This is a genomic window from Thalassospira sp. CH_XMU1458 (assembly GCF_037027205.1).
Classification (GTDB): Bacteria; Pseudomonadota; Alphaproteobacteria; order Rhodospirillales; family Thalassospiraceae; genus Thalassospira; species Thalassospira tepidiphila.
In genome coordinates, this window is record NZ_JAYMDW010000001.1 from 1263510 (window position 1) to 1378852 (window position 115343).

At 54.0% G+C, this 115343-nt stretch carries 90 protein-coding genes (1 of these 90 only partly in view); 48 read left to right on the top strand and 42 right to left on the bottom strand.

Annotated features, from left to right (window positions below; all coding sequences use genetic code 11):
* The 3 genes in view from nosZ to WBY09_RS05715 are tightly spaced (at most 4 nt apart) and all read right to left on the bottom strand, a layout consistent with a single transcriptional unit that may run on beyond the window.
* Nucleotides 1-1642, bottom strand: the 5' portion of a protein-coding gene (gene nosZ / locus WBY09_RS05705) for a TAT-dependent nitrous-oxide reductase (RefSeq protein ID WP_062957249.1). 305 nt of this gene lie to the left of the window's left edge; the window shows 1642 of its 1947 coding nt (coding positions 1-1642); it begins with the start codon at nucleotides 1640-1642; its stop codon lies off the left edge, out of view.
* Nucleotides 1642-3909: a NosR/NirI family protein gene (locus WBY09_RS05710; RefSeq protein ID WP_197145719.1), complete on the bottom strand. Its 2268-nt coding sequence runs from the start codon at nucleotides 3907-3909 to the stop codon at nucleotides 1642-1644. The genes nosZ and WBY09_RS05710 overlap by 1 nt, the downstream gene beginning before the upstream one ends.
* 4 nt (nucleotides 3910-3913) lie before the next feature.
* On the bottom strand, nucleotides 3914-4294 hold the full coding sequence (locus tag WBY09_RS05715; RefSeq protein WP_064779662.1) for a hypothetical protein: 381 nt from the start codon (nucleotides 4292-4294) through the stop codon (nucleotides 3914-3916).
* A 922-nt stretch (nucleotides 4295-5216) separates the two neighbouring features.
* Between WBY09_RS05715 and WBY09_RS05720 the strand changes: the two genes are divergently transcribed.
* Complete coding sequence (locus tag WBY09_RS05720) at nucleotides 5217-6035, top strand: DUF418 domain-containing protein (RefSeq protein ID WP_286791949.1); 819 nt, start codon at nucleotides 5217-5219, stop codon at nucleotides 6033-6035.
* Nucleotides 6036-6117: 82 nt separating this feature from the next.
* Here the strand turns inward: WBY09_RS05720 and WBY09_RS05725 are convergent, their stop codons facing one another.
* Genes WBY09_RS05725 through WBY09_RS05735 form a run of 3 tightly spaced genes read right to left on the bottom strand, consistent with a single transcriptional unit; the run spans nucleotide 6118 to nucleotide 9751 of the window.
* Complete coding sequence (locus WBY09_RS05725; protein ID WP_197145715.1) at nucleotides 6118-7314, bottom strand: aminotransferase class I/II-fold pyridoxal phosphate-dependent enzyme; 1197 nt, start codon at nucleotides 7312-7314, stop codon at nucleotides 6118-6120.
* Nucleotides 7311-8669, bottom strand: a complete 1359-nt coding sequence (locus tag WBY09_RS05730) for an MATE family efflux transporter (protein WP_064779653.1) — start codon at nucleotides 8667-8669, stop codon at nucleotides 7311-7313. The genes WBY09_RS05725 and WBY09_RS05730 overlap by 4 nt, the downstream gene beginning before the upstream one ends.
* Entirely contained in the window at nucleotides 8669-9751 is a 1083-nt protein-coding gene (locus WBY09_RS05735; RefSeq protein ID WP_197145713.1) for a GNAT family N-acetyltransferase, read from the bottom strand. Before WBY09_RS05735 ends, WBY09_RS05730 begins: the two co-directional genes overlap by 1 nt.
* Before the next feature lie 318 nt (nucleotides 9752-10069).
* Here WBY09_RS05735 and WBY09_RS05740 point away from each other — a divergent pair, with 318 nt between their 5' ends.
* Both WBY09_RS05740 and WBY09_RS05745 read left to right on the top strand, forming a co-directional pair.
* The gene (locus tag WBY09_RS05740; protein ID WP_197145711.1) at nucleotides 10070-12679 is read left to right on the top strand and encodes an amino acid adenylation domain-containing protein; all 2610 of its coding nucleotides are present in this window, start codon (nucleotides 10070-10072) and stop codon (nucleotides 12677-12679) included.
* Between the two features lie 13 nt (nucleotides 12680-12692).
* A complete protein-coding gene (locus tag WBY09_RS05745) occupies nucleotides 12693-14003 on the top strand; it encodes a lysine N(6)-hydroxylase/L-ornithine N(5)-oxygenase family protein (RefSeq protein WP_064779650.1) in 1311 nt (436 codons plus the stop codon).
* A gap of 62 nt (nucleotides 14004-14065) precedes the next feature.
* Here the strand turns inward: WBY09_RS05745 and WBY09_RS05750 are convergent, their stop codons facing one another.
* The 8 genes from WBY09_RS05750 to WBY09_RS05785 form a co-directional block, all read right to left on the bottom strand.
* Entirely contained in the window at nucleotides 14066-14629 is a 564-nt protein-coding gene (locus WBY09_RS05750; RefSeq protein ID WP_197145709.1) for a sigma-70 family RNA polymerase sigma factor, read from the bottom strand.
* A gap of 228 nt (nucleotides 14630-14857) precedes the next feature.
* Nucleotides 14858-15643 (bottom strand): siderophore-iron reductase FhuF, encoded by a 786-nt coding sequence (gene fhuF, locus WBY09_RS05755; protein ID WP_197145707.1) that lies wholly within the window; start codon nucleotides 15641-15643, stop codon nucleotides 14858-14860.
* A complete protein-coding gene (gene fhuB / locus WBY09_RS05760; RefSeq protein WP_336232223.1) occupies nucleotides 15640-17649 on the bottom strand; it encodes a Fe(3+)-hydroxamate ABC transporter permease FhuB in 2010 nt (669 codons plus the stop codon). The genes fhuF and fhuB overlap by 4 nt, the downstream gene beginning before the upstream one ends.
* Nucleotides 17646-18587 (bottom strand): ABC transporter substrate-binding protein, encoded by a 942-nt coding sequence (locus tag WBY09_RS05765; RefSeq protein WP_197145703.1) that lies wholly within the window; start codon nucleotides 18585-18587, stop codon nucleotides 17646-17648. The genes fhuB and WBY09_RS05765 overlap by 4 nt, the downstream gene beginning before the upstream one ends.
* 14 nt (nucleotides 18588-18601) lie before the next feature.
* Nucleotides 18602-19333 carry an ABC transporter ATP-binding protein gene (locus WBY09_RS05770; protein ID WP_245227669.1) on the bottom strand — a complete coding sequence of 244 codons (732 nt, stop codon included), beginning with the start codon at nucleotides 19331-19333 and terminating at the stop codon, nucleotides 18602-18604.
* Nucleotides 19334-19495: 162 nt separating this feature from the next.
* On the bottom strand, nucleotides 19496-21955 hold the full coding sequence (locus WBY09_RS05775; protein ID WP_197145701.1) for a TonB-dependent siderophore receptor: 2460 nt from the start codon (nucleotides 21953-21955) through the stop codon (nucleotides 19496-19498).
* Nucleotides 21956-22133: 178 nt separating this feature from the next.
* Nucleotides 22134-23165, bottom strand: coding sequence for a FecR family protein (locus WBY09_RS05780; RefSeq protein WP_197145699.1), 1032 nt, complete (start codon nucleotides 23163-23165; stop codon nucleotides 22134-22136).
* A 78-nt stretch (nucleotides 23166-23243) separates the two neighbouring features.
* Nucleotides 23244-23816 (bottom strand): RNA polymerase sigma factor, encoded by a 573-nt coding sequence (locus WBY09_RS05785; protein WP_197145697.1) that lies wholly within the window; start codon nucleotides 23814-23816, stop codon nucleotides 23244-23246.
* Nucleotides 23817-23966: 150 nt separating this feature from the next.
* On the opposite strand from WBY09_RS05785, the gene WBY09_RS05790 reads away from it, so the two are divergent.
* The gene (locus WBY09_RS05790; protein WP_286791953.1) at nucleotides 23967-24734 is read left to right on the top strand and encodes a 4'-phosphopantetheinyl transferase family protein; all 768 of its coding nucleotides are present in this window, start codon (nucleotides 23967-23969) and stop codon (nucleotides 24732-24734) included.
* 188 nt (nucleotides 24735-24922) lie between these two features.
* Here the strand turns inward: WBY09_RS05790 and WBY09_RS05795 are convergent, their stop codons facing one another.
* Nucleotides 24923-25975, bottom strand: coding sequence for a LacI family DNA-binding transcriptional regulator (locus WBY09_RS05795; RefSeq protein WP_197145694.1), 1053 nt, complete (start codon nucleotides 25973-25975; stop codon nucleotides 24923-24925).
* A 302-nt stretch (nucleotides 25976-26277) separates the two neighbouring features.
* On the opposite strand from WBY09_RS05795, the gene WBY09_RS05800 reads away from it, so the two are divergent.
* The 8 genes from WBY09_RS05800 to WBY09_RS05835 all read left to right on the top strand — a co-directional run bounded on the left by WBY09_RS05800 (nucleotide 26278) and on the right by WBY09_RS05835 (nucleotide 34892).
* Complete coding sequence (locus WBY09_RS05800; protein ID WP_336232227.1) at nucleotides 26278-27258, top strand: NAD-dependent epimerase/dehydratase family protein; 981 nt, start codon at nucleotides 26278-26280, stop codon at nucleotides 27256-27258.
* 48 nt (nucleotides 27259-27306) lie between these two features.
* Nucleotides 27307-28290, top strand: a complete 984-nt coding sequence (locus WBY09_RS05805; RefSeq protein ID WP_336232229.1) for a substrate-binding domain-containing protein — start codon at nucleotides 27307-27309, stop codon at nucleotides 28288-28290.
* Between the two features lie 84 nt (nucleotides 28291-28374).
* Nucleotides 28375-29379, top strand: a complete 1005-nt coding sequence (locus WBY09_RS05810) for a Gfo/Idh/MocA family protein (protein ID WP_336232231.1) — start codon at nucleotides 28375-28377, stop codon at nucleotides 29377-29379.
* A 134-nt stretch (nucleotides 29380-29513) separates the two neighbouring features.
* Nucleotides 29514-30461 carry a sugar-binding protein gene (locus WBY09_RS05815; RefSeq protein ID WP_083952669.1) on the top strand — a complete coding sequence of 316 codons (948 nt, stop codon included), beginning with the start codon at nucleotides 29514-29516 and terminating at the stop codon, nucleotides 30459-30461.
* Nucleotides 30462-30560: 99 nt separating this feature from the next.
* Nucleotides 30561-32078 carry a sugar ABC transporter ATP-binding protein gene (locus tag WBY09_RS05820; RefSeq protein ID WP_336232234.1) on the top strand — a complete coding sequence of 506 codons (1518 nt, stop codon included), beginning with the start codon at nucleotides 30561-30563 and terminating at the stop codon, nucleotides 32076-32078.
* Nucleotides 32079-32081: 3 nt separating this feature from the next.
* Nucleotides 32082-33065, top strand: coding sequence for an ABC transporter permease (locus WBY09_RS05825; protein WP_064779640.1), 984 nt, complete (start codon nucleotides 32082-32084; stop codon nucleotides 33063-33065).
* A 64-nt stretch (nucleotides 33066-33129) separates the two neighbouring features.
* Complete coding sequence (locus WBY09_RS05830) at nucleotides 33130-33870, top strand: ATP-binding cassette domain-containing protein (RefSeq protein ID WP_114103823.1); 741 nt, start codon at nucleotides 33130-33132, stop codon at nucleotides 33868-33870.
* A gap of 26 nt (nucleotides 33871-33896) precedes the next feature.
* Nucleotides 33897-34892: an ABC transporter permease gene (locus WBY09_RS05835; RefSeq protein WP_286791957.1), complete on the top strand. Its 996-nt coding sequence runs from the start codon at nucleotides 33897-33899 to the stop codon at nucleotides 34890-34892.
* A gap of 107 nt (nucleotides 34893-34999) precedes the next feature.
* Here the strand turns inward: WBY09_RS05835 and WBY09_RS05840 are convergent, their stop codons facing one another.
* Nucleotides 35000-36127 carry a Gfo/Idh/MocA family protein gene (locus WBY09_RS05840; RefSeq protein ID WP_336232238.1) on the bottom strand — a complete coding sequence of 376 codons (1128 nt, stop codon included), beginning with the start codon at nucleotides 36125-36127 and terminating at the stop codon, nucleotides 35000-35002.
* A gap of 108 nt (nucleotides 36128-36235) precedes the next feature.
* Here WBY09_RS05840 and WBY09_RS05845 point away from each other — a divergent pair, with 108 nt between their 5' ends.
* From WBY09_RS05845 to iolB, 9 genes are all read left to right on the top strand, one after another.
* The gene (locus tag WBY09_RS05845) at nucleotides 36236-37066 is read left to right on the top strand and encodes a MurR/RpiR family transcriptional regulator (RefSeq protein ID WP_336232239.1); all 831 of its coding nucleotides are present in this window, start codon (nucleotides 36236-36238) and stop codon (nucleotides 37064-37066) included.
* A 216-nt stretch (nucleotides 37067-37282) separates the two neighbouring features.
* Complete coding sequence (gene iolG / locus WBY09_RS05850; protein WP_336232240.1) at nucleotides 37283-38287, top strand: inositol 2-dehydrogenase; 1005 nt, start codon at nucleotides 37283-37285, stop codon at nucleotides 38285-38287.
* 429 nt (nucleotides 38288-38716) lie between these two features.
* The gene (locus tag WBY09_RS05855) at nucleotides 38717-39658 is read left to right on the top strand and encodes a sugar ABC transporter substrate-binding protein (protein ID WP_336232242.1); all 942 of its coding nucleotides are present in this window, start codon (nucleotides 38717-38719) and stop codon (nucleotides 39656-39658) included.
* A gap of 70 nt (nucleotides 39659-39728) precedes the next feature.
* A complete protein-coding gene (locus tag WBY09_RS05860) occupies nucleotides 39729-40826 on the top strand; it encodes an ABC transporter permease (protein ID WP_197145661.1) in 1098 nt (365 codons plus the stop codon).
* Nucleotides 40826-41605, top strand: a complete 780-nt coding sequence (locus WBY09_RS05865; protein WP_063088785.1) for an ATP-binding cassette domain-containing protein — start codon at nucleotides 40826-40828, stop codon at nucleotides 41603-41605. Before WBY09_RS05860 ends, WBY09_RS05865 begins: the two co-directional genes overlap by 1 nt.
* Nucleotides 41605-43518, top strand: coding sequence for a bifunctional 5-dehydro-2-deoxygluconokinase/5-dehydro-2-deoxyphosphogluconate aldolase (locus WBY09_RS05870; protein WP_336232244.1), 1914 nt, complete (start codon nucleotides 41605-41607; stop codon nucleotides 43516-43518). Before WBY09_RS05865 ends, WBY09_RS05870 begins: the two co-directional genes overlap by 1 nt.
* Nucleotides 43515-45344, top strand: a complete 1830-nt coding sequence (iolD, locus tag WBY09_RS05875; RefSeq protein WP_197145657.1) for a 3D-(3,5/4)-trihydroxycyclohexane-1,2-dione acylhydrolase (decyclizing) — start codon at nucleotides 43515-43517, stop codon at nucleotides 45342-45344. The genes WBY09_RS05870 and iolD overlap by 4 nt, the downstream gene beginning before the upstream one ends.
* Nucleotides 45345-45348: 4 nt before the next feature.
* Nucleotides 45349-46254 carry a myo-inosose-2 dehydratase gene (gene iolE / locus WBY09_RS05880; protein WP_197145655.1) on the top strand — a complete coding sequence of 302 codons (906 nt, stop codon included), beginning with the start codon at nucleotides 45349-45351 and terminating at the stop codon, nucleotides 46252-46254.
* Nucleotides 46254-47057: a 5-deoxy-glucuronate isomerase gene (gene iolB, locus WBY09_RS05885; protein ID WP_197145653.1), complete on the top strand. Its 804-nt coding sequence runs from the start codon at nucleotides 46254-46256 to the stop codon at nucleotides 47055-47057. Before iolE ends, iolB begins: the two co-directional genes overlap by 1 nt.
* Before the next feature lie 410 nt (nucleotides 47058-47467).
* Here iolB and WBY09_RS05890 read toward each other — a convergent pair whose 3' ends face one another.
* The 5 genes from WBY09_RS05890 to WBY09_RS05910 all read right to left on the bottom strand — a co-directional run bounded on the left by WBY09_RS05890 (nucleotide 47468) and on the right by WBY09_RS05910 (nucleotide 54620).
* Complete coding sequence (locus WBY09_RS05890) at nucleotides 47468-48475, bottom strand: siroheme synthase (RefSeq protein WP_197145651.1); 1008 nt, start codon at nucleotides 48473-48475, stop codon at nucleotides 47468-47470.
* The gene (locus WBY09_RS05895) at nucleotides 48447-51155 is read right to left on the bottom strand and encodes a nitrate reductase (protein ID WP_197145649.1); all 2709 of its coding nucleotides are present in this window, start codon (nucleotides 51153-51155) and stop codon (nucleotides 48447-48449) included. The genes WBY09_RS05890 and WBY09_RS05895 overlap by 29 nt, the downstream gene beginning before the upstream one ends.
* Complete coding sequence (nirD, locus tag WBY09_RS05900) at nucleotides 51145-51495, bottom strand: nitrite reductase small subunit NirD (protein WP_197145647.1); 351 nt, start codon at nucleotides 51493-51495, stop codon at nucleotides 51145-51147. Before nirD ends, WBY09_RS05895 begins: the two co-directional genes overlap by 11 nt.
* A 5-nt stretch (nucleotides 51496-51500) precedes the next feature.
* Nucleotides 51501-53972: a nitrite reductase large subunit NirB gene (nirB, locus tag WBY09_RS05905; RefSeq protein ID WP_286791965.1), complete on the bottom strand. Its 2472-nt coding sequence runs from the start codon at nucleotides 53970-53972 to the stop codon at nucleotides 51501-51503.
* 369 nt (nucleotides 53973-54341) lie between these two features.
* A complete protein-coding gene (locus WBY09_RS05910) occupies nucleotides 54342-54620 on the bottom strand; it encodes a hypothetical protein (protein WP_336232247.1) in 279 nt (92 codons plus the stop codon).
* A 127-nt stretch (nucleotides 54621-54747) separates the two neighbouring features.
* Between WBY09_RS05910 and WBY09_RS05915 the strand changes: the two genes are divergently transcribed.
* The 3 genes from WBY09_RS05915 to WBY09_RS05925 all read left to right on the top strand — a co-directional run bounded on the left by WBY09_RS05915 (nucleotide 54748) and on the right by WBY09_RS05925 (nucleotide 57971).
* Complete coding sequence (locus WBY09_RS05915) at nucleotides 54748-56055, top strand: MFS transporter (RefSeq protein WP_252723971.1); 1308 nt, start codon at nucleotides 54748-54750, stop codon at nucleotides 56053-56055.
* A 149-nt stretch (nucleotides 56056-56204) separates the two neighbouring features.
* Nucleotides 56205-56792, top strand: a complete 588-nt coding sequence (locus WBY09_RS05920; RefSeq protein ID WP_008889538.1) for an ANTAR domain-containing response regulator — start codon at nucleotides 56205-56207, stop codon at nucleotides 56790-56792.
* Nucleotides 56793-56795: 3 nt separating this feature from the next.
* On the top strand, nucleotides 56796-57971 hold the full coding sequence (locus WBY09_RS05925) for a CmpA/NrtA family ABC transporter substrate-binding protein (RefSeq protein ID WP_336232250.1): 1176 nt from the start codon (nucleotides 56796-56798) through the stop codon (nucleotides 57969-57971).
* A gap of 53 nt (nucleotides 57972-58024) precedes the next feature.
* On the opposite strand, the gene WBY09_RS05930 is transcribed toward WBY09_RS05925, so the two are convergent.
* Nucleotides 58025-58681 carry a TetR/AcrR family transcriptional regulator gene (locus tag WBY09_RS05930; RefSeq protein WP_197145641.1) on the bottom strand — a complete coding sequence of 219 codons (657 nt, stop codon included), beginning with the start codon at nucleotides 58679-58681 and terminating at the stop codon, nucleotides 58025-58027.
* Nucleotides 58682-58829: 148 nt separating this feature from the next.
* Here WBY09_RS05930 and WBY09_RS05935 point away from each other — a divergent pair, with 148 nt between their 5' ends.
* Nucleotides 58830-60866 (top strand): NADH:flavin oxidoreductase, encoded by a 2037-nt coding sequence (locus WBY09_RS05935; RefSeq protein WP_197145640.1) that lies wholly within the window; start codon nucleotides 58830-58832, stop codon nucleotides 60864-60866.
* Between the two features lie 49 nt (nucleotides 60867-60915).
* Here WBY09_RS05935 and WBY09_RS05940 read toward each other — a convergent pair whose 3' ends face one another.
* Nucleotides 60916-61794 carry a LysR substrate-binding domain-containing protein gene (locus tag WBY09_RS05940; protein WP_197145639.1) on the bottom strand — a complete coding sequence of 293 codons (879 nt, stop codon included), beginning with the start codon at nucleotides 61792-61794 and terminating at the stop codon, nucleotides 60916-60918.
* Nucleotides 61795-61943: 149 nt separating this feature from the next.
* Here WBY09_RS05940 and WBY09_RS05945 point away from each other — a divergent pair, with 149 nt between their 5' ends.
* Both WBY09_RS05945 and WBY09_RS05950 read left to right on the top strand, forming a co-directional pair.
* Entirely contained in the window at nucleotides 61944-63185 is a 1242-nt protein-coding gene (locus WBY09_RS05945; RefSeq protein WP_197145638.1) for an aromatic ring-hydroxylating oxygenase subunit alpha, read from the top strand.
* A 10-nt stretch (nucleotides 63186-63195) separates the two neighbouring features.
* Nucleotides 63196-64257 (top strand): hybrid-cluster NAD(P)-dependent oxidoreductase, encoded by a 1062-nt coding sequence (locus WBY09_RS05950; protein ID WP_336232251.1) that lies wholly within the window; start codon nucleotides 63196-63198, stop codon nucleotides 64255-64257.
* On the opposite strand, the gene WBY09_RS05955 is transcribed toward WBY09_RS05950, so the two are convergent.
* Nucleotides 64258-65277, bottom strand: a complete 1020-nt coding sequence (locus WBY09_RS05955; protein ID WP_336232252.1) for a GlxA family transcriptional regulator — start codon at nucleotides 65275-65277, stop codon at nucleotides 64258-64260.
* 97 nt (nucleotides 65278-65374) lie between these two features.
* On the opposite strand from WBY09_RS05955, the gene WBY09_RS05960 reads away from it, so the two are divergent.
* The 6 genes from WBY09_RS05960 (at nucleotide 65375) to WBY09_RS05985 (ending at nucleotide 72564) form a co-directional block, all read left to right on the top strand.
* Nucleotides 65375-66628, top strand: coding sequence for a sarcosine oxidase subunit beta family protein (locus tag WBY09_RS05960; RefSeq protein ID WP_008889546.1), 1254 nt, complete (start codon nucleotides 65375-65377; stop codon nucleotides 66626-66628).
* A gap of 11 nt (nucleotides 66629-66639) precedes the next feature.
* The gene (locus tag WBY09_RS05965; RefSeq protein ID WP_008889547.1) at nucleotides 66640-66942 is read left to right on the top strand and encodes a sarcosine oxidase subunit delta; all 303 of its coding nucleotides are present in this window, start codon (nucleotides 66640-66642) and stop codon (nucleotides 66940-66942) included.
* Nucleotides 66939-69932: a sarcosine oxidase subunit alpha gene (locus WBY09_RS05970; RefSeq protein ID WP_336232253.1), complete on the top strand. Its 2994-nt coding sequence runs from the start codon at nucleotides 66939-66941 to the stop codon at nucleotides 69930-69932. The genes WBY09_RS05965 and WBY09_RS05970 overlap by 4 nt, the downstream gene beginning before the upstream one ends.
* Before the next feature lie 15 nt (nucleotides 69933-69947).
* Nucleotides 69948-70499 carry a sarcosine oxidase subunit gamma gene (locus WBY09_RS05975; RefSeq protein WP_197145635.1) on the top strand — a complete coding sequence of 184 codons (552 nt, stop codon included), beginning with the start codon at nucleotides 69948-69950 and terminating at the stop codon, nucleotides 70497-70499.
* 170 nt (nucleotides 70500-70669) lie between these two features.
* Nucleotides 70670-71608, top strand: a complete 939-nt coding sequence (locus tag WBY09_RS05980; protein ID WP_197145634.1) for a 2-hydroxyacid dehydrogenase — start codon at nucleotides 70670-70672, stop codon at nucleotides 71606-71608.
* Nucleotides 71609-71712: 104 nt separating this feature from the next.
* Nucleotides 71713-72564: an urea carboxylase-associated family protein gene (locus WBY09_RS05985; RefSeq protein WP_336232255.1), complete on the top strand. Its 852-nt coding sequence runs from the start codon at nucleotides 71713-71715 to the stop codon at nucleotides 72562-72564.
* Nucleotides 72565-72627: 63 nt separating this feature from the next.
* On the opposite strand, the gene modC is transcribed toward WBY09_RS05985, so the two are convergent.
* The 8 genes from modC to WBY09_RS06025 form a co-directional block, all read right to left on the bottom strand.
* On the bottom strand, nucleotides 72628-73758 hold the full coding sequence (modC, locus tag WBY09_RS05990) for a molybdenum ABC transporter ATP-binding protein (RefSeq protein ID WP_286791968.1): 1131 nt from the start codon (nucleotides 73756-73758) through the stop codon (nucleotides 72628-72630).
* A complete protein-coding gene (gene modB, locus WBY09_RS05995; RefSeq protein ID WP_286791969.1) occupies nucleotides 73755-74447 on the bottom strand; it encodes a molybdate ABC transporter permease subunit in 693 nt (230 codons plus the stop codon). The genes modC and modB overlap by 4 nt, the downstream gene beginning before the upstream one ends.
* The gene (modA, locus tag WBY09_RS06000; protein ID WP_286791970.1) at nucleotides 74444-75244 is read right to left on the bottom strand and encodes a molybdate ABC transporter substrate-binding protein; all 801 of its coding nucleotides are present in this window, start codon (nucleotides 75242-75244) and stop codon (nucleotides 74444-74446) included. Before modA ends, modB begins: the two co-directional genes overlap by 4 nt.
* 150 nt (nucleotides 75245-75394) lie before the next feature.
* Nucleotides 75395-75913 (bottom strand): hypothetical protein, encoded by a 519-nt coding sequence (locus tag WBY09_RS06005; RefSeq protein WP_008889555.1) that lies wholly within the window; start codon nucleotides 75911-75913, stop codon nucleotides 75395-75397.
* A 63-nt stretch (nucleotides 75914-75976) separates the two neighbouring features.
* Nucleotides 75977-76666, bottom strand: a complete 690-nt coding sequence (locus tag WBY09_RS06010; RefSeq protein ID WP_063088810.1) for an exonuclease domain-containing protein — start codon at nucleotides 76664-76666, stop codon at nucleotides 75977-75979.
* Between the two features lie 5 nt (nucleotides 76667-76671).
* Nucleotides 76672-78540, bottom strand: coding sequence for a DUF294 nucleotidyltransferase-like domain-containing protein (locus WBY09_RS06015; RefSeq protein ID WP_286791972.1), 1869 nt, complete (start codon nucleotides 78538-78540; stop codon nucleotides 76672-76674).
* Between the two features lie 122 nt (nucleotides 78541-78662).
* Nucleotides 78663-80429, bottom strand: coding sequence for a sodium:solute symporter family protein (locus WBY09_RS06020; RefSeq protein ID WP_064779619.1), 1767 nt, complete (start codon nucleotides 80427-80429; stop codon nucleotides 78663-78665).
* A 24-nt stretch (nucleotides 80430-80453) separates the two neighbouring features.
* Complete coding sequence (locus tag WBY09_RS06025; protein WP_008889559.1) at nucleotides 80454-80711, bottom strand: DUF4212 domain-containing protein; 258 nt, start codon at nucleotides 80709-80711, stop codon at nucleotides 80454-80456.
* Between the two features lie 594 nt (nucleotides 80712-81305).
* Between WBY09_RS06025 and ettA the strand changes: the two genes are divergently transcribed.
* A complete protein-coding gene (gene ettA, locus WBY09_RS06030; RefSeq protein WP_008889560.1) occupies nucleotides 81306-82985 on the top strand; it encodes an energy-dependent translational throttle protein EttA in 1680 nt (559 codons plus the stop codon).
* Between the two features lie 128 nt (nucleotides 82986-83113).
* On the opposite strand, the gene WBY09_RS06035 is transcribed toward ettA, so the two are convergent.
* Nucleotides 83114-83752 carry an MlaC/ttg2D family ABC transporter substrate-binding protein gene (locus WBY09_RS06035; protein ID WP_336232258.1) on the bottom strand — a complete coding sequence of 213 codons (639 nt, stop codon included), beginning with the start codon at nucleotides 83750-83752 and terminating at the stop codon, nucleotides 83114-83116.
* Between the two features lie 9 nt (nucleotides 83753-83761).
* Nucleotides 83762-84547 carry an MlaA family lipoprotein gene (locus tag WBY09_RS06040; RefSeq protein WP_336232259.1) on the bottom strand — a complete coding sequence of 262 codons (786 nt, stop codon included), beginning with the start codon at nucleotides 84545-84547 and terminating at the stop codon, nucleotides 83762-83764.
* 300 nt (nucleotides 84548-84847) lie between these two features.
* Here WBY09_RS06040 and WBY09_RS06045 point away from each other — a divergent pair, with 300 nt between their 5' ends.
* From WBY09_RS06045 to metH, 4 genes are all read left to right on the top strand, one after another.
* Entirely contained in the window at nucleotides 84848-85825 is a 978-nt protein-coding gene (locus tag WBY09_RS06045; RefSeq protein ID WP_336232260.1) for an ArsR/SmtB family transcription factor, read from the top strand.
* A gap of 89 nt (nucleotides 85826-85914) precedes the next feature.
* Nucleotides 85915-86808: a methylenetetrahydrofolate reductase gene (gene metF, locus WBY09_RS06050; RefSeq protein WP_008889564.1), complete on the top strand. Its 894-nt coding sequence runs from the start codon at nucleotides 85915-85917 to the stop codon at nucleotides 86806-86808.
* 44 nt (nucleotides 86809-86852) lie between these two features.
* A complete protein-coding gene (locus tag WBY09_RS06055; RefSeq protein ID WP_336232261.1) occupies nucleotides 86853-87926 on the top strand; it encodes a homocysteine S-methyltransferase family protein in 1074 nt (357 codons plus the stop codon).
* Between the two features lie 38 nt (nucleotides 87927-87964).
* The gene (metH, locus tag WBY09_RS06060; protein ID WP_197145625.1) at nucleotides 87965-90616 is read left to right on the top strand and encodes a methionine synthase; all 2652 of its coding nucleotides are present in this window, start codon (nucleotides 87965-87967) and stop codon (nucleotides 90614-90616) included.
* 76 nt (nucleotides 90617-90692) lie between these two features.
* On the opposite strand, the gene WBY09_RS06065 is transcribed toward metH, so the two are convergent.
* Nucleotides 90693-91937, bottom strand: coding sequence for a multidrug effflux MFS transporter (locus WBY09_RS06065; protein WP_197145624.1), 1245 nt, complete (start codon nucleotides 91935-91937; stop codon nucleotides 90693-90695).
* 296 nt (nucleotides 91938-92233) lie between these two features.
* Here WBY09_RS06065 and WBY09_RS06070 point away from each other — a divergent pair, with 296 nt between their 5' ends.
* A complete protein-coding gene (locus WBY09_RS06070; protein ID WP_064779615.1) occupies nucleotides 92234-94027 on the top strand; it encodes a chloride channel protein in 1794 nt (597 codons plus the stop codon).
* Between the two features lie 69 nt (nucleotides 94028-94096).
* On the opposite strand, the gene WBY09_RS06075 is transcribed toward WBY09_RS06070, so the two are convergent.
* Nucleotides 94097-94684: a hypothetical protein gene (locus WBY09_RS06075; protein WP_197145623.1), complete on the bottom strand. Its 588-nt coding sequence runs from the start codon at nucleotides 94682-94684 to the stop codon at nucleotides 94097-94099.
* A 314-nt stretch (nucleotides 94685-94998) separates the two neighbouring features.
* On the opposite strand from WBY09_RS06075, the gene wecB reads away from it, so the two are divergent.
* The 3 genes from wecB to WBY09_RS06090 all read left to right on the top strand — a co-directional run bounded on the left by wecB (nucleotide 94999) and on the right by WBY09_RS06090 (nucleotide 99542).
* Entirely contained in the window at nucleotides 94999-96105 is a 1107-nt protein-coding gene (gene wecB / locus WBY09_RS06080; RefSeq protein ID WP_197145622.1) for a non-hydrolyzing UDP-N-acetylglucosamine 2-epimerase, read from the top strand.
* Nucleotides 96106-96227: 122 nt separating this feature from the next.
* Entirely contained in the window at nucleotides 96228-98585 is a 2358-nt protein-coding gene (locus WBY09_RS06085; protein ID WP_336232371.1) for an ATP-dependent helicase, read from the top strand.
* A gap of 75 nt (nucleotides 98586-98660) precedes the next feature.
* Nucleotides 98661-99542, top strand: coding sequence for a 50S ribosomal protein L11 methyltransferase (locus tag WBY09_RS06090; protein ID WP_336232262.1), 882 nt, complete (start codon nucleotides 98661-98663; stop codon nucleotides 99540-99542).
* Here the strand turns inward: WBY09_RS06090 and WBY09_RS06095 are convergent.
* Nucleotides 99539-100294, bottom strand: coding sequence for a sulfite exporter TauE/SafE family protein (locus WBY09_RS06095; RefSeq protein ID WP_063088819.1), 756 nt, complete (start codon nucleotides 100292-100294; stop codon nucleotides 99539-99541). The two genes, WBY09_RS06090 and WBY09_RS06095, sit on opposite strands and share 4 nt — an antisense overlap.
* Nucleotides 100295-100808: 514 nt before the next feature.
* On the opposite strand from WBY09_RS06095, the gene WBY09_RS06100 reads away from it, so the two are divergent.
* Together WBY09_RS06100 and WBY09_RS06105 are read left to right on the top strand one after the other, a co-directional pair.
* The gene (locus WBY09_RS06100) at nucleotides 100809-101894 is read left to right on the top strand and encodes an HD domain-containing phosphohydrolase (protein WP_336232263.1); all 1086 of its coding nucleotides are present in this window, start codon (nucleotides 100809-100811) and stop codon (nucleotides 101892-101894) included.
* Nucleotides 101895-101913: 19 nt separating this feature from the next.
* The gene (locus tag WBY09_RS06105) at nucleotides 101914-105492 is read left to right on the top strand and encodes a PAS domain S-box protein (RefSeq protein WP_336232264.1); all 3579 of its coding nucleotides are present in this window, start codon (nucleotides 101914-101916) and stop codon (nucleotides 105490-105492) included.
* Nucleotides 105493-105541: 49 nt separating this feature from the next.
* On the opposite strand, the gene WBY09_RS06110 is transcribed toward WBY09_RS06105, so the two are convergent.
* Nucleotides 105542-106279, bottom strand: a complete 738-nt coding sequence (locus tag WBY09_RS06110) for an SDR family oxidoreductase (protein WP_336232265.1) — start codon at nucleotides 106277-106279, stop codon at nucleotides 105542-105544.
* Nucleotides 106280-106417: 138 nt separating this feature from the next.
* Between WBY09_RS06110 and WBY09_RS06115 the strand changes: the two genes are divergently transcribed.
* The 3 genes from WBY09_RS06115 (at nucleotide 106418) to mgrA (ending at nucleotide 110112) form a co-directional block, all read left to right on the top strand.
* Nucleotides 106418-106693, top strand: coding sequence for a hypothetical protein (locus tag WBY09_RS06115; RefSeq protein WP_197145616.1), 276 nt, complete (start codon nucleotides 106418-106420; stop codon nucleotides 106691-106693).
* A 232-nt stretch (nucleotides 106694-106925) separates the two neighbouring features.
* Nucleotides 106926-108950 (top strand): aminopeptidase P family protein, encoded by a 2025-nt coding sequence (locus tag WBY09_RS06120; protein ID WP_197145615.1) that lies wholly within the window; start codon nucleotides 106926-106928, stop codon nucleotides 108948-108950.
* A 109-nt stretch (nucleotides 108951-109059) separates the two neighbouring features.
* Entirely contained in the window at nucleotides 109060-110112 is a 1053-nt protein-coding gene (gene mgrA, locus WBY09_RS06125; protein ID WP_197145614.1) for an L-glyceraldehyde 3-phosphate reductase, read from the top strand.
* Nucleotides 110113-110193: 81 nt separating this feature from the next.
* Here mgrA and WBY09_RS06130 read toward each other — a convergent pair whose 3' ends face one another.
* Nucleotides 110194-111102, bottom strand: a complete 909-nt coding sequence (locus tag WBY09_RS06130; protein ID WP_197145613.1) for a LysR family transcriptional regulator — start codon at nucleotides 111100-111102, stop codon at nucleotides 110194-110196.
* 140 nt (nucleotides 111103-111242) lie between these two features.
* On the opposite strand from WBY09_RS06130, the gene WBY09_RS06135 reads away from it, so the two are divergent.
* Nucleotides 111243-112241, top strand: a complete 999-nt coding sequence (locus WBY09_RS06135; RefSeq protein WP_336232266.1) for a DMT family transporter — start codon at nucleotides 111243-111245, stop codon at nucleotides 112239-112241.
* Nucleotides 112242-112253: 12 nt separating this feature from the next.
* Here the strand turns inward: WBY09_RS06135 and WBY09_RS06140 are convergent, their stop codons facing one another.
* Genes WBY09_RS06140 through ligA form a run of 3 tightly spaced genes read right to left on the bottom strand, consistent with a single transcriptional unit; the run spans nucleotide 112254 to nucleotide 115333 of the window.
* The gene (locus WBY09_RS06140) at nucleotides 112254-112841 is read right to left on the bottom strand and encodes a thermonuclease family protein (RefSeq protein WP_197147720.1); all 588 of its coding nucleotides are present in this window, start codon (nucleotides 112839-112841) and stop codon (nucleotides 112254-112256) included.
* Complete coding sequence (locus WBY09_RS06145; RefSeq protein WP_063088828.1) at nucleotides 112813-113205, bottom strand: hypothetical protein; 393 nt, start codon at nucleotides 113203-113205, stop codon at nucleotides 112813-112815. The genes WBY09_RS06140 and WBY09_RS06145 overlap by 29 nt, the downstream gene beginning before the upstream one ends.
* A gap of 28 nt (nucleotides 113206-113233) precedes the next feature.
* Nucleotides 113234-115333 (bottom strand): NAD-dependent DNA ligase LigA, encoded by a 2100-nt coding sequence (gene ligA / locus WBY09_RS06150; RefSeq protein WP_197145611.1) that lies wholly within the window; start codon nucleotides 115331-115333, stop codon nucleotides 113234-113236.
* Nucleotides 115334-115343: the final 10 nt, after the last annotated feature.

Below are 115343 nucleotides of genomic sequence, written 5' to 3' on the forward strand. Positions count from 1 at the left end.
GGACAACGGTTTCGGTCCAGTCGTCAATGTCGACGCCATCTGCCTCGGCTTGTTCGCGGGTTTTGGCCCACATCGGATCCTGACGATTCCAGACACTGGCCGGGGTGACCACCGAACGGTGAACAATGATCGAATCATGGGGTTCGGCGAATGTCGGACCATCATGCATAAGAACCAGATCATCGCCCTGCATCGAGAACAGCTGTTCGTTTTCTGGCTTAAGCGGGCCGACATTCAGGAAGCGGTCCTTGGAGAACTTGTTCATTGAAATGAACCATTTCCCGTCAGCTTCCAGAGTTTCCCCCATCGAGGTGGAGTTGTGGCCCGGCTGGTAATGGACATCGACCTTTTTGATGATCGGATCGACATTTTCACCAGCATAGGCACGCACGGCTTTTTCAATGTTCCATTTGACCACCTGACTGTCGAGGAACAGGGTGGTCAGTGCGTTACCCTTGCCGTCAAATGCGGTATGTAGCGGACCAAGACCCAGTTCCGGTTCGGCAACAACGGCGGAACGCGGTTCTGCGCCGTTATAGAACACGGCATCCAGCTTGGTGACATCAATCACCGATACAGTCGGGGAAAGCTTGCCGGCGATGCAAAGGTGCTTCTTGTCCGGTGCCATGTTACAGCCATGCGGACTGTTGGGGATCGGGATGTATCGGGTGTAGTTCTTGTTCTTGCCTTTGCGGCCATCGATAACTTTTACACCATTGAGTTCGATGTAATCGCCTGCTGCGATGCCTTTTTCGATTTCCTTGATGTTAAAGACAACAACGTGATCAAGCTCGGACGCGGTCATCTCCGCAAGGTTCATCCCCATTTCCGAGTTGTAGCTGGTTGAAAAGGCATATTTGCCGTCATAGTCGGCGTCGGTGTTATCAAGGTTGCCCGATACCATGACCTGCCATGCGACCTGCATCTCGTCTGCGTCGATTGCAGTGTAGAAGTTTACGTATTGCGACGGATCATCAAGCACCTTGCCGTCATTGACCATCGGCGTCTCGTCCTCGCCATTGGCAAAGACATAGTTGGTACGCGGCCATTTTTGCGGACGCAGGCCGTGAATGGCCTTTGCGTTCGGGATTTCCAGGACCTTGTCAGCCTTCATGACATCGCAACGCACACGCGCCACGCGCGTATTCGCCTTGTCATTCATGAACAGGAAACGGCCGTCATACTTGCCTTCGGTGAAGGACATATGGACGTGGTGCAAGTCGCCGTTATCATGGATCTTCTTGCCGTTGGCAGCGAGAAATTCCTTGGTTTTGGGCAACATGTTCTCGGTAAGAACATTCAGGCTTTCATTGGTCTGCCCCCAACCCGTTGCCGAGCAACGGTTGAAAACAGGAACGCGCATAAGTTCACGCATGGACGGGATACCCAGAATGCGCATTTCGCCCGTCTGGCCCGACGACCAGAAACCGTAATACTCATCAAGCTGACCGGGGGCGAGGCTTGCTTCAGCGCCGGTTGAAGCCTGGGCGCTGCCAATCGAAAGGGCTGTTGCAGCACCGGTTGCGCCACCGACTGCTGCCAAGCGTGCAGCACCTGCCGCACCGGCAAAGGCAGCACCGCCAGCGGCTACGCCAAATAGATCACGTCGGCTGATTCCGGGTTTGGATGTTTTGTCAGACATCATGACTTCTCCTTGAGATTTTGCTTGGTCGTCCGGGTCCGGTTCAGCGCTTTTTGTGCGCCTTCCGTGCTTGCCAAGAGGCTTTCCTGCCGCTTGAGTTTCTTGATCACGACCGGACAGATTTTTTCGCTTTGATACAGCACCTGACAGTGAAGGCAGTTGTGACACTCGTTGGGGTTGATTTCTCCAGTGGGGTGGATGGCTTGAACCATGCATTCATGCGCGCAGCTCTGGCAGGGGCTGCCGCATTCCTTGTAGCGTTTGAGCCAGTCAAACATGCGCATACGCGCCGGGATCGCGAGGGCTGCGCCCAATGGGCACAGATACCGGCAATAGAACCGTTCGACGAAAAGCCCGGCGCCAAGAAGGACAAGCGCGTAAAGAACAAACGGCCATGCCCGATCAAATTTGAGGATGATGGCGGTCTTGAAAGGTTCGACCTCGGCCAGCTTCTCCGCCTGATCAATGGAGGCCAGCATGGTGCCAAACAGGCCAAGGAAGATGATGTATTTCACCGCCCAGAGCCGTTCATGCAGCCCCCACGGAAGCGTCCATTGCGGGACATGGAAGAATTTGGCAATCCGGTTGGTCAGTTCCTGAAGCGCGCCAAACGGGCACAACCAGCCGCAATAGGCACCGCGCCCCCAGAAGATCAGCGCCGCAGCAACCGAGAACCACAGAATAAAGGTCAGTGGATCAAGCAGGAACGCTTCCCAGGTAAATCCCGTCACAAGCGAGTTGGTCAGCGCCATAAGATTGACGACGGAAAGCTGTGCGTTGGCATACCAGCCAAGGAACACCAGCGTGACAGTCAGGAAGCAGATGCGGAACCAGAAGGTAAATTTTGCAGAACGTGTCAGGAAGCCCTGGAAGAAGAATGCGGCGGTCAGAACAATCAGCATGATGCTGAGCACGACGATTTCGACCGTCTTGTCACGCCAGATCCGCTGCCAAAGGGCGGTTTTGGCAGTCTGTTCGTCCGTTGCGAAACTGGCCCCGGTTGAGTTGTCAGCCTCTGGCGTCGGCGAAACTATCTTGGTGAGGTAGTTGACTGGCGGCTGCCAGCCGATGTCAAAGGTGGTGTAGAGACGTTCAATTGCGCCGACATCACGATGGACAAGAAGTTCCAGACGCCAGGGTTGTGTCGGGTCAAAGTTGCTGCTTGCCGGGATCTTGAACAGATCCATCTCTTTGAATTGCGGTGCGCCATCGGCCATGATGTCACCAACACGGCGATGGTTGCGGTCGCGGAAACGTACCGACATATCGCCCTGAATAAGCTGGATACGGTCAAACAAGCCGCCGCGGACATATCCCGAACCCTTGAAGGAGTATTGTCCCCGGGCGGTAACAAGAATGGCTTCTTCGCCATCCTTGAGCCAGGTTTTCAGATTGTTGTAGCCGCGCTCGCCAAGTGTGGCCTTGCCAATGGCCGGGATGCTGACAAGCGAGACATACATGTCGATGAAGGTTTCTTCGGCCGGGGCTTCGATTGGCCGCTCAAGCGCCCTTGGATCATCCATCGTGGCAAATGCATCGTTTACCTGACCGACATCAAGTGACATGCGACGAATAGTCCCGTCACCAACCAGTGTGAACCAGTCTTCCGGGGCGGTCGCATCCGATCTGATTTTGAATTGTGCTGCATTGGATTGCTCCGGGGCACTCAATCCACCCAATTCGAGCATGCGCGCAACCTTGATGCCCGAGCGCAGGATCGAGTCATCGATGACCATAATGGTCACCGTTGCACCGGAAATAATATTCAGCTCGTGGTCTGCATCTTTTGTTGCGGCAACCAGGTCAAAGCCGACATATCCCTCGGTGAGTGACGTGATCCGCTCTTCTGGAATGCCAATCAGGACAATCGGTTCGGAATGCTTGACCAGTTTGACACCGATGATCCGGGCCTGTGAGTCAACAGCGACCATCACATGGATCGGTTTGCCGGAATAGCCGGTGGTGCCAACAAAATCAGAGGTAATAAAAGCCCAGCCGATCTGCTCACCGTTCTTGAGAACCGGTGCGACCGGCACGTCTTTTTGAACCGGACCATAATCATCAGCACCCTCGACCAGGGATGCTGCGGGAACTTTTTCAATGAACTGCGCCAGAACAGGTTTGTTTTGCGCGTTTGCCTGGGAAACCCACAGCACTGAAGAAAGAAGACAAACAACAGCAATGACCAGAAGACATTGCAGGAGCATCAATGCGCCGGGTGCCTGGTATTTGGTCTGAAGATGACGTGGGGCAAATGGGATGTTCATGAATTCAAACCTTGTACGGAGGCGCGCGTGCGGTTGCCGGTGCAGTGGGTGTCGCGCCGGCGTGGTCAAATGACATGGGGAAGATCGTCAGAACGACTTTGCGGTCATGTTCGGGCACGCCAATTGGGTCTGAAAGCTGGAATGCAGATCCGCTCAGGCAGTTCATGCAATTTGGGTAATCGCATTCGACAGGTGCGGGTGCTTTGTTGCCGTTCCGGTCGATCAATATTGTCACGGGAGTCTGGTCTGTGCTGCAGATCGTGATTTGAACAAGGTCAGCAGCTGCAGTTTGCTTCGTCACCTGAGCAATAGCCTGAGCAACACCGGTTCCGGTCAGGGAAAGTGCGATCAGAAACAACAGAAATGTGCGAAGCATTTTTTCCATAATGCTTCTCATATTCCATCGCAGATTCCTGATTATTGACAGTGGTCAAGTGACTAGGAGCTTGAGCTTCAATTGATTGCACTGAGACAGTTAACGTTGACGTTGACTAAGTTTATTGGGGGACGATATCCGAAGAACTGTGCAAGGAAGAAATCATGTTCAACCCTCAAACTGTAAACGTGTCCGGTAAACGAAGCGCGTCAGTTTTCCGTTGGCAAAAGTACTTTGAGAAAAATGTCAGCTTTTCTGTCAATTTAGCAGCTTTTTGTCAGCTTTTGTGACAATCGATGACAACTTATTTGGCAAACGAAAATGCTAAGACTTTGATTTCGCGGGAAGTCGAATGTCAGCTTTTGTGGCACCTGACAATTACAGAACGTACTCACTGCTCCATCGCTCTCAATCGTCCCGCAAAAAGCAGTCTGATCTAGCAGTTGCCTGAATTGTCATAATTCGGGGTTATCGGACTTGCGGTCGAGCATGCATAAGCAGCGCAGAAGTCGCACTTGTCCCCTGAATTAAATCAGTTGCCAAACGTCTTTCTACTAAGAGTTCCAATCAAGAGGAAAGACGTAAGATGTTTCTGCAACGTGAGTCATCAATTGACGCCCTTCGCGCGTTCGCCTTGTTCGGGATACTTGTGGTCAATTTGCCCTTCTTTGCGATTACTTTTGGTTTTGCTGGCGGGGCATGGCAGGACGGGGAGCCGCTTTGGCTGAATGTGCTTGCCGCGAGCGTGATCCAGGGATTGTTTGAAAGCAAATTCATTCTGATTTTCTCGGCCCTGTTCGGGTTTGCCGCGTTACAGCAATTCAAACGATATGGGGCCGGTTTTTATGTTCGGCGGCTTTGTGTGCTGGCACTGTTCGGCGTTGTGAATCTGGTATTCCTTTTCGAAGCAGACATTTTGTTGCCCTATGCCGTGATCGGGCTGCTTTTGTTGATCGGTCGGAAAATTTCTGTTCGCGGACTTATGGTTTGTGGTGTTGCTCTTTGGGCGATGGCTGTAGTTGGGAATGCGCTTTTTGGGGTGAGCCTGACAGTGAACCCATCGCCTTATGTCGTGCCAGAGATACCGGTTTCGGTGGTTCTGGCGACCGGCAGTTTTGCAGATGTAATGGCGGTGCGTCTTGAGAGTTGGGCCGGTTTCCAGCTTTATTGTCTTTGGAGTAACTATCTGCTTGTTGCTGCTGCCATGGTTTCGGGGCTTGCCGCCGCGCGGTTTTGTGAGGAATATGGCTTTGATGCTCTTGTTGCCAAATTACGCACCATTGCGGCGTTTGCCGCATTTCCGGGAATTGCAGGAAGCCTTCTTTACGGGGCGCTTGCATCGTTGCCCGCAGCATTTGAGCCAGAGCGCTTCTTTATGATGACATTGGTTTTGCGCCCGCTGTTTGCGGTACCATTGTCCATTGTTCTTGTCGCATATGGTCTTGTCGCCTTTCGCGCAACGGTTTGTAGCAATTTGGTTGCATTCATTGCGCCTGCTGGCCGCATGTCGTTGACGATCTATTTGGGAATGTCATTGGCTATGGGATTGGTGTTCTTTGGTTACGGTGCCGGTATGCACAATCAGGTTCGTTTGGCTGATTGTTTGTGGATTTCAGTTGTGATGTATCTGGGGTGGATCGTTTTTGCCAAGCTTTGGTTCCGCTTCGCATCACGCGGACCGCTTGAATTGATTTTGGCGGTTCTCACAAGGCCGAACTCCCGGCAAGGAGTTGTGTCGGTTAGCAGTTAAGCTACAAAAGTCGGAAATGCAAAAGGGCGCCATTTTGGCGCCCTTTACCTTTTCTGTTCAGAGGATTGGCCTAAGCCGTGGCTTAACTGGTTGTCCCAGCATCGATTGCCTGTTCCAAATCTGCCAGAAGGTCAGACGGGTTTTCCAGCCCGCAGTAGATGCGCACAAGTTGCCGGTCCAACTGGAAATGACGAAACGCACTGATTTCATATTTCTGGTGGAGTACCGCAGCAGCGGGAACGATCAGGCTTTCGGGACCACCCCAACTTACGCCTAACCTGAATGTTCGAAGGGCGTTGCTGAAATTTCGAATGTCGACCGTCTCATCGAGAATGATGGAAAACAGGCTCGAATGGCCATGTAATGTGCGTTTCCCAGCATGGTTGCTGAACCCGGTATAGAGCACCTGGGAGACTTTTGGGTGCTTGAACAGGCTTGTGGCCAAATACTCACCGGTTTGGGCGTGTCGTTGCATGCGCAGCTCAAGTGTGTCGAGGCCGCGTAGCAAAAGCCATGCTTCAAACGGACCAAGTTTCCCACCGAGATAAGGGAAGGTTGAACCATTGATTTTGTTGATCAGGTCCTTTCGCCCGGTGACGACGCCGGCAACAGTGTCGCTGTGACCAGACAGGAATTTCGACGCTGCATGGATGACAAGATCGATACCGTGATCGGCCGGGCGCTGAAAAACCGGTGTTGCCCAAGAGTTGTCGATAACGGTGATAACATTTTGCTCTTTCGCTGTTTGGCCCAGTTTTTCCAGGTCCTGGAGTTCAAATGTCAGAGATGTCGGACTCTCAAGGAACAAAAGTTTTGCACCTGAAATGGCGTCAATTACAGCATCTGTCTTGGTGCCATCGACATAGTCGATGGCCACGCCCATTGGTCTGAGCATGGTTTCAAAAAGCCGATATGCATCGGAATAAACATTGTGAACGGTAACGATCCGGTCGCCCGGTTCGACAAGTGCCATGACGGTTGCACTGATTGCCCCCATCCCGCTTGCAAAGGCACGGGATGCTTCGGTGTTCTCCAATCTTGCAATTTCCCGTTCGAATGCCATTACGGTGGGATTGTCACCACGAGCATAGATGGGACCGCCAGGATTTCCGGCATAGGCATTTGCCATGTCGTCAAAGTCACGGAATGCAAATAGCGACGTTTGATAAATTGGTTGGGAAACCGCCCGGAAGTGGCGCTCGTAGTTGGGATCAAATGCACCGTGATGCCGGGATCCGTGGTCCTGCAGCGAGAGTGGCTTTGAAGGTAGCTCGTTCATGATGAAAGCTCCTTGATCAAGAGTGTTTTGCGATCAGAAAACGTCAAAGCAACGGCAATGAGTGCAGTCAGTCCTGCCGCAAGCGCAGGTGCTATGACAATTCCGTCCAAGCCAAATGCCATGGGTAAAAATAGCGCCAGTGGTAATTGAATGTAGCCCTGTGGCGCCATGCTGACGATGGCAGCGCGCCGCGCATTATGAGCAGCCTGAAAGCGCGATACCATCGGTTGATAGATGCCAACGAACGCGACTTGTATGGCAAGGATATCGAGCAAATGCGCCCCAAAGGTGATCAATTCCGCTTTGCTCACAAAGGCGGCAATCAACCAATCCCCGAACAGGAAGGCAATAACTGCGCAGGTAATCGAGAAGGCCGCGCAATAGAGAAGGATGCCCGTAAACACGGCCTCAAACCGTGCCTGATTACCTGCACCTGCTGCGTAGCTCAGGATGGGTTGTGCACCCAGACAAAAGCCGATGATCGGAAGAATGGCAAGAAGCACGATACGCAACGAGATGGCCAATCCAGCCAGTTCTTCTTCGTTGCCATGTCTGGTGGCTGCCTGCATCAGAGCGGCAAAGCATATTGATGCCAGAATAGTGGTTGTACTGGCTGGAATGCCGAGCTTGCCAAACGGTACTAGAGCTTTGCGCCAAGAAAGTGCGTGAAGAGCCCCGACATCGGGATGTATTCGTCCAAGGCGCTTTTTGAAGTAATAGACATACGCACAAAGGGCCGCGATCTGTGAGATGATCGTTGCCCACGCCGCCCCTGCAACCCCCAATTCGAATCCAAAGATAAGTATCGGGTCAAGTACCATGTTCAGACCAAACGACCCGAGCAAGGTGTACATCGAAAATCGGCTGTTACCTTCACCGATTGCAATGAAATCGCAAACGATCTGCAACAGTACCAGCACAGAGCAGGCCCCAAGAATTCGCATGTATATGGAAGCTTCGGTGAAAACCTCGTTGCGCGCACCGAGCAGATGCAGAATTGGTCCGTGGAATAATGTGATCAGGATGGCAACGCTAACGCCAAAGCCAATGGCCAAAGCCAAGGCAAGGGATGCGCTTCTTGCGGCATCTTGGACATTGTCCCTGCCAAGTGCACGACCGATTTCGGTTGAGGCTGTTAGGCCCAATCCGTGCCCGATTGCACCGACCAGCATGAAGCAGGGAATGGATAAAGTTACCCCCGCCATGGCACTAAGCGCATATTGGGAAACAAAAAAGGCATCGACGACCTGATTGATGGCATTGATCGAAAGCCCTGCCACAGATGGCAGGGCCAGTCGCAGGATCAATCGCATGATCGCCGGATCATTCAGGTCCGGAAGAGCACGCTTTCGCATCAGGAAGCATCCTCATCGTGGACAAAGTCCGGAACAAACAGTCGATCATCAAAAAAGCGTTCGCGCAGCAACATAACAAGAAGTGACGTCTTGTGGGGGAAACGAACCTGTTTAATGCCGGCAAAGCCTGAACGCAGAAGATTGCGGATTTGCTGATTGTGGCCTGCATCAGGTTCACCGACAATGCGTTGCGTTCTTGGGTCATCAAGGAACATGTAATGCATCAGAGACGGAAGCCATGCGGTCAGATATTCCTTTCCGCGAAATGCATCTTCGCCAATGGCAACGTGCCAGCCGCGGTCAAAGTCACCTGCATCATAATGCTCGCCAAGACGATCTTCTTGTGCCCAGTAGAGCTCGAAATACCCGAATGGGGTGTCGTTGAAATACCCGATCAGCGGCTCGGTTCTGGGATCATCCAGTCGGCTTTGGATGAAGGCTTTATGCTTTTCCTCTGAGCCGGACTCTTCCCAGAAGACGTCGACGCGCGGGTCGTTCATCCATTTATGGAAGCACCCGAGATGACGACGAATATCCGCGCGTTCAAACCGGATAGTTTTGTAGATCCAGGGGATGTAACGCGCATAAAGTGTGTGCGAGGCACTTGGGCGACGGACTGGATGACGGCGTCCGTTGGTTGACGTGTAACTCAAAGGGAATGGGTCGCGTTCGGGATGTGCCAACCAGTTCAGCGTTAGTTGATAGAGATTGCGGGAACTGACAACAATGCTATCACCTGAATGAGAAATCAGACCGTTGCGAATCATGTTCGCTGTCCATTCCGGATCCAACTGCGGGGGAAGTTTGATTTCAGACCGAGAAGGATGCGCAATCAGAAGTGCTTCGCCCAGCGCAGCCAAACCTTTGGCATCTAGAACGTTAAGCGTCAGGCTTGCAACATCATCAAGGACGATCTGGTCCGGTGAGAGGGTGAAATAGAAGTCATGATTTTCACTTTCCCCACAAAGCTGAATATGTCCGTCCTCGATGGACGAGTGCCAGTTTCCGGCGTTCTGAAAGTGAGGAACTTCCAGTTTCTGGGATGAGTTTTGAGTTGGTGCTTCTAATGCAATGACATTCATATTCAGATCTCCTGATGTCTAAGTTTCCAACCCGGTTGGGTTCGTTAAGTCTCTGTAGTCCGGACGGATGAGAGGATTGGAAGTTCAGGTGCATTTTTTCGATTCGAGATGCAGAAACTTCTGAACTTGGCAGGTGACGGTTCGTCTTTGGTGCAAATGCTTGAAACTTGCTTTGCCAATGTGGAGACGACCATGAATGGTTCTCAGGCGGTAAATGCCGCGTCCTTAAACCCATCAAACGAACCGAGTTCGCAACCCGGTTTTCATTCAATTTCAGAAGATGTTGTTGGTTTGCCATGGGCGGTGGAACCCTGGCGGATGAGAGGATATCCGCACCAAGTCATTGACCGTTTTTGCGACGATGATCCCGACCGCCCGGCCATCCTGACAACAGATGAGGTTTGGTCGCGAAAGCGCCTGAAACAAACGTCAGATGCGATTGCCTGCGCTCTGATTGCCAATGGGGTCGAGCGTGGTGATGTTGTTGTTGTTGCGCTTCCGAAATCTGCGATGGCGATTGCAGCCATTCTTGGTGTCTGGAAAGCTGGTGGGGCTTTTGTTCCCGTGGACCCGCAGCACCCCGAGACCAGAAATCAGCACGTATTGACTGATTGTTATGCACGTTACGCTGTTACCACCGGCAGGGATTTGACGGTTCTTGGTCAGCAGGAGCTTGAGGTTGTTCTTGTCGATGAGCTCGACACGTCGGAAGCCGACTTCCTCGCCGTCGCCCCGCTTGCCGATCAGCTTGCCTATATTATCTACACGTCCGGTTCGACTGGTCAACCTAAAGGGGTCATGGTGGATCAAGGCCCGTTGATTGACCATTTGAATGCTACCGGGCCAATCTATCTGATGGATGAAGATTCGCGAGAATTACCGTTTCTTCCATTTTCATCTGATGGTGGTCATGAACGCTGGATCGTGCCGTTGATGGCAGGTGGCAGTATTTTATTGCCTGACCAATTACTCTGGACGCCGGAAGACACAGTTAACGCCATTCGCAAACATGGCGTGACCCATGCTTCATTTCCGACCAGCTATGTACATGAGTTGGCAGGGTGGCTTCGCGAGAAGGGCCAGACTCTTGATCTGATACTTTGTTCCTTCGGCGGTGAGGCAATGCCAAAGGAAACTTTCAACCGGATCGCGCGGGCCATCAATTCTCGTTATCTGATCAACGGTTATGGTCCGACGGAAACCGTGATGACACCCATGTTGTGGCGTGTCGCTCAGGACCGGCTTTGTGAGACCGTTACAGCCCCGATCGGAAGACCGGTCGGAGATCGTTGGGCCTATATCCTTGATGCGGATGGCAACGCGGTCGCACCCGGCGAAATCGGTGAGATACATCTTGGCGGCTATTGTGTTGCCCGTGGATATAACAACTTGCCTGAAAAGACCGCCGATCTGTTCATTCACGATAATTTTGCGCTGAATGATCATGCACGAATGTATCGCACCGGTGATTTGGGCCGATTCCTTCCGGATGGCATGATCCAGTTTGCTGGACGGGTCGATGATCAGGTTAAAATTCGTGGGCACCGTATCGAGCCGGCAGAAATTGAAACAGTTTTGCGTGGGTTTGATGATGTTGCCAACTGTGTCGTCGTCGCAGCTGAAGTTGCCTCACGGTTGGAACTGATTGCCTATGTCGTACCGCGTTCCGGAGCATCGGTTGATACCCGTTCAGTTCGTGTGCGGTTGCAGGACCTGCTGCCAAGCGCAATGGTGCCTGGCTACATCATTGAAATGACGATGTTGCCACTTAATGCCAATCACAAGGTCGATAAATCACAGTTGCCGCTACCGCGTCGCGAGGGGGTCATAATCAAGCCAGCTAATGACGACGAGGCCGCTCTGTTGACCATTTGGAAATCCGCACTGGGTCTCGATGAAGTCGGAGTGACCGATAATTTCTTCGAGATCGGCGGGAATTCGATAACAGCCCTGCGTGTACTGGCAAAAGTTCGCGATCAGTTTCCTGAACGCAATGCGGAAATTACGGATCTTTTCAACTTTCCGACCATCCGAAGCTTGTTGTTGGCGCTGTCTGAACCCGAATGCAAGCCGGGGGCGGATATCGTGCATTTGCAGCAAGGCAAGCCCGATCAGCCTGTCCTTTATTGCTTTCCGGGGCTGCTTGTCAGCACGCGCGAATATATGAAGCTGGTGAAAAGTCTGGGCGAGGATCAATCCGCCGTGGGCTTCATGTGCCACTCGCTTACAGAAAATCAGGAACTTGATGTTTCGGTCACCGATATCAGTTCGCGATATGCAGAGCTGGTTTATCGGGAAGCGAAGGGACGTACCTGCGCCTTTCTGGGCTGGTCCTGGGGTGGTTTGCTTGCATACGAAGCTGCGCGAATGCTGGGGAATGACATCGATTTGCGAGTTGTCGGAATGGTTGATGTCTGTGACATGGACGAGGATTTTGATCTGAACGCACGGCCAAAATTCCAGCAGGGGCAGTGGGCCGAGATTGAAGCACGCATTCGGGTCTGGCTGCAGAAAACCAAGATGCGTGAAGAATGGGAACGCCTTTTGGCGCTGATGGATGACCTTGCTTATGCGCAGTTTGTCCATTTTGTGGGAAAAAGCGAATTCGGGCTGCCCACAGACGGGCCGGGGATCGGTACGCGCGAACATACGTTCTGGGTGCTAATCGACAATGCCCTTGTTTTCCGCCGTCATGAACTTCTGCCCTATGACGTGCCGATTGCTTCATGGCTTGCAGGCGATACGGTCAGTCGAAAACTTGATCTGATTGATTGGCAGTCACTTTCACGCCTTGCCGAGGCCCCTGAGCATATTCCAGGAACGGATCATTTGACGATCATCGGTGATCCGGCATTCCACACGCGGTTTGGCAAACGTTTGACGAACGCTTTCGAACAACCAGCCGATATGAAATTTTCAAGCAAATAGAAGGACTTGAACGATGGATAAATTGGATCTTGTCGGGATTGGAATTGGTCCTTTCAATCTTAGTCTTGCTGCGCAGCTGGACGGGGTTGCTGATGTGTTTTCAATCTTTCTTGAGCAACGTTCTGAATTTGCCTGGCATCCGGACATGATGCTGCCCGGTGTTGAGCTTCAGACTTCGTTTCTGAAAGATTTGGTGACCCTAACCAATCCGACGAGCAAATGGTCTTTCCTGTCTTACATGGTCGGCCAGAAACGCATGCTTGATTTCATGAACGCGGATTTTGCCGCGGTGCCAAGACGGGAATTCGCCGCTTATCTGAAATGGGTTGCAGACCATTTGGAAGGCTTGGCATTTGACAATGTGGTGCGCGAAGTCGCATTCGATGGTCAAGACTTTAAGGTTCGTACGGATCATACAAGTTATGTCACGAGCAATCTTGCCATTGGTGTCGGCAAGCCTGCATTTATTCCCGCCTGGGCGCGCCAGTTGCCCAAGCATAAATGCTTTCACACAAGCCAAGCGAAGTCGAATTTGCCAAAGCTGCGCGGCAAGAGAATTGCCGTTATTGGCGGGGGACAGAGTGGTGCTGAACTTGTTGAGTATCTGCTTGGTGGAAACGTCAAAGGTGTTGAAGAAGTTCTCTGGTTATCGCGGCGCGACAATTTCGAACCCCTTGATGATACTCCATTTGTGAATGAGTATTTCACGCCCGGATATGCAGATGTCTTCGCAGGTCTGCCGGATGCCTATAAACAGGATTTGATGTCTCGACAAAAGCTTGCCAGTGATGGTGCATCGCTTTCAACGCTCAAGTCGATTTATCAGCTGCTATACCGGCAGCGTTACCTGCAGGAGGGCCATGTTGCCGGTCGGCTCCTGCCGCAACGTGAAGTCTTTCAGGTTCAGCAAGATGGTGAAACAATGAGGATTGCTGCCAGAAACGGGCTTAATCAGGATGTCGAGTTCTTCGATGCGGATGCGCTGATTCTGGCAACCGGTTATGAAACGACATTGCCGGAATTCATGGCGCCACTGCGTTCACTTCTGGAAGTGGGGGCATCAGGTGCCTACCGCTTGGATGCGGAATTCCGTGCCCAATGGGATGGACCATCTGACCGAAACATCTTTGTTCAAAATGCCGGCAGGATCGATTTGGGGATCTTTGAGCCTCAACTAAGCCTGATGGCTTGGCGAAGTGCTAAGATTGTAAATGCTCTGACAGGCAAGAATGTCTTCAATCTTGATCAAAATCCACCGATTGTTGACTGGGTTGCCGGTACTGGGGACCGGGCAGGTGGTGCTGTCGTGCAGGCCTGGGGCTAGGGACGGCAAACTGAAATCTGCAGCCTGTTCGACTTAGTGAACAGGCTGCAGATCCGGAAGCCTTATGCTGGACGAGTCAGTTCTACATTATGGAGTGCCTGACGGCATCGCTGATCGGCCTGATGGATGTATGCGCAAACAGATGCTTTGGAGACACCGATATCCTTTGCAATGACGTTTTGCGCGAACCCGTCCACGCGATGCCGGTAAAAAGCGGTGCGCACGTGTGGTGGCAGCTCTTTTAATGCATTCTCAATGACCCGAAGGGCCTGGCAACCACTGAGACGCGCTTCGGGGCAGTCTGCGTTTCCCGCAGGACAAAGATCAGTTGGATCGCTGTCCGCGAAAAGAGTGCGTTCGAACGTAATTTGGCGGACCTTGTCGATTGCCATGTTTCTAGCAATGCGCGTTATGAAGGCACTTGGTGTGGTGACTTCTGTGTCTATTTGTGCGGTGAGCAGTTTGGCATAGGTATCCTGAACAATGTCATCCGCCAGATGGGGACATTTTACGATAGACTGGGCAACGCGTCGCAATTTCCCCTCTTGGCTTTTGGCGATAGTTAGCAAAGCTTGTCGCTGAAATTGGTCTTTTGGAATTGGGGCAGTTTGGCTTGCTTGGTGCATTTCCGAATGTCTCCGTTAGTTTGCTCATTAGTGAAAATAATAGTCACTTGCAAATTTGGGACGCGGTTTGCACTCTCCACTGGGTCGATCATCTTTTGTCATTCGGACAGATCTGATGGCAAATCAGATCCGTCCGTTGTTCATAAGACGGGATTTTCAATGAGCTTCAGTAAGGAATTCTGCAGAGCGGATTTCATGCCGCAGGAAAGCAGACTACCTGCGTGAAATCTAAAGTTTCGCCAGCGGACAGGTTGGGCAAATGTCGACGGACGTCAGTAAATAGCGAAGGCAACAGACACGTCTTGAGGGGTTGCCATCGTCGGATTGTTTGGTGCTGTACGGGTTTACCATCGGGTTTCGATTGCCGTCGGGACGCTTGACGTCGTTGATCAGTGGTGCAAGCGATACCCTGGTGTTTTTCAGGACGTGTTTCTCAACGTAAGCAACGACAACGCCAATATTGGACCAAAACACCTTTGGCGAAACTTTTGACGATGCAGCCAGTGAAGCAACCATAGGTTCGAGATGTCCGTCAATCAGGCATTCCAGATGAGCCCAAGGATCAGGCGGGATCGATTTTTCTTTCAACTCATGCACCTGCCGGTCATGAATATCGAACCCGGCCGGACATTGATTATCGTCCGTTGTCAGACTGATAAAGTTGGGCTGAAACGTAAGGACTGCTTCGCCTGCTGCGGCCAAAACCAGCACAGGGGATAACAGAATTCCGAAATACCATTGTGACCACATCGAGATGGCGGCACGCCGATCATCTTGCGGATATTTTGCCTGGCAATAGTGATCAAGAAGAGGTGCCAAACAATCAGGATCGTGGAGCGCAAAGCAATCTATTCCGCCACTGTGCGTCGTCAGGATCTGATGCCGGTCACCAAGCCCTTGATAGGGTCCTTGAAAGAGATCGGTTTTGATCTCAGACAGTGATCGGGTGGTAGGGGAATTGCCGATGGCGGGAGAAGCGTTCTTTTCAGAGCCGTTTTGAAGGGCATTCATCATGAGGCACCCCGCCCGACGCGCATAAGCAGCCAGACCATGATAGGCCCGGCAATGATAGCGGCCATCAGTCCGGCCGGAATTTCCCAAGGAAAGAATAACATTCTCCCAAGCCAGTCAGCGGCAACCATTAAAGCAGCTCCGATCAGCGCGGCCCCGACCGTATGCGGTAATGCATGTCGCAATCCGGCCAGTTTTGCCAGATGCGGTGAAATCAGACCGGCGAAGCTTAGTGGGCCAACCAACAAAGTAGCTGCCGCTGTCAGGATAGAAGCAAACATCAGCATAACCCCGCGCGAGATCGACAGATCGACACCGAGCGACTTGGTTGTCACAGGCCCCAGCGGAAACAGATTAAGCCATCGGGCAAATGCTGGAAGAATGGGTAAGGCGCTCACAGCAATGATTGCCAGAACACTCGCGCGGTCGAAGCCAAGGCCGTATGTTGATCCCGAACTCCAGGCCAACAAGCGTGTTGCGCGGGGATCACCACCGGCCATCAGAAATGCGATGAAGCCATCAAACAAAGCACCAATCGCAATACCGGCAATCAAAATACGTTCCGGTGCGTATCCAGATTTTCGGGTAAGCGCAAAGATCGCCCCCAGGGTAATGAATGCACCAATTGCTGCGCCAGAAATCTGCAACCATGCCGTTGGTGCATCGATCAGGAAGACAATCGCAATCATACCGATTGCAGCACCTGCACTGACACCCAGACTTTCGGGACTTGCCATCGGGTTTGCCGTCATGCGTTGCAATATGGTGCCTGCAATTGCCAGCATGGTTCCAGCAGCCATTGCACCGAGAATACGCGGACCGCGCCACGGCCAGACGGTATTCAGTGCATTACCCAATTGAAGTTGCCACTCACCGTGAATATCTCGACCGACCAAAATCGCCCCTATAATCACCAGAAGCACACCAGCCAGAACGCGCAAGTGATTTCTAATGTTGCGCTGATCAGGTTCTGGGGCGGGCGACGTGTTTTGCGATGGTTGAGAATCGCTGCGCAGTTGCCGGATCATAATGATTAAAAGCGGTCCACCGAGAATCCCGGTCAGCGCGCCAGCAGGCACTAATATCCCAATATATCCCGATAAAACCTGAACACCTTGATCCGCAGCACACAATAGTACGGCGCCGAAAACAGCAGACATCAGAAGTTTTGATCGCAACCGTCTGAAGCCCAGCATTCGCGTAATGGCTGGTCCAGCCAGTCCGACAAACCCGATAATACCTACCGCTGCAACAATGGTTGCCGTAAGCCAACAGCCGATCAAAAGGCAAAGTAGTCGCATTCGTGCTGGCGATGCGCCAAGGACGGTCGCCTGATGATCGCTGAGATTAAGCATTTCAAGCGGTCGAGCCAAGGCGACAGCCAGTGCCGCACCCATGCATACTTTCGCTGCCAATGGTTCAAGGATATACCAACCGTCTTGGGTAAGGTCGCCGCTTCCCCAGATAAACAGGCTTTTTAGCCATTCATGGTGAATTATTGCCAAGGCAGTTGTTACTGCCCCACAATAGAGCGCGATTATCATACCTGTCAGGATGACGATCAGTGGCGAGAAGCCACTGCGGCGCGCCAAGGCAAATACCAGAAAACCGACAACAAGTGCACCCAACAGTGCAATCGTTTCCTGACCGATGGCAAGCGCACCCGGCACATAGAGCGTCACCAGTGTCAGCGCCAGTTTAGCGCCGCCTGCAAGGCCAAGTGTGGACGGCGATGCCAACGGGTTTTTTAACGTGTGTTGAAACAAAGCACCGGCAACGGCAAGACCCGCACCAGCGACAAGTGCAATCAAAAACCTTGGTATCCAGCCTTGGGTGAGCAACAACGACCGCGTGTCCGATCCAGCCGCAAGGTCGAATATTGCCGCCGGGGACAGGCTACCGGCCTCAATGTCCAGAGACAGCAGGCTTAGCAAAACGGCAAGGATGCAAAGCGAAACGGGAACCGCATGGAATTGGATCGCATGTCTGCGCATGGCTTGACTTGTCATGACGCGAATTCCCCATGAGCAGCACCTTGCGATGTCAGGGCATTGGCAAGCAGATCAGAAAAGCGACCGGCGGCAAAAAGCCCGCCAAATGTTGCTACTGGTGGCATCGTGATCAGCCCAAAGCGTTTGATGGACGGTAGTTCCGAAAGGATCGGGCTATGTACAATTGCGCGGTCGACATTGTCTGGAACGGGTTTGATCGCGATGAGGGCTGCGTTTGAGTATTGCGCGATCTGATCGATCGTCACGGTCGCAAACCCCCAATGATTGGTGGGGCCTGTCCAGGCGTTTTTGACGGGAAGGCGATCAATCACATCCTGCATCAGACTGTTTTGCCCATAGACCCGCATGTGGCGCGGCGAGAGCATGCTGGTGACAAGTACCGAACTGGCCTGCGATGAAGTAAGTTCGCGAGAGGCTTGATCTATGCGGCTTAGGGTGTCCGAGATCAGTATCTCGGCAGTGCCCCGATGCCCGGTAACTTCGGCAATCTTTTGTGCCGCGGCCATCGCATTCAGGAAGGGCGTCTTGCTACTGCTATAAATGTCGATTTTTTCAATCGGGGCCAGGTCGGAAAGGCGGGAATACTGGTTTGCATAGAAACTGCTGGTCAGTATCAGATCGGGATCAAGTTGCGCCAATCTTTCCAGACTTGGTTGAAAACGTGCGCCAAGATTGATGACCTGTTCAGGAACTTTTGGTTCCTGAACCCAGACGCGGTATCCTGGCACATCCGCCATGGCAAGCGGAACGATCCCCATCGCAAGTGCTGTTTCAGCAAGTGCGCCATCTGCGATGACTACACGCTTGGGAACATCAGCCTTAGCGGAGCGTGTAAAGCTTTCTGGCAGCACAGGTGTGAGCGTTGCAATGGCAGATAGACCAGCAAGACCCTTAAGAAAATGTCGTCTGGAACATGTCTGATGTTGTTGATGCATTGAATCGCCCCCAATCACACATTGGCAAGGGCAAAAGGATGCCCATTGGTGGGGTGAGGCTGCACCAGCATATCCATGCCAAAAATATCGCGAAGCATGTCTGACTGCATGATGGTCGCCGGTGGCGCATCCGCGATCAGTTTGCCGCCCTTAAGCGCGACAATATGATCGGCAAAGCGCGCGGCCAGATTGATGTCATGCAAGACGGCAACAATGCATAGACCGTCCTGTTTGCAGAGCTGTTCGAGTAAAAGCAGGATTTCGTATTGATGTGATAGATCCAGCGCAGAAATCGGCTCATCAAGCAATAGGCAGGAGGCTTGTTGCGCAAGTGTAACTGCGATCCAGGCTCTTTGGCGTTCACCACCTGAAAGCGTACTGACTGCGCGTTTGCGAAGGGCTTCGAGGCCCGTCAAAAGGATCGCACGTTCAATCGATTGTTTGTCGCGCTCGCGCAGGCGACCAAATGGCCCGTGCCATGGATAACGACCAAGCGCAATCAGTTCTTCGACGGTATAGTCCGCCCCGTGCCCCGGGTCCTGTGCAAGATAGGCAACGCTTTTGGCAAACTCACGTGCGCTAAACCGCCCCACGTCATTCCCGTCAAGTGTGACAGCTCCACTGGTTGGCTTGTTCAGTCCGGCCAGCATTTTAAGCGCAGTGGATTTCCCAGACCCATTATGGCCGACAATTGCTGTCAGGCAGCCAGCGCGGAAAGTAACGGATATGTTGTCAAGGAGTGTCACGCCTCTAGCCGTTTCAAAGCGGGCTTTTTGCATTCCAAGGACAGCAGGACGATCAGATAAATCCATGGCCATAATTCGCTCTCGATAAACGCAGAAAATCCGCGGTGAACGCGGATTGCGAGAATGGGTCCGGGGCGCAACCGTGCGCCCCGGATTAATCGATTACCAGTCGTATTTCAGAGTTGCAGCTATGGTCTGTCCTTCGATCTGGTAGCAGTAACCGTTGTTACAGATAGCGGCATCGTTATCGGCAAGGTTAGTGCCATTAATCGCAAGGGTCAGACCATCCAGCTTGTTATTAAGTGCTGCGAAGTCATAGCGGATCGCAGCATCAAGCACCGTATAGGGCTTGTTCTTGCTCGTATTGGTGTAATTGGCATAGCTTGAGTCGGTGTAGCGAACACCAACGCCAAATCCCCATCCATCAAGAGGGCCTTGATTGAAGTTGTAGTTTGCCCAAGAGGATGCAGCCTTTTCCGGTGTCACAAGTGGGGTATTACCGCGATAGGAACCTTTGACGATTTTGGCATTGTTGTAGGCAAGGTTGCCAACCAGGCTAAGATTTTCAGTTACATTGGCACTGCCTTCAATCTCAAGTCCGCGCGATTCAACTTTGCCAATTGAGTCATAATACGAACCGATAGAGCCACTGTAGCCAGCATAGCGTGCGACGTTGTCCTCGGTCAGGCGATAGGCGGAAACCGTGAAGAAGCCATCAAACCCGACCGGTTCGAACTTGATGCCGGCTTCATACTGCTCACCCTCGGTCGGGTTGAGCATTTTGCCTTCAGAGTCCTGACTAGTGCTAGGCAAGAAGGATGTGCCCCAACTGACATAAGGCGAGATGCCATTGTCAAAGGCATAAAGGGCGCTAACGTTAAAGGTCGTTGCGGTATTGTAGTCGGTTGAACCCGTATTGGTTAGTCGGCTGATACGTTTGCGTTCTGCATAATCAAAGCGCACACCGCCATTAAGATGCCAGTTGCCAAGTTCAATCTGGTCCTGAACATAGATACCGGACTGATTGTAGGTTACGTCATCAAATGTTGTGTAAGCTGGTGTCGTGCCCGAAATCGACCGATTTGGGTCATTGAGATAGAAGATGTAATCACTGAGTACACCGCTTGAGCCAAAACGGTAATCCGACTTTGAATACATCAGATCAAGACCGGTCATTACTTCGTGTTTGGCGTCAGCGGTCTCGAAAGTCGTGATGACTTGGTTGTCGACCTGCGCGCTCCAGAGGGTTTCCTCAACAGCTTGTGCTGCGCGGTGATATTCCGTGTTTGAGTTCTTCCAGCCGCCGCCGGTCACGCCGCCAGTCAGGTACCGCGCTTCAAGATCGAAGTATCCAAACCGCGCCTTCTGGGCCAAGGTAACAGGCAGGTTGCTTAGATCATGGGTCAGATCATAGCCGACCTGAAACTGATCCTGTTTCTGATAGTCGTAATCCGCGTCGCTGGTGCGGTAATCAAGGATTTCGCCATTCAGGTTCAGAAGGGTTGCCGAGGCATCCGTTTCGTCATGCTGGAACAAGGTATAGATAGTCAGATCTGTATCTGCATTGGGTTGCCAACGAATTGTTGGCGCGAACATTTGCCGATCATCCTGAATTTCGTTGCTGGTTTCGCCAAAGCGGGTCATGCCAACAATGCGTGATGCCCAGGTCCCGTTTTCTGTCAGGCCGAGATTGTAATCAAACCCGCCTTCGTATGAGTCCGTGTTGGTGAAACGGCCATAGACATTGTTCTTTGCACCAAGATGAGGGCGTTTGGTAACGCTGTTGAGTAAGCCGCCTGGTGTTGATTGCCCGTAAAGTGCCGCTGTGGGGCCCTTTACGATTTCAAGCTGTTCAAGGCTGTAGGGTTCGGTGCGAAACGTTGCATAGACGCCTGTCATCTGGCGTAAGCCATCTCGGTAGTCGCCGTAGATATGTACCGGATAGCCCCGCACATAAACCTGATCAAAGCGCGGATCATATCCGTAATTGTTGGTTGCTACCCCTGCGGTATAAGCAACTGCATCTTCGATGCTCGCAACGGCGCGGTCCTCGATTTCCTGGCCGGATACGACGGAAATGCTTTTGGCCGTTTCAATCAGAGCTTTGCTGGTTTTTGTACCAGCACTGCTTCGCGTAGCGACATAGCCATGTGCGAGATCCTCTGAGTCCTGGGCGTTTGCCTCGACATAGAGCGGGTCAATGACGGTTGCTCCACTGCTGTCTGATATTTCTAGTTTGGTGAGGGAAACCGTGTTCTTGCCTGTAAAGCGATAGCTGACGCCACTGCCGGAAAGCAGGATACTCAATGCCTCAGCAGGGGAATGCGTGCCGATAAGGGCAGTGCTCTGCAATCCGGCAACCCGATCGACATCATAAAAGAGTTGCAGATTGGTTTGATTGGCAAAGGTCAAAAGCGCCTGGTTAAGGTCCTGTGCCGGGATGGAAAAATCGATTGCGGATGCTGCGTCACTTTGTGTTTCTGTATTTTGCTGTGCGGCTGCAGGCGTGGATACTCCAGCAACAACAATACCCGCAGCCAATGCGACCAAGCTGACACTATGTGCCAGACGATGGCCAAACACGTTTACCAATCCAGCTTTGCCGGTTTTTATTACCTGCATTACGCAGACCCCCATTCTCGAAAGTTTTTTCCAAAACGCAAATGATTGTCATTTGCTTGTGTTGGGTGAGACGGGATTTGCGGTCAGACTCAGTAAGATTAATTTCAGTTTTTTTGATTTTTGTGTCGGTAAGGACCGGAAACCGGAGAAATCCGGGCTTTTCAGATCGCTGCTATGCTCAGTAAATAACGGTCATTAGGGGGGTAATCGAGATATTTTGGACACCAAGTTCCCGTGAAATCAGTTCAAGTCCAGCCTGAGGATCGGTCATATCAAAGACACCACTGACAAGCTTGCGTGCCGCAGTCTCGTTCGCAATCATGATTTTGCCGCGCTGATACCGTGAGAACTCCGAGACAACTTCGCGCAGAGTAACGCGATCAAATATCAGCTTGCCTTTTTGCCAACTAAGCGCCCTTTCAGGATTGATTGTCGAAATTGGGCTGATTGAATGGCGGTTATAACGAGCGGCCTGATTTTCCGCCAAAATCGCTATTTGTTTTGATGTTGCCGAGTTCGGTTTGACTTCAACCTGATGTTCCAGCACGGCCACATTGGTGTGGCCATCAAAACTGTTAACGATAAACCGCGTGCCCAAAGCCTGCACCTGGCCATGCGGCGAGGTGACGGTGAAAACACGCTTGTCCGCATGTTCCATCGGGGCCGCTTGAAAGTCTGCAAGTCCGCTAATCAATGCGATATTTCGGGTTTGATCGGTAAACTGAACCGCTATTGCACTATCGGGTCCCAGGGTGACGATGCTACCATCCTCAAGTGTAATGGCCCGAACTTCCCCAACAGCAGTGTGGTAATCAGCACTTAGGAAAACGATCGGATCACCAACCATAACGCGGGTTGAAGCAATCGCCAGCAGAAAGCTTGCGGCAAGTGCGACATAGCCCCAGCGACGTTTCTTTGCCAGCGAGGCTTTGGATGGCGGTTTTGCCAGATGCTTAAGCTCAACAACCTCTGATGAAGGACTCTCGGTTGTGCGATCTGTCGATTTGATCGCATCATCCATTACAGCAAGCGCGTTATTGGCCTCTATGAAAGCTTGCTGGTTTTCCGGCGCTGCATCCAACCAAACATTGAGCTCTTCATGCTCAAATGCGCTGAGGTCACCATTGACCATTTTCGCAACCCAATTGGCCGCGGTCAGATCAATGTTTTTCTGTGTTTTTCGCATTTGGCTCACGTTACCAACCTGCACTTGCCGACAATTCGGACAAAGCGTCCTTATCTGTTGGACGATAAAACTGCAAGAAATGCGTAAAAACTTTGTGCAGTTTCATGACCGGCTTTCCCGCATGCGCTTCATCACATGGGCAATTGCGCGCGCGACATGTTTCTGAACAGAACTGTCAGAAATACCTAGTTGTTCGGCCGCTTCGCGATAGGTCAGCCCTTCAATGCGTACAAGAGTAAAAATTTCGCGCGTTTTGTCAGGTAGCTCATCAAGCGCGCGACGTACATATTCAAGTTCCGATTGCCCCCCAACGATCTGTTCTGGTGAGGGTGAATTATTGGGAATGACATCAAGGGGAATGTCTTTGGCGCCTGCGATTGGGTTTCGCTTTTGCGCCCGGACATGATCAATCGCAAGATTATGGGCAACGCGGTACAGGTAGGAACGGGCATAGGTGACTTTGTTTGCCTTATCGGGGCTGGCATGTTCCGACATACGCAAAAATGTCTCCTGTGTCAGATCCATTGCTGTATCCGCATCACGCAAAAGACGCGTCAGATAAATCTGCAATTCCCTTTGGTGAGACTGGAAGAGTTTTTTGAGGTCAGTTATTGCCAAGTCACATACCTGACTAAGGTGATGGGTTTTTAAGGGGTTATCAAAAATAATACTCATTCGCAATTAATTAGTTGTGCTGGGTATATGAAGTTTGCATCCTGCACCTGTGTACAGAGAATGTGTGTGGTTCCCTGAATGAAGCTTGGGAAAGCAACCGTTTGCGTCGGGCCATACAGAAGCAGTCTGAAAAGTATGAGGTTAAACACCATGTTTCCGGAAAGTTGCGTCGTGCGAAAACTGGTATTAACCCGGGATGGATCTTTCGGAAGCTTTGCAGCCACGGACATTTTGAAAGCAACCATTGCGATAATATACAGGCAACGCCTTGGTCAGGAGGAAACCGAAAGTCTGGCGAACAGATATCTGCACACACAGGAACAGAAAGTACGGCTGGGCTTCGAGTTTCCTCAACGACGCGACAGTTTCACGATAGGACGGTTGGCTGCGAAGCTTGCTTTGGAATGTCATCTGGATGATGTGTTACCAAATGATGTCGCCATAGGCAGTGGTGTCTTTCACCAGCCTATTATTATGGGCGCATCTGTCAGATGTTGTGAACTTGGTGTTTCGATTTCTCATTCGGACCAGATTTGTGTTGCCGTTATTCACCATAAAGGCCACCCGATCGGCGTTGATGTTGAAAACCTGGCTGAGGCCGATGTTGTGTCCGTGTTGAGTGATGTTAACGCGCGCTTAAGGCAGCAGTTCTTCAAACTGTCTCTGAATGAGTATGAGGCTGCATCCATACTTTGGGTCGGACGGGAAAGCTTGGGAAAGGTACTAACAACGGGTATGACTGTGCCGCTAAAACTGTATGAGCCGACGTCAGTATCGGAAGTGGAGGCAGGGTTCAAATTGAGCTACAAGACCTTCACGCAATACCAGACCCAAGTTATGGCAATTGACAAAGCATGGTTGGCGATGACGTTTCCGGCACAGACAAAAATTGATTTCGGTTGGCTGCGGGGCACTTAGTCATTGGCGTAAGCCTAATATCTCTTCCCGAAGCGCGAAACGGCTCCAGGCTGGAGGAAAGGTGCCAGACTTTATGGTACGTGACAGCAGTGTTTACAGAATGTCATCACTGCTCCATCGTTCTTCATCTTCCCCTCCAAAATCAGTCAGAAGTACTTACTCGCCTGAATTGTCATAATTCGGGGTATTCAAGCATTTTCTTCGGATTTCTCGACAGAATCGCGTTCTACCATAACGCATTCGACCTTGATCTGGTTTGGCGTTGCCAAAAGGCCGCCAACGCTGTCGATTAGCAGTTCGGCACTGATTTCGCCCATTTCGTAGTGAGGTAGAATAAGCGTCGTGAGGGCAGGGTGTGTGTGTTGGGCGATTTCGCGGTCGTCAAAGCCGATCACAGCCACATCGTCCGGTATACTTCTCCCCAGTTCGCGCAGCGCGTCAAAACAGCCAAGCGCCATCAGGTCATTGGCACAGAAAATCGCGTCTGGTGGATTATCGAGTGCCATGAGCTCATGGGTCATCGAATAACCGGTTGAGGGCTCCCAGTTGCCTGGACGCACAAGCGCTGGATCAAACGGTATATCGTTGCTCGAAAGTGCCTGGCGATATCCCTTGAGGCGGTCGCGCGAGGCGTCGACACCTTTTTGCCCGTTAATGATCGCAATGCGCTTGCGACCGGCTTGTATCAGGCGTTCAGTTGCCGCCCGTCCCCCCAAAAGGTCGCCTGGCAAAACAGACGGGAGGGTGCGGGTGCTGTCGTAGCAATTGACAAGCACTGTGGGCTTTTTTGACAGGATCGGTGGCAATTCCACCAGTCGGGTAAGAATTGTACCGTAAATGATCCCGATGACGTTCGAGTCTGCCAGCTGATTGACGATGCTGGCTTCGATGTTCGCATTGCCGTGGCTGACTGCGAGGCAAACATTGATCCCGTATTCGAGGGCCTTGTTGTGCGCCCCTTCAAAGGCCAGTGCCATCCATGGATCGGTGCTGATTTCATCTGCGATGAAGATAATGACGGATCGTGACTTGTTGCTTGGCGCAACCTGGTTTTCACGTCGAACAAGCTGATAGCCAAGTTTGTTCGCAGAATCGATCACGCGCTGACGCGTTGATTCAGTCAGTTTGGCCGGGCTCCCGTTCAGGACCAGTGACACTGTTGCCTGCGATACGCCCGCCATCGAGGCAACATCCATCATCGTCGGGCGATTTTTGCCACCGTAATGTTTCTTTTGCGACATTGAACTCGTTTTGCCTCTGGTCTTTTAGCCAACCGATACTTTGCAGTGATTGCGTCAGATGGTGCAAAAACGACCGATAGACAGCGTTTTCGCCCTTAGAATTGAACAGGTTGGCGCACGTCTGAACCACCAAGCCGATATTGGTAATACCTTATTCAAGACGATCAAGACAAGCCGTCTGCCGCGCCTGCGGCACAATTAGTAATCATTCTTGCGGTTGAATTTATATCGGCATTCTATCCTGAGGTCACTTGACTCCATATTATTAATTAATATTATTAATTCAATAGGGAGGATAATTAATGAAAATTTTGATTACTGGTGCAACTGGCAAGGTCGGCAAGACATTTTTGGCGGCATTTCTTGATAACCCTAGGTATGCATCGGCCAAGGTCGTGGCGCTATGCCACAACCGCAAGATCGAAGCTGGTGACCGGGTGGAGGTCATTACGGGGTCTCTGTCGGATCCGGATGCGGTTGCGCACGCGATGGAGGGTGTTACCCACGTTCTTCATATGGCGGCGGTAAAGGAAAGCCCCGATCTGGTCATTGACGTTGCAATCAAGGGGATGTTCCTGCTTCTGGAAGCCGCGCGCCAGTCATCGACGCTTAAGCAGTTCATTCTGATAGGTGGCGATTGCTCTGTTGGGCACATTTTCAAGGATTATCCGGCACCAATCACAGAAACCTCCCCGCGGCAGGCTTATAGCGGCTGCTATGCGCTGACCAAGGTGCTCGAAGAGGTGATGATTGAACAATATCAGATCCAGTATGGCCTGAATGGCACCGTTTTGCGTGCGCCCTGGATCATGGAAAAAGACGATTTCAAATATGCGCTTTCATTTGGTCCGGACCAGTTTGGTGGCCCGGTCTGGGGTGACTTGATAAGCGCGGAAAAGGCTGCGCGCCTTGCCGAGGGCAGTTTTGTGCCATTGATGCGTGATAAAAAGGGCGCGGCTCTTAAGCGTAACTTTGTGCATGTCGATGATCTGGTCGCTGCGTTGATGGCAGCCCTCGATCACCCTGCCGCGATGCAGGAGCTTTTCAATATTTCTATGGATGAGCCGGTCGATTATGCGCAGGTCGCAGATTATCTGGTGCGAACGCGCGATATGGAACCCGTGGAAATCCCCACACCGTTTCATAGCAACTGGCTTGATAACACCAAGGCGCGGCACGCCTTAGGTTGGCGGCCGCAAGTAGATTTCGAGGAGATGATCGAGCGGGCCTGGGCATATGAAAGAAGCCCGAGCGATCCTCGGAAAATCTGGTATCCGGGGTAATCAATTCCGGGCCAGACCAACTAGGGAGAGCTAAACGTGAAACATAAAATGTTACTAACTCTCACATCTGCGCTCATTCTTGCGACAGGTGTTGGCACTGCAAATGCCGATGGGAAAAAGACATTGGCCATTGTGGTGAAAGGCTTGGATAACCCGTTCTTCGAGCAAATCAATCTGGGTTGTCAGAAGTGGATATCGGAGAACATGGACTCTGAATACGAGTGTTTGTACACCGGGCCTGCATCCAGTGCTGATGAGGCAGGCGAAGTTCAGATCGTCGATGATCTGTTGACCCGCGGTGTTGCTGCAATTGCAATTTCGCCGTCAAATGCACCGGCGATGGCAAACCGAATTCGTCAGATCAACCCGAATGTTCCGGTGATGACGATTGATGCCGATTTCCTTGAAAAAGATCGCGACTTGCGGGCGACCTATCTGGGGACTGACAACTATCTGATGGGTGTCAAAATGGCCGAAGAAGCCATGACGCTTAAGCCGAATGGGGGATCGGTATGTTTGCAGTTGGGGAACGTCGCGGCGGACAATATCAACGCGCGTGCCGCTGGTTTCCGCGATACGATTTCCGGGGCCAAGGGGACAGAGCGCCTTGCGAACAGCAATGGCTGGACGGAAATTGAAGGGTGTCCGGTCTTTACCAATGACCAGGTCGATCTTGCCAACCAGCAGATGGCCGATACCTTCACGGCAAATCCCGATCTTGATGCCTTTATTCTGATTGGCGGCTGGGCACAGTTCGCACCGCAAGCCTATGCCCAGGTTACCGATCAGGTCATGGATCGGCTGAAATCCAAGGAGCTGATCCTGATTGCGGGCGATACACTTCCTCCGCAAACCCAGGCATTCCGGGACGGACGCAGTCACGCGCAGGTCGGTCAGCGTCCGTTTGAAATGGGGTATCGGGCCCCTGATGTGATGATCGAACTGATCAATGGCCAAAAGGTAGATGATCCACTCTATACGGGGCTGGATGTTTGCAATCAGTCGGATCCGGGTTTTTGCGCGGATAACTAATACCAATCCCTGATGAACTGAGCCGGATTTGTTGATCAGATCCGGCTCGATTTTTATCCGGACTTACACAGGGCGGAAGACAAAGTGACAAAAACAAAAATCAACTGGGGCATTCTTTCGACGGCCAATATCGGCGTGGAGAAAGTTATTCCGGCAATCAAAAAATCACCCTCGTCGAATGTGCTGGGGATTGCATCACGCAATGCAGGGCGATCGGCGAGGGTGGCCAATGACCTTGGAATTCAGAGGTCTTACGCGTCCTACGAGGCGTTGATCGCTGATCCGGAAATTGATGCGATTTACAACCCGTTGCCAAACCACATACATGTCGACTGGACGCTGGCTGCGGCACAGGCGGGTAAGCATGTGCTGTGTGAAAAGCCCATCGGGTTAAATGCGCGCGATGCGGAACGGCTGCGCGCGTGTCCGAAAAATGTGTTGGTCGCAGAGGCCTTTATGGTGCGCTACCACCCGCAATGGATACGTGTGCGCGAGATGGTCAGAAGCGGCGAGCTTGGTGAGGTTCGAGCGATCCAGGCGGCATTCAGTTACTTTAACGATGATGCTCAGAATATCCGCAACAGGCCAGAGACCGGCGGCGGTGCCATCATGGATATCGGTTGCTATCCGATCACGGCGGGCCGGTTTTTGTTCGAAGACGAGCCTTTGCGCGTCATGGCCCTGATCGATCGAGATCCCGCATTCAAAACCGATCGGATGGCGAGTGTGGTTGCGGACTTTGGCGGCGGCCGGCAATTGTCATTCATGGTTTCGACGCAACTGTGCCCGTATCAGACCTTGAATGTGTTTGGCACGAAGGCGCGGGCCGAAATCATGATCCCCTACAATGCGCCAGCAGATAAAGAAACCGCCCTGATTGTCGATGCGGGCGAGAGCCTGGATGGCAGTCTGGCTGGCTGTGAGATCGTGCCTGCGTGTGATCAGTATACAGAGCAGGCGGAAATGTTTGCGCAGGCCATTCTGACACGAAGAGGTTTGCCATACGGCATCGAGGATTCGATTGCCTCCATGCGTGTTCTTGACGCGGTTTTTGCGAGCGAAGAGCAAAAAACGTGGGCCAATCTGTGATTAAAACCATCAACTTACACAACCGGGGGTGAAAAATGCTTGATCCAAAATTATTAATGATATTATTAATTATGAGCCGCACAGATAATTTATAAATACAGTCGTGCGGATTGTTAATCGGGAGGATTAAACGCATGAAATTTGCAACAACATTCGCAACCCTCGGCCTGTCAATGGTTCTGGCTGGCGGGGCGTTCGCACAAGAAAAGCAGCAGCTTGCATTCGTGGTGAATGCTGCTTCGGACTTTTGGAAACTGGCAGAAGCAGGGGTCGAGGCCGCACAGGCAGAACTCCCCGAATATGAGCTGCAGTTCCGGTATCCTGCACAGGGAACCGCAGCACTTCAGAATGCGCTGATGGATGATTTGGTCGCCGGGGGCACTGATGCGATCATGATTTCCTCGGCCGATCCAAAGAACTCTATTGATGCGTTCAATCGCATTGCGGCCCAGGTGCCGCTCTTTACCACCGACAGTGATGCCCCGCAAAGTGATCGCATCGCCTATCTTGGGTCATCCAACGTTGCCGCTGGCGTTCAGGCTGGTGAGATTGCCGTGAAAGCACTGCCAAACGGCGGAAAATGCATGGGCTTTGTCGGGTTCCTTGGGGCCGACAACGCGATCGAGCGTATCGCCGGTTTCCGTCAGGCGGTTGAAGGCAGCGGTATCGAGCTTGTCGATGTGCGTGGTGATGATGTTGATTTTGCGCGTGCGCGATCAAACGTCGATGACGTGCTTGCGGCAAATCCCGACATTGATTGCATGGTCGGGTTTTATTCCTACAACCCGCCCAAAATTTACGAAGCATTGCAGGCTGCTGGCAAATTGGGGCAGGTGACGGTTGTTGCCTTTGATGAAGACCCTGTAACGCTTGGCGCGGTTCGCGAGGGCAGCTTTGCAGGCACGGTTGTTCAGGACCCCTACCAGTGGGGTTATCAGGGCATGCACCTGATGGCGGATTATCTTGAGGGCGATATGTCGAAGGTGCCCGCAGATGGTTTGATCATCGTGCCGACCCAGGTGATCGACAAATCCAATGTCGATGAGTTCGAGGCTGTCGTTAAGGAAAGAATAGGCGGGTAATTTTCTTCCCCCTGCCTAGCGAGCGGGCGTGTGAAATCTGCGAGTGCGCCTGCTCGCACCTTTCCAACGATGTCGAATGGACATTGGGGAGCCGAGTATATGAGTGCAGTGCATGGGCTTGATCTGCGACTTGAAGGCGTCACCAAGGTTTATCCCTGTGTGGTGGCCCTTAATGATGTTTCATTGCAGATCAAAGCTGGCGAAGTTGTTGGACTTCTTGGTGAAAACGGGGCCGGAAAATCGACCCTGATGAAGATTCTCGGCGGGCTGATCGCCCCGACATCCGGGAAAATTATTCTTGATGGACAGCAGTATGACGCCTTTGACGTCAAACAGTCCCAACAAGCAGGGATTGCGTTCGTCCATCAGGAACTGAATGTTTTCGATAACATGGATGTTTCCGCAAACATCTTCCTTGGCCGGGAACTGGTACGTGGGCCTTTGCGGCTGACTGATCGCAAAGCCATGAATAAAATGGCGGAGCCGCTGATCGAGCGTGTTGGCGCGCCGTTCAAGCCAGATACACCGGTTTCCACATTATCCTTGGCGGAGTGCCAGTTGCTGGAAATCGCCAAGGCGTTGTCGATGAATGCGCGGTTGGTCATCATGGATGAGCCGACATCAAGTCTCACACTTTCTGAGACCAACATGCTGCTTAAGGTCATTGCTGACCTTAAGGCGCAAGGGATTGCCGTCATCTATATTTCACATCGCCTGAGCGAGGTGGAGGAATGTGTCGACCGTGCGGTTGTCCTGCGCGATGGTCACAATGTCGGGGTGCTTGAGCGTCAGGCCGTTACGCATGACGCGATGATCCGCATGATGATCGGACGAGAGCTCAAGGCTCTTTACACACCACCTTCGGTGCCGGCCACCAAACCCGTTCTTTCTGTCAAAAACTTTGCGATCAAAAGCAAACCTGATCGCACGGCAAGCTTTGATGTGATGGCGGGCGAAATCCTTGGCGTTGCGGGTTTGATCGGGGCAGGGCGTACAGACTTGGCCGAGGCGATCTTTGGTGTTGGTGACAAGCTTGGCGGGGACATTCTGATTGATGGCAGAAAGACCGAGATCCATAGCCCGGCCGATGCCATCGCAGCAGGGCTTTATCTTGTGCCCGAAGACCGCAAGCGTGCCGGGTTGATCCTTGAATTTCCGACATTGGAAAATGTCACGATGGCCAATTTGCCGGCATACACATCACGTGGACTTGTTTCCCAGAAACGTCAGATTGCTGTGGCGGAATCCCAGCGCAGTGCGTTGGCGATCAAGACACATGATGTTCGCCGGGCAGCAAATGAGATGTCTGGTGGAAACCAGCAAAAAGTCGTTCTGGCAAAGTGGCTGTCCATGGATCCCAAAGTCATCATTTTCGATGAGCCGACCCGGGGGATCGATGTCGGTGCGAAAGCCGAGATTTATGGATTGATGCGATCGCTGGCCGATCGCGGAGTAGGGGTGATGATGATATCGAGCGATATGGAAGAGGTAATCGGGGTTTCAGACAGGATTGTCGTGATGAAAGACGGGCTGATTACTGGGGAATTACCGCGTTTTCGCTTTTCCGAGAGCAATGTGCTCAATCTCGCCGTCGGTAAAGTGCTGGAAGAGGCCTGAGAAATGCAAAAAAAAGATATCGGTCTTGGCATTCTGATTATCGTGGTTGGCGCAATTGTTTATATGCGTAACCCGCTTTTTCTGTCGCCCATCAACCTGGGCAATACCGCAAATCTGATCGGCCTGTTTGGCCTGTTTGCCATTGGGCAAGGGTTTGTCATCATGACTGGCGGTATTGATCTTTCCGTCGGATCGGTGATCGCACTGCTTGGTGTGTTATTTGTCGACATGGTCGGTAAGTTCGGTGTTCCCTGGCCATTGGCCGTGGCGATCATCATTGGCCTTGGTGTCCTGATCGGGCTGGCGCACGGTATCCTGATTACACGATTTAGGCTTCAGCCATTTGTCGTTACCTTGTGCGGGCTTTTGATTTATCGCGGCATCGCACGTGGATACACAGCGGAATCAACGGCAGGCTTTCCTTTTGGTTCCAGTTATCCTCAGCTTGAATGGCTTACAATCGGTCGGAGTTTCGGCGTTCCGCACTCGTTCGTCGCGATGCTGATTGTAGCGGCGGTGATGTGGGTTGTATTGCATCACACAGTTTTTGGTCGTCATCTTTGCGCGGTCGGCAAGAACGAGGAAGCCGCACGCTTTTCGGGGATAAACACCCGTTTCGTCACGGTGATGGCATATGTGATCTGTGCCGTGCTCGCATCAATTGCGGCGATATATTTCGCAATGTTCACCAAGTCCGTCCAGCCGTCTTCGCACGGTAACTTTTACGAGCTGTATGCGATTGCAGCCGCTGTTTTGGGCGGGTGTTCCTTGCGCGGTGGCGAAGGTTCCGTGATCGGGATCGTTCTTGGGGCTGTGTTGCTACAAGAACTGCAGAACCTGGTGAATTTGCTGGGCATTCCATCTTCGCTGAATTTCGCAGTGATGGGCGCTGTGATTTTACTGGGTGTTCTGGCAGATCAGCAATTTGCAGCCTATCGCACCAGAAAAAACACCGAAAGGGCGCTGGGCTTGCTGCAAAAGCCATAAACCACAAAAGAAAACCGTCTGCTTGTTACCACATTAGGTGGATCGGCAGATATGGGGGGTGTTCATGAATGTGCTTGAACTTAAAAACATATCCAAACGTTATGGCGCCATACAGGCACTTGATAGCGTGTCACTTGCCATTGCGCCGGGCGAAGTTGTCGGACTTATGGGCGATAACGGGGCGGGAAAATCCACCTTGGTCAAGGTGATTGCGGGGAACTTTGCCCCGACGTCGGGTGATATCCTTATATCCGATAAGAAAGTGGCGTTTAACAAGCCTTTGGATGCACAGAAAGCCGGTATCGAGGTCGTTTATCAGGATCTGGCGATTTGCAACAATCTGAGTGCAGCGTCGAACGTGTTTTTGGGACGTGAGCCGACCCGCCGGATAGGTCCGATCAAGGTTGTGGATTATGCCTTCATGCGCAGCAAATCCGCCGAACTGTTTGCGCGATTGAAATCGGAAACCCGTCCCCGTGATCTGGTGCACAAAATGTCCGGAGGGCAGCGTCAGGCTGTTGCAATCGCACGAACCCTTTTGAGCGATGCCAAGATCGTTTTGATGGACGAGCCAACGGCTGCGATCTCCGTTCGGCAGGTGGCGGAAGTCCTCAACCTTATCCGGCAGCTTAGTGATCATGGTATCGCCGTTGTTCTGATCAGCCACCGAATGCCCGATGTCTTTGAGGTCGCAGACAAGGTTGTTGTCCTGAGGCGCGGCGAACTTGTTGCTGACAAGAAAGCATCGCAGTCTTCGCCAGAAGAAATTACGGGCCTGATTACCGGCGCGATTGAGCACGCATGAGTGGACTTAAAAAAGGAACAATGAATATGGCAACGCCGACTCTTGCTGAAGTCATCAATCGTTCTCAGCATCATGGGCTGATCGCGCGGATCACAAGCCAGCAGATTTTTTGGGTGTTTATGGCGGCTGTCTTTGCCTGCCTTGCATTGACGATCCTTACCGACAGTTTCGCAACAGAGCGTAACCTGTTTAATGTCACCCGCAATTTTGCGTTTGTCGGGATCATTGCACTTGGCATGACGGCGGTTATTGCATCCGGCGGGATTGACCTTTCTGTTGGCTCTACGCTGGTGATCTCAGCGATGACGGTCAGTGTCATCATGTCTGCGGGAATGCCATTTTGGCTCGGTTGTATTGCCGCACTGGGTGTCTCGCTGCTTGTGGGGGCGGTTAATGGCGTGCTGATTGCCTATGCGAAAATGCCGCCATTTGTGGTGACGCTTGGCATGCTGTCGGTCGCGCGCAGTCTGGCAATGGTGCTTTCTGATAACAAAATGATCTATGAGTTCGGGCCGGATCACGACTTTTTGCTTTGGCTTGGGGGTGGTTCAACCCTCGGTCTTCCGCATCCATTGATCATCATGGTGATTCTGGCCTGCCTGACGGCGTTCGCGTTCAGACATTTGCGTTGGGGCCAGCACTTGTTCGCGATTGGCGGTAACGAAAATGCAGCGGTTCTGACCGGTATTCCCGTCGCGCGGATCAAAGTCAGCGTTTATATGTTTTCAGCCCTGATGGCAGGTATTACCGGGATCCTGGAAGTTGGCTGGCTCGGTGGGGTTACGACCAATCTTGGTCAGGCCATGGAGTTGACCGTCATTGCAGCTGCTGTCATCGGCGGTGCCAATCTTGCGGGTGGTGGTGGCACTGCGTTTGGTGCCGTGGTCGGTGCATTGTTGATTGAAGTGATCCGCAACAGCCTTATTTTGCTTGGTATAAGCACATTTTGGCAGGGAACTTTTGTTGGATCGTTCATAGTAATTGCCGTAGCGTTTGACCGTTTCAGGCAGAGAAAGTCATAGACCTGCAAAAGTACTTTGAGAGAAATGGCAGCTTTTTGAGGCAATCGGAAATGCCAAGTAATTGATTCTGCTGTATCTCGAATGTCACCTTTTGCGGCACGTGACAGCTATACCTCAGACAGCGAGACCCTTGTCCCGTCAGTCGCGGATTTCGCGATTGCATGAATGACCTTTTCGAATTCGTAAGCGTGTTCGAAATCGGGGTAGGCCGGACTGTCATCGCGGATCGCACAAAGCAGTGCGGCGGCTTCGATGACCTTGAGATCGTTAAAGCCAAGCTGATGTCCCGGTGCCGGGCAGAATTCGCCGTAGGGCGGATGTGCCGGGCCGGTCAGAATTGTGGTGAAACCCTGCTGCGCCTTGTCGCCTAAATTGCGATAAAGCTGCAACTCGTTCATGCGCTCCTGATCAAAGCAGATCATACCCTTGGTGCCATGAACTTCCCAAGCCAGCCGGTTTTTTCGCCCCCAGGCGGAGCGCGATGTCGAAAGGCTGCCCTGAGCGCCGTTGGCGAACCGCACCAAGGCAGATGCCGTATCCTCGTTTTCGACCTTGGCCCGCCCGGTTCCATCAGGGAGAGGTCGGGTGGTGTGAACAGTTTGCATATCGGCAATCAAGCTTTCGATTGGTCCGGCAAGGCCATATGCCATCGATACCAGATGACATCCCATATCCCCCAATGCCCCGAGACCAGCATCGGCAAGCTTGGCCCGCCATGTCCAGGGGAGTGCCGGGTCAGCCTGATAATCCTCGTCCACCCAGCCGCGGAAATGGACAATCTCACCAATTTCACCGCCCTGAAGCAGCCGACAGGCATGTGTGAATGCCGGGTTTTTGATGTAATTGTACCCGACCATGGTCTTGATGCCTGCTGTGCCGGCGGCATCGCGCATTTCGCGCGCCTGATCCAGCGTCAGAGCCAGGGGTTTCTCGCAATAAACATGTTTGCCCGCCTTGATGGCGGCAATTGCCATTTCGAAGTGAAACGCATTCGGTGTAGTGATCGAGACGATATCGACATCCGGATCTGAAATCAGCGATGTCCAGTCGGCGGTACTTTTGGCAAAGCCGAACTGGTCGGCCATCTGTTTGGCTTTTTCGACCGGCGTATCACATAAAACCGCAAGATGAGACTCCGGCACATCGCCCATAACAGCCCGTGCTGCACCAAATGCAAGCGCATGCGCCTTTCCCATGAAACCAGTGCCAATCAGGCCAATGCCAAGAGATTTCATTTGCCGGAACTCCTCACCTAGTCAAAATAGAATTTTTGTTCTATTTAATGGATGGTCATGGAACGCGCCGTGCGTCAAGCAGAAACAAAACAAGGAAGAATAAACGCCATGAGTGATCAGACCGCACCTGTTTCGCTTGAGGAATTCAATCACCGTCTGGCTGAAATATCGGAAACCATGCCCAAAAGGCTGCGCCAATGTGCCGAGTTTGTTGCGCAAAATACGGATCGCATTGCTGTTTCCACAGTTGCCGAACTATCGGTCGGTGCAGGCGTGCAGCCCTCGGCCTTCATGCGGTTCTGTCAGTTGATGGGATTTTCCGGATTTTCTGAAATGCAGAAAATGTTTCGGGAAACCTATGCACAAAAATGGCCGGACTACGCCACCCGGCTTGAGAACCTGCGCGCGACAGGGGATGACAGCCCCAGTGCCCTGCTGGCCGAGTTTGTCGAAGCAGGGCGGTTGTCGCTGGAAAATCTGGCGTCAACGGTTGATCTGGAAACGCTGGAAAAGGCGGTCGATGTCTTGGCTGAAGCCCCGATGATCCATGTGGTTGGTTTCAGACGTGCCTTTCCGGTCGCGAGTTATCTTTCCTATGCGTTTGAAAAGATGAACATTGCCGCCGTTCTGCATGACGGTGTGGGTAACCTCAATCCACGCCACGCGATCCGCGAAGGTGATGTGGTGATTGCGATCACCTTTGCGCCCTATTCACAGGAAACGATTGATCTTGCAGCCTATGCGCATGACCTTGGAAACAAGGTTGTGGCGATCAGTGATTCGCTGAGCGGGCCGATGCGCAAAACAGAAGCCTTGATGTTATCTGTATCGGAAGTCGATGTCGGGGCGTTCAGGGCACTTTCGGCGACAATCTCGTTGGCGATTGCCTTGGCCGTCTCTGTCGGGGCAAAGCGCGAGAAACTGATCGATGGAGAATAATTATTGAAAAACAAAAATAATGGAATAAAAATTCCATAGCGTATTCCCAAGCAGAATATGCGTATCAGCATAAACGGGTGCGAGAGACATCCGCGTGATCATCCCGAAATCATCGATCTGCCAATTGGTTTGCCAGGTTCTTGCTGGCGTGTCGCAGGTAGTTCGGGAAGGTCAACGTAAGTCAAGGCGGGAACGCCGAAGGGAAGGAACATCGGAATGCTTAAAATAGGTTTGCTGGGCGCTGGACGTATCGGGCAGGTCCATGCGGTAAATATTGTCGCGCACCCGCAAAGTGAACTGGTCGCGGTGTCGGACAAATTTGATGAACCTGCCGAGAAGCTCGCGCGGATGCATGGCGCTGCAGTTCGTAGCAGCGACGACATCATTGCCGATGCGGCGATTGATGCCGTGTTGATCGCAACACCGACCGATACCCACGCGGACCTGCTGGAGGCCGCGACAGCAGCAGGGAAGGCGGTTCTGTGTGAGAAGCCGGTTGATCTTGATCTTAAGCGTGCCCTGGATTGTCTTGCGCGATGTGAACCACACGGCCAGCCCATCATGGTTGGATTTAACCGCCGCTTTGATCCGAACTTTGCCCATCTGAAAGCGGCCTTTGATCAAGGCGAAATCGGCAAGGGGGAGCTGCTTTCGATCACTTCCTTTGATCCGGCACCACCGCCGGTAAGCTATGTAAAGGTCTCTGGCGGGATTTTCCGCGATATGGCGATCCATGATTTTGATATGGCCTGCTGGATGTATGGCGCGCTGCCCGACAAAGTTACCGCGATCGGATCAAGCATTGTCGATCCGGAAATTGGAAAGGCAGGTGACTTTGATACTGCCGTTACCACGCTTGAGTTTTCTGGCGGGCGTATGGCCGTGATTAAAAACAGCCGTCGTGCGGCATATGGCTATGACCAGCGTATCGAGTTTTTGGGCTCGGACGGGTTGCTTGCCGCACATAACGTTCTGGAAAACACGATTGAGAAAATCACCGCGCACGGTGCAACCAAGGCCAAGCCGGAGCATTTCTTCCTCGAACGCTATGCCAAGGCCTATCAAATTGAATGGAACAGTTTCATTGAAGGCGTGCAGGGGGGAGCCTCGCTTCCAGTGACCCTGAAGGATGGTATCAATGCCCTGGTCGTCGCCGAGGCCGCTGCGCTTTCCGCGCGCGAGGGGCGGAGCGTTGATGTCGCAAAAGAAATTCTGCGCTGATTATACGCGTCCAGATCAGGGCTTGAACATTAACCGGCGTGGCCCATCAGCTGCGCCGGTCTTCTTTTGACGATCAGGGATTTGTGCCGTGCGAGTCGTCCCGAAAACTTAAAACGACCGATGGCGACTACCTTTATTTGCAAGGACGTTGTCGCCTGTCGCATTTTGGTTCGGGGTGGGATGAGTGGCGGTTTCAGCTGGTTTGGCAAGGCCTTGTGGCGGTGACGCAGGGTTATCTTGCAGCGCAATAGAAAAAAAATGTTGATTTTGCTATAAAATAGAACAAAAATTCTATTCAACGGTTTTAACGGGTCATATCAACCCACGCCGCCAGAAGCAGAAAGGTTGCACAAAGACGACTGACTGCCAGAAGAAGACATAAATTCAATGGGAAAATCCCAATATTTCAGCCGACTAGGGAGGCAACAGATGAAAAAGGCGCTTACTGCCATCGCGGCAGCAGCATTTGCATTTGCCGGTTTGTCCGCAACCGCATCCGCAGAAAATGAAAAATTCGTTCTCATCAGCCACGCACCGGATTCTGATAGCTGGTGGAACGTGATCAAAAACGCGATCAAGGTCGCGGGTGATCAGATGGGTGCAGAAGTCGAATATCGTAACCCGCCGACCGGTGACCTTGCCGATATGGCGCGTATTGTTGAACAGGCTGCTGCCACCAATCCGGATGGCATCATCGTTACCATTGCAGACTTCAACGTCCTTAAGGGGCCGATCACTGATGCCGTGGATAAGGGTATCCCTGTGATCACGATCAACTCCGGCACGCAGGAACAATCCGAAGAACTTGGCGCGCTGATGCATGTCGGCCAGCCGGAATATGATGCCGGATTTGGTGCCGGTAAACGTGCCGCCGCCGCTGGCGCGAAAAGCTTTGTCTGTGTAAACCACTACATCACCAACCCGGCGTCTGTTGAGCGTTGCCGTGGCTTTGCCGACGCACTTGGTGTCGAGCTTGGCAGCCAGATGATCGATAGCGGTCAGGACCCGTCAGAAGTAAAGAACAAGGTTAGCGCGTATCTGAATTCCAATCAGGATGTTGATGCTGTGCTGACACTGGGCCCGAACTCTGCCCATCCGACCCTTGCAGCCCTGCGTGACGCGGGTCTTGCCGGTGAAATGATGTTTGGTACGTTTGATTTGTCATCCGAGATTGCCGAGGCCATCAAGGCTGGTGAAATCAACTTTGCCATCGATCAGCAGCCTTACCTTCAGGGTTATCTTCCGGTCGTCATTCTGACCAACTATGCGCGCTATAGCGTTCTGCCGTCCGGGCATATCAACTCGGGCCCTGGTTTCATTACCAAGGACAACATCGCGCAGGTCGAAAAATACGCCGGCGAATACCGTTAAGATTTCCTCCCGCCAAGGGCGCGCCCAAGGCCGCCCTTGGTACCCACCTGATAGTTAAAAGAGTGATGCCATGTCGGACGAGCGGCTCAAGCAAGTCTCAGCCATTCGCCGTGCCATGATCAGGCCCGAACTCGGCGCGATCTGCGGTACGATCCTGGTCTTTGTTTTCTTCTTCATGATTGCCGGTGATAGCGGCATGTTTTCCCCGGAAGGCATTCAGAACTGGGGCGTTGTATCGGCCCAGTTTGCCATCATCGCAGTCGGTGCCTGCCTGTTGATGATTGCCGGTGAATTCGATCTTTCGGTCGGCTCAATGATCGGCTTTGCAGGTGTGGTGATCGCCATTCTGTCTGTTCAATGGGGCCTGCCGGTTTGGCTGTCTATTATTGCGGCCTTCATCGTATGCACGGCACTGGGCGCACTGAACGGTTTTCTGGTGATCAAAACCGGCCTGCCGAGCTTCATTGTTACCCTGGCATTCTTATATATTCTGCGTGGTCTGACGATCTGGCTTTCCATCCTGACAACCCGACAGACCATTATTGGCGGGGTCAAGGAAGTTGCCGAGGGTGATCCGCTTGCCTGGCTGTTTGGCGGTGTGATCTTCAAGGGCTTTTTCCAGTGGCTTGGCGATATCGGTGTCATTGAGACCTTTACCCGTGGTTCCCGTATCGGGCAGCCAGTTGTGGAAGGTCTGCCGATGCTGGTCATCTGGGCGCTGGCATTGATCATTTTTGGTCATTGGCTTTTGACCAAAACACGTTTCGGTAACTGGATTTTCGCATCTGGCGGGGATGCGCAGGCCGCACGTTATGTCGGCGTTCCAGTCAATCGCGTTAAAATCCTGATGTTCATGTTCACCGCATTCTGCGCAACCGTCTTCGCGACCTGCCAGGTCATGGAATTCGGATCGGCTGCAGCCGATCGTGGTTTGCTCAAGGAATTTGAAGCCATCATTTGTGTGGTGATTGGCGGCGCACTTCTGACGGGTGGTTATGGTTCAGTCATTGGTGCTGCGCTGGGGGCTTTGATCTTTGGTGTGGTTCAGCAAGGCTTGTTCTTTGCTGGTGCGGAAAGTTCACTTTTCCGGGTGTTCCTGGGCGGTATCCTGATCTTTGCTGTGATCATGAATACCTATATCCGCCGCATGATTACGGGAGAACGGTAATGAGTACGCCACTGATTGAAATGGACAATATCGAAAAGCATTTCGGACCGGTAATCGCGTTGGGCGGCGTTTCGTTTAATGTGATGGAAGGCGAGTGCCACTGTCTTCTGGGTGATAACGGGGCGGGCAAGTCGACCTTCATCAAGACCATGTCAGGCGTACACAAGCCGACCAAGGGTGTCATGCGGGTTAGTGGTCAGGAGACCGTTTTCGACAGTCCGCGTGACGCGATGGAAGCCGGGATCGCGACTGTTTATCAGGATCTGGCGATGATCCCGCTGATGTCTGTGACGCGCAATTTCTGGATGGGGCGCGAACCGCGCAAAAGCTTTGGTCCATTCAAATGGATCGACTTCAAACATGCCAACAAGGTCACCTTGGATGAAATGGCATCCATGGGCATCAATCTGCGCGAACCCGAACAAGCGGTTGGTACGCTGTCGGGCGGGGAGCGGCAAACAGTTGCGATTGCGCGTGCCGTTTATTTCGGTGCCAAGGTCCTGATCCTTGATGAACCGACATCGGCACTTGGTGTGCGCCAGACGTCAAACGTCCTGGCGACCATTGATCGGGTGCGTAAAGCCGGAATTGGCGTCATCTTCATTACCCACAACGTGCGCCACGCGATGGCAGTTGGCGACAGGTTTACGGTTTTGAACCGCGGCCAGACCCACGGCACGGCAAAGCGTGGTGAAATCAAACCCGAAGAGCTTCAAGACCTTATGGCGGGCGGTCAGGAGCTGGCTGAACTCGAAGGGTCCCTTGGAGGGACGATTTAATGAAGCGGCTTGATGTCATTACGATTGGACGATCATCCGTTGACCTTTATGGCACCCAGATTGGCGGGCGCCTTGAGGACATGGCGTCGTTCAAGAAGTATATCGGGGGTTCCCCGACCAATATGGCGTGCGGGACTGCGCGACTGGGATTGAAATCTGCGCTTATCACGCGGGTTGGCGACGAGCATATGGGGCGGTTCATCCGCGAAAAGCTGGTTGCCGAAGGCGTTGATGTTCAGGGTGTCATAACCGACCCTGAGCGCCTGACGGCACTTGTGCTTTTGGGCGTGCGCGATCAGGAGCAGTTTCCGTTGATTTTCTATCGGGAAAACTGTGCCGATATGGCGTTGTGTGAGGATGATATCGATCCCGACTTCATTGCAAGTGCACGCTGTGTGACGGTTACCGGGACGCACCTTTCGCATCCCAAAACCCGTGCGGCTGTTCTGAAGGCCGTTCGACTGGCCCGTGATACCGGCGCCAAAACCGCACTCGATATCGATTACCGTCCCAATCTTTGGGGGCTGTCGGGGCATGGGGATGGTGAAAACCGTTTCATTGCATCGGACGCTGTTACCAAGGAATTGCAGGCAACCCTGCATCTGTTTGATCTGATCGTCGGCACTGAGGAAGAATTCCATATTGCCGGTGGTGTGACCGATACGCTCGAAGCGCTTGAAAATGTTCGGGTGATTTCGAATGCGACACTGGTTTGCAAACGAGGCCCAATGGGGGCTGTGGCGTTTGCTGACAAAATTGGCAAAAGCCTTGATGACGGAATTTCAGGGCCGGGATTTACGGTTGATGTGTTTAATGTCCTGGGGGCGGGTGACGGGTTCATGTCGGGCCTGTTGAAAGGCTGGCTGAGCGATGCGGACTGGGAAACGTCCCTGAAATACGCCAATGCCTGTGGCGCATTTGCGGTGTCGCGCCATGGCTGTACACCGGCTTATCCGAGTTGGGATGAACTGCAGTTCTTCTTTGATCGCGGTATCAAAACCCCGGAACTGCGCAACGATGCAGAGTTGGAGCAAATCCACTGGTCAACCAACCGTACCGGCAGTTGGCCGGAAATGCGGGTTTTTGCATTTGATCACCGGATGCAGCTTGAAGATCTAGCCGATGATGTTGGCGTTTCGCATGACCGCATTGGTCCGTTCAAGGAACTGTGCCTGCGCGCGGTCCAGAATGTTTCGGGCGGCAAGGATGGATACGGCATCCTGTGCGACCGCCGACTGGGGCGTGATGCCCTTTATGCGGCGGCCGGCACCGGGCTTTGGATCGGGCGACCGGTTGAACTTCCGGGGTCGCGTCCGCTTGAACTGGAAATTGGTCCCGATCTTGGCACGCAACTGGCCGAATGGCCGGTGGAGCATGTGGTCAAGGTTTTGTGTTTCTATCATCCCGATGATGATGATGTGACCAAGGCCGATCAGGAAGCCACCATCATTCGGCTTGCCAATGCAGCGCGCGGCAATGGCTTGGAATTCCTTCTGGAAGTTATTCCGTCAAAGGTTCGCGATTGTGATGATAAAACAACGGCCAAGGTGATCAGACGTTTCTATGAAATCGGTGTTTATCCCGATTGGTGGAAGCTTGAACCGATGAAATCGGATGCGGCATGGCGCAATGCCTGCGATGCGATTGCCCAAAATGATCCCTATTGCCGGGGTATCGTCGTGCTTGGTCTTGATGCACCAGAAGCAGAGCTTGTGGAAAGCTTCGAGGTTGCGGCGCGCTTTAACATGGTCAAAGGCTTTGCTGTCGGGCGCACGATCTTTATCGATGTTGCGCGTGACTGGTTGCAAGGTACGATTGCCGATGATCAGGCCGTTACTGCAATGGCCCAAAAATATCGCGCCCTTTGTGATACCTGGGACGCGGCACGCAAAAAATCGGGAGGAGCGGCATGAAAACCGTTCGATTAACCGCCGCCCAAGCGATGGTGCGGTATCTGAGCGTACAGCGCAATCACGACGGCGAAGGCTTTTTCGGTGGCTGCTGGGCCATTTTCGGTCATGGCAACGTCGCCGGAATGGGCGAGGCGCTTCATGGCGCAGGCGACAGTTTTCCAACATGGCGTGGTCATAATGAACAAAGCATGGCCCACGCGGCGATCGCCTATGCCAAGGCATCCAATCGCAAACGGGCCATGGCGGTCACGACATCAATCGGGCCAGGTGCGACCAATATGGTGACGGCCGCAGCACTGGCCCATGTCAATCGCTTGCCCGTTCTGTTTATCCCCGGCGATGTATTTGCCAATCGTGCACCGGACCCGGTTTTGCAACAGATCGAAGATTTCGGGGACGGTACGATTTCGGCCAATGACTGCTTCAAACCGGTCAGTCGGTACTTTGATCGTATTACCCGCCCGGAACAGCTTCTGACAGCATTGCCGCGCGCAATGGCGGTTCTGACAGACCCGGCCGATTGTGGGCCGGTGACCCTGGCATTTTGTCAGGATGTGCAGGCAGAAGCCTATGACTGGCCAGAAAGCTTCTTTGTGCCAAAGACATGGAAACACCTGCGTCCCCGTGCGGACCTTCAACAGATTGAAGACGCGATTGGCGCGATCAGATCGGCGAAAAAACCGCTGATTATTGCCGGTGGTGGCGTGCATTATGCCCAAGCCTGTGATGATCTGCGTGATTTTGCCCATCGTCACAACATCCCGGTGGCCGAAACGCAGGCAGGGAAATCTGCCTTGCCGTGGGACGATGATCTCAATATGGGATCAATTGGCGTTACCGGGGCAACTAGCGCCAATGCCATTGCCGAGGACGCCGATCTGATCATTGCGGTTGGCACACGTCTTCAAGATTTCACGACGGGCAGCTGGGCGCTGTTCAAGAACCCTGATCGTCGTATTCTTTCGATCAATGTGGCGGCCTATGATGCGCGCAAACATGACGCGATTTCCGTCGTTGGCGATGCCAAGATTACGTTGGCGGAGCTCACAAATGCGTTGGCTGACTATCGCGCAGTTGCGGTGGACCCGGCACTCAAGCAAAGCTGGATGGATGTGGTTGATAGTGTCACTGCGACGCCAACAGGAAATGCGCTCCCGACTGATGCGCAGGTGATTGGTGCGGTTCAGCGCAGCACAGACGAAAATGCGATTGTTGTTTGTGCAGCCGGTGGGCTTCCTGGTGAACTTCACAAGCTTTGGAAAGCAACCCGGCCCAATGGCTATCACGTTGAGTATGGTTTCTCGTGCATGGGATACGAGATCGCCGGGGGGCTAGGGGTCAAGATGGCCTGCCCGGATCGCGAAGTCGTCGTCATGGTGGGGGATGGATCCTACATGATGATGAATTCCGAGCTCGCGACCAGTGTGATGCTGGGGCACAAGATCATCACTGTGATCCTTGATAATCGGGGCTTTGGCTGTATCAACCGTTTGCAGATGGCAACCGGCGGGGAAAGTTTTAACAACCTTCTTGATACCGCGCGCCATGTCGTGCCCTCAGCAATTGATTTTGCCGCGCATGCCGGTGCGATGGGGGCGATTGCCGAAAAGGTATCCTCGATCACCGAGCTTGAAGACGCCATGGTGCGCGCCAAAGAGGCTGATCGATCCTATGTCATTGTGATTGATACCGATCCGTTGCCAAGCACGGAAGCCGGTGGTCATTGGTGGGATGTCGCCGTGCCGGAAGTATCGGTTCGCCCAAGCGTCAACGAAGCCAGAAAAAATTACGAAGCCGCGCTGAAAAAGCAGCGCCCGGGAGATTAAAATAATGATCCTTTACGGTACCAATCCGATCGCCTGGTCCAATGATGATGACCAGACCCTTGGCGCAGACATCAGCCTTGAAACCTGTTTGTCCGAGGCGGGAAAGATTGGCTTTGACGGCATTGAAAAAGGCCACAAGATGCCGACCGAGCCAGCGGCACTGAAAGCTGCCCTTGCGCCACATGGCCTTAAATTCGTTTCAGGTTGGCATTCGCTTAATCTTCTGACCCATTCGGTCGAGGACGAGAAAAAGGCCATTCAACCGCATCTGGATCTTCTGAAGGCGATGGGATGCAAGGTTTGCATCGTCTGTGAAACGTCCAACGCCATTCACGGCAATGATAACGCAGCCCTTAATAACAGCCCGGTTCTCCATGCCGATCATTGGGCCAAGTTCGGTGCGGATGTCGAAAAAATCGCCGCCTATTGTGCCGATCAGGGCATTGATCTGGTTTATCACCATCACATGGGCACGATTGTCGAAACGGCTGATGAAATTCATGCCTTCATGAAAAATACCGGGCCGAAAACCAAGCTTCTGCTTGATACCGGTCATGCATGGTTCGGGGGTGCCGACCCCGAAGAACTGGCTGCGCGTTACATGGATCGTGTTGGCCATATCCATTGCAAAAACGTGCGCCCGACAATTAGCAAACAGGTCCGTGAAGAAGGGCTTAGCTTCCTTGAAGGTGTGCGGCGCGGGGTCTTTACCGTCCCGGGCGATATCGAGGGGGGCGCTGCATTTGAACCGGTCCTGAAAATCGCAGCCGACCATGGATATTCCGGCTGGCTGGTGATCGAGGCAGAACAGGATCCGAACGTTCGTAATCCGTTTGAATATCAGTCATTGGGACTGAAATCGCTGCGCGACATGGCACGGAAAACCGGACTGGATAAAGGAGACGCCTGATGGCTGATCTGCTCAGAAAGCCGAATGGAACGACCGGGAAGGTCCACGATATCACGACGGATAGTGCCAATTGGGGTTATGTCGGGTTTGGGTTGTATCACCTGAAACCCGGCGAAACTGCCCGGGAAGCAACTGGCGACCGTGAGGTCATTCTGGTTTTGGTTGAAGGCAAGGCAAAGATTTCTGTCGATGATCAGGATTTCGGTGAACTCGGCAAACGCATGAGCGTGTTTGAGCGTATCCCGCCAGCCTGTGTCTATGCGCCCAATGATGCCAACTGGAAAGCTGTTGCGACCACCGATTGCACGCTTGCCGTCTGTACCGCACCCGGGAAGGGAAATTACCCTGCACGCGTAATCGAAAATATCGAGCTCGTAGAGCGTGGCAAAGGGGCGAATACCCGATATATCCACCCGATTGCGATGGAGGAAAAAGACATCGCCGATAGTCTTCTGGTGACCGAGGTCTTTACCCCGCAAGGCAACTGGTCAAGCTATCCGCCGCACCGTCATGACGAGGATAACTATCCCGACATGACCTATCTTGAGGAAACCTATTACCATCGCCTCAATCCCAGACAGGGATTTGGATTCCAGCGGGTCTTTACCGAAGATGGCGAACTTGATGAAACCATGGCGGTTTCAGACGGTGATGTTGTACTGGTGCCCAAAGGCCATCATCCATGTGGCAGCCCATATGGCTATGAGATGTATTACCTCAATGTCATGGCAGGGCCGGTGCGCAAATGGCGGTTCCAGAACCACCCGGACCATGACTGGATCTTCCAGCGCGATAGCAAGTGATGCCCTTGTTTGATCCAGGACCCAACAAGGCGCACAATTGCAACGTCGTGACACGCCTTGCGGTGCATGTTGTAATGGCTGTGCTTAGCGTGCTTGTGGTATTCTGGGTTAGTGCGGCTTTCTCTTCGTCGCCGTTGCTCAGCTCCGATATTCGGAACGAGGCGACCGAAGTTTCCCCTATTACGGGCATGGCCTGTCGAACCTGGCTCTTTAAGGGCCTGCCAGATTCCAAACAACCTGAACGCGGAAGCCCTGCAAACGCGCGTTCTTCAACGCCATGCGGGTGGTCGTATTAAAGCCGGATTTTGATTTCGGGTGAGGTTTGATGTCACCTCGCTTTACACACCAAAAGCCACCAGTGGTCTTGGTCGTCGCGGGGGTGAATAACCTTCAACTGCTTGCTTTGGCCGTCAATTTCGGCAAAGGCGCAGGACGTTCATGCCCTGTTGTGTGAAGAACTGTATCTGTTTGCTGATCGCAAATCCGGCGTCGGGTATTTCGACGTGTTTGTCGCTAGACGGACTCATGCTGATGAGGGTGGCATCCCGGCGGGCCAGGGCAAGGATGTCGGGTGCCACGTCCATGTCGTGGAAAATGATATCGGCTGTTTCAATGTTGCCGGCAACACCGTGCGGGATGTCATAGGCGTTATCGGCGCTGATCGTGACTTGCAAGGATTGGCCGGATGGCACGGTTGCGCTGCTGCCTTGCGGGACAAAGGTGCGGAGTTCATGTGCGAGGTCATCGGGCGTGACTTTGCCGGTGTTGTCCGCGCGCAAGGCGTTTTGGAAAAAACGGGTCCAGAAGCGCTGTCGTGACAGGCTGTCGCTTAAATGTGCGGCGACCGTTTCGCGGGCATCGCGGGCGATCTTGGCGAGGTTTGACAAGGTTGCCGGGAACACGGTTTCAAGCCGCTGGCGTAGCATGCGTGCCAGTGCCGGTGCACAGGCACCCGTCGAGATCGTGATCATGATTGGCGCGCGATCAAGAATGGCGGGCACAATGAAATCGCAATGCGCGGTCTTGTCGACGACATTAAGCAAGATGTTGCGTCGTTTGGTTGCCGCCTCGACCCGCTTGGTCAGGTGGGGATTGTCCGTCGCGTCAAACACCATGATCGCGCCATTAATCATGGTATCGACAAACGGGGCACGTTCCCAAGTGATCTGACCGTTATTGTGCATCTTTGCAACATCATCGCAGACTTCAGGCGCGATTACCGTGATGTCGGCATGACTGCGCAGCAGAAGGCGGAGCTTGCCCGCGGCAACTTCGCCGCCCCCAAGCACAACAACCTTCTTGTCCTGCACTTTCACAAATGCCGGGAAGTAGGCGAATTTTTCGTCCGGCTGATCGGTGGTTGCCCGAGGTGCCGTGGCGTTCAGAGTGCTATTCTGCGGCGCGCGGTAATACGTCATCGAGAATCTCCTTTATCTCCGGCACGCAGGATCCGCATCCTGTTCCGGCCTGAAGCAGGCGGCCGATGTCGGTCGCCGTCACGGCATTCTGTTCAGAGATGGCTTTGCTGATTGCGGCCAAGCCAACCGAGAAGCATGAACAAATCAGACGATCATTGATCGCCCCGGCATCGGGCATCCGCCCGGCCAAAAGCGCGTTGCGTTCAACCGGCGCGATGGCATCCGCACCAAACAGGTTTGAAACCCAGTCACGACCAAGTGCCGGGCGATCCGGGCCGACAAATAGCGCCCCGGTAATGCGATCCCCCTCGAGGCGGGCGAACCGATGGACACCCTTGTTGGCATCCGAGTATTCAATGATCTGCTCAACGTCCTTGCCTGCTGTGATAGGCAAAAGGGATTTAAACAGGATCGGGGCATCACCGGCGATTTCGTAAACCATGCTGCCCGGTCCGGTCGCACCGACCCAGTAGGGCAGTTTGGAAAGATCGACCGGTGTGCTTGAAAACAGCAGTCCCTGCCATTTGGCGTTAAATGGCTCAAGGGCGACAGGAATATGTTTGCTTTCGGGTTGGCCGGAGTGGGGGTCAACATTGGGGGGCTGTAGTCGACCAATCCCACCCGCGGCCGAGAAGACATCGTTCCAGTGCATCGGAACGAAAACCTGTCCTGGTGTTTGTGCATCCGTAATTGCCACCCGCATCAACGCAGTGCCATGCGGGCTTGTGATCCGGGCGATCCCGTCATCAGCAAGGCCGTAAAGCGCAGCATCCTTTGGGTGAATTTCAAGCAACGGTTCAGGGCGATGCGCGCTGAGCCGGGCGGCAGTGCCCGTGCGCGTCATGGTGTGCCACTGATCGCGGTAACGACCGCTATTGGCAATCAGCGGGTATTCCCGGCTGGTTTGAGATTGCGGGCCGCTGTGGGTAAGGCCAAGCATCTTGGCGCGACCACTTGATGTGGTGAAGATGCCATCGCCATAAAGGCGGGTTGCGCCATTCGCAGGCTGAGATTTGCGCGAAGCCGGCCATTGAAACGGTGCCATGCTGTCATAGGCCGATTTTCTGGCCTTGTGCCATGCACCGATATCAAAGGCACGTGTGCCATCATTTTCGAATTCTGACAGGGCGGCGTGCTCGGTAAAGATGTCGCTTGGGTCCTTGTATTTGAAAGCCTTGGCATAGCCCATGGCCTTGGCGACTTCGGACATGATCCACCAGTCCGGCTTGGCATTGCCAAGGGCCTCTCGGAAGGGGCGTTGGCGCGAAATCCGGCGTTCGGAATTGGTGACCGTGCCCGATTTTTCGGCCCAACCAGCCGCGGGGAGTTTGATGTCGGCATGGCGCAATGTATCGGTATCGTTCACCACATCTGAAACAATCACCAAAGGGCAGCGCGAAAGCGCAAGCCGGACGCGATCGGCATCCGGAAGACTGACTGCCGGATTGGTCGCCATGATCCACACAGCCTTGATTTCCCCACGCTCAATGGCGCGGAACATATCAACCGCCTTGTATCCTTCGCCCTGTTCAAGAACATCGGATTTCCAGAACCGACGCACGCGATCAACATCAATCGGGTCTTTGGGGCTCATGTGGGCGGCCAACTGATTGGCAAGCCCGCCAACTTCGCGTCCGCCCATGGCATTGGGCTGGCCGGTGACGGAAAACGGGCTTGAACCCGGCTTTCCGACGCGCCCCGTTGCCAGATGGCAATTCAGGATCGAATTGACCTTGTCCGATCCGCTTGAGGACTGGTTTACCCCTTGCGAGAACACCGTGACGGTGCGTTCAAAGGCGGCAAACCAATTAAAGAACGTTTCCAGTTTTCCCAGACCCGAGCCGAGTTCATCAGCGCTTTTATGGGTGTCGAGCCCGCATTTTTCTGCGGTTGTCTCGATATCGGGGCAGTCAGCACGTGCTTCTGCCACGGCGTGTTCGTAGCCGGTCACATGACGGGCTACGTAACGAAGATCGGTATTGCGGGTTTGATCAAGCCAGGCCAGCAACCCGTTAAACAGGGCAACGTCGCTGCCCGGTTTGATCGGCAGGTGCAGATCGGCAATATCGCAACTTGCCGTCCGCCTGGGATCAATCACGACGATCTTTGTGCCGCGCTTCTCCTTGGCCGCACGCAGGCGCTGGTTCAGCACCGGGTGACACCATGCCAGATTTGATCCGGTCAGAATGACCAGATCGGCGATTTCAAGATCCTCGTAACAGCCCGGCACAACGTCCGCGCCAAACGCCCGTTTATGTCCCACCACGGTCGAGGCCATGCATAGCCGGGAATTGGTATCGATATGCGGCGATCCGATGAAGCCCTTGATCAGCTTGTTGGCGACATAGTAGTCCTCGGTCAGAAGCTGACCCGAGACATAAAACGCCACCGATTTCGGACCATGCTGTTCGATGGTATCGCGCAGGCGCTTTGCCGTTTCGCCAATGGCATCATTCCATGCGACCGGCTTGCCATCGACTTCGGGTTCCAGCAGGCGAATATCGCGCTGTTCCTCGGCCATGATAGTATCGATCAGCGCAGCACCCTTGGAGCATATCCGCCCGAAATTGGCCGGATGATCCGGATCACCGCCCACAGCCCATCCGTCACGGGTTGGCGAAATGATCAGGCCACAGCCAACACCGCAATAGGGGCAGGTTGTTTTGACCTCATCCTGCATGGCGCAATCCAGCTTGCAGTTCGGTCAGGCCAACACGGACAATCCCATCAACGACCTTGCATTCCACCTTGGCAGCACAGCCGTCATCCGGTCCCTGTGCCTCGCCGGTTTCAAGCGAGAACACCATGTTATGCAACGGACAGGTCACGAAATGGCCATGGACGATGCCTTGTGCCAGCGGCCCTTGTTTGTGCGGGCAGCGGTCTAGCAGTGCAAAGATCTGATCATCAAGTGTTCTGAAAATCGCAATGCGATCCGTTTCGGTTTGAAGGGTGCGTGCCCCTTGCTGCGGGATGTTGGCAGCGGGTCCGACTTCTACCCATGTCAGATTGTTGCTCATCTGTCTTACTCCGCTGCGACCATCGAAAGGGGGGTGAATTCGTGCGCGTCAACGCCTTCGGATGCGCGTTCTGCCCATGGATCAATCTGCGCTGTTTTCTGACTGATCATGAAGCGTTCAAACAGTGCCTTGCGGTTGGCTTCGTCATCGACGACCCGTTCCTGAACATGTTTCAGGCCAACCCGTTCGATCCAGGGGGCCGTGCGTTCAAGATAGCGCGCCTCTTCCCGGTAAAGCTGAATGAAGGCGCCGCAATATTCCTTGACCTCGTCGTCAGAGGTGACCTTGCACAGAAGATCGGTCGCACGAACATGAATGCCGCCATTGCCACCAACATGCAGGTCCCAGCCCCCATCGGTGGCCACAACGCCGAAATCCTTGATGGTTGCTTCGGCGCAGTTACGCGGGCAACCCGATACGGCCATTTTGAATTTGTGGGGCATCCATGACCCCCAGGTCATTTTTTCCAGTTCGACGGCCATGCCCATCGACATCTGGGTGCCAAAGCGACACCATTCCTGCCCGACGCAGCTTTTGACCGTTCTAAGCGATTTGCCATAGGCATGACCCGATACCATTCCCGCGGCATTCAGGTCGGCCCAGACGGCCGGCAGGTCTTCTTTTTTGACCCCCAAAAGGTCAATGCGCTGACCGCCGGTAACCTTGACGGTGGGGATTTCGAACTTGTCGGCAACATCGGCAATCGCACGCAGTTCACGCGGGTTGGTCAAGCCTCCCCACATGCGCGGAATAACCGAATAGGTGCCGTCTTTCTGGATGTTGGCGTGAACGCGTTCGTTGATAAAGCGTGATGCACCGTGATCGACATATTCACCCGGCCACGTCGCCAGCAAATAATAGTTCAATGCCGGGCGGCAAACATGGCAGCCATCGGATGACTTCCATTCCAGTTCCTGCATGACAGCTGGCATGGATTTCAGGTTTTTGGCAATGATCAGGCGACGGACACTGTCATGATCATGATCGGTACAGGTGCAGATCGGCTTGACCGTCGCGGCCTGATAATCGCCGCCAAGGGTTGCGGCCAACAGGTTTTCGACAAGGCCAGAGCAGGATCCGCAGGATGCCGATGCCTTGGTGTGGCCTTTGACCTCATCAAGGGTGGTCAGGCTCTTTTCATTGATCGCGGCAACGATCGATCCTTTGCAAACGCCGTTACAGCCACAAATTTCTGCATCGTCTGGCAGGGCTGCAACGGCATCAAGAGGGTTTCCAGAAGATCCCCCCGCAAATGCCTGACCAAAGGCAAGTGTGTCACGCAGTTCGGTGACGTCTTCGCCGTCTTTCATCAGCTGGAAATACCAGCCGCCATCGGATGTGTCGCCATACAGGACCGCACCCTTGATCTTGCCTTCTTCAAGTACGATGCGCTTGTAAACGCCGCGACCGGCATCGCGGAAAACGATTTCCTCTGTCTCGCCGCCGCCGGAAAAATCACCTGCGGAAAAGACATCGACGCCTGTCACCTTAAGCTTGGTCGAGGTGACTGAGCCGGTATAACCATCAGTGTCTATTTCGGCCATGTGATCGGCCAGTGATTTGGCCATTTCAAACAACGGGGCGACAAGGCCATAGCATTGACCACGGTGCTGAACGCATTCGCCAACGGCAAAGATCGCCGGATCACTGGTGGTCATGACATCGTCAACAACGATGCCGCGTTCGACTGCAACACCCGCGTCTGCGGCAAGGCGCCCATTTGGGCGAATGCCAACAGCCATAACCACCAGATCAGCCGGGATCATGCGTCCGTCTTTAAGGCGAACGCCGGTAACTTTTTCACTGCCAACGATTTCGGCGGTATCTGCCTCGGTAATCACCGTGATGCCGCGACGTTCCAGTTCTTGCGCCAGAAGATAACCTGCCGACGGGTCAAGCTGGCGTTCCATAACATGGCCTGCCAAATGCAAAACCGTGACATCCATGCCGCGCGATTGCAGGCCAACGGCCGCTTCAAGGCCCAGAAGGCCGCCGCCGATGACGACTGCCGGGCCGCCCTTGGCAGCAGCACCCAGCATGGTGTCGACATCATCGACATCGCGGAAGGTGACAACGCCGTCAAGCTTGTGACCGGGAACCGGAATGATGATCGGATCAGAACCGGTTGCCAGCAAAAGCTGGTCATACTCGGTTTCGGTTCCGCTTTTGGAAATCACCACTTTGCGGTCGCGGTCGATCTTGACCACCGGGTCACCGGAATAAAGATGGATGTTGTTTTCAGTGTACCATTCCGGGGTGTTGATCACGATTTCGTCGAAATCCTTTTCGCCAGACAACAGTGGCGATAGCATGATGCGGTTATAGTTCACGCGCGGCTCGGCACCGAAAACGGTGATGTCATATTTGTCTGGCGCGCGGTTCAGGATTTCTTCAACGGTCCGCATGCCGGCCATGCCGTTGCCGATGACAACCAGGCGGGCTTTGGCGGTTCGTAATGCAGCAGTGACGTGGTTCATTTGTCTCTGGCTCCTCGTCGCGGGATGCGAATTGGCACAAAAAAACGCCCGATGCGGCCTGCCCTCAAAAGAGGCATTTCGCAACGGACGTCGTTATCCGGTGAACCCGTCTTTGGATTCTTTATATATACAATCGGCTTGTTCGCCGGAGCCGCAGGCGACACTGCCCGCGCTCTTGCGTCAATACATTCAAGTGCCGTGCCAGAATTGAAGATTGAGAAAATTATCTTTTAACAAGCTGAAAATATTGATGAAAAGGCTTGCTCGGCAGATTGGGGAACTTGGCTGGACTCACTGATGTGATTAAAAAATAATCATCAAGAAAAGTGAGTGATTTAAATTTGTGCAAAAAATAGTCATTTTGGCGCGTTAAAAAACATCCTGTGCAGATGCGGTCGTCAAATTATGATTATTTTCAACCATTTGATGGAATTGTCCCGCATCGCGGAAGAACTGGCGCGGTGTTTGCAATACCGGTTTCGTGTGAGCAGCTTTGACGAAAGCATGCCCAATGACGGGTGGCTCACAGTTCTTCGTCCAACGGCGGACGATCAGACGTTTGGAACAGCAGCGCGATGAGCGCGCAGCCTTTCCGATACGAATGACGGGCCGCCTGCGGACATCTTCCAGATGAAGCATGAGGCCCATGGGGAAAAACCGTCGGTCGTACAAAGCGAAAATCAAGCTCTGCGCGACCTAAACGAAGGGCTTCAATGTTATGGAAATCAAGAACAAGGCTACACGCATAAATCTATTCAGTCTCAAGACTGTCCAGATGCGTACTTTTCACCTCACCTGGCTTTCATTTTTCCTGTGCTTCTTTGGCTGGTTCGGGATCGCACCGCTGATGCCGCTGGTGCGCGATGATCTGGGTCTTAGCAAAAGCGAAATCGGCAGTACCATCATTGCCTCTGTCGCGATTACGGTTCTGGTCCGGCTTTTGATCGGACCGCTCTGCGACAAGATCGGCCCGCGCAAGACCTATACCGGTCTTCTGGTGCTGGGGTCGCTTCCGGTCATGCTGATTGGTCTTGCCGACAGTTATGAAACCTTCCTGCTTGCCCGTCTGGCAATTGGCTCAATCGGCGCATCCTTTGTCATCACGCAGTATCATACCTCCATGATGTTTGCGCCAAACGTTGTCGGTACGGCCAATGCCACGACGGCGGGCTGGGGTAACCTTGGCGGTGGCGTGACCCAGATGGTAATGCCAGCAATCCTTGCGATGGTTCTTGGTTTTGGCGTGGCTGAAACCATGGGCTGGCGTCTGGCGATGGTGTTCCCGGGTGCGATCATGCTGGTTGTTGCCGTGCTGTACTGGGTCTTCACCACCGATTGCCCGGAAGGCAACTATGCCGACATGCGCAAAAGTGGCGCGCTTAAGCCGGAAGACGATACTGCCGGTGCCGCCAAGGGCATGATGGCAGCCGTTTCCGATTACCGTGTCTGGGCATTGTTCCTGGTGTATGCCGCCTGCTTTGGTGTCGAACTGACGATCAACAACATTGCTGCGATCTATTTCTTCGACAAGTTCGAGCTTTCATTGGCAACCGCTGGCATGATTGCCGGTCTGTTTGGTTTGATGAACATCTTTGCCCGTACGCTGGGCGGTGTGTTCTCTGACAAATTTGCTGCCAAGGGCGGCCTTTCGGGTCGTGTGAAATTCCTGTTCATGGCACTGTTCATCGAAGGCGTCGCACTTGTTGCCTTCTCGCAGATGGAAGCACTGGTTGTGGCCGTTTCGGTGATGATCGTCTTTTCGCTGTTTGTTCAGATGTCAGAAGGTGCAACCTTCGGGATTGTGCCGTTTGTCAACCGCAAGGCGCTTGGCTCTGTTGCCGGTATTGTCGGTGCGGGCGGTAATGCTGGCGCGGTCGCAGCGGGCTTCCTGTTCAAGTCCGAAGCACTTACCTATCAGGAAGGTCTTCTGTATCTCGGTCTGGCCGTGATCATCTGCTCGTTCGCAGCTTTGGCGGTGCGTTTCTCGGCGGAAACCCAGGCCGAAGAAAAGGCGCGTTTCGATGCGGCACAGTCAGAACGTTTCGGGACTTCGGGTGCAGCGCAGCCGGTTCCGGCTGAATAAGATACGCTGTTTGATATGATCTTTTCGGGATGCGGTTCCGACCGCATCCCGAAACCAGTAATCCGGACCCGCAAACGGGGCGGAGCATATAAAAAGATACGTCAGAGAGGCGCAGCCATTTCAGGCTGTCAGGGAGTTAGGGTTAGTTGGTGAAGCTGGAAGAGTTCAATATTCTGGTGATTGACGAAAATCCGGACCGTGCGGCGATTGTCGAGCGTGGTCTGGTTGAAAGCGGCTATACCCGCGTGGCCCGTATTGGCACGTCCCACAATCTGGTCGAACGTATTCAGGCGTTGGCACCAGACATCATCATCATCGATCTTGAAAACCCCGACCGTGATACGCTTGAGCAGATGTTTCAGGTGTCGCGTGCCATTGCGCGCCCGATTGCGATGTTCGTTGATCAAAGTGACGCATCCATGATCCACGAGGCGGTGTCGGCAGGTGTCAGTGCCTATGTGGTTGATGGCCTGCGTCAGGACCGCATTCGCCCGATTGTCGAAATGGCGATTTCACGGTTCAACGTCTTTGATCAGCTGCGCCGCGAACGTGATGAAGCGCAGGCGAAGCTCAATGAACGCAAACTGATTGAACGGGCCAAGGGCATCCTGATGAAAGAAAAAGGTCTGTCCGAAGAAGATTCTTATGCGCTGCTGCGCAAAAACGCCATGAAGCAAAATCGCAAGATTTATGAAATCGCGCAAAGCGTCATCACGGCGTTTCAGTTGGAGTTTTGATGGATGGCTAATAAGGTTCGTCTTGGTTTTGTTCCACTGGTCGATTGTGCCATTCCGGTGGTGGCGCGCGCCATGGGGTTTGCCCAGCAGGAAAATATCGATCTGGAACTGGTCCGTGAAATGTCATGGGCAGCCATTCGTGACAAGCTTTCCTTTGGCATGTTCGAGGCAGCCCATCTTTTGGCGGGAATTCCGATTGCTGCACGGCTTGGGCTTGGCGGACTGCCGGTTCAGAACATCGTCGTGCCGATGGCGTTGGGCCGTGGTGGTAATGCGATTACGGTCTCGACCCAGCTTTATCAACGTATGTTGGAGGCCGACCCGAATGCGATGCTTGGGCCGCGCGGGCGGTCGGCAAGGGCGCTTAAAAAGGTCATTGATGAAGACAAGGCCGAAGGGCGCCCGATCCTGTCCTTTGCCACCGTGTTTCCGTTCTCCAGCCATAACTATGAGCTTCGCTACTGGATGGCGGCAGCCGGTATTGATCCGGACATGGATGTGAATATCGGCGTGATCGCGCCGCCGCGCATGTTTGACAGTCTGCGTAATGGCTGGGTGGATGGTTATTGCGTTGGCGAACCATGGAACCAGCGGGCGGTGTTTCACGGTGATGGCGTGATTGTTGCGCTTAAGGACGATATCTGGTCACGAAGCCCGGAGAAGGTTCTTGGTTTGCGGGAAGACTGGGCGCAGAGCAATCCGGAACTTGTTTCTGCGCTTGTGCGTGCACTTGTCCGCGCTGCTGAATGGGCAGACCAGCCAGGTAACCGTGTGGAGCTGGCCCACATACTGTCTGAGGAGGCCAATGTCGGCGCGCCATTCGAAGTGCTGAAGGCATCGCTGAGCGGTAAACCGGTATTACGTCCGGGGGAACCACCCATTGATCTTCCTGACCGTCACGTTTTTTACCGCTACACCGCAACTTTCCCGTGGTTGTCGCAGGGCTGCTGGATTGGTGAACAAATGAAGCGTTGGCGACAAATTCCCCAAGACACGGATCTTAAAGCCGTCATTCCCGATGTTTTCCGACCGGACCTTTATCGAATTGCGGTTGCCGGGTTGGATGTTCTGGTTCCGCAGGATGATTGGCGCGTCGAAGGTGCCGCAGATGCACCGGATCGATCACTTGTCGGTATGGATCAATTCCTTGATGATACGATTTTCAAGGCAGAGTTCTGAGTCCAAAGGTGGGTTTGTTCGCCCTGAAAATCTGATGAATGCCGCTTCCCGGTTCAGGGTGCAAAATTGTGCCGGGCGTAGAACCGGTTGAGTTCGCTTTGCGTCGGGGCCTGGCCGCAAAATGTTTCGACATAGCCCGGAATGCGCGCCATGCGTACGGCCAGGTCTTCGTTTGCTTTCATCGAGATATAGCCAATCTGTACCAGATAGATCGCACGGGCACGGACATCGGCCATGCGTTCATCCTGTCCGAAATGGATGAACAGTTTGGCAAGCGCATCAAGGCGTTGCTGATCGGCCTTTTCAATTTCGGCCCTGACATCGTCGGACTGCATTGACCAACTGCGCACGGCAAATTCAAGGCGCGAGTCAAACAGGTCGGGCATCAGCCAGCAATCGATGATGTTCAGCATCGCCTCCGAGACGGTTTCGGCATAGGCCTCTGTCTGTTTGATCAGATTGCCGGTGTTCTTTTCGCGCCACAGATCAAGCAGGGCACCCAGCAACTCCTTCCGGTCCTTGAAAAACCAATAGAAGCTGGTGCGTGACAGGTTCAGGCGTTTTGCCAGTGGCTGGATCTTGACGCCATCGACACCGGTTTCTAGCAGGGCGTCATAGGCCGCGTTCAGCCAAATCTCGGCCGACCCGCGCCAGCCGCTATTTTGTCCGACGCTGTTTTGCTCGGCGATATCTTCAATCTGTTCTTCCATGGACGTTTCCTTAGCAAACTGCCCGGATCGCGACAAGCAGAGTGTACATGAATGAATTCAAAATATACATCAGTGAACTTAAAATTGACATAACTGTACATTTCTGAATATCGTCATGGGCAGAGAGTCCAAACCCGGAGCCCCGCACATGTCCAACGACCCGCTTCTTCAGCCTTATCAGCTTAAACATCTGACGCTGCGTAACCGCATCATGATGACGTCGCACGAACCGGCCTATCCCGAGGACGGCATGCCAAAGGACCGTTATCGCGCCTATCATGTCGAACGCGCCAAGGGCGGTGTTGCCATGACGATGACGGCGGGGTCGGCTGCGGTATCAAAGGACAGCCCGCCGGTTTTCAACAACCTTCTGGTCTGGAAGGATGAAGTCGTTCCGTGGATGAAGGACCTGACCGACGCGGTGCATGAACAGGGTGCCGCGGTTATGATCCAGCTGACCCATCTTGGCCGTCGCACGCGTTGGGACAAGGCAAACTGGTTGCCAGTGGTATCCCCATCGCACAAGCGTGAAGCCGCCCACCGGGCCTTCCCGAAAAAGATGGAAGACTGGGATATCGAGCGCATCATCAAGGATTATGCCGATGCGGCCGAACGCATGAAGGCGGGCGGTATGGACGGGATCGAGCTTCAGGCCTATGGCCATTTGATGGATCAGTTCTGGTCGCCGCTGACCAACGAACTTGATGGTCCTTATGGTGGCAGCATCGATAATCGCCTGCGGTTCACCTTTGATGTGCTGACTGAAATTCGCAAGCGGGTTGGGCCCGACTTTATTGTTGGTGTGCGTTATACCGGTGATGAAGACCTTGAGGGTGGCTTGACCAAGGAAGACGGCCTGTCGATTTCCAAGCGTCTAAAAGACAGTGGCATGGTCGATTTCCTCAATGTCATTCGCGGGCATATCGATACGGATGCCGGTCTGACCGATGTGATCCCGATCCAGGGCATGGCGAACTCGCCGCATCTGGATTTTGCCGGTGAAATTCGTGCCGCCACAGATTTCCCGACATTCCATGCTGCCAAAATCCCGGACGTTGCAACCGCACGCCATGCGATTGCATCGGGCAAGGTTGATATGGTTGGCATGACGCGCGCGCACATCACCGATCCGCATATTGTCCGCAAGATCATTGAAAAGCGCGAAGACGAAATCCGCCCGTGCGTCGGGGCGAACTATTGCCTTGATCGCATTTATCAGGGCGGGTCGGCCTATTGCATCCATAACGCTGCCACCGGGCGCGAACTTTCGATGCCCCAAATCATCGAGGCGGCAGAAACCCGCAAGAAGGTCGTGATCGTCGGATCTGGTCCGGCGGGCATGGAGGCCGCCCGTGTTGCTGGCGAACGTGGTCATGAAGTTGTTGTCTATGAAGCCGCCCCAAATCCGGGAGGGCAGATCCGCCTGACCGCACAGAACGAACGCCGCCGCGAAATGATCAGCATCATTGAATGGCGCATGGCCGAGTGCACCCGACTTGGCGTGAGTTTTCATTTCAATACATGGGCCGAGGCCGACACGATTACGGCCGAAAATCCTGACGTGGTGATCATCGCCACCGGCGGCATGCCCGATACCGAAGTCCTGTCAAAGGGCAATGATCTGGTCGTGTCGACCTGGGATATCATTTCGGGTGACGTCAAACCGGGCACCAATGTTCTGGTTTATGACGATGCCGGGGATCATGCCGGTTTACAGGCAGCCGAACTGATTGCCAAATCAGGGGCCAAAGTCGAAATCATGACCCCGGATCGGTCCTTTGCACCGGAAGTCATGGCGATGAATCTTGTGCCCTATATGCGCAGCATGCAGAAGCTTGATACCACCTTTACGGTGACCTATCGCCTTGAGGCGGTGGAAAAACAGGGCAACCAACTCATCGCGTATGTTGGCAGTGATTATGGCGGGGTTGCCAAGCAACGCATCGTTGATCAGATCGTGGTCAACCACGGCACCATTCCGCTTGATGACATCTATTTTGATCTCAAGCCGGGCTCATCGAACCATGGTGAAATGTCGCATGACGACCTTTTGGCCGGAAAACCGCAATCGGTCGTGCGCAACCCCGACGGTGCCTATCAGCTGTTCCGGATCGGGGATGCGGTATCGGCACGCAATACGCACGCGGCGATCTATGATGCGTTGCGTCTGTTAAAAGACGTCTGATCTGTGCGGCAAGTGTGGCGATGTGCTGCGCTTGCCGTTTCCCGTTATCTCAGGCGGCGTCGATCAGCCAGTCGACAAATATGCGGGCCTTTTCGGATGCGCGCGGATGGACGCGTAAATAAAACCCCATCGGCGAGGGGATTTCGTCAGGCACAAGTTTGATCAGGCGCCCGTCTTCCAGCAGCGGCCCAACCAGTTCGTCCCAGCCAAGCACCGCACCGACGTCATCCTGTGCGGCCTGTAATGCAATCGTGTAATTGTTGAGCTTGAAGCTGCGGCCCTTTGGGGCCGGACGTCCCAATGCACGGAACCAGTCGGTCCATGTTGTCCAGTCGGTTTCCTCGTTATGCAGGTGGATCAGGGGCGCACGCAAAAGATCATCAATCGTTTCGATGTTTTGTTCTGCCTTAAACGCCGGTGTGCCGATGGCGGCCACGCGATCCTGAAACAGTTTGTAGTATCCCTCCGCCCCATCATCAGGGTTGCTGTAATGGATGCTAAGATCACAATACCCGGTCATGCCGGGCACATCCGAGACAATTTGCGACACCGTGATATTGGGATGAATTTTCCAAAAGGCGGCAATTTTTGGCGTAAGCCAAAGTGAACTGACGGCTGTTGTCGTGCGGATTGTGACATCAACCGTTTCGGGTTGATCGCGCAATTGGATGACCGTATCGGAAATGGTTTCAAAGCCCCGTTGCAGGGCGACGAGAAGGAACGCGCCTTTCTCGGTCAGCTCCACCCCGCGGTTGCGGCGAATGAAAAGGGCGCTGCCAATATCGGCCTCAAGTGCCTTGATCTGGTGGCTTACAGCCGCGGGCGTGACATTAAGTTCTGCTGCCGCATCCTTGAAGCTCATATTGCGTCCCGCCGCCTCAAAGCAGATCAGGGCGTTTATTGAAGACAGATCATATGGGCGGGCCAACGGCCTCTCCTGAAAACAATACAGGGTAACTTGTGTGAGTTTTTCAGATTAGTTCAACTAAACCAAGATGAAAATTAATGCCGTTGTAAATCGTGGCGTGAGGTTCACACTTTTGGTTGCTTCCAACCATCAAGAAACGGATTTCCGCCATGCCCGTTATGCCGCATTCAGTCCAAGAGCTTTTGGCGCGTCGTGTTCCCGGATATTCCCTGGAACAGCCGTTCTATACGGATCAGTCGATCTTTGAACTCGACCTTGAAAACATTCATTACAAGGAATGGCTGTTTGCGGTCCCGGCATGTGAAATACCCAAGGCGGGCGATTACGTTATTTATGAAGTCGGTGCTTATTCCGTCGTGATCGTGCGCGGCAATGATCAGGTGGTGCGTGCCTTTCACAATTCATGCCGTCATCGCGGCTCGGTTCTGTGCAAAACCAAAAAGGGCCGAAATCCAAGGCTGGTTTGCCCGTATCATCAGTGGACCTATGACCTTGATGGCAAGTTGCTTTGGGCGCGTGACATGGGGCCGGATTTTGATAACTCAAAATTCGGGTTAAGCCCGGTTCATTGCCAGGTGATCCACGGCTTGGTCTATATCTACCTGGCTGAAAATGCGCCGGATATCGAACCGTTTGCCAAGGCCGCCGAACGCTATCTTGCGCCACACGATCTGGAAAATTCCAAGGTCGCGTTTGAAAGCAAGATTATCGAAAAGGCCAACTGGAAGCTGGTCTGGGAGAATAATCGGGAATGCTATCACTGCGGGGGGAATCACCCATCGCTGTGCCGGACCTTCCCGGAAGATGCGCGCGCGATTGGCAGCACGTCCGATGGTGTTGTGGCCGGTGTGCTTGATGATCATGTGGCCCGCTGCGAGGCGGTCGGCGCGCCATCTGCCTATCAGATGGCCGATAGTGGTGAATGGCGTCTGGTGCGTGTGCCGCTTTTGGGGGAAGCAGAAAGCTACACGCTTGATACCAAGGCGGCTGTCAGTCTGCCGAACTCCAACATCCCGTTTAAAAATGCCGGATCGCTTTTGAAGTTTCATTATCCGTCAACCTGGAACCATTTCCTGTCGGACCATGCGCTTGTTTTCCGTGTGACGCCGATCAGCCCGATGGAAACGGAAGTCGTCACCAAGTGGCTTGTGCACAAGGACGCGGTTGAAGGCCGTGACTATGATCTGAAACGTCTGACCGAAGTCTGGCTTGCGACCAATGCCGAAGACAAGGAAGTGGTCGAAAACAATCAGCGTGGCATTGCGACACCAGCCTACAAGGTCGGTCCGTATTCCGAAATCCACGAAGCCGGTGTTGCCCAGTTTGGCAACTGGTATGCGAAAACCCTGTCTGACAGGCTGGCCGAAACCAGATTGATCGCGGCGGAGTAGGGCGATATCTGTGATTGAAAAACCAAAGCTTGCCTTCTGGTCGGACGCTGAGGAACTGGAATGTGTTTCGTTCCTGCCAGAAGCCCCCAATGTCATGACATTTTGCTTCCAGTCGGTATCGGGCGCGTTGTTCAGCTATGACCCGGGGCAGTTTTTGACCCTGGAGCTGCCGGTGCCGGGTGGGCCGCTTTATCGGACCTATACCATCTCGTCCTCGCCATCGCGGCCGACATCCTTGACCGTCACGGTCAAGGCGCAGGCAGGCTCGGTCGGTACGCGCTGGATGCTGGATAATTTGCGTCCGGGCATGCGCATTCGGGCCAAGGGACCGTCTGGCAGCTTTTCACTGGTTAATCATCCGGCGGATAAATATCTGTTCATTTCGGCGGGCTCGGGCATCACCCCGATGATGTCGATGACGACCTATCTTTATGACGCCGGGCGTGATCCCGACATTGTCTTCGTTAATTGTGCGAAACGCCCGTCCGAGATCATCTTTCGCGAACGTTTGGAACACAGCGCGTCGCGGATCAATGGCATTGCCCTGAAATGGGTGGTGGAGGAAGCCGATCCCTACAAGCCGTGGACCGGGTATTTGGGGACATTCAATCAGCTGATGCTGGGTCTGATGGCGCAGGATTATCTTGAACGTGAAGTGTTCTGTTGCGGTCCGGAACCGTTCATGCAGGCGGTGCGCGAGGTTCTTGTCGGGCTTGGCTATGATATGGATCGCTACCATCAGGAAAGCTTCCACGCGCCAACACTTGAAGCAGAAGACATTCCCGATGATGTCGTGCCTGATGAAGACAGCAAGGCGGTCATCGCATTCACCGCATCTGGCATCACGGCAAATTGCACCCAAACCGATACCGTCCTTGCCGCGGCGCGCACGGCAGGCCTTGTGATCCCGTCAGGCTGTTCGATGGGGATTTGCGGGACGTGCAAGGTGCGCAAGACCGAAGGGCAGGTTCATATGGTCCACAATGGCGGGATCACGGACGACGATATCGAGGAAGGCTATATCCTTGCTTGCTGCTCGAACCCGATCGGGCAGGTCACTATCGATGCCTAACTAAGGCTGGGCCGTCGGAATGTTGTTTCGGTATTCCGACGGGTTCATGCCGATTTCGGCCTTGAAGGCATGAATGAAATGTGATGCGTCGCAAAAACCGGTGCTAAGTGCTATCTGAGTTGTTGTTTTTCCCGTTTCGCCCAGCAGCTTCTTGGCGGCATCAAGCCGGATGCGCAGCGCCGCTCGTGACGGTGAAATGCCGACGTCAGCATTAAACGCCCGTTCGAGCTTACGGCGTGTGACGCCAAGTTTTTCGGCCATTTTGGCGACGGTTTCGGGCGATTCAATATTCTGGCGCATCCGCAATAGCGCCTTTTTGACCAGTGCGTCTTTGGCAACCAGATCGGTCTGAAAGCCCGGTTGCGGATTTTCGCCGGTCATGGCCTCGTTGATGATCATGATGCTCAGACTCTTGGTCGCCGCCGTGCGCCCGATGTGCTTTTCCACCACCCAGGCCGCCAGATGGGCCGCGCCATGCCCGCCCGAACAGGTCAGGCGATCCCGATCCACGACAAAGATTTGATCGGAAACCGGTTGGGCGGCCTCAAACCGTGCGACGAATTCGTCATGGTGAAACCAACTTACACAGCATCGGTATCCTTCAAGCAACCCCGCTTCATACAGCGCGAACACCCCGGTACACAACCCGATCAGGTTTTTGCCCTTGGCCGCAGCCGCCTTGAGATAGGCAATGCAATCAGATGAAAACCCGCCTTGTTCTTGAATAAGGCCGCCGACAACCACGATATAGTCGTAGTCACCGGCATTGCGCAGGCGCGTGTCGGGCTGCACCTTGACCCCGCAACTCGATCGCACCGGGTTCATGGTATCAGACAGCACCGTCCAGTCGCAGTGAATGGGTCGCGAACGGTCCGCTTCATCCGCCGAAAGACGCAAGACATCGACAAAACTGGCAAACGCTGTCAGCGTGAAATTGTCTGCCAGCAGAAAGGCGACGCGAAGGCGCTTTTTTGCATTGGGTTTACCGGGGTTTGATCCCGGGCTCGAAAAAGAGTTCATGGCAAAAATATACAATGAAATTGTCGCAATTATCCAGTCCGCAGAGCATGGACATTGATAGAGTTCCGGCAATGGTAAATCGGGGGATCGTATAATCATGACCCATTTTTCTGCGCTATCGCTTATCAAAAACGCCCTTAGCGGCCAAAAAAACTGGGAGCCGCAATGGCCCGACAGTGAGCCGAAGGCCGAATACGATGTCATCATCGTCGGCGCGGGTGGTCATGGTCTTGGTGCGGCTTATTATCTGGCCAAGGAACACGGCATCACCAATGTCGCCGTGATCGACAAGGGCTGGCTTGGCGGTGGGAACACCGGTCGTAACACGACGATCATTCGGTCGAACTATCTCTATGACGAAAGTGCCAAGCTTTATGACCACGCGCTTGATCTGTGGGATGGGCTGAGCCAGGAGCTGAACTACAACGTCATGTATTCGCAGCGCGGCGTTTTGATGCTGGCGCATAACGTTCATGATGTTCAAAGCTTCCAGCGCCACGTACATGCCAACCGTCTGAACGGTGTCGATAACGTCTGGCTGTCGGCCGAGGAAGCCAAGGAATTCTGCCCACCCCTCGATATTTCGCCGACGGCTCGCTATCCGGTCGTTGGTGCAGCCCTTCAGCGTCGCGCGGGTACTGCCCGCCACGATGCGGTGGCATGGGGTTATGCCCGTGGGGCGGCGGCACGCGGTGTTGATATCATTCAGAACTGCCCGGTAACCGCCATTCGCCGTGGCCCGGATGGCCGTGTCACCGGTGTTGAAACCGCCAAGGGCTTCATCGGTGCGAAAAAGGTTGCCGTTTCGGCTGCTGGTCATACCTCGGTCGTGATGGATACGGCGGGTGTTCGTATGCCGCTTGAAAGCTATCCGTTGCAGGCGCTGGTGTCCGAGCCGATCAAGCCGATCTTCCCCTGTGTGGTCATGTCCAACAGCGTGCATGCCTATATCAGCCAGTCTGACAAGGGCGAGCTCGTGATCGGGTCGGGCACCGACCAGTACACCAGTTATTCCCAGCGTGGCGGCCTGCCTCTGATCGAACATACGGTTGCCGCGATCTGCGAGATTTTCCCGATCTTCAACCGCATGCGCATGCTGCGTAAGTGGGGTGGTATCGTCGATGTGACCCCGGACCGTTCAGCCATCCTTGGCAAGACGCCGGTACCGGGTCTTTATGTCAACTGTGGCTGGGGTACCGGCGGGTTCAAGGCGACCCCGGGTGCCGCGCACACACTGGCATGGACCGTCGCCAAGGATGATCCCCATCCGGCCAACGCGCCCTTCACCCTTGAACGTTTCAGCACCGGCCGTCTGATTGACGAAGCCGCTGCTGCCGCTGTTGCGCACTAAGGAGACCGGACATGCTTCTGATCCATTGCCCCTATTGCAATCAGACCCTGCCGGAACTGGAATTTACCTATGCCGGTGAAGCGCATATTGCACGCCCGGCCGATCCGTCGTCGGTCAGTGACGAAGAATGGCGTGATTTCCTGTTCATCCGGACCAACGTGAAGGGCCCGCATTATGAACGCTGGCGCCATTTCCATGGCTGCGGTCGATATTTCAACGCTGTACGTGACACGGTTAGTGACCGGTTCCTGATCACCTATAAAACCGATGATCCTCGTCCTGAACTGTCCAAATTGTTGGAGAAATCGAAATGAGCAGCTTCCGCGTTTCCGGGCGTGGTCGCATCGATCACACCCAACCCATCCAGTTCACCTTTGACGGCAAGAAGATCAAAGGTTTCAAAGGCGATACCATTGCATCGGCATTGCTCGCCAATGGTATTCACCTGATGGGTCGTTCGTTTAAATATCACCGCCCGCGTGGTGCCGTGACCGCCGGTTCCGAAGAACCGAACGCACTGGTCGGCACGCGCCGTGGTCCGGGCCGGTTTGAGCCGAACACCCGTGCAACCGTTCAGGAAATCTGGGACGGTCTTCAGGTCAACAGCCAGAACCGCTATCCCAGCCTGTCATTCGACGTTGGTGCGATCAACGACAAGGCCTATATGCTGTTTTCGGCCGGGTTCTATTACAAGACCTTCATGTGGCCGAAATCCTTCTGGGACAAGGTTTATGAGCCGTTTATTCGTGCGGCGGCCGGTCTTGGCGTTTCGCCGACCGAACCGGATCCGGATCACTATGCATCGCGTTATCTGCATACCGATGTTCTGATCATTGGTGCCGGTCCTGCCGGTCTTGCTGCTGCCCTAACGGCGGCGCGTGCCGGATCGCAAGTGACCCTTGTTGATGAAAACCCCGAAGCGGGTGGGTCGCTTCTGTCTGAGCCATCAGTGATGATTGAAGACATGCCGGCATGGGATTGGGTTGACAAAACTGTGGCGGAGCTCAAAGAGCTTGGCGTCAAGGTCATGACTCGCACGACCGCGATTGGCTATTACCATCAGAACATGGTTGGTCTGTGTGAAAAACTGACCGACCATCTTGCTAGCCCGGATGCGGAAACGCCGCGTGAACGCATGTGGCGTGTCCGCGCCAAGCAGGTTGTTCTGGCGCAAGGCGCGCTGGAAAAGCCACTGGTGTTTGATGGCAATGACCGCCCGGGCGTGATGCTGGCTGGCTCGGCCCAGACGTACCTCAACCGTTATGGCGTGCGGGTTGGCAACAAGGCCGTCATCGTTACCAGCCATGACAGCGCGTGGTACGCCGCCTTTGATTTGGCCGATGCCGGTACCACCATTGCTGCCATCGTCGATACCCGTTCCGAACCGAATGCCGATCTGATTGCCGAGGCCACCAAGCGTGGCATTCGCATCATGGCCGGTCATACCGTTACCGGGACCGAAGGCCGCCTGCGTGTCAAATCGGTTCGGGTCAATCCTGTGACCGGATCATCCGTTGGTGCAGCCGAAATGATCGGTTGTGATTGCCTTCTGATGTCGGGGGGCTGGACGCCGTCGCTGCATCTGTTTTCCCACACCAAGGGAACGCTTAAGTGGGACGACGAACGCCAGACCTTCTTGCCCGATCACAAGGCAGAGGAATGCGAAATCGCCGGTGCAGGCCGTGGCTTGTGGGGCATTGAAGCGGTCCTGAATGACGGGGCTGAAATGGGCGCGGCTGTGGCCAAAAGCCTTGGCAAAAAGGCCAAGGCGGCAAGCTACGGCGTTGCCAATGACCGTCCGGGAACCGGTGTCAGCCACAAGGAACTGCCGACCGATCTGGATGCTGGCAAGGCACGTGCCTTTGTCGATTACCAGAACGACGTGACCGCCAAGGACCTTCGTCTGGCGGTACGCGAAGGCATGCGTTCGATCGAACATGTCAAACGCTACACCACCAACGGCATGGCAACCGATCAGGGCAAGATGTCGAACATCAACGGCCTGAACATTGCCTCTGACGCATTGGGTGTGCCGCAGCCGAAAGTTGGTCTGACGACTTTCCGTCCGCCTTACACCCCGACGACCTTTGGCGCCTTCTGTGGTTATCACAAGGGCAGTCACTTCGAAGTGACGCGTAAAACCCCGATTGACAGCTGGGCCGAAGAAAACGATGCGGTTTATGAGCCGGTTAGCCTGTGGCGCCGTGCCTGGTACTTCCCGAAAGACGGCGAAGACATGCATGCCGCCGTGTCGCGCGAATGCCGTGCGACGCGTGCAAGTGTCGGCATCTTTGATGCATCGACCCTTGGCAAGATCGAGGTGGTTGGCCCGGATGCGGTGGAATTCATGAACCGCATGTACACCAACCCCTGGACCAAGCTGGCACCGGGCCGGGCACGTTATGGCCTGCTTTTGGGTGATGACGGGTTTATTCGTGATGACGGCGTGATTGGCCGTCTGGCCGATGATCGCTTCCATGTCACCACCACGACCGGTGGTGCGGCACGTGTTCTGAACATGATGGAAGACTACCTTCAGACCGAATGGCCTGACCTTGATGTCTGGTTGACCTCAACGACCGAGCAGTGGGCGACCATTGCGCTGAACGGCCCGAATGCCCGAAAGGTGCTTGAGCCGTTTGTCGAAGGTCTTGATATGTCTGATGAAGTCTTCCCGCACATGTCAGTTGCCGAATGCCGCGTTGGCGGCTTCCCGGCGCGCCTGTTCCGCATCAGCTTTACCGGTGAAGTCGGCTTTGAGGTCAACGTTCCGGCCCATGCCGGTCGGGCACTTTGGGAAATGCTGTTCGAAGCAGGCAAGAAATACGATATCTGCCCCTATGGGACTGAAACCATGCACGTGCTGCGTGCCGAGAAGGGCTATATCATTGTCGGTCAGGACACCGATGGCACGGTCACCCCGCATGATGCGGGGCTCGGCTGGGCAATCGGTAAAATGAAACCTGATTTCGTTGGCAAGCGCGGTCTGGCGCGTCCGGATCTGGTTGCCGAGGGCCGCAAGCAGTTGATCGGTCTTCTGACCGAAGATGGCAAAACCAAGCTTGAGGAAGGGGCACAGATCGTTCTTGATCCGAACCAGCCCAAGCCGATGAGAATGGTCGGTCATGTGACATCAAGCTACCACAGCGATGCGGCAGGTCGCCCGATTGCCATGGCGCTGCTTGAAGACGGTTTCAATCGTATGGGTGAAACCATTTACATTCCGATGCCTGATCGTGTGATCAAGGCGACCGTCACCGGGACCGTGTTTTACGATCCCGAAGGCGAACGGTTGAAACTTTAGGCGGGGAACAGAAAAATGACGGTACTTACACACGCATTTACGCCGGGTCCGATCGTTGCTTCCGGACCGGTTAAACTGACCCTGATGGCACCAGTTGCCCGTTTCTCGCTACGTTTGCGGGCGGCCAACATTCCGGCCGTATCCAAGGCGATTGGTGTTGATCTGGCAGCCACGGTTGGTGCACGTGCGGCCAAAGGCACGACTGAGTCCATCTGTCTTGGCCCGGATGAATGGCTGATCATTGCCAAGCCGGATGATGCCGACACAGTGACCAAGGCGTGCGCGGATGTCTATGCATCGGCAACCCACAGCCTGACCGAGGTGTCGGCCCGCGAAGTCACGGTCCGCATCGAAGGCGAACGTGCTGCCGAGCTTCTGACAATCGGTTGCCCGCGCGATATCGACAGCATCCCGGTTGGCGGTGGCTGCCGTACGGTGATTGATGGTGTGACGGTTGTTCTGTGGCGGGATGCCGAGCAAAGCTTCCGCATGGATATCTGGCGTTCTTTTGCCCTGCACATCATTGATCTGCTGTGCACCGGCTGCAAGGAGTTCGCGGCAGAATAATCTGCATTGGGGCGGGGATTTGGCGATTGCCATTCCCGCCCTTATTGTGTCCAGGCAAATGTATTGGGTTGAATGTGGTTTCCTGGCGGTATGAAACTGCGCATCAACTTGTCTCAGGTGATTGAGGCGGCTAGTCTTTGGGGCACACGCAGCCACCGAAAGACGCCCCAATGATACGTTCCGTCCTTGCCCTTCTTGATATCCGCCCCGTCTATACGGCCATGTTGGCAGAACGCCACGATCTGCATCGTTATGACCTGATTGAGAACAAGCAGAAATTTCTTGATGAAATGGGCGATCAGATCAGAGCAGTTGTGACATCCGCGCGCTTTGGTGTTCCGGAAGACTTGCTGGCGCAACTGCCGAACCTTGAAGTGATTACAAGCTTTGGCGTTGGGCATGATGTCTTTGATCTTAAGGCACTGCGTGACCGCGGTATTCGTCTTACAACCACACCTGACGTTCTGACCGATGATGTTGCTGACACGGCGATCATGTTGATGCATGCCACCTTGCGGCAGCTTGTTTTGGGCGATGACTGGGTACGCAGTGGAAAATGGGCCGCAAACGGCCCGATGGCACTGACCAGAAGTGTGCGCGGCAAGAAGCTTGGCATTGTCGGGTTGGGCCGGATCGGAAAGGCAATTGCATCACGCGCAGTGCCAAGCGGGGTCGAGGTCGGCTATTTTGGACGCAACAAGAAAGATGTCGCGTACCGGTTCTTTGATGATCTGATGGCACTCGCGACATGGTCGGATATTTTGGTGTTGTCCTGTCCCGGTGGGGCCGCGACCAACGGGATCGTCAATGAAGCGGTGCTTGATGCCCTTGGCAAAGATGGTGTTTTGATCAATATCGCACGGGGATCGGTGATGGATGAACCGGCTTTGATCCGGGCGTTGCAGCATGGGTTGATTGCCGGCGCGGGACTTGATGTTTTTGAAAATGAACCTGATATCGATCCGGCATTTGCCAATCTTGATAACGTTGTGCTCTATCCGCATCTGGCGAGTGGGACAATGGAAACCCGCGATGCCATGGGCCAACTGGTTGTCGATAATCTTGAAGCGTGGGACGAACGCCAAGAATTGATCACACCGCTTGTTTAGTTGTTCGTATGATCTGCCAGTCAGCCCTGTTGAAACAGGCTTGTGTCAACAGGTCACTGTGCCATTCTGTCGCCCATCTATTTTCCTGTTATCGAGGCCACCCCATGACTTTCAAGCCCCAGCATAAAACCCCAACAGACGCCGCAGAGCGTCGCGCAATAAAGCCAGTTGTTGTTTATCCCAACGGAACCTTGCCTGAGCCCGACTTTGCGACGCTCGCCGAATTCAAGGCATCAATGAAGAAAGTGAACGAGGTTATCGTCCCGCCGCGCGATGCCCGCACGTTTCATGTACCCAAGGGATACTTTTTCCGCATTGTCAGTGTCGATGGGCCGCAGGTTGGTGATTTGAACCTTTGGAATGCCAATGACCTGAAGGAACGGTTTTTCAGCGGTAAGACCCGTGCCCTGCATCGGACCCACCTGACCACAGGTGACCGTTTGTGGTCCAACATGCCCTATCTGCGTTCGATGGCGCTGATCAGTGAAGATACGCTGGACTGGTATGGTTTTGATGAGGATGGCGGCAGTGTCCATGACGTGATTGGTACCCGCTGCGATCCGTTCACCAACCGGTTGCTGTCAGGCAATGATTATCACCATTGCTGTCATTCCAACCTGTGCCGGGCTTTTAGTGATGAGACCGGCATGTCGATGCAGGAAGCCGATCACTATGTGCATGATGTGTTGAACGTCTTCATGTGCACCGGCTTTACCAAGGACACCCATCGGTATTTCATGAAGGCAAGCCCGGTACGCCCGGGGGACTATCTTGAAATGTTTGCCGAGATTGATTTGCTGGGCAATCTGTCGACCTGTCCCGGTGGGGATTGCAGCACCGGTCATTCAAGTGATGAAGCCGCCTGTTATCCGTTAAAGGTCGAGATCTATGAAACCGATCCGGCCTTGCAGGATAAATGGGATTGGCCAGCACCCAGTGCCTATCAGCATCCTTAAGCCTTAAAACAAACCCCCGTCGAAGATACCGGCGGGGGTTTGCCGTTTCCTGGTGTGTCAGTTTTAGCGATCGCGCAACTGCCCATTGACAGTGACCGATTTGATCACGGCAAAGACTTTTTGATGGGGCTGCAGTTTTAAGCGTGATCCCGACCATTTCGTAATGCGGGCATGAATTTTGGGACGGCCACTGGTTTCGGCCAAAAGGGTGGCATCCGCATCCTGACCAAAGCACATTGTCACATCGATGGTGTCACCGGGCTCGTCACTGATTTTGGTGACGGTGACGGGAATGATGTTGTTCGCACTGATATCGTGCGGCGGGGTACGGGCAATCATGACATCACGGGCGCGAATATGCAGTCGGACACGATCACTTTTCGGACGGCCCAGATAGGGCACGACAAGTCGTTGCCCGCCACATTCAAGGAAGCTGACCTCGGCCTTGGGGTCACGGCTGACAATCCGGGCGGCCAGAACCGTTCCGGCGTCAAAGCGCCCGGCAAGCGGCGCCAAGTCCGTGCGGCCCAGCATTTCAAAAACGGAGCCAGTCGCAAGTGTTTTGCCCTGATCAATGATAACCATGTGGTCGGCAAGGCGGGCGACCTCGTCAATCGCGTGGGTGACATACAGGATCGGTATCTTCCTGTGGTCACGCAACCATTCGAGATAAGGCAGGATCTCCTGTTTGCGGGCGTGATCAAGGGCCGAAAGCGGCTCATCAAGTAGCAATACATCCGGATTGGACAAAAGTGCACGCCCAAGTGCCACCCGTTGCTTTTCCCCGCCAGACAGAAGGTTGGGTCGGCGATCCATCAGATCCCAGATATCAAGCATCTCGAGGATGGCCTGTTGTTCATCCTGTGGCAGTTTGTGGGGATTGCGGCGCGCCCCGTAAAACAGGTTGTCGCGCACCGATTTGTGCGGGAACAGGCGATTATCCTGAAACACGCAGCCAACCCGACGCTTGCGAGCCGGAAGGTTGATGCCACGTGAATGTTCAAAAAGTACATGATCGTTGATTTGAATATGGCCGCGATCCGGGCGGACCAAACCGGCAATCATGTTAACAAGCGTCGTCTTGCCGCTGCCTGAGGGGCCAAACAGGGCGGTTATACCCGGTTCAGGAATATTGAATTCGGCGGAAAGCCTGAAAGTCTTGAGACTGCGTTCAACATTGACACCGATGCTCATGACGCGGCCCTCTTGCGAATACGACGGAGCGCCAATTCAGACAGAAGCAACCCGGCAAAGGCCAGCCCGATTGAGAGGGCTGCCAAGCGCGCCGCGGCCAGTTCGCCGCCCGGTGTCTGGATCGCAGTATAGATCGCCAGTGGCAAGGTACGGGTTTCACCGGGGATGTTCGAGACGAACGTGATGATCGCGCCGAATTCGCCAAGGCTTGCGGCAAAGGCGGTAATGGCACCGGCAATGATACCCGGAAGTGCCAAGGGCAATGTCAGCGAAAAGAACCGGTCAATCGGCCCAGCGCCAAGGGTTTCGGCAGCCTGATAAAGACCCGGATTGACGTTTTCCAGGCTCAGTCGAATGGCGCGGACCTGAAACGGGAAGCTTACGATCGCCGATGCCAGTGCCGCGCCCGTCCAGCTAAAGACAAAACGCTGATCGAATGTTTCATACAGCCAAGCGCCCAACGGTGCCCGTGTGCCCAAGGCAATCAGCAGCAAATAGCCCATCACAACCGGTGGCAGGATCAGCGGTAGATGCACAATCGCATCAAGAATAAAGCGCCCTGGAAACCGACCGAGGGCAAGCGCAGTTGCGACGATAATCGCAAAGGGCAGTGCACAAGCAACAGCAACGCCTGAGATGCGGAAGCTTAGCAGAAGTGCCTCGATTTCGGCGGGGGTTAAGCTGATCATTTTCCGGGTACGTTGGCTTGCGTTGTTGCAACGGGTTCAAAGCCATAGTCGGCAAAAATGCGGCCCGCGTCATCCCCCAAAAGCCATAGCAGGAATTTCGTGGCTTTGCTTTCGGACGGATCACCCGTCAGGGCAACAGGATAGGTAATGACCGGGTGACTGTTTTCGGGAAAGGTGCCGATGATTTTGACGTTATCGGAAATACCGGCGTCAGTTTGATAGACGATGCCAATCGGTGCTTCGCCCCGTTCAACCAGCGCCAAGGCCGCACGAACATTGTCAGTACGCGCAAGTCTTGGTGCAACCGTTTCCCACTGCCCCAAAGATGTCAGTGCCTGTTTGGCATAAATGCCGGCCGGCACATGGTCCGGGTCGCCGACTGCAATGCGATCACTGGGTCCGATCAATGCTGTCAGGTCTGAAGTATCGCCAATTTTAATCGGGCTAAGATTGCTATCTTTGGGGGCGACAATAACCAGACGGTTTGTCAGCAGGTCATGACGACTGCCGGGGACAAGCAAACCCTGATCATTTAACCAGGTCATCCATTTTTCGTTGGCAGAGATAAAGATGTCGGCCGGCGCGCCTGCGGCAATCTGGCGCGCCAGTGTCGAAGAACTTGCCACTGACAGGCGTATTGTATCACCGGTTTCCTTTTCATAGGTGGCGGTCGCAGTTTCAATGGCGTTGGTCAGGCTTGTGGCGGCAAAGACGGTGATATCGCGCGCGCGAGCCGCCGTTGAGATGCTGCCGACAAATACAACCGCGATCAGAAAGAAGGCGACTGTAGATGGCAATGGGGATCGAAAATGGGGCATATGGACCCGTAACTTAGGAAAAAGGGCGCGTTTGCATCACTATAGCCGAAATCAGTTTTGTTGCCACACATGACAAGGCTCGCCACAGGGCGGGCCAAAGGTTGTCCGATTTCGCGATGGAAACAGCGTTCAGGAACAGACCGCCGCGCGCAGGGGGTCGTCGGCATCCATATCAAACCATTCATTCATCGCGGTCGGGAAACCGTTGCTGTCGAGTGACGTATCGGGTGTGATATAGCCACGCCGTCCTTGCGCGCAATCAACAAGATGGGTCAGGGCAAGGGTTTCGCCGCCCTTGCGCAGCAGCAGGGTCATGACGCGTTTTTCATCGGGGTTTTGGGGATTGGATACCAGTTTTTCGCGATCAATCGCCGTAAAGCGGTTGGTCGGTGCGGAAACCAGTGTCCAGGGCGCGAAAATGTTTTCGTCAGTAAAGGTCTGAATGACGCTGATGGTCTGAGGCAGGCGGGCCTCGTAGCGATCAAACCATGTGTATTCATCCCAGATCATGTAGCCAAACATCGCAATCGCTGCGACGAGCGGAATGACATATTTCGGTGCCTTGCGGCCCCAAAGCCGGAACAGCAACATGACCACGCCAGCCGACGCAAACCCGATAACAACGGTTGAGAAGATAAACACGTACATAGGCTGGTGGCTCCCGATCTGCTGTTATTATTGGTGGGGCATTTTTTGAGCCCTGGTAATCGATTAGCGCAGTATCCGGTCGAGCTCAAGTTCGCCTTTCGGATCACGTTTGGCGATTTGGGCCAGAAACAGGCCCGATGCGGCAATCGCGTCAGACAATGCGTTATGGGCCCGGAAAGGGGGCAGGTTATGATTTCGGCGCAATGTATCAAGCCTGAGCGCCCCGGATTTCATGGTTTCACCGCTGCGCCGGATGTCACGCAGAGCCAAAACCAGGGTATCGACCGTCGGGATTTGCAGTGGCGCGCCAAAGAACTGTTTGCAGGCCTGGCCAAGGAATCCCAGTTCAATCGGCGCATGGTGGGATAGCAGAACCCGGCCAGCCATCTGGGGCAAAAGATGCTCAAGGGCTGCTTCAATGCTTGGGGCATCGGCGACATCGCTATCAAAGATCCGGTGGACCACGACCGAGCTTTCGCTAAGCTCCTTGGTTGGCCGCACCAGAATATGTTCGCAACTTGAAAAATCGACCGAAAGCTGACGGATAATCACCCAGCCGAGGCTGACGATTTCGTCCTTTTTGGGATCAAGGCCGGTGGTTTCAAGATCAAGAGCGATGAATTCGGTTTCCATCACGGATCTTTCAGGATCGGCAGGCGGCACATCGTAATAGGTTCGCAAAGGCCCGGTTGCCTTGCGCTGGATGAAGTCACGATACAGCCGACTGTCGAGGATTTTCTGGCGCAATCCCATATGGCTTACGTCCCGCTTTTGCCAAAGGCGTGCTCAAGCGCGCCCTGAAGGTTCTTGATCACCGAGAACGCATCCTTAAGATGGCTGCGCTCAAACGCCGACAGGCTTTCAGGTTGCAGGAAGTTATCGGGTTTTTCGCCACGCCGGATCTGACGGACCTGATGTTTCAGGCGGGTGATGCTAATGAATTCAAAGGCATCAAGAAGGTCTGACGCCCCCTGATTGCTGATGGATGGGAATGCCTTTACGGCATTGAGCCGCTCGTAGGTGTTTACGGCCTCGACACCGTTGGCAAGGGCGTGAATGCGGGCAACATCAACGATTGGCACCACGCCGTTATGTTTCAGATCAAGGGTCTTGTCATGTTCGCCGCCACGGATCATGACGAAATTCTTGAAGAAACCAAGCGGGACGTGATGGCTCAGCGCGTTGCCCACCATATAGGCCTGGAAAATACGGTTGTCCTTGGCCTTTGAGATGATCATGCGATGCAGGTCTTCAAACAGGCTCTTGGTGCCGTGGACCGGGCGCAGGTCAAACCAGACCGAACACAGCATCAATGATTTTGGTTCGGGTTGTTCGATCCATTTGTTGAAATAGTGCTGCCAGGTGCGCACAGGTTGCCGCCACTCATCTGTTCTGGCCATCATTTCACCGGGGCAATAGACGTAGCCAACCTTGTTCAGGCCATCACAGACAAAGTCGGCAAGATTTTTGAAATATTCCCCGTGCTGATCCGCGTCATAGGCGTCATCAATAATCAGGCAATTGTCCTGATCCGAAAGTGCCGTTTGTTCCTGGCGGCCTTGTGACCCACCAGCCATCCAGACATAGGGAACCGGCGGGGGGCCGAATTCTTCCTCTGCCAGTTGCAGCAGCCGGGCGGTCGCCGCATCCGAAAGGGTCGTTACGATATGTCCGGCATTTTGCGATGTCGCGCCCGCTTCAATCAGGTGACTAAGAAGTTCGGGGACTTGGGCGATGACCTTTGCCATTTCTTCGGGTTCGGTCAGTTTGCCAATGCGGCCTGCCATGTAAACAGCCGACAGCGACTGGCGCGCCAGCAAGTTGTTGGTGGTGATCATGCCAACCGCCTTGCCGTCCTTCATCACCGGCAGATGACGGATATTGTTGCGTGTCATGGTCAGAAGCGCGTCAAACGCATACTGATCGGGGTCTATCGAGATCGGCTTCTCGGTCATGATGGCCGTTACCGGCTCATCATAACTGCGGCCCTTGGCGATGACACGATTGCGCAGGTCACGGTCGGTCATGATCCCGGCAACGCCGTCACCGCCTTCGGTGATCAGCAGACAGGAAACGCGTTCCTTGCTCATCAACTGGCCAGCTTCAAGGATCGATGCCGACTTGTCGATGCTGACCAGTTCGCGCGCTATCAGGTCACTGACCTTCACACTCATCAGTTTGAGCTGATCGTCATCGCGACTTTCGAGCAACTGCATGCCACTTCGCAGCCGCTCGCCACCCATCTGAGCGAAGAAATAGCTGAATTGCGGATACTTGCCCGTCAGCGCATGAAAATCCTTCTCGGGCAGCAAGTAACACAGGCTGTCTTCGAGAGTTGTAATGTTATTTGCCGCGCGCCCGTTCTGATACATCGCGCGCACACCAAAGCATTCACCCTCTGAAAGGCGGGCAAGCAACTGCCCGTTCGGGTCGCGGGTTTCGGTGCCGCCGGTGCGGATGATGTAAAGATGAAGGCATTGTTCCTCGGGCGAGAGGACCTTGGTCCCTGCGCGGAAATAGCGGGCCGAGAGGCGCTTTGGCAGGGCGTTGATTTCTTCGTCAGGTAACAGATCGAACGGGTGGTGCTGTTTTAGAAACTCGGCAATTTCTTCGAGTTCGATGCTCATGACTGTTTTCCTCCGCAAGGGCATGCCCTGAGTGCATTGTTGCCTGACTAAGGCCGAAAAGAAAAGCCCCCGGATCAATGATCCGGGGGCCTGCAACAGTTCCTGGCAAACCAGTTGACCGATTAGTGGTCAACTGCGCCACCGGCTCCTTTCGGAACGCGGATGTCTTCAATCATGTGCTGGATATGCTCTGGCGGCTCAGCGGTGACTTTCGACACAGCGAAAGCAACGATGAAGTTGAGGAGCATACCAACGACGCCAATGCCTTCCGGCGAGATGCCGAACAGCCAGTTTGCTTCGACGTTCTCGATCAGCACCGGGATAAAGATGCCCTTGTAGGACATGATATAACCCATGGTGAAGATCAGACCCACCAGCATCCCGGCAATAGCACCTTCACGGTTAACCTTCTTGGAGAAGATACCCATGATGATAACCGGGAACAGCGAGGATGCGGCAAGGCCGAAGGCGAAGGCCACCACCTGTGCCACAAAGCCCGGAGGATTGTAGCCCAGATAACCGGCAATCACGATTGCGACCGCAGCCGCAACACGCCCGGCCATCAGTTCCTGTCCTTCTGTCATGTTCGGTGTGAACGTGCCTTTGAGAAGGTCATGTGAAACGCCCGACGAAATCACAAGCAGCAGACCAGCAGCTGTTGAAAGTGCTGCGGCGATACCACCCGCTGCGACCAGGGCAATGACCCAGTTCGGAAGCTGTGCGATTTCCGGGTTGGCAAGAACCATGATGTCACGGTCAACGCTCAGTTCGTTACCAGCCCAGCCATATTCGGCTGCTTTGGTCGCAAACTCTGCGTTCGCATCGTTGTAATACTGGATGCGGCCGTCACCGTTCTTGTCTTCGAACTTCAGAAGGCCGGTTGCTTCCCAGCGCTTCATCCAGTCCGGACGTTCTTCATAGACGAGGTTACCGTCTTCTGCGCCCACTTCACCGGTCTGGATGGTGTCGGTCAGGTTCAGGCGAGCCATTGCACCAACTGCCGGAGCAGTGGTGTACAGCAGCGCAATGAAGACCAGCGCCCAACCGGCCGAAGAACGTGCATCACGGACTTTCGGAACGGTGAAGAAGCGAACGATAACGTGTGGAAGACCGGCAGTACCAACCATCAGTGCAAGCGTGATTGCAAAGATATCAATCGTTGACTTGTTGGTGGTGGTGTATTCGAGGAAGCCGAGTTCCGTCACAACCTGGTTCAGGCGATCAAGCATGTATTCGCCAGTGCCATTCACGGTCGAGCCAAATGCCAGCTGCGGCAGCGGATTGCCGGTCAGCTGGAAGGCAATGAAGATTGCCGGAATGGTGTAGGCAATAATAAGAACGCAATATTGTGCAACCTGGGTATAGGTAATGCCCTTCATGCCGCCAAGAACAGCATAGATGAAGACGATGCCCATGCCGACGATCAGGCCGGTGAGGAGTTCAACTTCAAGGAAGCGCGAGAACACGATACCAACGCCGCGCATCTGACCTGCCACATAGGTAAACGAGATAAAGATCAGGCAGATAACAGCAACGATACGGGCGGTTCTGGAATAATAACGATCCCCGATGAATTCCGGCACGGTGAATTTGCCGTACTTGCGAAGGTACGGTGCCAGAAGCATCGCCAGCAGGCAGTAGCCACCTGTCCAGCCCATGAGGTAAACCGAGCCGCCATAGCCAAGGAAGGCAATGAGGCCAGCCATAGAGATAAAGGAAGCAGCCGACATCCAGTCTGCTGCGGTCGCCATGCCGTTGACGACCGGGTTAACACCTTTGCCAGCGACATAGAATTCGCCGGTGGTGCTTGCCTTGGCCCAGATCGCGATGCCGATATACAGCGCGAAGCTCAAGCCGACGGCAATATATGTAAGGGTGGTAAGATCCATCTTGTCTGTCTCCCTGATCCTGCGTCAGTCGTCTTCACGAACGCCGAATTCGCGATCCAGTTTGTTCATCTTGGCCACATAGACGAAAATCAGTGCGACAAAGACGTAAATGGACCCCTGTTGAGCAAACCAGAAACCAAGCTGGAAGCCCGCGATTTCGATAGAGTTGAGGGCATCGACAAACAAGATGCCGAAACCGTAGGAAACGATGAACCAGATCGCGATAAGGACCGAGACCAGCTTCACGTTTCTCTTCCAGTAGGCTGCGCTTTGTTCATCCATCGCGCGTCTCCTTCCTAGAAATGATAACTTTCCCTGCCGACATATTTTTATGCTGTGTTTGTCGGCCGCATGAATGCGTGGCGTTGAATGCATCAAGACACACTCATTGCCTGTAAAGCTCGATACCAGTTTTCGAGAGTCGCCATAAGCTAATCATTAGTCGTATAGAACAGGGTGTTAGAAGGTGTTCTGCCCCAACGTCGAATAAAAATAGTGACAGAATCCGGGCGGTTTTCACTGTGTGCATTGCAGCATTTTAAGGTTGAAAAACATTGCGTCTAAGTGCCTAAAAAGTGACGTTTTTATAACTTAAGGGACCCATCACGGTCCGATGCGGCTATTTTTTGACTGAAATCGACGCAAATTTCGTTTGCCTAACCGGAATGACGTCGCCGACGCGAGATTGCTTGATGCACCTTGTTTCATCTCGCTACTTGGCATGTTTTGATAGCATGTGAGCTGTCTGCGGTTTGAAGTTGTTAAGAGCCTGCCTGTCGGTTACAAACGGGCACAGTATTTCAGGCATGCGTATGAGTATGCCGAAGTGTTTCAGCCCAACAGGGCGGACCCAACGACTTTTGGATGGGGAATTTAATGGCATCCTACCAGTATATTTACGTCATGAAGGACCTGACCAAGATCCTTCCGGGCGGTCGCGAACTTTTCAAGGGCATCACACTGTCCTTCCTGCCAGGCGTAAAAATCGGTGTTCTGGGCAACAACGGCGCAGGTAAATCGACCCTGCTGAAAATCATGGCCGGCATCGAAAAGGATTACGCCGGTGAAGCCTGGCCTGCCGAAGGTGTCAATGTCGGCTATCTTGAGCAGGAACCGCAGCTCAATCCGGAGAAAGACGTTCTTGGCAACGTCATGGAAGGGTGTGGCTCGATTGTTGACGATCTTGCACGCTTCAACGAAATCAGCGGCAAGTTTGCCGAGCCGATGACCGATGACGAAATGAATGACCTCCTTGCCGAGCAGGGTGAACTTCAGGAACGCATCGATGCGGCCAATGGCTGGGATCTGGAACGCACCCTTGAGATCGCGATGGACGCCCTGCGTTGTCCGCCGAAGGATGCGGACGTAACCAAGCTTTCAGGTGGTGAGCGCCGTCGTGTCGCGCTTTGCCGCCTTTTGCTTGCAAAGCCCGACATTCTGCTGCTTGACGAACCGACCAACCACCTTGACGCTGAGTCGGTTGCGTGGCTTGAACGCCACCTTGAAGATTATCAGGGTACTGTCATTCTGGTCACCCACGATCGTTACTTCCTTGATAACGTCACGGGCTGGATTTTGGAACTTGACCGCGGTCAGGGCATTCCGTTCGAAGGCAACTATTCCTCCTGGCTTGAGCAGAAGCAAAAGCGTCTGGAACAGGAATCCCGTCAGGAAGGCAGCCGCCAGAAACAGCTTGCCACCGAGCTTGAGTGGATCCGTCAGAACCCGAAAGGTCGTCAGGCAAAATCCAAGGCCCGTGTCCGTGCCTATGACGATCTTGTCGCCGAGGCCGCAAAAGCGGTGCCGGATTCCACCAAGATCGTTATCCCGATTGCCGAGCGTCTTGGTAACGAAGTTATCACTGCCGAAGGCCTGACCAAGGCATATGGTGACAAGCTTTTGTTTGAAAACCTTGATTTCCGCCTGCCGCCGGGTGGCATCGTTGGTGTGATCGGTCCGAACGGTGCGGGTAAAACCACCCTGTTCAAGATGCTGACGGGTGCTGACACCCCGGACGCAGGAACGCTCAAGATCGGTGATACCGTCAAGATGGGCTATGTCGATCAGTCGCGTGACTCGCTTGATCCGAACAAAACCGTTTGGCAGGAAGTTTCCGATGGCCTCGACGAGATCCTTTTGGGCAAGCGTCCGATGTCGTCGCGTGCCTATGTGTCACAGTTCGCCTTCAAGGGTGCAGATCAGCAGAAAAAAGTCGGTCAGTTGTCGGGGGGTGAACGTAACCGTGTTCACCTTGCCAAGATGCTGAAGTCTGGTGCAAACGTTCTGCTGCTTGACGAACCGACCAATGATCTTGACGTCGATACCCTGCGTGCGCTTGAGGAGGGTCTTCTCGAGTTTGCCGGTTGCGCTGTGGTCATCTCGCACGATCGCTTCTTCCTTGACCGAATTGCCACCCATATTCTGGCCTATGAGGGCAACTCGCATGTCGAGTGGTTCGAAGGGAACTATCAGGAATATGAAGCCGACTACAAACGTCGCTATGGTGAAGAGGCAAGCCGCCCGCACCGTATCAAATACAAGCCGCTGACCCGCTAAGACGGTTTTGCGCTTTGAGATTAAAGGCCACCTTCGGGTGGCCTTTTTTATGCCCGTATGTCAGATGCAAAAAAGCCACCGTCGCAAGGATGGTGGCTTTTGTATTCGGATATTAAGGCGGGCTTCGATCAGAGACCGGTTTTTGCCTTGAGTGCAGCGGTCAGGGCGCCGACATCGTCATTGTTCTGTTGGATGACCGATGTGAACTCATCGCGCTGGGTGATGCCCATGCTCAGACCTTCGATGGAAACATCAATGATCTTGTAGCTGTCATCAAACATCCGCATCCGCCAAACAATGTTTACCGGCGGGCCGTCCGGGCGGACGAACTGCGAATCGACAAAGGTGTCTTTGTTCTTCTGGGTCTCATCACCGACGACAAACTGTTCGCCGTTGAATTCCTTGAACTGGTTTGCGTAGTTGAGCGCCAGATAGTTCTGCAGCAGGACTGAAAACTCCTCGATCTCCGCTTCGGAAATCGAACGCCAGTAACGCCCCAGAACGAAGCGAGAAACGACATCCATTGCAAAATAGCGATCCATCAGGGACACAAATTTTTTGCGGCGAACATCGTCGGCAAGGCTTTGATCCGTCAGTTCATTCATGGCTTGGTCGGCCATGCTCTGAATGACATTTGCTGCGCTGGTTTCGACAGCGACTTCAGCAACAACGTTTGAAGACAAACCCGTTGCCGACGCCGGACCAGACCAAGCGGCTGCGACGGCGATCATCGCGGCGGTTGATATGGCGATTTTGCTGTTTACCATGACCGGCTCTTACTGGCTTGCAGCTTCGACAGCATCGTCGAAGTCAAAAGATGCACTTTCGTCTTCTACAGCGAATTCTGGCGACGGGCCACCATTGCGAATCATCTGATTGCGTTGCTGACGATAGAGGCTGCGCAGAGCGGCGTAGTAGTCGATAGACGACTTTTGCAGTTCGTTCAGCTGATTGATCGTCGCGTAACGATAATGCAGGGCTGTAAGACCAATGGAGCCAAGATAGAGGGCTTCGGCGGTATCGCTGTTCTGTGCGCCCCATGTCAGCGGGTTGGCGACATAGTCAACACCGATGCCGGCTGTATCACGCAGGTTGGACGGGCCAAGCAGCGGAAGCACAATGTAAGGGCCACCGCCAATGCCGTAATGGGCAAGGGTCTGACCAAAATCTTCGCGACGGTACGGAATGCCGAAATCAGATGCGACATCATTGAAACCAAGGAAACCAAGCGTCGAGTTCATGATGAAACGCTGGAACGAGGCAGCAGCCTGATCCGGGTCACCCTGCAGCAAAGCGTTGAACGAGTTCAACGGTTCGTTGATGTTGCGCACGAAGCTCGCGACGGAGGTTTTAACAGGTTCCGGGGCAATGTCGCGGTACCACATTGCAGCAGGATACAGGACCATGAAATCGACCGCGCCGTTAACACCGTGAACCACGCGGTTCACCGGTTCAAGCGGATCATAATCACTCGTGTCCTGAGCGGGTTCTGTCGATGCGCACGCGGTCAGCAAAGACAGCGATCCTGCGGCACAAAGCGAAAGCAAAGTTCGAAACTTCATTATTTTTAGCCAACCGATGTTCGATACACAGACTTCCCCGACCCGAAACGCTTTTGATGCGGAACACCAAAAAACGTTACCGATCAATCCCCTGCTCGAAGGGCGATCATGTAACGCGCACGCCTCAGATATCCATTTGGTTAGCATAGGGTGAAATTAAACACCAGCATACAAAAAGTTGATCAGGATCAAGCAGTTTTCAGGTGTGGCATTTAGGCAACAAGTTTTCACGCGAAAATAGCGCTTGAACAAATATAAACATATCTTTATATCTTTCTTGTCAACGTGGAGGGCATTGGTATGGAACAGGTTCTGGCAAGATTGCGCGCAGCTGCTGAAGCAACGCGGCTTCGCTTGCTGGCGATCTGTGCCGAGTGCGAATTGACCGTCAGCGAGATCACCCAGATCATCGGTCAGAGCCAGCCGCGCGTCTCCCGACACCTTAAATTATTGTGCGAAGCAGGCCTGCTTGTCCGGTTCCGCGAAGGGACTTGGGTCTTCTATCGCACCCCGCATTCCGGGCCGGGTGCCGACCTTGTGCAGCCTGTGCTGGATTTGCTGCCAAAAGATGACGAGACGCTTGCACTTGATCGTGCTCGTCTGGATCAAGTGAAGGCAGAACGCGAAAAGATCGCGACAGAATATTTCCGCGCCAACGCCGAAGACTGGGATCGGATTCGCTCGCTGCATGTCGACGAGGCGGTTGTTGAAAAAGCATTGCTTGAAGCGGTTGGTGATCTGGCCGGTGGCCGGATTCTAGATGTCGGAACAGGTACCGGGCGTATTCTTGAGCTTCTCGGGCGCAATGCCGAAGAGGGCGTTGGGGTTGATATGTCACGCGAAATGCTGGCTGTTGCGCGCGCACGCTTGCAGCGAGCAGACCTGTCCAACTGCCTTGTTCGACAAGCCGACATGTATCAGTTGCCTTATCCCGGCGGCATGTTTGATGTGGTGACCCTGCATCAGGTGCTGCATTTCGCTGAAAAGCCCGAGGCGGCCCTTGCCGAGGCAGCACGCGTTCTGGCCCCCGGGGGCAAGCTTGTCATTGTCGACTTTGCCCAGCACGAACAGGAAGAACTGCGCGAAGAACATGCGCACCGACGTCTTGGTTTTGATGACGCGTCCATCAATGACTGGTTCCGCGCCAGCGGTCTTGAGCCTGGCAACGTTGTCAGTTTGCCGGGCAAGCCACTGACGGTTCGGATCTGGATGGCTCGCCCGACATCGGCACAAGCCGCGGACAAAGTTCAAAGAAATTCAGAAAAGGCTGCGGAATAACGCGCAGCATGTATTGAAAATAACCAGATAGAAAGACCGACCCAAGGGTTCAGCCTGCGGGAAAGCGAAGACAGGATTGAGATATCGATATGATGACGGTTCCAGAAATCAACGCAGTACGCAAACACCTCAAGGTTTCGTTCGAGTTCTTCCCGCCGAAAACGGAGAAGATGGAAGAAACCATGTGGCGGTCGATCCATCGGCTTGCGCCGCTCAATCCGTCTTTTGTTTCGGTGACCTATGGGGCGGGCGGCACCACACGTGATCGCACCCATGGCAGCGTCACCCGTATTCAGGGCGAAACCGGCATTCCGGCTGCGGCGCATTTGACCTGTGTCGGTCACACCAAGGAAGAGATCGATCAGATCGCGCGCAGCTACTGGAACGAGGGTATCCGTTCCATCGTTGCTCTTCGCGGAGATTTGCCGGATGCGGGTGACAAGTATGAACCGACCCCGGGTGGCTATGCCTATGCGGTTGATCTGGTTGCCGGCCTTAAGGAAATTGCCGATTTTGATATTTCGGTATCAGCCTATCCGGAAACCCATCCGGATGCGCCGAGTTCCGATTTCGAGATCGATTATCTGAAACGCAAGATCGATGCGGGCGCCAACCGGGCGATTACCCAGTTCTTCTTTGATAACGAAACCTATCTGCGGTTCCGTGACAAATGTGTCGCTGCGGGCATCGAAGCACCCATCGTTCCGGGCATTTTGCCAGTGACAAACTTTGCGTCGCTCTTGAAATTTGCCGATATGTGTGGTGCTTCTGTGCCGCAACGTTTGCATTGGCGTTTCGAAGGGCTTGATGAAGATCCCGATACCCGTCGCATGGTCGCGTTCCACGAAGCCATTTCACAGGTGGAGGGTTTGATCAGCGAAGGGGTGACCGACTTCCACTTCTATACGCTTAACCGTGCCGAACTGACATATGCCATCTGCCATGCGCTGGGCATTCGCGGAACCGAACAGGTTGCAGCCTGAAACTGGTTTTGCCCTGTAACCCGGACGCATGAAGAATTGATTGGATGAAAATGATGAATGACCGCAAGGAACGCATTGCCCTGCTGCGCAAACGGGCCGAGGAAAAGATACTGATCCTTGATGGCGCAATGGGCACGATGATCCAGAAGCACAAGCTGACCGAGGAAGACTATCGCGGCGAACGCTTTGCCGACTGGAAGCAGGACGTCAAAGGCAATAACGACCTTTTGTCGCTGACCCAGCCGGACATCATCAAGGACATCCATCTGCAGTACATCGCGGCCGGCGCGGACCTGAACGGGACCAACACGTTTAGCGCGACAACCATTGCCCAGGCCGATTACGGCATGGAAGACTTGGCCTACGAGATCAATTTCGAAAGTGCCAAGATTGCGCGCGCCGCCTGTGATGAGTGGGAAGCCGCCCATCCGGGGGATGTGCGCTTTGTAAATGGTGCCATCGGCCCGACCAACCGTACGGCATCGATTTCGCCGGATGTGAACAATCCCGGCTTCCGCGCCATCACCTTTGATCAGCTCAAAGAGGCATATAAGGAAGCCACGACCGGTTTGCTGGATGGCGGGGCGGATACGCTGCTGGTGGAAACCATCTTTGATACGCTCAATGCCAAGGCAGCTTTGTTTGCCATTGACGAGGTTCTCGACGAACGCGGTGAAGATGTTCCGGTGCTGATTTCCGGCACGATCACCGATGCATCCGGCCGGACACTTTCGGGGCAGACGACAGAGGCGTTTTATAACTCCGTGCGTCATACCAAGCCGTTCTCGATTGGTCTGAACTGCGCATTGGGTGCCGCACAGCTGCGCCCCTATGTTCAGGAACTGTCGCGCATTGCCGAATGCCGCGTTTCGGTTTACCCCAATGCGGGCCTTCCCAACGAGTTTGGTGAATATGACCAGACCGATGCTGAAATGGCCGAACTGGTCAAGGAATGGGCCGATACTGGCATGGTCAATCTGCTGGGGGGCTGCTGTGGTACGACACCGCCGCACATCAAGGCGATTGCCGATGCAGTGGCAAATGCCAAGCCGCGCGTTGTGCCGAAGTTTGAGCCAAGAATGCGTCTGTCCGGCCTTGAGCCGTTTGATGCTGCGTAAATCTGATATTGATAGCTGAAAAGAGATCGAAAAGACCCATGACCGACATTTCCAGATTTATCAATATTGGTGAGCGGACCAACGTCGCCGGATCGCTGAAATTCAAGAAGCTGATCGTCGAAGAAGATTACGATGCAGCCCTTGAGATTGCCCGTCAGCAGGTCGAAAACGGTGCGCAGATAATCGACATCAACATGGATGATGCGATGCTTGACGCCGAAACGGCGATGGTCAAGTTCATCAACCTGATTGCGGCCGAGCCAGACATTGCCCGCGTTCCGATCATGGTCGACAGTTCCAAATGGAACGTGATCGAAGCGGGTCTGAAATGCTTACAAGGCAAGGGTATTGTTAACTCGATCAGCCTGAAGGAAGGCGAAGAACCCTTCATCGAACAGGCCAAAAAACTGCGCCGCTATGGCGCGGCAGTTGTCGTCATGGCCTTTGATGAAAAAGGTCAGGCCGATACGGTTGATCGCAAGTTCGAAATCTGCAAACGCAGCTATGACGTGCTGGTCGATAAGGTTGGCTTCCCGCCTGAAGACATCATTTTCGATCCGAACATCTTTGCCGTCGCGACCGGTATCGAAGAGCACGACAATTATGCTGTCGACTTCATCGAAGCCTGCAAGCTGATCAAAAAACACCTGCCATACGCCAAGATTTCCGGTGGTGTTTCCAACGTTTCCTTCTCGTTCCGGGGCAACAACCCGGTCCGCGAAGCGATGCACTCGGTCTTCCTGTATCACGCCATCAAGGCGGGACTGGATATGGGGATCGTCAATGCCGGCCAGCTGGTTGTGTATGAAGAAATCCCGGCAGAACTGCGTGAACGCGTCGAAGACGTCATCCTGAACCGTCGTTCGGATGCGACCGACCGTTTGCTCGAAGTTGCCGAGAAATACAAAGGCACAGGCGGGCCTGAGAAAAAGGCCGACCTTGAATGGCGTAAAAAGCCGGTCAAGGAACGTCTGGCGCATGCCCTGATCAACGGTATTGCCGAGTTCGTCGAAGAAGACACCGAGGAAGCCCGTCAACAGGCAGACAAGCCGCTGCATGTGATTGAAGGTCCGTTGATGGACGGCATGAACATCGTTGGTGACCTGTTCGGTGACGGCAAGATGTTCCTGCCGCAGGTGGTGAAATCCGCGCGTGTGATGAAAAAGGCGGTGGCCTATCTGATTCCCTTCATCGAAGAGGAAAAAGATGGCAAGCACGAAACCAACGGCAAGATCTTGCTAGCGACCGTTAAGGGCGACGTGCATGACATCGGCAAGAACATCGTTGGTGTGGTGCTGCAATGTAACAACTTCGAGGTCATCGACCTTGGCGTGATGGTGCCGACCCAGAAAATCATTGAAACCGCCAAGGCCGAAAAGGTCGACATGATCGGTTTGTCGGGCCTGATTACCCCGTCGCTTGAAGAAATGACCTATGTCGCGGCCGAAATGGAACGCGAAGGGCTGGATATTCCGCTTCTGATTGGCGGGGCGACAACGTCGAAGGTCCATACCGCGGTTAAAATCGCGCCGAACTATCTGAAATCGTCTGTGGTGTACGTCATCGACGCATCGCGTGCCGTTGGTGTTGCCAGCAATTTGCTTTCAAAAACCAATGGCGAACGCTTTGCTGAGGAAATTCGCAACGAGTATATCGCGATGGCTGAAAAGCATGCAGCACAGCAACTGCAGAAAAAGCGTTTCTCGATTGTCGACGCACGTGCCAACAAGGTTCAGCTCGATTGGGACAACTTTGAAGCACCGGTTCCGCTTAAACCCGGTATCACCCTGTTTGAAGATTTTGATCTTGAAGAACTGGTGTCGCGCTTTGACTGGAAGCCGTTCTTCGAGACCTGGGAACTTCATGGCCGTTTCCCCGACATCCTGAAGGATGAAAAGGTCGGCGAAACGGCGCGGAGCCTTTATGCGGACGCGCAGGAAATGCTTAAAAAAATCGTTGCCGAAAAATGGTTCAAACCCAAGGCGGTTGTCGGTCTGTGGCCAGCCAACTCGATAGGCGATGATATCGAAGTTACCCCGGCGCCAGAGAAGAATGAGGCGGTGATGCTCCATACCCTGCGTCAGCAGATGTATCGCGAGAACAACAAGCGTCCGAACCGCGCGTTGGCCGACTATATCGCGCCAAAAGACAGCGGCAAGACCGACTATATCGGTGCCTTCGTTGTTACCGCCGGGCCAGAAGTCGAAGAAATCTCTGCCAAGCTTGAAGCAGAGCATGATGATTACAATGCCATCCTGGTCAAGGCGCTGGGCGACCGTTTTGCCGAAGCCTTCGCCGAGCATATGCACGAGAAAGTTCGTAAGGAGCTTTGGGGCTATGCACCGGACGAGGCGCTTGGCAATGATGATCTGATTGCCGAAAAATATCGCGGTATCCGTCCGGCACCGGGTTATCCGGCCTGCCCGGAACACACTGAAAAGGGCATTCTTTGGGATCTTTTGGACGCAGAGAAGAATGTTGGTGTGTCGCTGACTGAAAGCTATGCCATGACACCAACCTCTTCAGTGAGCGGTTTTTACTTTGCCAACCCGGAAGCCAAGTATTTTGGCCTTGGTAAAATCGAACGCGATCAGGTGGAAAGCTATGCCGAGCGCAAGGGCATGACCCTGGCAGAGGCAGAACGTTGGTTGGCACCGAACCTGAATTACGATCCGCGTCAGGCGAAATAAACGCCTGTCCGGTCGCAAGGAAAAGCCCCGCAGACTGCACTCTGCGGGGCTTTTTTGTGTCCAGGAATGTCGGTGCCTAGTGGCTTGCCCGACAGAACTTGCCGCGTTCAGTGATGCCAACAATCACAATGCCAATCAGGCCAAGCACGAAGTAACCGACCAGAAGCGGGATGACAGTGCCATTGAACTGCTGCCCGATAATCCCGCCGGCAATGACGCCGATCAACGTGCTGTAAACACCGGTGATCGAGGAGGCAGTGCCGGCAATCGCCCCGACCGGCTCCATCGCAAGCGAGTTGAAGTTCGGCATGGTCAGCGAAAAACAGAACAGGATTGTTGTGAGGCCGATGCCAAAGACGAACAAGGGCGGATGCCCGTCAAACCAGAGCGCAATGAGAACATTGATCAGGCTGCTGGCGGTCAAGAAGAACAGCGCGACATGAGAAATCTTGTGCATGCCGATCTTGCGTACCAGGCGCGCATTGATAAATGACGAGAAACTCATGCAGGCGGCAATCATGCCAAATGCCAGCGGGAACCAGACACCAAGCCCGTAAACCTCGGTTTCAAAGATTTGCTGAGCCGATCCGATATAGGCCATCAGGCAGGCAAACATGACGCCCATCGCCGTGGCATAGCCGAATGTCTGACGATTGGTGACGGTGGTTTTGATGTCGCGTGCGATCCGTCGCATCGACAATTTATGCCGATATTCCGGATGCAGGGTTTCAGGCATACGCAGCAGGTACCAGCAGACAATCGCAATCGCGAGGACCAAGGTGCTGACGAAAATCATATGCCAGTTGGCCAGGGCTAAAATCAGGCTGCCTGATGCCGGGGCGAACACAGGCAGAATGATGAACACCATCATGACAAACGACATGACGCGGGCCATTTCGCGCCCTTCGAAACAATCGCGCGTGATCGCCATGGTCAAAACCCGCGGTGCAGCCGCGCCAAGACCCTGCACGAAACGTGCAATAAGAAGGTGCTCATAGCTGTCGGCAAAGATCGCCATCACGGTGCCGATGCAATAAATGCCAAGTCCTGCGATCAGGGTGGGGCGGCGACCAAAACTATCGGCAAGCGGGCCATAAACGATCTGCATCAGGCCAAACGCGATCATGAAGACATAAATCAGCATCTGCATGCGGTTGCCGTCTTCGATGCCAAAGTCTTGCGCGATTGGGCCAAAGGCCGGCAGCAGATTGTCAATCGACAGGGCAACTAGCCCGATGGTGATTGCCATCAGACAGATAAATTCAACAAGACCGGGCAGCGGCCGCGCCGCCTGTGTACCCGTTGGTCGGTGGTCATTCATTGTTTTTGGTTCCGTTGAGAACGATTGGTGGCGTTTCTGGCCCTGCTTTCACGCGAGACGGGCAGAATGCTGTATTTCGTATGATTTTGGCAATGACGGTTTTCTGAAACGGGATCGCGGCACTGGGGATGCGCTGAATCCGGGTCACTTGTTGTGGCATATCTATCCGGATCAATCAACGGGCGTCAGGAATGCGAAATTAAACATGGTGGTTCTTGTCTTTACCCTTTATTCGCAGGAAAAGCTGATCCTAAGATCATGCGCACAATCAATTCGCCAACCCCGGTATTGCTGACATGGCTGAAAAGCTTTTGAAATCGAACATCTTTTTGAACCGCATGCGTCGCATCGTCAAAAGCGAGCAGCTGGTTCTGTCGATTTTGGCAATGATTGTCGGGGCACTGGCCGGGGGCGGCGCCATCCTGTTCCGAGATGGCTTGTTGCTTGTCCAGTCGTTGTTTTTCGGGACTGGCGAAGAAGCCCTTCACCGGCATCTTAGTGAAATTCCCGTCTGGCAACTTATCCTGGCCCCGGCGGTGGGCGGTCTGATTGTCGGGATTTTCATCTACAAGTTCCTGCCGGAAAGAAGACCGCACGGGGTTGCCGATGTGATCGACGCGGCATCGTTCCATGACGCGCGGATGTCGACCCGCTGCGGGATCAAAAGTGCGATTGCCAGTGCGGTGTCGCTTGGCAGTGGGGCATCCCTTGGCCGTGAAGGACCGGTTGTCCATATGGGCGCATCATTTGGCGCGTGGCTGGCGCGCATTCTTCATTTGCGCCGTTCGGCATCCCGAACACTTTTGGGGTGTGGCGTGGCATCAGCGGTGGCGGCATCGTTCAACGCGCCGCTCGCGGGCGCCCTTTTTGCCCATGAAGTTGCCCTGGGTCATTATGCCCTGACGGCTTTCGCGCCGATTGTGCTGGCATCGGTTACCGGTACGGTCATAACGCGCATCTATTACGGCGATGAGGTCGCCTTCCTGATCCCGGGGCATGAAATCCAGTCTTTTTGGGAGTTCCCGGCTTTTGCGCTTTTGGGGATTATTGCCGGTGTGGCGGCGGTTCTGGTCGTGCGCGCCATCCCGGTCGTGCAAAAAACGGCAAATCGGACCAATGCACCGCTTTGGCTGCGTCCGGCGGTTGCCGGGCTGATTGTTGGCCTGATTGCGTTGGTCTTTCCGCAGATTGTCGGTGTCGGCTATGGGGCGATGAACGATGCGCTTAATGAAAGCTACAGCCTGACTTTCCTGATCGGCTTGTTGCTTGCCAAGGGCTTTGCCGTTTCGATCTGCATGGGGCTTGGTTTTGCGGGCGGCATGTTCAGCCCAGCACTTTTCCTTGGTGCAATGCTGGGCGGGGCATTCGGGATGATCGCAACGAGTGCCTTTCCCGAGCTATCATCTGGCTATTCGGCCTACACTCTTGTTGGCATGGGGGCTGTTGCCGCGGCCATCCTTGGTGCACCGATTTCAACGACCCTGATCATCTTTGAATTGACCGGTGACTATGCGTTGACGGTTGCGGTGATGGTGGCATCTGTCCTGGCGACCGTGGTGATGGATCAGTTCCAGGGCGGATCTTTTTTCCAGTGGCAATTGAAATGTCGTGGTTTGTCGACGCGCTGGGGTAGGGAAGTCAATTTGCTGCGCACGATCAAGGTGGACGAGATCATGAAGCGCGAATACGAAACCGTCCCGCTGACCGAGGGGCTGACAACTGTCCGTGAAAAGCTGATCAACGCACCCTATTCGGAGCTTTTTGTCATTGATGATCAGGGCAAACTGCACGGAACGATCACACTGACCGATTTGCGCCACGCTGCCTTTGACCCCAATCTTGGCGATGAAGTCACAGCCGGCGAGGTGGCCCGTTCAAAACCGCCGGTCCTTTACCGGACAGACAATATCGAAAAGGCCATCAAACTGATGGAGCAAACCGGCGAAGAACATCTGCCGGTTCTTAACAGCGCCGAAGAACGCCATATCATCGGCTTCGTCCATGAAAAGGATGCGATGATGGCCTATAACAACGCCTTGCTGGAACTGCAAAGCGAAGAACGCGGTGATGCACCGCCGAAGCTGTTCTAATCCGATCCGCAATGAAAAAGAGCAGCGCTATTTTGCGCTGCTCCGTTCAAGGTTTTTAGGCCGATGTAATCAGGCGGCCAATGCAGGTTGCTGTCGTGCTGGCGAACCAGATATGACTTGGGCTGCAACCCGGCTATCAAGACCGGCAACGTTTTCTGGAATATCCGTTGCAGCCTGCTCGGCTGCATCGTCAATTTCCTGACGTTCTTTGCGTTTCTCAATTCTAGCCTGTTCGTTACGTTCCTTGTCTTTTGTCGGTAGATTGAAACTGTCACGAGCGGCAGACTTGAACTCCTCCTCGGCATCCTGCTCTGCAAGTGCAGGATCATCTTTTGCCGGATCGGAATTCGACGAGACCGGGTCTTCAGTGGTCTTGATACCGTTTGCGCTGTCATTGGCTTTGACTGCGTCCATGGCCGCAGCAAAGCTTGATGACCCGCTTCCGATATTCTGGAATTCAAGCATGACGGCTTGAACCGCGTCCGAAAGTTGGCTTTTGGAGGAGCCACCCTCAGATCCGATTGCCGCAACGCCTGAAACAGGTGCAGCGCTACCTGCGCTAAAACTTTCGATACTTTCGTGTGCACCTGACCGTTCCGCAGAACTGGCCCGGGTTGATATCGGCAACCCGTTGCCCAATCCAAAAATAGCACTCATTTCGAGATACCTTTCTTCTGGGATGCACAAAGCACAGCTGGCACTCCCAGAAGACCTCCGGGGGCGTCAGACATGCTTACCACCGGAAATCAAAGCAATTTTCAGACCATGGATGCTGAAAGCGCGGGTGAGCAAGTCACATACAGAGACCATGAAGTAGGCCGATGATGTTATTTGGTATTTCTGATCCCCCAGCTGTGACAACCTACGGCAAAAAATACCGATACCAAAGAGGGTTATGGGAAGCCGGACTTATCTATTAGGCTACGTGAAAACGGCCAAACTTTTCCAGAAGCAGGATGTATCGATATAAGATGAAGCTTCACCTCGTTGCCGGTGCCAGACCCAACTTCATGAAGATCGCGCCGCTGTTGCGCGGATTGGCGAACCATCCGGTCATTCGTCCGTCTTTTGTCCATACGGCCCAGCATTTCGACGACGCGATGTCTTCGACTATCTGGCGAGAGCTTGGATTGCCGGACCCTGATCATGTCCTGAACTGTGAGCCATTCGAAAATGGCGATCCCATTGTCGGAATGATGCAGGCATATGAGGCACTTTGTCATGAAGACCGACCCGACATGGTTCTGGTTGTCGGGGATGTTAATTCATCCCGTGCCGCAGCCATCGTTGCAATTGAGATAAACGTGCCCCTTGTTCACCTGGAAGCAGGTCTCAGATGCTTTGATCCTGAAATGCCCGAAGAGCAAAACCGTATCGAGATAGATCACAAGGCAGATCTGTTGCTGACGCCGTCGATGGATGCAGATGAAAATTTACGGGCCGAAGGGATCACGGCCGACCGCATCAAGCGTGTAGGCAATATCATGGCTGATACGTTGGCAATCATGAAAGGAACGATTGATCAGGAAGAAAGCGCCCGCAAGCTCAATCTCGTTAAAGGTCGCTATGTCCTTGTAACCCTGCATCGGCAAAGCAATGTCGATGATCTCGGACGGCTCCATCAGATAAGCCATGCGTTGATGGCGCTCGCCACCAAAGCCGATAGCTGTTTTGTTCTTCATCCCCGGACAGAGAAGCGTCTTCGGACATCAAATTTGATGGCGGCGCTGCATAATGCCGGTGTTCGCTTGCTGCCGCCGATGGGGTATGTCGGGTTTACCAGTTTGATGCAGGACGCGGGCGTTGTCGTAACAGATTCCGGTGGTGTTCAGGAAGAAACCAGCCTGCTTGGCGTGCCATGCCTGACGCTGCGCAATTCAACCGAACGTCCAATCACGATCACGCAGGGAACCAATCAGCTTGTAGGACTTGATCAGTTGAGCCATGCGGTGATGTCCGCGCTAAGTGTTTCCGACGGTTGCAAGCGGACGCCAGCCAAACTCCCGCTGTGGGATGGTATGACGGCGTCGCGTGTTGTTCGGGAACTCGAAGCCTTTCTGCCGGGCAGAGCCGGTTGATACAAACGTTCCCGCGAAGGGCTTGGTTGACGCCCGCAATGTGGTGCAGAATGTAAAAATCGTCGGGTCAATATGGAACGACACTGGCCCCCTTCGCACAGCGTGATATATATGCGGTCATGATGGATGATCCCTTCGAAATTGATGAATTCGCCGCCAGCCCCGAAATGCGTCTGGCCGATACACCGACCCCGGCATATCTCGACAATCTGAATGCCGAGCAGCGCGATGCTGTCGAAACGCTCGACGGGCCATTGCTTGTTCTGGCAGGTGCCGGAACCGGGAAAACGCGTGTTTTGACCACGCGTCTGGCGCATCTTCTGGAAACCAAGGCGCAAACCGAACGCCTGCATCCGCAGCAGATCCTTGCCGTTACCTTTACCAACCGTGCGGCAAAGGAAATGCAGGAACGTGTCGCACAGGCGCTTGGTCGTCCGGTTGAAGGTTGGTGGCTGGGAACCTTCCACTCGCTCTCAGCGCGCTTGTTGCGCCGTCATGCCGATCTGATCGGGTTAAAGTCAAACTTCACCATCCTTGATAGCGATGATCAGGTGCGCCTGCTTAAGCAGATCATGGATGCCGAACAGATCGATCCGAAAAAATGGCCAGCCAAGCAGCTGATGGGGATCATTCAGCGCTGGAAGGACAAGGGTCTGACGCCTGAACGGGTCAATGAAAGTGTCGAGTTCGCCAACGGCGGGGCCAAGCACCTTTACAAGATTTATCAGGAACGCCTCAAAGTCCTGAACGCCTGTGACTTCGGCGACCTGTTGCTGCATTGCCTGACCCTGTTCCAGCAGCACCCGGAAGTCCTGAAACAGTATCAGAACACCTTCCGCTATATTCTGGTTGACGAGTATCAGGATACCAACGTTGCCCAGTATCTGTGGCTGCGTGCAATGGCGATGGTCCATCGTAACATTTGCTGCGTTGGTGATGATGATCAGGCGATCTATAGCTGGCGCGGGGCCGAGGTCGGCAACATCCTGCGCTTTGAGTCTGATTTCCCAGGTGCCAAGGTGGTTCGTCTTGAGCAGAACTATCGTTCGACCCCACATATTCTGGCCGCTGCATCCAAACTGATCACGTTCAATGACGGCCGTCTGGGCAAGGAGCTGTGGACCGAGATTGATACTGGGGACAAGGTGTTTGTCAAAGGTGTCTGGGACGGTGAAGCAGAGGCCCGCCTGATCGGTGAAGATATCGAAGCCCTTCAGCGCAAGGGTGTTGGTGCATCCCAGATTGCCATTCTGGTGCGTGCCGGTTTCCAGACCCGCGAGTTTGAGGAACGCCTGATCACGCTGGGTATTCCGTACCGCGTTGTCGGTGGTCCGCGCTTCTACGAGCGTCAGGAAATCCGTGATGCGCTGGCCTATATCCGGCTTGTTGCGCAGCCCGATGACAGTTTGGCGTTTGAACGCATCGTCAATGTACCCAAGCGCGGGGTTGGCAAGGCAACGCTTCAGACATTGCATCAATATTCGCGTGATCAGGCGATTTCGTTGCCGGCGGCGGCGCGCGATTTGTTGGATACCGAAGAACTTAAACCCAAGATGCGCCAAAGCATCGGCGGTCTTTTGGGGGATTTCAAACGCTGGCGCGAAATGCTGTCGGGCAGCAGCCATGTCGAGGTGGTCGAAACCGTCCTTGATGAAAGTGGCTATACAGATATGTGGCGGACATCCAAGGAAATTGACGCACCTGGCCGTCTTGAAAACCTGAAGGAACTTGTTTCCGCGATTGGCGAGTTCGAGAACCTGACCAGCTTCCTGGAACATGTCTCGCTGGTGATGGAAAACGCGCAGAACGATCATGAGGAAAAAGTCACCATCATGACCCTGCACGCCGCCAAGGGACTTGAGTTCGATTACGTCTTCCTGCCCGGTTGGGAAGAGGGCGTGTTTCCGCATCAACGCGCGATGGATGAGAGCGGGGTCAAGGGCCTAGAGGAAGAGCGTCGTCTGGCCTATGTCGGGATTACCCGGGCGCGCAAACGTGCGACCATCTGTTATGCCGCCAATCGGCGCATCTATAACCAGTGGCAATCGGCCCTACCGTCGCGTTTTGTTGATGAGTTGCCCGACGAGCATATCGAACGCAGCAGCGATACCGGTCTTGGTGGGCATGGCGGCAATCATTCGCCAGGCGCCTGGGGTGCCGATGACTGGATGAAAATGCCAAGCTGGGCGAGTGATAGCAGCACGCCATCACGCAATCCGGTATCAGGTGCCGGGGAGCGTAAATTCGCCTCAAGCGGTTGGCAGGATCGCGTGCGCAAGAACGTGATTGATGTGAAGCCCGACGGTGAAACCAGTTATTCCACCAGTTCCAACTCATCGAAATACAAGGTGGGCGATACGGTGCGCCATCGTAAGTTCGGGTCAGGAACCGTCCGTGCGGTCGATGGCAACAAGCTGGAAATCCATTTCGAAAGTGTCGGCACCAAGAAAGTGGTCGACAGCTTCATCCTGCCGGGGTAAGCCCCGGGCAACATTTTCGGATGACCGATTTAACCGGGCAGAGCACATTTGCCGCCCACACGAGCGAGAAGCGATATGACCGAACCCGTCCTTTGCTATAACTTCAAGTTCGAAGTTGATGGCGCCTATGCACAGATGTTTGCCGACGCGCTGTTTGATTATTGCGATGCGCTTTCGCATTTCGAACGCGATGGCAATCCTGACGGACCTTGGCGTATCGAAGGCTTTGCCGGTGAGATGTTTGACAAGGGTGCGGTTGAGACCGCGGTGTCGATCATGGCATCTGCAGTTGGCATTGATGCGCCAACCGTGTCCTTTGGCACCTATGAGCCAAAGGACTGGGTCAGCGAAAACCTGCGCAGCTTCAAGCCGATCTCAGTCGGGCGTTTCTTTGTCCATGGTTCCCACTGGAACGAGGAAATCCCGGTATCCAAAACTGCCCTTCAGGTCGACGCCGGTCTGGCATTCGGCTCTGGCGAACATCAAACCACCAAGGGATGTCTTGCCGCAATCGACTGGCTGGCCAAACGCGGGCCGCGTCAGAATGCGCTTGATATGGGCTGTGGGTCCGGCATTTTGGGCATGGCATGTGCCAAAACCTGGCGGTGCCCGGTGATGATGGCTGATATTGATGCCGCATCGGTTCGGGTGGCACGCGAAAATGCCAAAACCAACAAGATCGCCGATCTTGTCACAGCCATTCATTCAAACGGTTTTCAGGATGCCCGTATTCGTGATGCCGGGTATTACGACATTGTCTGTGCCAACATCCTTGCCCGCCCGCTGCGTGGCATGGCGCATGACCTGAGCAGTACGCTGTCGGAAAACGGTGTTGTGATCCTCTCAGGCCTTCTTGCCCATCAGGAACAGTTTGTTCTGTCGGCCTATCGCGATGTCGGGCTTTCCCTGATCAACCGCTTCAAGGTCGAAAACTGGACAACACTTGTTGTCGGCTAAGCCATAAGGGCGAAGACAAAGCGATATATCCCCAGAAGGCCAAGGCCGACGATAAGGACGCCAACGGCGATCATAAGCGGCTTTCGCGGGATGATTTTGACAAGCACGGCCGCCAACGGGGCGGCCGGCACACCGCCGATTACAAGTGCCAGTGCCGCCATCCCGAAGCTTTCCAATCCGAATGATCCGGCAAATGTGACGGTAATCGTCACGGTCACAAAAAACTCGGCCGCAGCAGACGTTCCAAGCATGCGGTGCGGTTCATTGCCGCGATAGACCAGCGTGCTTGATACGATAGGTCCCCAGCCGCCACCCCCGATTGCATCAAGAAATCCACCGATCATGCCAAGCGGGGTAAGCCCGCGGATCGCCGCAGGCGGCTGAACTTTGCGAAGCGCCTTGGCAATTACAAGAACACCAAGTGCACTAAGATATACCGCGACAAACGGAGCCAGATAGTCCCCGATCCCCGATGATAAAAGAGCGGCCCCAGCACAGCCACCTATTGCACCGGCAAGTGCCAGTTGACGGACCATGCGCCAATCGACATTGCGTGCAAAATGGTGGGCTGTACCGGAAACAGCGGTGGTGGCAATTTCGGCGGCGTGGACAGTTGCACTTGCCTGTGCAGGTGGTAAGCCAAGCGTGATCAAAAGGGAAGTTGAGGTCAGGCCATAGGCCATTCCAAGGGCACCATCAATCAATTGGGCGATAAACCCAATCAGAACGATCCACCAGAAAAACTCATCCATCTTCGCCGCAAGCTCCAGGCATGGATACGATGCTGCAAAGTGTAGCAAGTTGGCGGCAATGCGATATTGCGTTGTGATCTCCGCGTGGCATTGCCGTTATGCATTAATGCCACGAGACTTTTGACAATTAGGTGCCCACGGATAACGGGCAATGCCTATCAGGTTCGCACCGGGATGCGGAAACGCCCATCACCAAAACCGGCTTGTCGGTCGCTGTTGCATGATGACCGGATGCACGATCCGGTTGCTTTGATCCATTTTCCGTATGCTGATTTTCTCCGATTCGCATTGCAATCGAGCATTCGGAATAGAAATCCTGGAGATACCAGAACTTCTCCATCAAAATTCAATCAAAGGTTTTTACTGCTTTTTCCGCGAAATCCCTTGGAAACCGGGCAAAAAACAGCCTGAGAACCGATCTCACACTTTTTGCGTATGTTGCAATATACAATACCAACGGATAGGTTTTATCTATTCGCTCGTAGAATTTTGTATCTGGCATGGGGCAGAGTGATTGAGTGAGCTTGAACGTCGCATTTTGGTTGTAGATGACGAACCGCCGATCCGAAAATTGCTGGCACGTATCTTGGAGCGTGCCGGTTTTGAAGTGGTGGTTGCATCTGACGGACTTGAAGCGCTTGAGACAGTAAAATCAGACGCATCATTGCGTCTGGTTGTTTCTGATTTGCGCATGCCAAATTGCAGTGGTCTGGACTTCGTCAAACGGGCAATCAACGAATACAAACGGGATTTCGAATTCATTCTGTTGACCGGGGATGGTGACAAGACCGATGCCGTGACGGCACTGCGTCTTGGTGTGCGGGAATTTCTTGATAAGCCGATTGAACGTGTCGATCTTGAACGCGCCGCACTTGATGCGCAGACACGACTGCAGGAACGGGACCGCGAAGTCGAACGTGTTCGCAAACTCGAACTTGAAAATATCAGTCAGTCGAAAACCCTTGATGATATCAGCCGCAAACTTGGCGGTGCCGAACAGGAAATGATCGACCGGCTCAGCCTGATTTCCCAGTATCGGGACATCGAAACCGCCGAGCATTGTGTTCGCGTCGGTCTTTATTCCCAATTGCTGGCAGAGATGGCCGGTCTGGATCAGAATGTTCAACGGACAATCCGTCTGGCCGGCATTCTTCATGATATCGGAAAAGTCGGCGTGCCCGACGAGGTGCTTCTGAAAAACGGAAAGCTGACCGACGACGAATTCAAGGTCATGCAGCGCCACACAGAGATCGGCTTTGCGATGCTCAATTCATCGGACAACCCGGTTCTTGGACAGGCCGCAATCATTGCACGCTATCATCACGAACATTGGGAAGGGTCGGGCTATTGTGTAGGCCTGTCGGGCGCGGATATCCCGATGATTGCGCGGATCGTCTCACTGGCAGACGTATATGACGCCCTTCGCAGTGCGCGCCGATACAAACCGGCCTATGGCCACACAGAGGCCGTCAATATCATTACCAAAGGTGACGAGCGAACCTCCCCGGAGATGTTCGATCCGAAACTTTTGGGGCTGTTTGCCGACAATCATCTGCGCTTTGAAAGCATCTATAACAGCATGCCCGACCAGTTGGTCTGAGAATGGGGCCCGATAACTCATGCCAAAAAGATTAAGCGCCAATCTGGACCGGACAAGAAACCGCATCGCAGACTTTATGCTGTTTGTGATGTCGATTGGCGGTTTGCCCGCACTGGTTTCCTCGATGTTGCGCGAAGCAAGTCAGCGTTCGATCACGGTCGAGATCATCCATCTGTTGGTTTTTCTGGCCGTTGTTGCCGGTCTTGTACTGCGTAAGCGCTTTTCGACCTTTACCAAGTCGGTTGTGATTGTCGCCGCAATGACAAGCATGTCGTTGCTTTATATCGTCAGATTTTCACCCGCAAGCGGCATGGCGATGATGATTGTATCGACCGTGATCGTGGCGCTGTTCTGGCGATTTTCCGTGACCATTCGATACGCGGTGTTCTGCGTTGTCGCGATTGCAAGCGTCGGCGTGATGCGTGTTTTCAACCTCGACGGGGGCTTGATTACCGATAGCGGCACCGTTCCCCATACGTTGCCGGTTTGGGGATCGGCACTGTTTGGGTATGTCTGGATGACCGCGTCACTTGTTGTCGGGATCGTCTGGATGCGGCAGGCACTTTTGCAAACCAGCATGGACCAGTTGCGTTCGCAGAACGAACTGATGTCGGGCAAAAAGTTTCTTGAACAAATCCGCGAAAGTGCGTCCGAAGTCGCCAACCATTTCTCGTCACTTGAGCGCATCGAAAATGCGTCTTTCCGCCCAACATTGAAGCGTTTTGCCAACCTGATGAATTGTGAACGGGCAAGTCTGTGGTTGGAAAAAGATGATGGTGACGTTGAGTGCGTCGGGCTGTTTGATGCCAATGATCCGTCGGCAAAACATGATGGCATGATTTTGAAACGCGTTGTATTGCCGCGATATTTTGCCGCGCTGGAAACCGGGCAGATTATCGATGCGGACAACGCCGTTGAAGATCCACGTACTTCCGAGCTTAAAGACGCTTATCTGATCCCGATGAATATCAAGGCAATCCTTGATGTTGCGTTGATCTCGGCGGCGGGCCGAATGGGGATATTGTGTTTTGAGTCTGTCGGGCGGACCAGAGTATGGCGCCCTGAGGAAATCGTTTTCGCCCATATGGCAGGTGGGTTGTTGGCAGCCGCCGCAGGCATGAAAAATGTCATGGAGGCCAATGACGAGCTTAGCTTCTCGCGCCGTCGCTTTGAGGCGGTTGCCAACTACACCTACGGCTGGGAAAGCTGGATCGCACCTGATGGCAAACTGATCTGGGTAAATCCGGGGATTGAACGCGTTCTTGGCTACACGGTCGATGAATGCATGGCGTGTGGTGATTATCCGCTGTCATTTATTGCGCCCGAGGATCGCGACCGTGTGCGCCACTATATTGACGAAGGTCTTGATGGCCTGTCAGGCAGTGACCGCGAATTCACCGGTGTTCACAAGGATGGCCGTAAGGTCGGTATCGACATGTCATGGCAACCGATCGCCGATAGCGACGGTGGGAACCTCGGCATCAGGATCAGTTGCCGCGATATCACCGAACGCATCCGTTATCGCCAGGATCTTGAGGTTGCCAAAAGTGATCTGGAGGCCAACCAGCGCCGCCTGCGTGCGCACTTCAACAACGCGAAAATCGGGGTGTTTTACTGGACGCCGGACAGAACCATCATCGAGGTGAACGAAACGGCCTGTCAGCTGTTTGGCTACAATGCCGATGAGATGGTTGGCAAGAAGCTTGAGCTTCTGGTGCCCGAGGAAGACCGGGCGCGTCTTGGCACTCTGATCGAACGGATCATGGAAACGCAAAACAGCGTCAATAACCGGTTCGAGAATGTCAAACGTGATGGCAGCCGCATCATCTGCGAATGGTATGAAAGCCCGATATTTGATGCCAATGGCGAACTGGATTGTATCGCCAGTTTCGCACTGGACGTGACGGAGCGTGAACGCCATCAGGAGACACTGGAATCCATTTATCGTGGTATCCGCTATCAGGTCGGTGCCGGGTTCTTTGAAAACCTGACAAAGGTTCTGTGCGAAACACTTGATATGACCTATTGCCACATCGCCGAACTTGTCGGTGACCGGGTGAAATCAGTTGCGTTCTATTCCCCGGATGGCAGTCGCGGCGGCCTTGATTTTGCCTTGGCTGGGTCTGCTGCGGAACGCGTTATCAAGGAAGGCACGTTTGTCTGCAAAGACAATTTTTCCGTTTTGATGAAGGATGTCCAAAAGGTCACTGACGTTGATGTCGTAGGATATGTCGGGGCCGCGCTTTACGATAGTGAGGCACGCCCGATCGGTATTCTGGTGACCATATCGGACAAATCACTTGGTGATCCGGAACTGGCGAAATCCATTGTCGAAGTGTTCGCGTCACGGGCGTCTGCCGAACTTCAGCGGCTTCAGTCCGAACGCAAACGTGAAAAACTTGAACAGCAACTGCGTCATTCCCAGCGGATGGAAACCATCGGTGTTCTTGCGGGCGGGATCGCACACGATTTCAACAATATCCTGCAGCCAATCAGTGGTTATGCCGAACTGCTTTATTCCGATTTGCCCGAAGATTCACCGCTGCGTGAAGATGTTATGGAAATTCGCCAGGGCGCAGATCGGGCCCGTGATCTTGTCCGTCAAATCCTGGCATTCAGCCGGAATTCAGAAACAGAACGTTCTCCGATTGATGTCGGGTCGATGATTTCGGGTACGGTTCGTTTTGCCCGTGGGTCCATGCCATCAAGTGTCTCGATCAAGGTCGAACTGGGGGCGAAATCCATGACCGTGATGGGCAACGCAACACAGCTTGATCAGTGTTTGATGAACCTGATCACCAATGCCTGTCATGCGGTTGGCGATCAGGGTGAAATTCGCGTGAAGGCAAGCCGCTTTGAAGTCACTGAAGACAGTCTGGAAATACATCCGTTATTGACGGTCGGGCGCTATATCCAGATTAGCGTTGTGGATAACGGCGTCGGTATGGAGCCGGAAACAGCCAAAAGGATCTTTGATCCGTTCTTTACCACCAAGGAACCGGGCAAGGGTACTGGTCTTGGTCTGTCTACGGTGCATGGCATCGTGACTGGCCACAAGGGCGAGATATCGGTTTATAGCCGTCTGGGGCAGGGAACCCGGTTCGCGATCCTGTTGCCGGAACATGATCGCGAAGCCACGGATGAAAAGCGCGAAACCCGCAGTCTGTCGGCAGGTGCGGGCGGGCATCTTGCGGTCGTGGATGACGAGGAAAAGAACCTCAGGCTTTGTGCGCGCATGTTGGAGCGGATCGGATATTCCGTCGATACGTTTAACGAGGCCGCCAAGGCGCTCGAAGCGCTGAGTGCACCGGATGCAAACTTTGACGCGCTTCTGACTGATCAGACCATGCCGGGCATGACCGGCCAGAAATTGATCGAAAAGCTGCGAGAGGCTGGCAATGAAATCCCGGTTGTCGTGATGACCGGGTATGCCTCAGACGAGGTGACCGACGCCTTCAATGCTTTGGGGGTTGCGCGGATACTGGCCAAGCCACTTGATATCATTGAATTGCACGATGGCTTGGCCGCGGTGTTTGGCGAAACAAAGGACGTGGCGATGGCATCTGCCGATTTGCCGGGAAAGCCTGAAACGCCCTAAGAGTACCCAAATCCGGAAAGTTGTCGAGTATCAGGCTTGATCGGTCGCGCTACCGGCCGCCTGATACATCAATGATGCTGCCTGTGACATAGGACGCGTCGCCCGAGATAAGCCAAAAGATGCTTTGGGCGACTTCCTGCGGGTCGCCGGCACGTCCCAATGGGCAATTCGGGCCAAGTTCATGGGCGCGTTCCGGGCGGCCACCACTTGCATGAATATCGGTTTCAATGATGCCCGGGCGCACGGCATTGACACGAATCCCTTTCGGACCGAGTTCCTTGGCAAGGCCGATAGTCAGCGTGTCGATTGCCGCTTTTGATCCGGCGTAATCAATATATTCGCCAGGTGACCCAAGCTTTGCAGCAATGGACGAAACATTGACGATAGCGGTACCGGAACGAAGGGTTCGTGCGGCTTCGCGTGCAACCAGATAGGCACCCAGCACGTTGGTATCGAACACGGCTTTCATGCGATCAATATCCATATCCGCAAGTGTGCTTTGCTGGGCGACAATGCCAGCATTATTGACCACGGCGTCAATCGCGCCAAACCGATCACGTGCGGCCTCAAACAGGGCAATAACGCTGTCTTCATCGCGGACATCGCATTTGCGGGCAATCACATTGCCGGTAAATCCGGCGCGCTCGCACATCGCACATGTTTCATCAGCACTTTCCTGATTGCCAACAAAGCTTAGCGCAACGTTCCAGCCCTTGGCGGCAAACAGAACAGCAGTTGCGCGTCCGATACCGCGTGACCCACCGGTGATCAGAACTGTCTTGGTCATTTCCACTCCGCATCGTGATGATGATTTACTGTTTGGGGCACTATGGCGTGCTGGCCTGCGACTGGTCAAAAAGAAACGGCCCTGCTGTGGAGAAGCAGGGCCGTTTCAGAGGGAAAAGACAAAAATGCCGCAAGGATCATGAACCGTGATCCTGCGCTTCGTCTTTTGATGCAGACCAACCCGGGCGGGATTGATCCGTTATTCCGTATCCTTGGCATCTTGCGGGTCGTTTTTAGTTCGATCCGCAATGTCGTCTGCCGGATGGGCAGGGCCAGTATCAAGACCGAGCGCAGTTTTCTGACCAATGGCCAGGCGCTCAAGGCCGTCATAGGCCGTCTGGCGACGACGGGATTGTATGACGCTCAAGGCAGTAATAGGAAAACGGATCACCGTTCATGGTCTCCAGCAAATTGACGTCCCGACGGGCCATCTTTTTGTCGCGGGACTGTCATACGTTAACCTTTGGCTAATGTGCATTGCGAAGGTTGCAACGCATTCATACGCGGGATGCATGCACCGGTGTTTCGGGCGGGGAAAAGGGCGTAGTATGTCCGAAAGTTCTTTGGTGCTTGCGCGACATCGGCACAAACCCTTACATAGGTCTTACCACCTGCCCAATGCCCCACATGTTTTAAAGAGGATCTTCATGGCCAATTCCGGTGATGCTCAACTTGCCAAACTGCTTGAAGCCGCCAATGTCGACAAGGATGTTAGCGCTGTCATCGACCTGATTGACGGTGTTCTGGCCGCAGCCCAGGGCAGCACGCGAGAAGACTGGATTGATCTGATTTGCCAATCCCCGGATGATGCCCTGCGGGCCGAATTGCTGGCCCTGCGGGATGAGCGCAAAACGCTTTTTAAAATGGCCAAGGATGATTTTGACGCCGCCCATCGACTGGATGCCTTGCGCACCTATCTGACGGCCAAGGGCGTTGACGGCTTTATTGTGCCGCGTGCGGATGAACATCAGGGTGAAAATGTGCCAGCACGGGCCGAACGTCTGGCGTGGCTGACCGGCTTTACCGGATCTGCGGGCGCGGCCGTTGTCTTGCGCAACAAGGCCGCTGTTTTTGTCGATGGCCGTTACACCATTCAGGTGCGTCAGCAAGTTAACCGTGATCTGTTCGAATACCGCCACCTGGTTGAAGAACCAGTTGTCGGCTGGTTGCATGATCATCTGAAATCGGGCGAGAAGCTGGCTTATGATCCGTGGCTGCATACCGTGCAACAGGCGACCCATCTGCGGTCTGCCTGTGAAGCCGTGGGAGCTGAACTGATCGCGATTGATACCAACCCGATTGACGCCATCTGGCATGCCCAGCCGCACCTGCCGCTTGGCCCGGTGCGCCCGCATCCGATGGAATATGCCGGTAAATCCAGTTTTGAAAAGCGCACCCAGATTGCCGAAATCCTGTCGCGCATTTCGTGCGACAGCGCCATTCTGTCGGCACCTGACAGCATCGCGTGGCTTTTGAATATCCGTGGTGCCGATGTGCCGCAAACACCGCTTGCACTTGGCTATGCGATCATCAACGGCGATGCCTCGGTCGAACTTTTCATGGACGAACGCAAGATCGCGCCAGAAACGCTCAAATGGCTGTCGGGTGAGGCAACCTTGCGGGCACCGGGCGAACTCGGGGATGCCCTGAAGGCGATGGGCAATCAGGCTGTGCGTCTGGATGAAGCCACTGCAGCCGACTGGCTGCGCATGAAATTGTCCGACGCCGGTGCCACCGTGCGTGTCGGGCGTGATCCGGTCGCCATTCCGAAGGCCTGCAAGAACGAGGTCGAACTTGAAGGTTCGCGCAAGGCCCACAAACGCGACGGCGAAAAGATCATTCGTTATTTCAAATGGCTTGATGAAACGGCCGCCAACGGTGATATCGACGAACGCGCGGCAGCCGACATGTTGCTATCAATGCGTGCCGAAGATCCGTTGTTCCGTGATTCAAGCTTTGAAACCATTCCGGGCAGTGGCCCGAACGGGGCGCTTTGCCATTACCGCAATACTCCGGAAACCAACCGCAATCTGACCCCGGGCGAGATTTTCCTGATTGATTCCGGCGCGCAATATCTTGATGGCACCACCGATATCACGCGCACGACCGTGATCGGGAATCCGACGCAGGAACATCGCGACCGCTTCACCCGCGTGCTGAAGGGGCATATTGCCCTTGCCCGCGCGGTATTCCCGGTTGGAACGACAGGCCAACAGCTTGATACGCTGGCACGCATGCCGCTATGGGAAGCCGGGCTTGATTTTGACCATGGCACAGGCCACGGCGTTGGCAGCTACCTTGGTGTGCATGAAGGTCCGCAACGTATTTCCAAGGCGCCGAACACGGTGGCCCTGAAACCGGGCATGATCCTTTCGAACGAGCCGGGCTTTTATAAGGAAGGCGAATACGGCGTTCGCATTGAAAACCTGATTGCGGTAACTGAAATCGATGCGCCGATTGGGGCAGATCGCAAGATGCTTGGCTTTGAAACGCTGACTTTCTCGCCGATTGACCGCAAACTGATCGATCCGGAATTGATGACCAGGGACGAGCTGCAGTGGCTTAACGATTACCACGCACAGGTCTATGCGATGTATGCCGATGATCTCGATGATGATCATCGTGAATGGCTGCAAAACGCAACAGCGCCGATCAAAAAGAAATCAGACTGATTTCTCGCTGTGTACTAGGCACTGACAAACAGGGTCGAATGCCCTATTAAGACTGCATTGGATCGATTCAAGAAAAGCGGTAAACCGCTTCTGAAAGCAGGAGGAATATATGGCTGAAGTCGAAGCCCAGTGGATGGCAAATCCTGATCGCTATAACGATGAAAACTGGGACCGTTGCGGGCGCAGTGGATTGCTTCTGCCGAAAATCACGCTTGGTCTGTGGCAGAATTTCGGTGGCGTCGATGTTTATGAAACCCAGCGGGCGATGGTCCGCCGCGCGTTTGATCGCGGTGTGTTCCACTTTGATCTTGCCAACAACTATGGCCCGCCGCCGGGTTCGGCCGAAGAAAACTTTGGCAAGGTGTTGTCGCAGGATCTTAAAAAGCACCGTGACGAGTTGATCATTTCCACCAAGGCTGGCTATCGCATGTGGCCGGGACCGTTTGGGGAATGGGGGTCGCGCAAGTACCTGATTTCCAGCCTTGATCAAAGCCTTAAGCGGATGGGGCTGGATTATGTCGATATCTTCTATTCCCACCGGGTTGATCCCAACACCCCGCTTGCCGAAACCATGGGCGCACTTGATCAGATCGTGCGTTCGGGCAAGGCGCTTTATGTCGGGATTTCGTCCTATTCCCCGGAAATGACCCGCGAAGCGCATGCGATCCTCAAGGACATGGGAACGCCGTGCGTCATTCATCAGCCGTCCTATTCGATGGTCAATCGCTGGGTCGAGGATGGTCTGCTTGATACCCTTTCCGAGCTTGGCATGGGCTGCATCGCCTTTTCGCCGCTTGCACAGGGTCTTTTGACCAACAAGTACCTGAATGGCGTGCCAGAGGATTCACGTGCCGCCCTTGAAGGATCCTTCCAGAAAGGCATGCTGAGCGACGAAAACATCAATCGCGTTCGCGCACTGAACGAGATCGCCAAACGTCGTGGTCAAAGCTTGGCCCAGATGGCGATTGCCTGGGTGCTGCGCCGTCCCGAGGTGACCTCTGCCCTGATTGGTGCACGTCATGTTCAGCAGCTTGATAACAGCCTTGATGCGCTCAATAACCTTGAATTCAGCGCAGACGAGTTGGCCGAAATCGATAAATATGCCGGGGATGCCGGTATCAATCTTTGGCAAAAATCGTCGGACAGTCAGGCACCCGTCTGATCCCAACGATTGATACGATGATAAAAACCCCGACCGAAGGATGATTTGGTCGGGGTTTTGTTTATCAGAGCCCTTGTTGGCCTATTTTGGGTTGGCCATCGGAACAGTGCCAGCAAGATCACGCAATGTATCGACAACCGCCTTGCCCCCGGCACTCAGCGGGCGATCCTGTAACCAGGACAGCATCACCTTGCGCGACAGTTCAGGGTTGGTGATGCGCCGTGCCTTGAGACGCCCGGTCGAAAGTTCCTGAACCAGCGAACTGCGCGGCAAGACGGTATGCCCGACATTGCGCGTCACCAGATCGACCAAAACGCGAAGGGCATCGGCCTCGACCACCGGGGTCAACGGCCGTCCGGCGCGAAAGGCCGCTTCCTGCATCATGGCGCGCAGCCCGTGCTTGTTGGTCGGCATGATGAGTGGCAGGGACAAAACATCTTCATAGGCGATTTCGGTTTCCTGTTCGCCGACCTGTGAGGGGTGGGAAATCAGAAACAGGTCTTCACGCCATAGCTGTTCGGCATGAAGGCTGCGTGAAATCATGCCGTCATGTAGGATGCCGATATCAAGTCGCCCCGAAAGTAGTCCTTCCTGCACATCACCCGTCAGGTCTTCGGCAACCGTGATGTTAAGGTCCGGGTACCGATCGCGCAGAGTTTCAATCAAAGCCCCGGTAATGACGATCCCGGCGCTGGGCGGAACGCCGACATGCACATGGCCTGTCACCTGACTGCTGCGGGCCGAAAGATCCGCTTCAAGCCGGGCAAGATCGGTCAGGATCACGCGGGCCCGTTCGGCAAGCATCTGGCCTGCTTCGGTCAATTTGACACCGCGTCCGGTGCGTTCCAACAGTTTGGTGTCAAGCGCCTCTTCGAGAAGGTTCAGCTGCCGACTGAGTGCAGGCTGCGACAAATTAAGTCGCTCTGCCGCGCGTGACAGGCTTCCGAGTTCGGCAATATGTACAAAGCTTCGAAGTTGTTTGATATCCATCGGGCGTGATCCTGAGCAGCTTTGCGCATCCATGTGCCTGCTAGATATAGCCAAAGCTGATATCTGATAGCAATTAATTCGAATTGAATAATGGCAGTTCACGGGTAACTATGGCAACCGATAGAGGATCGGAGAAACTCATGACGCCACCACCGTCACCTTCTGAGCCCGGGCAACAGGTTGTTACGCCTGTCGTGTCGCCTGCGGGTTCCGCGCTGACCATCGTGTTGCTTGCGACAGCTGCCTTGGCCATGAAAGGCCTTCTGGCAAAATTTGTTTATGCCACAGGCATGACAGTGGATGGCCTATTGCTGTTGCGGTTTTTGATCGCGATGCCGCTCTTTTGGCTTGGTGTGGTTTTGTTTGGTAAAAACAGGCCGGGCGACCGCAAGATGAAGCCGGTCGATCTTGCATGGGGCGGGCTTTATGGCGGGCTGTTTTTTCTTGCGGCCTTGTTTGATTTTACCGCCGTTTCGTTGATTGAGGTCACCGTTTCAAGGATCGTGCTGTTTACGTTCCCGGCTGTCGTGATGATCCTTGAAGCGCTCCATAAACGGCGCTTTCCGCCATTTCGCCAGATTGTCTGCTTTGTCATAACCTATGTCGGACTTGTTTTGGTGCTGGCACCGGGCGGGTTTGGCGAAGTGTCGCAGGCACTTTGGTACGGGGCGGCTTGGGCGTTCGGTTCTGCCGTGACCTATGCGATTTATCTCTATTTCGGACAGCGGATGATTACCGTTATCGGGTCGATGCATTTTGCAGCCCTGATCAACACCATGGCCGGTATTTGCATGGTGAGTTACCAACTGATCGTGCAAAACCCGCTGAACCTGAATGTGGCCGGTATCATGTGGACGGCAGGCATTTCGATCTTTTGCACCGTTATTCCGTTCTTCCTGCTGTACGAGGGCATTCGCAGGATCGGGGCGACGCAGGCATCGTTGATATCGCTTTCGGGGCCAGCCATGACATTCTTCGCCGCCTGGCTGTTCCTTGGCGAAGTTCTGACAGTACCGCAATTGGTTGGGTTTGTGGTGGTTACACTTGGTGTGGCGTCACTTAAAAACAGCTTTACGCTGGCGGGGCTGGGCAGGTTGCTGGCACGGCCGTTTGCATCGGGCGGGACGTCGCAACGCTAATTGGGTTTGACGTTATTCGTCACGCTGCCAGCGGCGAACTTCAATTTCATGTTCGGGTAAACGTTCACCGCGCCGCCATTTCAGCGGATCGATAAATTCTCCTGCCCAGACGCCGGTGCGTGCCTGTCGCGCCTGATTTTCATAGGCTTCGTATTCCGGCATCTGATCGGGGCGGGCAACCGCCATGCCCCGAATAATCAGGCTTTGTCCAATATCAACCCCGTTGGCATTTCGGCAAACGGCCATGTTGCGATGGTACCGGTTTTTCCCGCGGACTTCGCACGTGATGGGTGTCGCGACCAGAAGGTTGGTGGTCACCTGCCATGCTTCGGCACCGCAGGCTGTGCTTTGGCCGTTGATCAGACATTCCTGAAAACGGTTCATGGCATCCGCCCCCCACAGATCAACACGTTTGAAGCCGAACTCAAGCGTATCAGCATCAACCGCACGCGCCGTGCCCGACAGGGTGTCAAAGTCAGGGTCGGCCTTTGATACTGCCGGAAAGCATCCCAGCATCAGGGCAAAACCAAGTGTGATCAGGCGGTGGGGAAGGGCGGGCACCATGCGGGCCTCAATACAGGTCGCTGTATCTGATTTCATCAAGCTGGGCAAAGATGACTTTCCACTTTTCATCCTGCTTGAGCAGCGCGAACGCATAGTCGCAATCAAAGATCAGGTTGTTTTCTGAATTGCCAAAGCGGAACGAAACAATTGCACGCGCCCCACCGGGAAGGGCGGAATGTTGTTCAATCACCATGGATTTCGCCATGGCAAGATCAGCATTTTTCAGTTCATCAAAGAATGAGTGATGGTATTTGTGCAGATCGTCTGAACTGCCAATGGCCTGCACGCCGGACAGATCATTGATCAGGCACGGGAAGTGGAAGAAATCATCAAGTGCGTTTTCTTCAAGCTTCAGATGGGCGTCGACATAACGGCGAAAAAAACTTCCAAGGTCTTCCATCAGCACACACTCCCCGGTTAGATCATTTTTATTCCGTGGCAATCAGATCAAGCCATCCCTGTTCATCAAGCACTGTAACACCTAATTCTTCTGCTTTCTTTAATTTGGAGCCCGCACCCGGTCCTGCAACCAGATAATCGGTTTTTGCCGATACGGATCCGGCGACCTTTGCACCAAGACTTTCGGCTTTGACCTTGGCCTCGTTGCGTGAAAACAACTCGAGCTTGCCAGTAAAGACGACGGTTTTGCCATTGACCGGATTGTCGCTAACTTGTGGGGCTTCTACATCGGTGATGGTCAAAAGCCCTTGCAGATCATCAAGAACCTCGCGGTTGTGATCTTCGGCCATGAATTCGATCAGGTCCTTGGCAACACCGGGGCCGATCTGATCAATGTTGATCAGTTCGCGAAGGGCTTCGCTGTCGGCTTCATTGGCCGCAACCATGGCACTGCGCCATTCGGCAAGCGATCCATAATGGCGTGCCAGAAGCTTTGCGGTTGCCTGTCCAATCTGGCGAATGCCAAGTGCATAGATAAACTTGTCGAGCCCGATGGTGCGCCGTTCATTGATGCCGTCGAACAGCTTGGTTGCGGATTTTTCGCCCCAACCTTCAAGCTTGCGGATGGCATCGCCATGATCGCTTTCAAGGCGGAAAATATCGCCAGGCGACTTCAGCCAACCCAGTTCAAAGAACGCCTCGACATTTTTCGCCCCCAGGCCATCGATATCAAAGGCTGTGCGCGATACGAAATGTTTCAGGCGTTCAACCGCCTGTGCCGGGCAGATCAAGCCGCCGGTGCACCGGGTGACGGCTTCGCCTTCTTCGCGCATGGCGTGGCTGCCGCATTTCGGGCAGGTGTCAGGGAACTGATATTCGCTGGTCTCTTCCGGGCGTTCATCAAGGATGACTTCAACCACCTGCGGGATGACATCGCCGGCACGCTGAATGACCACCATGTCGCCAACCCGAACGCCAAGACGTTCGATCTCGTCACGGTTATGCAGGGTGGCGTTGGATACCACCACACCGCCAACGGTGACCGGCTCCAATCGTGCAACCGGGGTCAGTGCGCCGGTGCGTCCAACCTGTACTTCGATGGCATTTACACGGGTGCGGGCTTTTTCGGCCGGGAATTTGTGCGCAATCGCCCAGCGTGGTGACCGGCTGACAAAACCAAGGCGCAGCTGCAGTTCAAAGTCATTGACCTTATAAACAATGCCATCAATGTCGTAATCAAGATCCGGGCGCTGGGTTGCCAGTTCGTCATAGAACGCCATGATGTCATCGGCATTATGAAGCAACCGGGTCAGCGGATTGGTGACAAAGCCCCATCCTTCAACCTTCTGCAGGAAATTCCACTGGTTCTGGGCCAGGCTTTCGGACAGTTCGCCAAAGCTATAGGCAAAGAAGCGAAGCGGGCGTTTGGCACTGATCGATGGATCAAGCTGGCGAAGCGATCCTGCCGCTGCGTTGCGCGGATTGGCAAAGGTCTTGCCGCCGGTTTCGGCCTGTGTCGCGTTCAGTTTCTGAAACGCAGAGCGTGCCATATAAACCTCGCCCCGGATTTCGACGACATCGGGCGCATCATCGGGAAGCGTCTTGGGGATGTCGTTAATATGGGCGACATTGGCGGTAACGTCTTCGCCCTCCGATCCATCCCCACGGGTGGCAGCCGTGACCAGTTGGCGGTTTTCGTAGCGCAGTGACAGGGAAAGGCCGTCGATCTTGGGTTCGCCAACCACTTCGACCGGGCTGTGCGCCGTCAGGTTCAGGAAGCGACGAATACGGGCAAGAAAATCGACAATGTCTTCGCGCGAAAATGCATTGCCAAGTGACAGCATCGGGCGGGCATGCTTGACCTTGGCAAAGCCTTCGGCCGGAGCGGCACCGACTTCCTGTGTCGGGCTGTTTTTCTTAAGCGTCGGATAGTGGGATTCCAGTTCGATCAGGCGATTGAACAGCGCATCATATGTCGCATCCGAAACCAGCGGGTCGTCATTGACGTGATAGGCCTCGTTATAAGACCGGATACGTTCAGAAATTTCGGCATGCTGTTTGCGCGCCTCCGTGCTCGAAGACGGCAATTCGGGAAGTTCGGACATGTTTGACGCGTGTTCGGCGCTCATATTCTTTTTG

Bases quoted from the DNA above. Each gene is read 5' to 3' on its own strand.
- WBY09_RS06040 (WP_336232259.1), bottom strand. From the start codon at position 84,547: ATGAAGTTTCGAACTTTGCTTTCGCTTTGTGCCGCAGGATCGCTGTCT.
- WBY09_RS05840 (WP_336232238.1), bottom strand. From the start codon at position 36,127: ATGAAATCTCTTGGCATTGGCCTGATTGGCACTGGTTTCATGGGAAAG.
- WBY09_RS05750 (WP_197145709.1), bottom strand. From the start codon at position 14,629: ATGCACCAAGCAAGCCAAACTGCCCCAATTCCAAAAGACCAATTTCAG.
- WBY09_RS06095 (WP_063088819.1), bottom strand. From the start codon at position 100,294: ATGGATGAGTTTTTCTGGTGGATCGTTCTGATTGGGTTTATCGCCCAA.
- mgrA (WP_197145614.1), top strand. From the start codon at position 109,060: ATGGCTGAAGTCGAAGCCCAGTGGATGGCAAATCCTGATCGCTATAAC.
- WBY09_RS05930 (WP_197145641.1), bottom strand. From the start codon at position 58,681: ATGGAAGAACAGATTGAAGATATCGCCGAGCAAAACAGCGTCGGACAA.
- WBY09_RS06085 (WP_336232371.1), top strand. From the start codon at position 96,228: ATGGATGATCCCTTCGAAATTGATGAATTCGCCGCCAGCCCCGAAATG.
- WBY09_RS06020 (WP_064779619.1), bottom strand. From the start codon at position 80,429: ATGGATCTTACCACCCTTACATATATTGCCGTCGGCTTGAGCTTCGCG.
- ligA (WP_197145611.1), bottom strand. From the start codon at position 115,333: ATGAGCGCCGAACACGCGTCAAACATGTCCGAACTTCCCGAATTGCCG.
- WBY09_RS06090 (WP_336232262.1), top strand. From the start codon at position 98,661: ATGACCGAACCCGTCCTTTGCTATAACTTCAAGTTCGAAGTTGATGGC.
- iolG (WP_336232240.1), top strand. From the start codon at position 37,283: ATGCTTAAAATAGGTTTGCTGGGCGCTGGACGTATCGGGCAGGTCCAT.
- WBY09_RS05715 (WP_064779662.1), bottom strand. From the start codon at position 4,294: ATGGAAAAAATGCTTCGCACATTTCTGTTGTTTCTGATCGCACTTTCC.
- WBY09_RS05730 (WP_064779653.1), bottom strand. From the start codon at position 8,669: ATGCGAAAGCGTGCTCTTCCGGACCTGAATGATCCGGCGATCATGCGA.
- WBY09_RS05980 (WP_197145634.1), top strand. From the start codon at position 70,670: ATGATACGTTCCGTCCTTGCCCTTCTTGATATCCGCCCCGTCTATACG.
- WBY09_RS05805 (WP_336232229.1), top strand. From the start codon at position 27,307: ATGTTACTAACTCTCACATCTGCGCTCATTCTTGCGACAGGTGTTGGC.
- WBY09_RS06115 (WP_197145616.1), top strand. From the start codon at position 106,418: ATGAACCGTGATCCTGCGCTTCGTCTTTTGATGCAGACCAACCCGGGC.
- modC (WP_286791968.1), bottom strand. From the start codon at position 73,758: ATGAGCATCGGTGTCAATGTTGAACGCAGTCTCAAGACTTTCAGGCTT.
- WBY09_RS06110 (WP_336232265.1), bottom strand. From the start codon at position 106,279: ATGACCAAGACAGTTCTGATCACCGGTGGGTCACGCGGTATCGGACGC.
- WBY09_RS05745 (WP_064779650.1), top strand. From the start codon at position 12,693: ATGGATAAATTGGATCTTGTCGGGATTGGAATTGGTCCTTTCAATCTT.
- WBY09_RS05910 (WP_336232247.1), bottom strand. From the start codon at position 54,620: ATGGGCCTCATGCTTCATCTGGAAGATGTCCGCAGGCGGCCCGTCATT.
- WBY09_RS05970 (WP_336232253.1), top strand. From the start codon at position 66,939: ATGAGCAGCTTCCGCGTTTCCGGGCGTGGTCGCATCGATCACACCCAA.
- nirB (WP_286791965.1), bottom strand. From the start codon at position 53,972: ATGAACCACGTCACTGCTGCATTACGAACCGCCAAAGCCCGCCTGGTT.
- WBY09_RS05710 (WP_197145719.1), bottom strand. From the start codon at position 3,909: ATGAACATCCCATTTGCCCCACGTCATCTTCAGACCAAATACCAGGCA.
- nirD (WP_197145647.1), bottom strand. From the start codon at position 51,495: ATGAGCAACAATCTGACATGGGTAGAAGTCGGACCCGCTGCCAACATC.
- WBY09_RS05835 (WP_286791957.1), top strand. From the start codon at position 33,897: ATGGCAACGCCGACTCTTGCTGAAGTCATCAATCGTTCTCAGCATCAT.
- WBY09_RS05890 (WP_197145651.1), bottom strand. From the start codon at position 48,475: ATGACGTATTACCGCGCGCCGCAGAATAGCACTCTGAACGCCACGGCA.
- metH (WP_197145625.1), top strand. From the start codon at position 87,965: ATGACCGACATTTCCAGATTTATCAATATTGGTGAGCGGACCAACGTC.
- WBY09_RS05825 (WP_064779640.1), top strand. From the start codon at position 32,082: ATGCAAAAAAAAGATATCGGTCTTGGCATTCTGATTATCGTGGTTGGC.
- WBY09_RS05790 (WP_286791953.1), top strand. From the start codon at position 23,967: ATGTTTCCGGAAAGTTGCGTCGTGCGAAAACTGGTATTAACCCGGGAT.
- WBY09_RS06140 (WP_197147720.1), bottom strand. From the start codon at position 112,841: ATGAAATCAGATACAGCGACCTGTATTGAGGCCCGCATGGTGCCCGCC.
- WBY09_RS06075 (WP_197145623.1), bottom strand. From the start codon at position 94,684: ATGAGTGCTATTTTTGGATTGGGCAACGGGTTGCCGATATCAACCCGG.
- WBY09_RS06105 (WP_336232264.1), top strand. From the start codon at position 101,914: ATGCCAAAAAGATTAAGCGCCAATCTGGACCGGACAAGAAACCGCATC.
- fhuF (WP_197145707.1), bottom strand. From the start codon at position 15,643: ATGATGAATGCCCTTCAAAACGGCTCTGAAAAGAACGCTTCTCCCGCC.
- WBY09_RS06145 (WP_063088828.1), bottom strand. From the start codon at position 113,205: ATGGAAGACCTTGGAAGTTTTTTTCGCCGTTATGTCGACGCCCATCTG.
- WBY09_RS05830 (WP_114103823.1), top strand. From the start codon at position 33,130: ATGAATGTGCTTGAACTTAAAAACATATCCAAACGTTATGGCGCCATA.
- WBY09_RS05775 (WP_197145701.1), bottom strand. From the start codon at position 21,955: ATGCAGGTAATAAAAACCGGCAAAGCTGGATTGGTAAACGTGTTTGGC.
- WBY09_RS05945 (WP_197145638.1), top strand. From the start codon at position 61,944: ATGCCCGTTATGCCGCATTCAGTCCAAGAGCTTTTGGCGCGTCGTGTT.
- WBY09_RS05740 (WP_197145711.1), top strand. From the start codon at position 10,070: ATGAGAGGATATCCGCACCAAGTCATTGACCGTTTTTGCGACGATGAT.
- WBY09_RS05785 (WP_197145697.1), bottom strand. From the start codon at position 23,816: ATGAGTATTATTTTTGATAACCCCTTAAAAACCCATCACCTTAGTCAG.
- WBY09_RS05845 (WP_336232239.1), top strand. From the start codon at position 36,236: ATGAGTGATCAGACCGCACCTGTTTCGCTTGAGGAATTCAATCACCGT.
- WBY09_RS05725 (WP_197145715.1), bottom strand. From the start codon at position 7,314: ATGAACGAGCTACCTTCAAAGCCACTCTCGCTGCAGGACCACGGATCC.
- WBY09_RS05915 (WP_252723971.1), top strand. From the start codon at position 54,748: ATGCGTACTTTTCACCTCACCTGGCTTTCATTTTTCCTGTGCTTCTTT.
- WBY09_RS06055 (WP_336232261.1), top strand. From the start codon at position 86,853: ATGAAAATGATGAATGACCGCAAGGAACGCATTGCCCTGCTGCGCAAA.
- ettA (WP_008889560.1), top strand. From the start codon at position 81,306: ATGGCATCCTACCAGTATATTTACGTCATGAAGGACCTGACCAAGATC.
- WBY09_RS05860 (WP_197145661.1), top strand. From the start codon at position 39,729: ATGTCGGACGAGCGGCTCAAGCAAGTCTCAGCCATTCGCCGTGCCATG.
- WBY09_RS05935 (WP_197145640.1), top strand. From the start codon at position 58,830: ATGTCCAACGACCCGCTTCTTCAGCCTTATCAGCTTAAACATCTGACG.
- WBY09_RS06070 (WP_064779615.1), top strand. From the start codon at position 92,234: ATGGCTGAAAAGCTTTTGAAATCGAACATCTTTTTGAACCGCATGCGT.
- WBY09_RS05925 (WP_336232250.1), top strand. From the start codon at position 56,796: ATGGCTAATAAGGTTCGTCTTGGTTTTGTTCCACTGGTCGATTGTGCC.
- WBY09_RS06045 (WP_336232260.1), top strand. From the start codon at position 84,848: ATGGAACAGGTTCTGGCAAGATTGCGCGCAGCTGCTGAAGCAACGCGG.
- WBY09_RS05865 (WP_063088785.1), top strand. From the start codon at position 40,826: ATGAGTACGCCACTGATTGAAATGGACAATATCGAAAAGCATTTCGGA.
- iolB (WP_197145653.1), top strand. From the start codon at position 46,254: ATGGCTGATCTGCTCAGAAAGCCGAATGGAACGACCGGGAAGGTCCAC.
- WBY09_RS06135 (WP_336232266.1), top strand. From the start codon at position 111,243: ATGACGCCACCACCGTCACCTTCTGAGCCCGGGCAACAGGTTGTTACG.
- WBY09_RS05815 (WP_083952669.1), top strand. From the start codon at position 29,514: ATGAAATTTGCAACAACATTCGCAACCCTCGGCCTGTCAATGGTTCTG.
- WBY09_RS06015 (WP_286791972.1), bottom strand. From the start codon at position 78,540: ATGAGCATCGAACTCGAAGAAATTGCCGAGTTTCTAAAACAGCACCAC.
- wecB (WP_197145622.1), top strand. From the start codon at position 94,999: ATGAAGCTTCACCTCGTTGCCGGTGCCAGACCCAACTTCATGAAGATC.
- WBY09_RS05765 (WP_197145703.1), bottom strand. From the start codon at position 18,587: ATGCATCAACAACATCAGACATGTTCCAGACGACATTTTCTTAAGGGT.
- iolD (WP_197145657.1), top strand. From the start codon at position 43,515: ATGAAAACCGTTCGATTAACCGCCGCCCAAGCGATGGTGCGGTATCTG.
- iolE (WP_197145655.1), top strand. From the start codon at position 45,349: ATGATCCTTTACGGTACCAATCCGATCGCCTGGTCCAATGATGATGAC.
- WBY09_RS06005 (WP_008889555.1), bottom strand. From the start codon at position 75,913: ATGTACGTGTTTATCTTCTCAACCGTTGTTATCGGGTTTGCGTCGGCT.
- WBY09_RS06010 (WP_063088810.1), bottom strand. From the start codon at position 76,666: ATGGGATTGCGCCAGAAAATCCTCGACAGTCGGCTGTATCGTGACTTC.
- WBY09_RS06120 (WP_197145615.1), top strand. From the start codon at position 106,926: ATGGCCAATTCCGGTGATGCTCAACTTGCCAAACTGCTTGAAGCCGCC.
- modB (WP_286791969.1), bottom strand. From the start codon at position 74,447: ATGATCAGCTTAACCCCCGCCGAAATCGAGGCACTTCTGCTAAGCTTC.
- fhuB (WP_336232223.1), bottom strand. From the start codon at position 17,649: ATGACAAGTCAAGCCATGCGCAGACATGCGATCCAATTCCATGCGGTT.
- WBY09_RS05965 (WP_008889547.1), top strand. From the start codon at position 66,640: ATGCTTCTGATCCATTGCCCCTATTGCAATCAGACCCTGCCGGAACTG.
- WBY09_RS06025 (WP_008889559.1), bottom strand. From the start codon at position 80,711: ATGGATGAACAAAGCGCAGCCTACTGGAAGAGAAACGTGAAGCTGGTC.
- WBY09_RS06130 (WP_197145613.1), bottom strand. From the start codon at position 111,102: ATGGATATCAAACAACTTCGAAGCTTTGTACATATTGCCGAACTCGGA.
- WBY09_RS06065 (WP_197145624.1), bottom strand. From the start codon at position 91,937: ATGAATGACCACCGACCAACGGGTACACAGGCGGCGCGGCCGCTGCCC.
- WBY09_RS05800 (WP_336232227.1), top strand. From the start codon at position 26,278: ATGAAAATTTTGATTACTGGTGCAACTGGCAAGGTCGGCAAGACATTT.
- WBY09_RS05895 (WP_197145649.1), bottom strand. From the start codon at position 51,155: ATGCAGGATGAGGTCAAAACAACCTGCCCCTATTGCGGTGTTGGCTGT.
- WBY09_RS05820 (WP_336232234.1), top strand. From the start codon at position 30,561: ATGAGTGCAGTGCATGGGCTTGATCTGCGACTTGAAGGCGTCACCAAG.
- WBY09_RS05855 (WP_336232242.1), top strand. From the start codon at position 38,717: ATGAAAAAGGCGCTTACTGCCATCGCGGCAGCAGCATTTGCATTTGCC.
- WBY09_RS05955 (WP_336232252.1), bottom strand. From the start codon at position 65,277: ATGAACTCTTTTTCGAGCCCGGGATCAAACCCCGGTAAACCCAATGCA.
- WBY09_RS05870 (WP_336232244.1), top strand. From the start codon at position 41,605: ATGAAGCGGCTTGATGTCATTACGATTGGACGATCATCCGTTGACCTT.
- WBY09_RS05975 (WP_197145635.1), top strand. From the start codon at position 69,948: ATGACGGTACTTACACACGCATTTACGCCGGGTCCGATCGTTGCTTCC.
- WBY09_RS05985 (WP_336232255.1), top strand. From the start codon at position 71,713: ATGACTTTCAAGCCCCAGCATAAAACCCCAACAGACGCCGCAGAGCGT.
- metF (WP_008889564.1), top strand. From the start codon at position 85,915: ATGATGACGGTTCCAGAAATCAACGCAGTACGCAAACACCTCAAGGTT.
- WBY09_RS06035 (WP_336232258.1), bottom strand. From the start codon at position 83,752: ATGGTAAACAGCAAAATCGCCATATCAACCGCCGCGATGATCGCCGTC.
- WBY09_RS05795 (WP_197145694.1), bottom strand. From the start codon at position 25,975: ATGTCGCAAAAGAAACATTACGGTGGCAAAAATCGCCCGACGATGATG.
- WBY09_RS05735 (WP_197145713.1), bottom strand. From the start codon at position 9,751: ATGAATGTCATTGCATTAGAAGCACCAACTCAAAACTCATCCCAGAAA.
- WBY09_RS05960 (WP_008889546.1), top strand. From the start codon at position 65,375: ATGACCCATTTTTCTGCGCTATCGCTTATCAAAAACGCCCTTAGCGGC.